This is a genomic window from Paradesulfitobacterium ferrireducens (genome assembly GCF_017310645.1).
GTDB lineage: Bacteria > Bacillota > Desulfitobacteriia > Desulfitobacteriales > Desulfitobacteriaceae > Paradesulfitobacterium > Paradesulfitobacterium ferrireducens.
Genome location: NZ_JAFLRH010000022.1, coordinates 57,672 through 167,009, shown reverse-complemented (window position 1 = coordinate 167,009; position 109,338 = coordinate 57,672). Strand labels below are relative to the sequence as shown.

Below are 109,338 nucleotides of genomic sequence, written 5' to 3'. Positions count from 1 at the left end.
TTTGAAATTTTAGTCGGATTCGAATCGAGTAATTTCTGAGCCCGTTCGATTTGTGAATTACGAATTTGACGTTGATAGTTTTTGTACTTGATGGAGTAAGTGACAATAAGTTTTTGTTCTAGGCCGTTTTCTTTAATCCAGCGTTCTTTAAAGAAGCATTTATCTTTATAAGTTTCCTCGTCAAGCTGAGTGATATCATAAGTTTTATCATGATCTGCAAGGTGCCAGCCTTTTGAATCAAGGGACCATTCTTTTAAATGCTTTTTTAGTTTTTTAATTGATTGGGTCGTGATAAATGCGCGTTCGCCTTCGTTGTTGAATCTTCTATTCTTTTCAGAAGCCAGTCCGGCATCTGTACAGACAACAAATTTGGAAAGTTTGAAATCGGAAAGTATTTTTTGCTCTAAGGGTTTAAGCGTAATCTGTTCATTCGTGTTGCCGCTGTTGAGACTAAAAGCAAGAGGAATGCCGTCTCCATCCATGAACAGACCCATTTGGATGATGGGGTTCGGTCGGTGTTCTTTTGAAGCGCCATACTGTTTAAGGCCGTCTTCTTGTTCGATTTCAAAGAAATAATTGGTACAGTCATAATAGAGAATACCCGTGTTTCTCTTTGAAATTTTGAGGCTGTTGCTATAAAGAGAAGACTGAATGAAGTCCATTTCTTTGGAAATGACTTCAAGTGCTCTGTATACATGCTGCAATTCAAAGTCATTTTGTTCAATGAACTTTGAGGAATGCTTATAGGTAGCGAGTTTGGAAGAAGGAAAAAGGATCCGTCCGTAAAGGAGCCGTGACAATATAGCATTCAGATTAAAAGAGAACTTATATTTTTTCGATATCTCAGCAGAAACTTTATGAAGGTTGAGTTCGTGATAGATCTGCTGGAGAAAAAGATAACCGCCGTTGAAGAAGTGTTGTTGATCTTTGGAGATTACTTTAGATGGCGAGTATTTAACGATGACTTCTCGCGATTGCTCTTTCTCTTTTTCGTTAAGGTCTTCTATGTATGATTTAGCCCATTCAATAGGGTCGCGCCCATTTAGTTTTTGCTGTAATTCGGCAAGTGTACCTAACTTTTCAACAACTTTTGTGGAACGCTTACCGTTCTCGTAAACAGATTGTATGGCATAAAGCGAAGTAGCATTTTTAGACTTGGATATACTAAGCCGCATAGCAACAATCCCCTCCAATCCCTTACATTATAACACATTACGCAAAATTACGCACTATGGATTGGAGAAAATTTGACATTTTTCCAATAAAAAAAGCCCTATTTTCAAGGCTTGTAGAGATTTTTATATAAGCGCAAGTGTCAAAGACCCGAGTTTAAGCGGTTGACACACCGTAATTCATGTCATATAATACATTATAATTAAATGACCAAAGGCAATGATGGAGAAAAGTAAGTGGCTTGCAGCTTTTCAGGGAGGAAGAGTCATCGACTGAAAGCTCTTCTATCGAGGTAACCACTGAAGTTCCCTCCGGAGCTTCCGGCTGAACTCAAAAGTAGGCTTGGACGGTTCTTCCCCGTTAGCAGGAAGAGGGTATCGGATCTCTCGGTCCCGTACCTGGTTGAGTGGGCATTTAGGCCAAGTTGGGTGGTAACGCGAGTAACTTCTCGTCCCTGCAGGGATGAGAAGTTTTTTATTTTGATACACTCCATCCCAAGTCCGGCCTCTGAAACCACCGTTCGGTAAATGTTTTTTAGAAGACAGTTTAACCGAACGAACCAGGTTATGAGTTAAGACCTGAGAATCCCGCACCTTTGTTCGAGCGGGCCTTATTAAGGCCAAATTGGGTGGTACCGCGGAAGTCCACGGCTTTCGTCCCATAGGTGGGATGAATCCGTGGGCTTTTTTGTTTGAGTAGAGTCAAGACGTAAATTTCGGTTGAAAACGAAGTGGAAAACGAAAAGGAGGAATTTCAAATGCAAAACTTACCGTTAGCCGGGTACAAACCCGAAAGAACTGAGGTCAGCGTAAAAGATATGACCGTTGGGGGACGGGAAATGATCCTTATGGCCGGCCCCTGCGCCGTAGAGTCTGAATTCCAGATGCAAGAAGCAGCTGCAGCTGTAAAAACGGCCGGAGGCACGGTCCTCCGGGGCGGAGTTTATAAACCGCGCACCTCTCCCTATGCCTTCCAGGGGTTAGGCCGCGAAGGGCTCAGGTATTTAACCGCTGCCGCCAAGGAGCGTGACTTGCTGACCGTTACCGAAGTTATCGACCCGGCCAGTTTGGAGGAAGTCCATGACCAAGTGGATATGATTCAGATCGGTGCCCGCAATATGCAGAATTTCCAACTGCTCAAACTGGCGGGACAATCCGGCAAACCGGTGATCTTAAAAAGAGGGCTGTCCGCTACCATTGAAGAATGGCTCTCGGCTGCAGAATATATTCTGGCTGAGCACAACCCGAACGTCATCCTCTGTGAACGCGGAATCCGCACCTTTGAAACCAGTACCCGCAATACCCTCGATTTAAGCGCCATTGCCGTGATTCGGAAAATTTCCCACCTGCCTGTTATTGTTGACCCCAGCCATGCCGCCGGCCACCGGGAATATGTGCCCGCTTTGTCCAAAGCCGCAGTCGCTGCGGGAGCAGACGGGCTCTTAATCGAAATGCACCCGCATCCGGAAGAAGCCAAAAGTGACGGGGCTCAGTCCTTAACTCCGAGTGAGCTTCAGCAATTAGCCTCTGAGTTGGTCACAATCGCTGCCTCCATGGGCAGAAGCATGAACGGTGCCGGCTCCGGTTTGGATTCCCTGCGCCAAAAGATCGATTCCATCGACAGCGGGATTATCGAGCTTATCGCTGAGCGGATGAACGTGGTCAAGTATATCGCGCGGGAAAAGAGCCCGGACCGTATCCGCGACCATAACCGGGAGCAAGAAATCATCAAGCGCCTGGGGCGCGTCGCAGCCGAACTGAACTGCCCCGCTGAATTAGTCCGTGAAATCTACGCTTCCATCTTCGACCATGCCATCAAAGCCCAGCTCCAGGACAAAGCCCACCGCCTGGATTCAGCGGCTTACGGACGCTAAAACTAAATTCGAAAGGAGCATACTCCATGCCTAGCATCAGTTATCTCGGGCCGGAAGGAAGTTTTTCGGAAGAAGCTTTGCTAGATTACCTGGTAATCAGGGACCAGGCACAAGGCCAAGAACAACCCGTGACTTGGGAACTACGCCCCTATCATTCGATCCGAGAAGTTTTAATGGCTTGTGCCCGGGTGGAAACGACGTACTCTTTTGCCCCGCTGGAAAATTCCCTCGAAGGGCAGGTCGGGGCAACCATGGACACGCTGAAACAGGCAGACAACTTGTTAATTGTGGGGGAATTCGTGCATCCGGTTTCCCAGTGTTTGCTTACTTCCCATCCTTTAGCCTGGAATCAGATCACCCGCGTCTATTCCCATGAACAGGCACTCGGGCAATGCCGGGAATTCCTGTCCACTTACTTGCCGCATGCCAAGCAAGTACCTCTGGCCAGCACGGCAGAAGCCGCGCGTGAAGTAGCTCAGGCAGGTTCGAACTGGGCAGCGATCGCTCCCCGCCGGGCCGCCGACCTTTATAGCCTTCATTGCCAGGCCCGCGGAATTCAGGATGCTTCGGCCAATGCCACCCGTTTTGTCTTGGTAGGCCAGGATATCCCTCCAAGCACAGGCCGGGATAAGACCTCTTTAATCATTACCACCGAGAACTCTCCGGGGGCGCTTTTCCGGGTGCTGCAGGAGTTTGCCGAACGCAAGCTCAATTTAACCCGGATTGAATCCCGGCCCTCCAAGCAAAAACTGGGAGAGTACATTTTCTTCATCGACGTGGAAGGGCATATCTCTTTCCCACCCTTGCAAGAAGTCCTGCAGATTCTTAGGGATAAGCAGCTTTTGCTTAAGGTATTGGGTTCATACCCGGCAGCGAAGTTAGCTTAAATCATTAAGATGATACGTTTCCAGCAAGACCTCTTTTAGCCCCTGGGGTTCGCATTTTTGGACACGCTGCTCGGGTTTTTCATTCAGACCCTTGAGACCGGTTGGAATTTTCCAGCCGGTTTCCTGTTCCAACCGCGCCAGCGCTTCCCATTCATCCGGGCTTTTACTCCCGCTGATGGCTTCAAGCACACTGGAAGCAAATTTGAAAGGGCTGGCCGTGGAGACAATGGCTGTATAAGTATGATCTCCGCTGGCCCGCACGTAATCTTCATACACTTTGACCGCAACCGCAGTATGGGGATCATACACGTATCTGTGTTCCTTAAAGGCACGGGCAATAACAGCCAAAACGTCGTTTTCATCCGCCCAACCCGCCCAGATTTCCTGACGGCTATTCTTCAAGGTGTCTTCATCTACTTTGAAAACTCCGCTTGCACTCAAGCTTTGATACCAGGCCTTAATTTTCTCCGGATCTTTTGCACACATTTCGTACAAAAATCTTTCGAAGTTGCTTGAAATAAGAATATCCATGGATGGGGATATTGTAAGATGGAACGCCCTCTGCGTATCATAGACTCCGGTCTCAAAGAAATCAGTTAACACCTTATTCTTGTTGGATGCGCAAATAAGCTGTCCCAAGGGAATACCCATTTTTTTCGCATAATAGCCCGCCAGGATGTTGCCGAAATTGCCGGTAGGCACAACCACATTCAGGGGAGCACCGGGTTCGATTTTCTCCTGCTCCACTGCCTGCAAATAAGTCCATACGTAATAGACAATCTGAGGCAGGAGCCGCCCCCAATTGATGGAGTTGGCTGAGGAAAAAATCATATTCTTTTGGGCAAGCTTAGAGCGCAACTCCTCAGAAGCAAATATTTCCTTAACCGCACTCTGGCACTGGTCAAAGTTCCCGTCAACCGCCACCACATAGGTATTGCTGCCATCCGTTGTGGTCATCTGCCTTTCCTGAACCGCACTGACTCCTCCGTCCGGATAAAAGACCATGATGCTGGTTCCGGGCACATTTTTGAACCCTTCGAGCGCCGCTTTGCCCGTGTCCCCGGAGGTTGCCGTGAGAATCAAGACTTGCGCTCCCTGATTGACTTGCTTCACACTCGCCCCCAGCAAATGCGGAAGCACTTGCAGGGCCATATCTTTAAATGCTGCGGTCGGGCCGTGCCACAGTTCGAGCACGCTAAAATGGCCGACGGTTTTCAGCGGGGCCGGGTCTGCTCCCTCAAATACCTCCCCCCCATAAACGGCTGCAGCCTTGGAGATTACTTCAGGCGGCATGTCCGGCAAAAACAGGGACATAATCCGTTCGGCCAGTTCCTGATAACTTAATTCGCGCAGTTCTTTCCAATTCAGGGCGGGCAAAACTTCCGGGACAAACAATCCTCCTCCCGGTACCATGCCCCAGGCAATGGCCTGTGACGCCGTTTGGCGCTCGAGATTTCCCCGTGTGCTTTCGTACAATGTAATTCCTCCAAAATAAAAAATATCTACTATATCATGCGAGAATAAACAACTGTCTTAGTATAAAATAAACATATTCAACCCATTCGTCAACTCTTGTTATAATTAGTGCATACACTTTACTCTCAGACAAAGGACATTAAAGCCTTAGAACCGGAAGGAAAACTTTCCCGCCTTGTTGAATACTTAGTAAACACAATGGAAGGTGATGCTTCTGTGATTGACAACAGTCTGCGCCAATACCGCCAAAGTATAATCCTGGGTTTAGTCCTGGCGGTGCGCGACTTATTCCCGGGCGAAGACCTGAAGGTTGCGCATTCCATTTTGGATGGTGTGTATTGTGAACTGCAAGGTTCCCTCCTATCCGTGCGGGAAGTAAAAATGATTGAGCAAAAACTGGGAGAATGGATTAAGGCAGACCGCCCGATTGTATGTAAACCGAGTTCAGACGGGTATTTCACCTGTGACTTGGATGGTTTTGAAGTCAAATCCCTCTTCCCGGCACTGGAGCGTTCCGGAACGCTCACACATTGCCGTTTGGTCCATTACCCTCCCGGATTCATCCTCCTGTATGCCGACTACGACCGGCCGGATTCCTGCCCCCTCTATGTGCCGCCCGCCAAATTATCGGCGACGTTTTCCGAATCCCAGCGCTGGGTAGAAAACCTGCGCCTTTCTCAAGTCAGGGATGTCAATGCCATTATCAAGGCCAACCGCTCGGAAGAGTTAATCACCCTGGCTGAAGCCTTGCACGAAAAGAAAATCTCCCTGATCGCGGACAGAATTCTGGAACAACGCCGCCATGTCCGGGTCATCCTCATATCCGGTCCTTCTTCTTCAGGCAAAACGACGTTTGCCCAGCGCCTCTCGACTCAGCTGAGGGTGAACGGCCTGCGCCCGGTCGCGCTTTCCCTCGATGATTACTTCGTACCGCGCGAGGAAACGCCGAAGGATTCCTCCGGCCATTACGATTTTGAAGCCCTGGAAGCCTTGGATTTACCTTTGCTTGATGCTCATATCCAGACCCTGATTAAAGGGGGCATGGTCGAAACCCCCATCTATGACTTCGTTGCCGGACACCGCCGCCCTCAGGGAAAAATGATGCACCTCGACGCCAACGAGATTCTGGTCATTGAAGGCATCCACGGCCTCAACCCGCGCCTGCTTCCTTCCCTTGAGCGGGACCAACTGTTTAAGATTTATATCAGCGCCCTCTTTCAGCTTAACCTGGACTCGTATAACCGGATTCCGACCACAGAGGTGCGCCTGATTCGCCGTATGACCAGAGATGTCAAATACCGCGGAATCACTCCGGATAAAACATTAGGCCAGTGGTGGAGCGTCAGGCGCGGAGAAAACACCAATATCTTCCCCTTCCAGGAAGAAGCCGATGTCATGTTTAATTCGAGCCTGCTTTATGAATTAAACGCCCTGCGCCCGTTTACCGAACCCCTGTTGCAGTCCGTTCCGCCGGATAGTCCGAATTATGAAGCCGCCTCATACCTCTTACGCCTGCTTTCTTTCTTTGAACCCCTGGATTCCGCCAAAGTTCCGTTTAATTCGATTTTGCGCGAATTCTTGGGCGGCGGTATCTATAACTAAAAAATGGAGAAGAACCCTCCTTAGAAACTTATCAGGAGGGTTCTTTCTTTAGTCCTGCTAGCGGTCAATGGCGAGCTTTCCGGCTTTAGCCAGATTGTCTTTGGACATGTCGCGCAAAATGATGGTTACATTCTCCGCCGGGGTGTTGACGGTTTCAACAATCGCCTGGGTCACTTTCTCCACCAAGGCTCTTTTCTGATCCAAAGTCCGCCCTTCAAACAATTCAATTTGGACGATCGGCATCCTGCTCCCTCCTTTCTCCATCATATACACTTTATCCCGCAGCCCAGGTCATGCTTAGCAGCCAGACTCCGGATCAGTTCGGGTTTAAGGATCAAATCCTCTTTGGTTTTCTTAGAGCACTTCTTAAGGATAGCCTCCAAGCGCAGCGCATCACTCCAGGTCTCGACTTCCCAGGCCTGGGCCAAGCTGACCGGCAGCCGCCCGGCTGTATATTTTGCCCCTTGCGCGGTATTATGCCGGTGCAAGCGGCGCTCAAGGTCGACCGTGGCTCCGGTATAGAGCGAGTAATCGCCGCAGCGGACCAGATAGACCCAATATCTCATATCATTAGCTCCAGAAATTAAGCCGGGGGCGGGACGGGAAAAACCCCAGCTCATAACACAAATCAAAGTAGTGCTCCAGTCCGGCCACTGAATCCGGATCCAAATCATACGAAAAGCGGGAAAAATAGTCCTGCCAAAAAGTTCTGTCTGCCCCCAGCATCTCGACACAGGCTTCATAAATGGCATCCCAGTGGCTCTGGGCTATCATTTTTGCAGCCAAAAGCAGCCGGTGAACTGCTCTCAGCTCTTCGGCCTGGTCCCGGATTAAGGCTTGCGGAAACGCCCACACGGCAAACGTCATTGCATGTCCGGTAAAGCGCCGCCATTCCTCGCCCAAGTCATAAATATGGCAGTTTGGCCGGGACTGCTCCGCTTTAATGGCCGGGTCCCCAATCAAGAGTGCAGCATCCGCTAGTTTAAACATCTCCTCTAAATTCGAAGGCAAAGTTAAGTATTTGGGGAAAACTTCGTAGAAACGCTGAAGCAAGATTTTAGCCAGGTGGACAGAGGTGGCCGAAAGGTCGGTTAAGGCCACCGTTTTGCCTTCTAATTCCTCGAGAGAAACTTTGGAAAAAAGCAGGATGGATCCGACCCTTCCCTTATTGGAAACGGAAAGGTTGGGCAGGACCGCATATTCCTGCCAGTGCTCCCCGTAAGCAAAACTACTGATGGGGGCCAAGTCCAGCTCACCGGCGGCCAACAGCCGGTTATGGCCGGATGGCTCAGCGGTGACTCTCTCCAGCAATGGATTGTCCCACTCCAGGAAATGAAACATTGGCAGCATATTCGTATTAGGATTATGTCCGATACGCAGCATGAATTCAACCTCCGTCTTGAACACCGGGGCAACGCTTGGCTAGAGGGCACAGGGAGCATTGGGGTTTGCGGGCAGCGCAAATCCTGCGCCCTTGAAAAATGAGAAGATGGTGGGCCTTGCCCCAGTTTTTACGTTCAAATACTTGTTTAAGTTCTTCTTCCACTTTGTCCGGTGTTTTTCCTTGAGCCAGTCCCAGCCTCCTGGCCACTCGAAAAACATGCGTATCCACGGCCAGAGCCGGAATGCCAAAGGCATTGCTGGCCACGACATTGGCCGTCTTGCGCCCCACCCCGGGCAGTTTTTGCAGCTCCTCCAGGTCTGCCGGAACCTTCCCCTCGTAGTCATCCACTAAGCGCCGGCAGAGCGCCAAAATGTTCTTAGCCTTATTATGAAAGAGCCCTAAAGATTTAATCCGCTCTTCCAAACCTTCCCGGCCCAGAGCCAGGTAATCCTCCGGAGTTTTCAACTCGTCAAAGAGGGACCGGGTAACCATATTTACCCGGTCATCCGTGCACTGGGCTGAAAGGATGGTCGCAATCAGCAGCTCAAAAGGGTTTTTATGCACAAGCTCGCAGTGGGCATCCGGAAAACGCTCCGCCAAGGCCTCAAACACATGCTGACCCAGCTCGCGCCTGTCCCGAAGTTCATGTTGGGGATCAGTTTCACCCTGAGTCTCCTTCCTTTGTCCAGGCTGAGAATCTTTTTTCTTAATATTTGTTGTTCTTAGATTCATTTGCTTGTCTGCTGACTCCTTTATCTCCTGATCCGTTCGGCCGTAAGATTTATCTTGAGTTTGGCCGAACGGCGAAAGTCATCCTCACCGCTTTTGTTATCTTTGAGAGTTTGCGGCTCGGCAAAAATGTCCTCAGGACACTTTCGTCACCGGAGACTTTCGTTCCTGACTCCTTAGTAATCTTAACTTAGTACTTCCGTAATAAAGATTGTCCGCTCCTTGACCATATCATATTCTTTGGCCCGATCCGCCCCAAGTTCTTCATCCGCAAACACCCGGACAACCGGCCGGGCAGGCATACTCAAATTCTGGTCGACCACAACCCCGATTTCTCCTGTATTTAGTCTGACTGTAATCCCGGTCGGATATGCAGCCACGTTTTTGAGAAAGAGCCTTACCAATTCCAGCGGGAATATTTTCTCTGCCGAAGCCATTAGAATTTCACAGGCTTCGTGCGGCATGACCCTGCGCATGCCGGAATTATCCGCCGTTAAGCGGTCATAGAGGTCCACCAGACCGACGATTTGGGCTAAAGGATGAATCTCCCCTTCTTTCAGTCCCCGGGGATAGCCGCTGCCGTTCATGGCTTCATGATGCTGAAAGGCGATATGAGCTACAATCAGGCTGAACTCTTTCTTTTTGCGCAAATCCTCAAACCCTAGAGTGGTATGGGTTTTGATCAATTCATGGTCTTCTTTGGTCCATTTCTCAGGGTGATTGAGCAATTCCGGTTCAAAATGCACCATCCCCGTATCGTGCATTAAGCCTCCGATAGCCAAAGTTTCAAGCTTCTCATGGTCTAAGAGCATGGCCTTTCCTAAAACGGTAGCCAGGACACAGACGTTGACGGAGTGGGCAAATCCGGAGTTATCCCGGCTGCGCATATCCATCATGCTTACGAGAATGTCATGCTGGAACAGGATTTTTTCCACAATCTTATTAACCACTCGTTTAAGCTCAAACCCGTTGGGGTCTTTGCCCAGGCGAATCGCTTGCGTGCTTTTCTCAATGATCTCCATGGCCTCGCGCCGGTTTTCTTCCCCGATGACATCTTCGATAACCACATCGTCAAAGCGGTCATCTTCAATATACACAATGGAAATGCCCATATCCTTCAGCTTACTGATAAAAAGAGGGGTTAACTTTACTCCTTTGCCGAGCAGCACCCGGCCTTTGCTCGAATAAATGGTCTTGCCTAATACATCCCCGATCTTAAGGGAGTTGACTCCTACCTGCCGCACTGAGGCTTTGCTCCTTCCTGACTGCAACCTTTCTGTAAGATAATCCTACACTATTTTCGCCATCTTTCACAGTCCTGTTTTCAGGAATGTTTGGACTTAGGGACTTAGGGACTTAGGGGCTTAGGGATTTAGAAATGGAAGATTAAGTTAGACTTAAGGTCTTAGAAGGTGGGATTTAGAGGTATTAGCATTTAGATTAATAATGACAGATTTGTCGATAGAGGGTATACTGAAAAAGAGTCAGAATATACAGCCGCAAACGCTAAGAAAACCGAGGTATTAAATGTTACTCTCACTGATCATCATTTGCTCACTTGGATTTATTGCAGCCGCAGTCGATGCCATTGCCGGCGGGGGCGGTCTCATCAGTCTACCCGCCCTTTTAGTGGTAGGCATCCCTCCCCACTTAGCCTTGGGCACCAACAAGTTTTCCGCAACCGCCGCTTCCATGAGCAGCGCCATTACGTTCGCCCGGTCCGGCAAGACTTCGTGGCCCATTCTTAAATGGCAGATCCCTTTTACCTTAGTTGGAGCCAGCCTTGGAGTCCTTGCCGTTTTACGCGTCAGCTCCTCTTTCCTATCCGTCGCGGTCCCGGTATTAATTCTTGTTGTTGGAATCTATACCGTGATACATAAGGAATTCGGCCTCGAAAACCGTTTCCGGGGCTTAACCCCTCTTAATTTGGTTGTAGCCTGTTCGTTTGCACTAACCATCGGTTTTTATGACGGATTCTTCGGTCCCGGAACCGGGTCTTTTCTAATCTTTGCGTTTGCGACTTTTTTAGGCTTTGACTTTCTCACTGCCTCAGCCAATGCCAAAGTGCTGAACTTCATGAGCAACCTGGCCTCATTGATTCTCTTTGCCTGGAACGGCAAGATCCTTTACCTTTACGGCATCCCCATGGCCATCTTCATGATGCTCGGCTCCTATGTAGGCTCAAAACTGGCCATAAAACGGGGCGCTGCTTTGGTTAGACCCATTTTTGTCACGATGTCTTTTTTGGTGGCCGCTAAGCTAATTTATCAGGCGTTCTAGGATTCGGTTAAAGGAAAGGATTAACGACACAGGTTCGTTAATCCTTACTTGAGCAGGAGTTATTGTGACACATTTTCGGGAAAAAGACGTCATATGAAATGTCCGGTTTATGAGAAAATAAAAAGCTCCTCTGTGGGAGCGTTGAAAGCTTAACGCAATCAAAACAGGAGGCTTAAGATGAAGGTTTTGATTCTCACCGGGAGCCCGCATGCACAGGGAACCACCGCCTTGCTGGCCGATCAGGTGTGCGTCGGCGCGCAGGAGGCCGGTCATGAAGTCATTTGTATTGGAACCGCAAAATTAAATATTCACCCATGTCTCGGTTGCTATCATTGCCGCAATTATGATGGACAATGTGTGTACGATGATGATATGAAACAAATACATTCTCAGCTCTTGACGGCAGATGCGGTGGTCCTGGTAACCCCACTCTATTATTTTGGAATGACAGCACAACTGAAGCGTGTGATTGACCGGTTTTTTGCTATCAATTCCAGCCTGCGTAATACATCAAAACGACTTCATTTAGTTGCCGCTTGCGGGGATAATGACGAGTGGGCAATGGATGCCTTAGTCGTGCATTTTCAAACCTTATGCCGTTATCTTCATTGGCAGGAAGGGGAAAAAGTTCTGGCTATCGGCGCCTATACCAGAGAGGATCTGAAAGATAGTGATTACCCCATGCTGGCAAGAAAATTGGGCGCAGATCTCTAATTATCACGGATTATTTTGACTCAAATTCTGCCGGGGGCGAAGACTCATTAAGGGTATTCTTATTACTCGCAAAGACAGCCAGAATAATTGTTCCCATCGTAATGACAACGGCCATGATTCCGAATAACCTCTTGGTTTTCCCTAATTTCGTGATTTTATCAAGCATTTCCGGGGCTTGTTCTTCAATAGCCTTTATCTGATCACGGATGTCTACCTTGCCCCGGGTAATTTCCCGAAACTTATTGCATAAGAGTTCATTCTTTCTTTGAATGATCCAATCCGTTTCCGGGGTACGGGTAACAGGCTGCGGACTTTTGGGAACATCGAAGGTTAAACTGACCTTATTATCATTAACCGTAAATTCTGTTTCCGCATACCCGGTTTTTTTTAATCCAGAGATGAAGGCATCCCGCATGTCCTCATTGCTTAATGTCAGCTGGATATCCATGCTTAACTCAGCAGGTTCTGAAAACTCACCCAGCCTAAAGCCGGTAAGCCACCAGTGTTTATCCTCACGAGAAAATAAGGGTTTGCTGTTCTTTTTTAATACAAATGACATGGGCAGAAGTTCTGCATCCTCTACCGAATTGTAAAAAGTACCTTTGAAAAGGTCGGGGATGTTCACATCAAAGGCTCCGGTAAAAACTCCGATTTCACAACCGGTTACTAAATCATACTGCCCTTTCCAGAATTCGATGAGCCATTTCTTGCCCTGATAGTCAAAGTAAACCGGTTCACTGTCGACAATCATCCCTAAAGGTGCCGCCGTTTCATCATAGAGGCGGCAGTATCCGACATAACGCTGCCAGGCATCAATATCCGAATAAAAAATATCTTGATCCGGGTCATACGAATAGCCGGTGATCTCGATAACCTTATCTATTTCGGGATACCCCGTTTCTTCCGATGCCAAATTCTGGCCGTTCTTTTGAACGGATTTCGGTATCTTAATAATCATTCCAGTCGCCCCCTTAATCTATAGTATTGATGTACTTAAAGCATGGTGAATAGCTTAAGGGGGCAGAAAAGAAGAACTGCCGGATTAGATTTGGATGATTATAACGCCCTTAGTCCCAGCGTAAAGAGCTGAGTATGTTATGGATTTGCTGCACTTGGGCATCGGTAAAAGATTGAGTATCTACGTAAAAGGATATCCTCAGGACCTCAGAATTCCCAGCTTTGTCTGCCTTCCCGTCATTATCAGACTTTTTCAGCCAATATTCTTTCGCAGAGATAGTGTACAAATCTCCGAAGGCTGCGTTCCATTCATTTAGCAAACCGTTTAGGCCGGCATATGTTATGGATTTGAGGGAATAGGCATTAAAATCAAATGTACTCACATTTTTACTGGAAGTTAAAAATTTTTCCAAATCATCTAAACGCCACAACTGGATATAACCCCGGAACAATAACTCCTCGTCATGAAAGTTCAGACCGGCTGCAAGCTGACCCCCTGGTTCGAAATAGTCTTGCGCAATTTTCATCGACTTGGGAAGCTGAACAGCTAAGCGCTCGTTAAACGTCTTTTCGATGATACGGGCATTCTGACCGCTCACACTAAGCCAAGGGGTTGGCCGTGAGACCAGGATCAAAACACTTAGCACTAAGAATAAACCCAGACATTTTTTCACCTTAATCTTCCTTTCTTCTTTTATTAGTTCATTTTTATTGAGGGGGCTTGGATTCTAGAATTGAAAAGAAAAAAGCCTTCTGTCATTTAATAAACAGAAAGCTTTCTAGACAACCGTATTTAAATCTATCTTTAGTAACTCCAAACTACTTGGGATCATTGACCCAATCCTTGGGCTGAACTGGGTAACCGTCCGGGCGTTTAAGCGCCGGATGCTTGTCGTCAGCAACTCCAAACATCCTAATTCTAACCCAATTGCTCCCGGTACGGGCACTAATAAGTAGATAACCCGCCGTATCATTGCGCAAGCGAAAGTCCAACGTCCCGTAGGCAACGGTCGCATCTTGTCCCCTAGGGACATAGTATACCGGCAGGCTATGGGTATGCCTCTCTTCAATCGCCAGATTGGCTTGTCTGGCAGCCTGGTAAAGCGTTGTGGAGTCCTGACACACTCCGCCTCCATCTGCTTTAATCACTTCATTGGCCGAAAATATATAGGCCGGTAGATATCCTGAAGCTGCCGTCCTTTCTCCCACCCTCTGATTAAAGGAAAGCACTTCACCCGGAGCAAGCAACAGCCCGTCTAAGGCTGCGGCAGCTAAGCGCACATTATTGGTACGCTCTTTGTCCTTAGGATTAAAATAGCTTGTATAATCCCCTAGAATATCTTTTATGGCTTCGACGTCAGCATCATTTGGGTGGGCCGGAATTTCAGCGACTGAGAGAGAAACCTGTTGTCCGCCAGGGTTGAGCAAACGCTGCCACGATTGCTCGAGGTTAAGCTCCAGCCCTGTTTGCCCGCCATGTCGAACCAGCTCGCCCCCTTCATAGGCAATAGAAGCCGGAAGCGGTTTGCGGTTGATCTTGGTCTTCAGGTTTTCAATTTGGGGCATGATCTCTTCCCTAAGGATAAGCTCGGGCTGCTCCCTGCTCAGCTTTCTTGCCAGCATGCGCAAAGGGGCAGTAAGTCCGGACTCCGGCTCATATTGCTGATGCAGCCAGTCTTTTAGAGCTTGGCGCGAGCGCGTCGTGTCTAAAGGAAACTTGCTTCCGTTATACATGACATCGGTCGGAATCAACTGCTCAAGTTCAGCCCAAGCTTCACTTTCAGGTAAACCGGACAAATCTTTCCCCCACACCCGGAGCCCGGAAGGGGCTTTATCATGTTTCAATCCATAAGCGATGGAACTGCCGACGAAAACTGTGAATAAGACTTGCAGTACCAGCAGGCCTGTTAATAAATGACCTTTTTTCATTTTCCTAAAAGGATCAGTTCTTGCTTAAGTAAGAGGTAATTTCCATCAATGTCGAACGTGATGTAATTTTCCTGATGGTATCTTCGCTCATTGGCTGGCCTACGGGCAATACTTCTCCATTGTCCAGAGTGATATCCTTGTCCACGCTTTTGCCGACAAAATATTGCAATTGGCGCTGCTCAAATAAGTTAAAGCCGCCGTCCGTATCATCGGTATTGGAAGAATCTTTCTCTTCCTGGACAAACGCAGCTGCAGGAGCCGTTGCATTAGCCAAGGCAGCAGCAGCCGGAAGCAGGTCATCTACAATGAGCAGTTCCTTGCCGAAGGTAATGACTTGTTCTGAATTAACCTGATGCTGGCTGCCGTCACTGTCAACAAAGATACATTGCTCGATTTTAGCACTCTCTTCATGAATTAAGAATTCTTGCGTTTCCCCAATTAACTGACCTTTCTTGGTCAAAACCTTGGTGCCAATGACACGCACATCTTGACGGAGCAGTTCTTGGACATTCAGGTTGTGAGCGACATCCTGAATTACTTTCGGATCCGGAATGGTTAAGGCAAATTCTCCTAGTCCAACCACATCACTAAAAGCAATGACTTTAGCACCGAAATAGTCTGAAGCTTGGTCAGTGATAAAGAAATCCACCGTACCTGTCTGGGGATTGAGCACATAGTCCTTGATCTGTCCTACTTGGGTACCATCGGCAACGCTGATAATTCTTAAACCAATAATCTCACGGGTCGGCTTCATGGGCAAATTCCTCCTCTAAAATTAAAATAAAGTAAAAATATATTAGTTCTTAGCCAAGCAGGTTCTCCTTACTTAGCCAGGCACTTAATTGAGTCCGTTGCTCATGTGCAAGAAGCCGTTCATACTCCGGCCAATAATGCATTAGCAGTCCTTGGGCCTGATCTCTTTTATTCACAGTCAGCCACAGGCTGCACGCATCCATAATTAAGTAAAATGCCAAATCCGGTTCCGGATGCAAACTCAGAGCACGGGTAAACCACTCCGCCGCTGATTGAAAGCGTCCGGCATTTTTGGCCGCAAATCCGCAATTAATCAGGTCTTCTAAAGTAATCTCCGGCTCAGGCTCGGCCATTGGCTCAGCTTCAGCGTTTGTTTGAGACGACTCGGTGCGTATTTCAGATTCAACAATCATCTCAAGCTCTGTCTCCGGTTCGGTCATCTGCTCTGACTCCGTCTCTGTCATCTGCTCAAGTTCCACTGTTGGGACTGTTTCAGCCATTGCCTGAGATAGCTTTTCTTCATTCAAATTCGCCGGCATGGATTTCTCCGAAATTATTTCTTCCGATGCCGGCGGAGTATCGGCCTTCCGCCAAAACGCGGGCGAAATAGTTGTTAAGGCTGTAATTCCCAGCCACCACAAGACAAAGTTATAACGCAGGGCCAAAGGGAGGAGCATTACTTCTGCAGTCAGGACAAAGCCAATAAACAACCCATCTTTCTTCCGAAAACCGAACCCGGTTGCCAATCTATTTAAAAGCACAATAAAAGGGATGCTGCCTGCAGCTACAGCAACTTCATAAACTAAAATGAGAGTTCCCCTCCTTACTTTCTCTCCCTCGAATTATTCGACAGTTCTCAAGCTTTCTCCTTCTATGTAGTGCAAATATCCTAGTATATACCGTGAAAACCTTCAGAATTTGATGAAATAGCTTTTAAGATTGACTCATGAAAAATATAATTGGGTAGAGGAATATCAGGGTTTGCAGAGAATAATAAATAGCATCGGCAACGTGGGATTTCTTGGCTATTTAGAAAGTAATAGTCTGTGGGCGGAGGCTTGCTATGCCGGACAGAAATTCACCATCTGACCAGACCGTGAAACAACTGCAGGAAAAAATTCACTTTCTTGAAACCCGGTTAGAAGAAGTTCATCTCTACACCCATGTTCTGCTTGAAATTGTCAGAGCTTTGAACTCCTCTCTCGATACACGGGTTATTGCCAATAATATTATCAGTGCCATCTCTGCTTTGGTCGCGGTGGAAAAGGTGACTGTCTGTCTATGTGTGGATCTGGACAAATCGTTTGAAGTCATTGGGATTTTTGATTCTTCAACCCCTTATCCCAAGCTCCCACCCCACTACGATTACTCATTTATTAGACAGGTTGTCGGGAATGAGAAAACGTATTATAACCCCAGGCCCAACCATGAAGACCCGTGGGGATTGGTTTGCTGCCTGCCGCTTTTAAATGCTCAGCGTAAAATAGGGTGTATCAACATTCATTCCATTCGCCAAGCGGAAATAACCCCGGCCCAAATGGAGTTTCTGGAAACACTGGCCGGTTACGCAGCCTCAGCCCTGCACAATGCCCTGCTCTATGCCATCGTCCAAAGAGATTCGATCACAGACGGCTTAACGGAAATATACAACTACCGGTATTTTCAAAAGAGATTGCGTGAGCAAATATCTCTTTGTCAAAGACGCCAGCCTCACGCCTCCCTCGGCTTGCTCATTCTCGATGTAGATAATTTCAAGAGCTTCAACGACCGCTATGGCCACCAATTTGGGGATACCGCGCTCAAGACCGTTGTGAAGATCTTAGCGAGTCATTTGCGCGAAGAGGATATCTTGGCCCGTTACGGTGGGGAAGAATTTGTCCTTCTGGTACCGGATGCCACAACCGAGAGCATTAAGTCAATCAGTGAAAAAGTTCGCAACCTCATTGAATTCACCAGAATTATCAACCCTGACAATCAGGAGGATGTTTCCATTACCGTAAGTATCGGTGCCACTTTATGGCGTCCGGAGGATACCGTGACTTCATTTATTGCCCGCGCGGACCATGCGCTATACCGGGCCAAGAATACGGGACGCAACCAAAGTATATTAGAATAAGTTATAACCTCATCATGGTCCAGAAATAAGCCACCGCTAAAGCCGTAAAGTAAGAAGGAAGATTATACTTAACTAATTTCTGGGCTTCCACTCCGGCCACTGCGGCCGTCACCGCAGCAAACCCCCAGGGAATCAGGACTGCACCCGTCCAGACTGCTGTAATTTGGCCTAAGACTGCCAAAGGAGCTAAAGGCAGACCGGCCGCATGACTAAAAGCAACAGCGATTCCTCCGGTGAGCGGCAGCCCGGAAAAACCCGATCCATCCATTGAACCGAGCATCGCAGTCAGCATCACAAACACCCCGGCCAGCCATTTATTGAACGGGAACACCTGCGCGAGCGTGGTGGCATAATCACTGAAAAATCCCGGTTCCTGGCGGTTAAAAACGGCAAAAGTGCCGGTGGCAGTGCCCATGAAAAAAAATCCGGCCATTATAATAATCGGGGTGAATGTGCTAATTGAAAAGCGCAACCCGTGCCTGACATATTCCACAAATGTGGAAAACGCTTTCCCCCGGTCTTTCATGAGTGTGCTCAGAATCAAAATGATTAGGGTGACTCCTCCGGTAATGGCACTGGCTCCGTCCCCTTTGATTTTTCCGGCAATTAAAATCGCAATCGTCACAGCATATCCGCCGAGTACCAGATATCCGATAATACGGGCCTTAGGGTCCGTTTTTTGGTGTGTTGAACCATTATTCCTGAGTCCTTGTTGCGAAACACTTGGGGTGCCTTGTAACTTATACAAACGCCTTTGCCGCCAATCTCCGACCACCACTGCAGCCAGGCCGCTGATCAATACCAGAGGCCACAGCGCCTCCAGTACTCTGGCTAAGGGCAGCCCAGTTGCTTTGCTTAACAAAGAGGGCGCTCCTTGGATTACAAAATCACCTGAAAGACCAAGCCCCTCTCCGAAAATTGACAAACTCATTGCTAATGCCATAGGATTCAGACCGGATTGACGCAAGGTCGGCACCAACACCGCTCCCAACAAGGTTACAGCAGGTGTCGGCCATAGGAGCAAGGTCATGACCCACATCGAGATTCCCAAAACCCAATAACTGATGACCGGTCCCCGTAAGTTTTGCAAAGGGCGGGTCAGGATCACATCGGCCCCACTATCCTGCAGCAGTTTCGTCAGGGCCACCACCATCCCGATTAATAAGATGATGGTCAAAAGATTCTGCATGGAAAGTAAAAGGGCGCGAAACATGATTTCAAGGGCTCCGGGAAGATTGAGCGTCTCCGCCAGCCCCACCGCCAGAATTCCCAAGACTCCGGGCAATATCGGTTGTTTGCGCGCAATCAGACTGGCAATGATGGCTGCAATAAAACCTAAAAAAACCCAATGAGCCAGCGTAAACAAGGAAGACCACCACCTTAGGCTCATAGTGTGGCCTTATCCACTTCTTTCTATCCCTAATTCCCGGGGCGCCAGACTTCAGCGTCTCTTTCCCAAGCGACTTGCCCAGCAGTCAGCTCAGTCAGCCACTTTCCGAACCCTTCAGCTTCTGCCAAAGGGATATACACTTCCAGTTCAATGAATTCCAGGAAAGTTTCCTTGCCGGTCTCCCACCCGCGCTGGCTCAAATGGTATCTAAGCTGGTCGTACCAGGCATACGAAATTTTGAGCTGAAATACCACAAACGGCTGCAGCATTTTAAGGGGTGCAAGTTCCAAGACCTCGCGCGCCGTGGACCCATACGCCCGGGTTAGCCCCCCTGTCCCCAGCAGAATACCTCCAAAATAGCGCACGACAATCACCAATACATTCCAGATCTGTTTATGTTGCAGTACATCTAAAATCGGCCGTCCGCCTGTACCTTGCGGTTCCCCGTCATCTGAGGCTCTCTCAAGCAGTCCTTCCTTTAAACGGTAGGCATAAACATAGTGGCGGGCATTCGGGTATTGTTCCCGAACGGCTTGAAACGCATCCTCAATTTCCTGGCTATTGGCAACCGGGGTTGCTATCCCAATAAAGCGCGACTTATCAATCACCTGTTCCCAGGTTCTAGTTTCAGGAACAACAAAGAAATGATCCGAGTGCATTAGGCTCCCTGTTCCTCTCTTTTGGCATTCACCTTTTCCAAGAATTTAGCACTGTCAATTATGAATCGCTCATGCCTGCCTTCCCCGATCTTTTCTTTTTCATCATAAGCTTCGACCTTAAAGACTAAACGGCGGCGATCAATTTCTATCACCTCGGCAACCGCCCACACCTTTAAGCCTAGGGGAGTGGCAGCTAAATGCCTGATCTCAAGTGCTGTACCGACACTTGATTCTTCCGGTCCTAGGTTAAGTGCATGAACTGCAGCCTCTTCCATCAGTGCTACCATAGCCGGTGTGGCGAATACCTCAACCAGCCCGCTTCCCAAAGCCTTCGCCGTATTAAGTACCGTTACAATTGTCTCAGCTCGGCCGATTTGCCCGATTTCTATAGACATGTTGATCCCCTCCACCTGAAACCTTGTTATTACGAATTATATCACATCACCTAAACCGTTTCTCAAAAAATGCAAGAATAGCGACAAATAGAAGAGCGTTCAGCCGCCTTTAGGCCAAACGCTCTTCCTTATTAAAAGCTGCTGTCAAAGTCGGTTATCAATAAGATTTCCCGCTTTGCCGACAGTGCTTCTCCAACTTAGTGGTGAACCCCTTGAGAAATGTCACTGAGAGCTTCTCCCGCCTCGTCCACATGGATCTGCTCGACCGCTAAATCACCCAAAGCGATGATTCCGATAAGTATTCCTTGCTCAACCACCGGGAGACGCCGGATTTGCTTACTGGACATGAGATCGGCCGCTTCATGGATATCCGCATCCGCGCCAATCGTCGTGACATTTTTGCTCATGACTTCCGAGGCTTTCATAGAATTTACATCGTGCCCCATGGCCACGGCCCGGATCACAATATCCCGGTCCGTAACCATCCCCAGTAAACGGTCCTGCTCACACACCGGTACAGAACCAATATCCTCTTGTTTCATCATCTTCGCCACATCCATCAAAGTTGAATTAGGAGTGGCGCACTGAACCTCTGACGTCATGATATCCCGTACTTTCATCTGAATTCCTCCTTAATCGTTTAGTCACGCTTTAGTTTGAACGAATCCCTTAAAATCATGCGCACCAGAACATATTTTACCCTTAAAATCCCACTTATAGCATTCTTATCGATGCACAAACTAACGACAAATCATTAAATCATCATTTAGAAAAGCAGGGGTTATACTATGAAACACTCAGAAAAATTAAAACACCTTCCCCCATACCTATTTGCTCAACTGGATCAGCTGATTCACGAAAAAAGCGCACAGGGACAAGACTTAATCGTGCTTTCGAAATCAGACCCTGACCGTCCGGCCCATCCTAATGTGGTGGTAGTTCTGCGGGAGCAGGCCGTCGAACCCTTAAACCACCACTATCCGGATTTTGACGGCCTCAAACTGCTGCGCGAGCAGACCGCATCCTGGTATCAAACCCAGCATGGAGTAACCCTGGACCCGGAGCATGAAATCCTTCCCCTTATGGGTTCAAAAGAAGGCATCGTGCATTTCTGCCAGGCCTGGCTTGACCCGGGAGACATCGCCTTAGTTCCCGATCCGGCCTTTCCCAGCTATCGCACCGGTGTCATCCTGGCAGGGGGCAAGCCCCATTTGATGCCGCTCAGGGAACCGGATTACCTGCCGGATTTCCGGGAAATTCCCACGGACGTCGCCCGCCAAGCCAAGCTCATGTTTCTGAACTACCCGAATAACCCAACAGCCGTCACGGTCTCACCGGGTTTTTGGCAGGAAGCCTTGGAGTTTGCCCGGGATTTTGATATCATCCTGGTCAATGACCATGCCTATGCTATGACCAAATTTGACCCGGATGTCGCTCCCAGTGTGTTGTCCGTGCCAGGAAGCAGGGAACGCTCCCTGGAGTTTTTCACCTTTTCCAAAGCCTATCATATGGCTGGCTGGCGCTTGGCCGTGGCAGTGGGAAATGCTGAAATCGTCAGAGGGCTGAAGGTGATTGAGACCCATGTCAACGCCGGCATATTTAACCCGATTCAGTACGCAGGAGCCGAAGCCCTGCGCTTAAGCACCAAACCCCATTTCTTTATGGCGGAGAATCAGGCATACAAGCAACGGCTCATGCACCTGGTAGAATTCTTTAATTCCTGGGGCTGGAAACTTAAAGTGCCGAAAGCCACAGTTTATCTCTGGGTTCCGGCACCGGCTGATATGGACGGAGATGAATTTACCCGTTTTCTCTTAGACGAAGGGAATGTCGTGGTCGCTCCCGGAAGCGGATTTGGGGAGGAAGGAAAAAATCATGTACGTTTCTGTGTCACCTACGCCGATGAAACCATTGACCAGGCGCTTAAAGCCATGGACACCGCTTTTAAGAAAACCGGCGTTAAAGCTCCGTACTCTCCCCATCACGCGGCCCGGTAGGCTCTTTATACTGAATGCGGTACAGCCCTGATCGACTCTTGCCGGGACTGATGGTGGTAGGGTACACTCGTCACCAGAATGCTTTTACGGAAAAGCAATAAGACTTTGATCAGTTGGCCGGTTTGATTGTGCAAAAGGTTGTGCCACAGCTTAGCCGGGACATATTCCGGAATTGCAACGGTAATCGTTTCAAAACGTCCCTGCTGTTCAAGCAAAGACCAAAAACACCAGGAAGGAAACCACTCCGCCAAAACTAAAGATCCCAAAATCGGAAGCCCATCTTTGCTCTTTCGTTTTCCAGGTATGAAGGGCCAGGCCGATTCCGGTCAAAGCAAAGGACAATAGCACCCCGATGGCGTATAAGGAGAGCATCATGTGCGTATCTCCCTGAAAAATAAGAATAAGCGTCAAGGATACAAGGAGAAGCAGCCAAATTCCGGTATTATAAACTAAGCGGTCCCCCAGGTTTTTGAAATAGCGCGGCACGTAGCTGTCACGGGCCATCAGGATTAATAAGATTGGGAGCCCGGCAAACGGAGTATTGGCAGCAATTACTAAAATGGCAGCCACTGTTCCCATATAACCCTCTGAAGAAATGATGTCCGAGCCAAAAATCGGGACTCCGCCCCCTACTCCTACCTTAGCATGCTCGGCATTCTGGGTTGAAAGCGGATGACCGAAAATCAAAGTGCGAAGTTTAAGCCAGATAATTGTGTTCGATGTGGCCATCTTGCAAAGTTCCTCCACCTTATCATCTTATGTATTATAGAGGCCCACCCCCATCTAACCGGATATCGGCTAGGCTCTGCCGTCGTTTTCCAAACTCCGCCAGAGGTACCAGGCAGCGGCGGTTTCATGCGGCGCCCAAGCCTGGAAATACCCTTTGACCGCATCGGGCGCAGGCAGCTCCGGCAGCCGGTACAAACCCTGAATCGCCTTGCGAATTCCGAAATCTGAGGCCGGAATAACCCGGGGGCGATTCAGGGAAAAAATCAGGAACATCATCACGGTCCAGTCCCCGATTCCTTTGACTCTCGTCAGAATCACCCTGATTTCTTCTTCCGGGAGTTCTCCAAGCCGTTCCAAGGGAATCTGTTCCTGAAGACAGCCTTGTGCCAAGGCATGCAGAGTCTCTCCTTTCCGTGCAGATATCCCCAGAGCCCGCAATTCGTCGAGACTCACATTCACTAAAACTTCCGGAGTAAGTCTATGGTGGACTCGGGCCAGCAGGCGGTCAGCTAACGAGCGGGCGACTTTCCCGGAAATCTGCTGGGCCAGGATGCTTTCACACAACTCCCGAAAATACTCTGTGTGGGGCTCAAACGGACAGATTCCCCACCGTCGTACCACCGGCCCCAGACATTCATCTTCAGAGAGGAAAGCAAAAGCCGCTTTGGCATCTAACCTGTTCGCATCCACCCTTTTATCCTCTCCCCATCTTAATTCTTTATTACTTCCCTTCCTTGGCCGGCGGTTTCCTACCATAGACCACAGCCACAACCCCTCCGGCCAGATTCCGGTAGCCTGTCTCTGTTAGGCCGCACTCGCTGAATATGCGGGCCAGGAGGTCCTGGGAGGGAAAAGTGCGGGCCGAATCATGGAGATAGCGGTAAGCGCTTTTCTTGCCGGCCCACAATTTTCCCATGGCCGGAACCAGTCTTTCAAAATAAAGCCAGTATATTTGTTTGAAGACCGGCAGCGAAGGCTTGGCCATATCCAAAGAGACCACCCATGAACCCGGCTTGACCACCCGGGTCATTTCCTGAATTCCCCTATTAAGGTCAGGCAAATTGCGCAGACCCCAGCCCACTGTAGCTCCGTCAAAGCTGTTGTCCGCAAAAGGCAAAGCCATGGCATCGCCCTGGAGCAAGGTAATATTTTGAGCCGGGGAATTGTGTTGAACAAGGATTTTTGCCTCAGCCAGCATCTTCTCCGAAAAGTCTACCCCCGTGACCTTGCCCTTCGGCCCCACGGTCTTCGCCAGTTCCAAAGAAAGCTGGCCGGTGCCGCAGCACACATCCAGCATATTGGCACCGGGCTTAGCTTTGGCATAATACACGGCCACCTTGCGCCAGTGCTTGTCCATGCCCAGGCTCATCAAGGTGTTCATTAAGTCATAGCGCCGGGCAATGGTATTAAACATATCCCGGACATAAGTCGCCTTGTCTTTCCCTGCAAAATCCATTTTAATTCTCCTTGAAACTTAGTTTCCAATGATTATCCACATGCTAATACTATGCAAAATACCGCTCTTTGTCCAGAGTATATCCCATGTGCTACAGATTATCCGAATTATATCTAATGTCGAAGAAAAAGGTAATCATCCGAATTTTCAGAGATATTAGAGATTGCATTTTTTCTCTGGTTGTGCTAGGATAGGCCTAGAATTCAAGAGAGAGACTCAAGGGAGCTGGGGCAGCCGGCTGAGAGGGACGACCTATTCGTCCGACCTTAAACCTGATCTGGGTAATGCCAGCGTAGGGAGGTGTAGGCAGCCGCATTTCAGTGCGGTTTTATTTTTTTAAAAGTGTAGTAAAACGCAACTTAAAAAGAGAGAAGGGGTAAATATGCCTAAGATTACCATGTCCTTTCAGGTCATTCCGTTTGTGGAAGAGTCCCGCATCTACGAGGTGGTCGATGCGGCCATTGAAGTGGTCGCTCAAAGCGGGGTCACCTACGAAGTAGGGCCGTTGGAAACCGCCATGGAAGGAGAGCCTGAGACCTTATGGCGCATCATCCGGGAAGCCCAGAATGCCTGCATCCAAGCCGGGGCTTCCCGCGTCCTGACAAATATCAAGATGGATTACGTTCCTTCCGGTTCCACGATTGCCGAAAAAATTGAAAAATACCGGGGGTAGATAACCTGTGGACAAGTACCGGAGCCAAGGATTGTCTCTATCCGGAATCCGCCGCAATTTCCCTGCCTTCATCTTACTCATTCTTGTGCTCTTACTATGGGAAATCGTGGTTAAAGGCCTTAAAGTTCCCTTATGGCTTTTGCCCGCTCCCAGTCAGGTGGGCAAAGCGCTGTGGCAGACAAGGCATCTGCTTTTGCAGCATACCTTCACCACGGTTCTGGAGACGACCGCCGGATTTGGGCTGGCCGTGGCCGCCGGAATCCTCACCGGCCTGCTCATGGGGATATTTCCTTCGGTTAAAAGGCTGTTTTATCCGTTTTTGATTATTTCCCAAACCATTCCTCTGATTGCGGTCGCCCCTCTCCTAATTCTCTGGCTTGGTTACGGCCTTCTGCCCAAGATTATCACTGTCATTCTGGTGTGCTACTTTCCGGTGACTATCAGCCTCCTGGAAGGGCTGGAAGCCAGTGACCCGGACTACACCCGGCTTTTGCGCTCAATGGGCGCGAGCCGCTGGCAAATCCTGCGCTTGGTGCGCTGGCCCCATGCTTTGCCTTCCCTCTTCGCGGGGCTTAAAATAGCCGCCACCTACAGCGTCATGGGCGCAGTCATCGGGGAATGGCTCGGTGCCAGTTCCGGGCTCGGGGTCTATCTCACCAACTCATCCCATTCTTTTCTGACAGACCGGGTGTTTGCCGCCATCTTTACGATTACTGTCTTAAGTTTTGTTTACTTTCTGGTGATTTCTCTTCTGGGGCGCTTGGCCCTGCCCTGGTTGAAAATAGAGAAGTGAATAAAATTAGGCATTCAGAATTCAGTAGTCAGAATTCAGTAGGGATTTCTTGCATTCCTTTAAGGTCTTAACCCATGATTTGAACCTGACTTTATTCTGACTCCTGACTACTTAACAAACCAATAAAAACGTATATAAAGGAGTAGATTTACTTGACTAGATTAATAACCAATTCGTTAAGGAATAAACGTTTTAAATCCCGTCCCGCCTTAGCTTTAATAACCGTTTTCATAATCCTCAGCCTCGCGCTTACAGGGTGTGGCAGTCAAGCCCCCGCTCCCTCAAGCCAGAGCCTGACCCCGGTCACGATTATGCTGGACTGGTCACCCAATACCAATCACACCGGACTATATGTGGCCAAGGATAAAGGTTATTTTAAAGACCAGGGACTGGATGTTCAGATCGTTCCTCCCTCCAGCCAGGGCACGGTTGAACAATTAGTGGCAACCGGAAAAGTTGCTTTTGGAGTCAGCCAGCAGGAACAGGTCACCACCGCCCAGGCCAACGATCTGCCGCTGGTTTCATTGGCCGCCGTCATTCAGCACAACACCTCCGGCTTTGCCTCGGTTCCGGAGCGCAATATCAAAACAGCCAAGGATTTAGAAGGAAAGACCTATGGCGGCTGGGGACTGCCCTCGGAAGAAGCGGTATTAAAGGCCCTCATGCAAAAGGAGAATGCGGATTTTTCCAAAGTTAAAATGGTGAATATCGGGGAAGCGGATCAGCTCACGCTCTTAACCAAAGATATTGATGCCACCTGGATTTTTTACGGCTGGACCGGCATTGAAGCAGAGCTGCGCAACCAGCCCCTGAATATGATCTGGCTTAAAGACGTGGATCCGGCTTTGGACTATTATACCCCTGTGATCACCACCGGGGAAAACAACCTTAAAACCAACCCTGACTTGGTGCGCCGTTTTATGAAAGCAACCAGCGAGGGTTATGAATATGCCATCAAAAACCCGGCGGACGCAGCCGAGATTCTGATTAAAAATGCGCCGGAAGCGAATCCCGACCTCATTCGCAAAAGCCAGGCCTGGCTCAGCCCCCAATACCAAGCCGATGCTCCCCGCTGGGGCGAACAGAAAACAGCGGTTTGGGAAAACTATGCGAAATGGCTGGTCGAACGCAAGCTATTGCCGAAAATGATTGACCCAGCCAAAGCGTTTACCAATGAATTCCTGCCGTCAAAGTAACATTCTTAAGGCAGAGATTTAGATAGTTGTGTCAAGAACCCGAGTTACTAATCCCAGTCTTAGGCGAGGTGACATCGAATGCTTGCCCTTCAAGGTGTGTCCAAGTCCTATCCTGAATACCGCCTGCCGGTGCTTGACCCAATTGACCTGGAAATCGAAAGCGGCCAGTTTGTTTCCCTTATCGGCCCCTCCGGCTGCGGCAAGAGCACGCTCTGCAACCTGATCGCCGGACTGGAACAGCCGGATGGAGGGACAATCATGCTGAACGGGCGTCCCATTCAAGGAAGCGCAGGCAATGTCGGATATATGCCGCAGAAAGACCTGCTCCTCCCCTGGCGCACCCTCCTGGATAATTTAATTTTAGGCAGTGAAGTCCGGCGCCAAGATAAAAAGAACGCGCGCTCAGAAGCCCTTGTGTGGCTTAAACGCCTCGGCCTGGACGGATTCAGCAGCCATTATCCTCAGCAACTGTCCGGGGGCATGCGCCAACGGGCCGCCTTGATCCGGACCATCCTTTTCGGACAGGACACTTTGCTTCTGGATGAGCCTTTCGGAGCCTTGGATGCCCTTACCCGCCGCCAGATGCAGGAATGGCTGCTGGCGCTTTGGCAGGAAACACGCCATACCGTTCTCTTCATCACGCATGATATTGAAGAAGCCATGCTTCTCTCAGACCGGATTATTGTTTTAAGCCAGAGACCGGGCAAGATCGTCAAAGACGTAAGTGTCCCATTCCCCCGCCCCCGTCATCCGGATATCCTGCTGCGCAAAGAAGCGATAAAGCTGAAAAAAGAGCTGCTTGAGCTGCTGTCGGCAGAGGTTAAAGATGAGCTTTACGATTCCTCGGTATTGGAGAAGCAGGTGCTTTAGTAAACTTACAATCAAATTAATAGGAAGTGGCAGGGACCACTTCCTATTAATTTTTTATAAACAATGATTTTTTGTGTAACCAAATAGGGTAGTTAAAACGTCTATATTGTAGAAAGATTTTTGAAGAAGGGAGTGCCTTAATGAATAGCTTAGACTTCTTTGCCACCGCAGTCTCATTTTCATTTTTAGGGTATGCCCTCTGTTATTTGACTATGTCCCAGCAAAGCCGCCAAACCAAGAAAGCCCAAACCGAAGAGAGGGGGATCAATCCCCCTCCCCGGAAGTCGCTGGATTGAACGAGACTTCATTCAGGGGGGGATTCAACCCCCACTGAATGTTAGTCGAGTCCATACTGGACTTAACCGCCCTTTGGCACCCGCCGCCTATAGAGGCGAGGGACTTAGGGCGGGTTAGTTCAGTGTTAAAGAGCCGCCAGCCTGTTCATAAGCCTCATTGAGCACATCTCCCCGCACATGGTGCAGCTGTCCTCCTGAGCCGGTGCGGATTCCTGCCGGTAGCGCCGCGCTTTTTCCGGATCAAGCGCCAAATTAAACATCTTTTCCCAATCCAGCGCCTGGCGGGCGGCGCTCATTTCGTGGTCCCACTCCGCTGCGCCCGCAATCCCCTTGGCGATATCCGCGGCATGGGCTGCTATTCTGGAGGCAATAATCCCCTCATGCATATCCTCTAAGGTCGGCAGGCGCAAGTGTTCAGCCGGAGTCACATAACAGAGGAAATCCGCCCCCGCCTTCCCAGCCAGTGCTCCCCCAATGGCGCTCGTGATATGGTCGTAGCCGGGGGCAATATCCGTAACCAACGGCCCCAGAACATAGAAGGGAGCTCCGTGGCAAAGCTTCTTTGCCAACAGGACATTGGCCTCCACCTCATGAAGCGGAATGTGGCCCGGCCCTTCGATCATGACCTGCACCCCTTTAGCCCAGGCCCTCACGGTCAATTCACCCAGTACGATTAACTCTTCAATCTGGGAGGCATCCGTGGCATCGGCCAGGCTTCCCGGGCGGCAGGCATCCCCCAGGCTGAGCGTGACATCATACTCCGCACAGATCTCAAGCACCCGGTCAAAATACTCATAGAACGGGTTTTCCGCCTGGTTCAGCTCCATCCAGGCGTAGAGCAGGGAGCCGCCCCGGGATACGATGTTGGTCAAACGCTTTGTCCGCTTAAAATGTTCCACCGTTTGCCTGTTCAGTCCGGCATGAATAGTCACAAAATCCACCCCGTCCTGAGCGTGTTTTTCGACCACAGACAAAAACTCGGCCGGAGAAATATCTTCCAGTTTCTTCCCTAAATACCCCACCGCATCATACACCGGAACAGTGCCGATCATGGCCGTGGACTCAGAGATTAAGCGCTGGCGAAATTCGGCGGTCTGACCGTAATTGCTTAAATCCATGATCCCTTCCGCCTTAAGCTCCAGTGCTTTTTTCACCTTGGCCAGCTCATTTTCGATGCGGGCACAGTCTTTGGAGATTCCTAAATTGACGTTGATTTTCGTCCTGAGCCCTTCCCCGATTCCTTCCGCTTCCAGGCTGTGGTGGCGATGGTTGGCCGGGATAACCACCTTCCCTTCGGCAATTTTACGCCTTAGTGTTTCTACCTCCATATTTTCTTTCGCTGCCACCTGCCGCATTTCCGGGGTAATCTCTCCCTGGCGGGCAGCCGTCATTTGGGTTGCCATGCTAACACCTCTTTCTCTTCCTGCAGCATGATGTCCTGCAGGGATTTTATTTTCCCCACGATATCGGAACTGCCTACAATCTCCGTGACCAAAGCTACGGTTTTCGCTCCGGCACGCACGACCTGGGCCAGATTGTGCTCCTTGATGCCGCCGATGGCCACGAACGGAATCTTTACGTTTTGAACCACATAGCGCAAATACTCCAGACCTACCGGGGCGCAAACATCCGCTTTAGTATGGGTAAGAAAAAGCGGCCCCACCCCGATGTAATCCGCACCGTCTGCCGCTGCGGCCTGGGCCTGTTCCGGGGAATGGGTGGAAACCCCGATCATCAGATCCGGACCCACCAGTTTCCGCACCACAGGCAGGGGCAAGTCTTCCTGGCCGATGTGCACTCCATCGGCACCGACTGCCAAAGCCAAATCAGGGTGGTCATTCACAATAAACAGGGCGCCTGCTGCCTGGGTCATACGCCTTAGCTCCAGACATTCGCGGTGCATCTGCTCCCGGGTTTTCTCCTTTTCCCGGTACTGAAGAATTTTTACCCCGGACTCCAGAATTTGCCGCGCAACCTCCAGGTTGCTCCGGCCTAAGGAATGCTGCTCCGAAGTCAGGGCATAAAGTCCCGGTGGCAGAATCTTCCTTAAAGGGTTGCCGCTTTTATCCTTGTGCGCATAGAGATAAGGTGCAAGTGCAAGCTCCAGGCTATACGAGGCAAAGCGCAGCTTTTCTGTTTCCTTCGCCAAAGGACGCTCTCCCAGTAAGTGGGCGGATTCCTCCAAGACACGCAGCCCTTCTTGCACCCGTTTGAGATTGGCCAGGAGCAGATCTTTGAAATCCTTTTTGCCGTCCACTGCTTGCTTCTGGCTGATAAAAAGCCCGGGATCACGCCCTACGTTGCGCTCCTTTAGAAGACGGGGCTGAAGTGTTTGGAAAAGCTGGCGTACTTGATGGCGCAGGCTCCTGACCACCAGGCATTGCGTTTGATCTTCATACCGGAAGCGCAGGACATCTTCCACCACTCTCAGCCCTTCGGCGACCCGGTTCAGATTCGCATCCATCAGGCGCAAAACCGGCTCGGACGGTTTTAGCATCGGCGGATTTATGCTCATCCGGCCACACTCCCCTTGCCCTTTAGATTGATCCAGTCGCAGAATACCGGCTGATACCCACGCGAACGCAGCATAGCCGCAATTTCAGGCACTGAGCGCTCATCGGCAATCTCAAACTGGGTGCTTCCCCCTTCCGAAGCATACCCCCCCACAGAGGTTAAAGAACCGGCCGACATTTTGGTGATTCCCAAAGGAAGCAAAGCTTCCCGCAAACTTGGGCTTTCGCGGGTGGATAAGGTAATTCCGGCGCGCGGCAGGTACAGACGGTAAACAAGGATGATCTGGACCAAGGCCGCATCCGTGACCGGACCTGCCTGTGGCTGAAACCCGCCGACATGCGGCCTGAGCCTGGGTATGGAAAGCGCAATTTCCACATCCGGGTAATGCTTTTGCAGATAGCGGGCATGCAGGGCAGTGGCCCAGGCATCCTCCCTCCAGTCCCCGAGCCCCAGCAAAGCCCCTAGGTTAACGCCCGGGATTCCCGCTCGGCAGGCCCTTTCCGGGGTCTCCAAACGCCAGCGGTAGTCGCGCTTAGGTCCGGCGGGGTGGACTGAAGCATAAACATTTTCATCATACGTCTCCTGGAAAAGGGTTAAGGAATCCACTCCGCTTTCATAAAGCTGCCGGTACTCTTCTTCCGCTAAGGGATAAATCTCAATCCCCAAGGACGCAAAAGACGGGCGCAGGCGCTCCACACAGGCCTGAATGTAATCCGGGCCGCTGTGCCGGCGCGATTCCCCGGTGAGGAGCAAGAGATGAGCGAGCCCGGTGGCCGCAATGGCCTGACCCTCGAGCTCCACTTCTTCCAGGGAAAGCTTGCGCCGCTCAATTTCATTGTTATGGTTGAAACTGCAGTACAAACAACGATTGGTACAGTAATTAGCCAGGTATAACGGAGCAAACAAGGAGATTGTCCGCCCGAAATTGCGCACGGTCAGACTGCGCGCCCGCTCTGCCATCTCTTCGAGCAATGGCAGGGCGGCCGGAGACAGTAAGGCCTTCAAATCAAAAGCATCCAATTGTTCCCGAGCCAAGGCCTGCCGGACATCGCTTTCCTGGAAGGTATACTCTTCATAGGCTTTTAGCTGCTGGCGTTGCGCCAGAAGAAAATCATAAAACATGGACACCATCCCTTAACTCATACTCGGTTAAATACAACAATTCCCTTCACTACCTTATTAGAGAAAAAATCCTTTCCCAGCCTTCTTTTGCATCAGCCTAAAAAACCTGTCAACGGGGAAGAGGCCTGGGCCCGCTCACTCCGGGCACCCGGTCCGGCAAGATGGGCCAGTCGGCCTGCCTCCACCGCCAGTTTGAAAGCCCTGCCCATCACCACAGGGTCTTCCGCCGTGGCGATGGCAGTATTCACCAGGACGGCCGCCGCCCCCATCTCCATAGCCTCCGCCGCTTCCGACGGTCTTCCGATCCCGGCATCAACGATCACCGGCAACGGAATTTCTTCGATCAAAATTTTTATGAGCTCCCGGGTTTTCAAGCCGCGGTTGCTACCGATGGGAGCGCCTAAAGGCATCACGGCCGCAGCCCCAACCTCAACCAGCTTGCGGGCCGTGCTTAAATCCGGGCTCATATACGGTAGGACGGTGAACCCCTCTTGGGCCAGAATCTCAGTCGCTTTGACCGTTTCAAAATTATCCGGCAATAAGTAGTGCTGATCGCGGATCACTTCAATCTTTACCCAGTCTCCACAACCTGCCGACCGGGCTAAACGGGCAATCCGCACGGCTTCTTCAGCTGTGCGTGCCCCGGAAGTATTGGGCAGGAGCACCAGGTCATCTGTAAGGTAATTAAGGATATTTTCCTGGGGATTATGCCAATCGACCCGTCTCAGGGCCATGGTCACAACTTCAGCAGCGGCCGCTTTAATCACTTCCGGTATGAGCGCCTGGGCCGCAAATTTCCCCGTACCGACGAATAAGCGGCTGCCCAGCTTCACTCCGCCGATTTCCAATACATCCTCCGCTGAGTTATTCAAGCGTGCTAACTTCTTATCCATCTTTATCCACCTCCCAGTAAAACAAGCACTTCCAGCGTATCCCCTTCACGCAAAAGAGTCTTTGGCCATTGTTCCCGCTTTAGCACTTCCCCGTTATACTCGACCACTGTCCAGGGTTTGTCCTTCCTTTGGACCTCTAGCCACATCTGCAGCGTAAACTCTCCTTCGATCTCCACCGATCGGCCATTCACGCGAATATTCATGTCCCCCGCCTCCTTTCTTTTGGGTCTATCCTTGCCGAGAGCCCCCGCAGATTACGAGACAAGAACATGAATCTTCCTTTCCCTGACACCTAATTCCGGCCTAGGCCTTACCTCAAAAAAGAAAGAACAGCCACCCCGCGGGCAAGCTGTTCTTGGAATTCCGATTTTTATTAGCCGAGCTAAAGCTAAAGCTGTAGCTGAAAGCGTATCGGATCCAGGCTTTCCTACGCTGGTTCTAACCAGATCAGGTTCAAAGGGTTAAGAGCAGGCTCTTTCTCAGCCCCCTGCGGGGCACCCCTAGCTAAAGATTAAATTATAAGATCTTGCTGAGATCTCCTAAGTTTTATTATAGTCCATGCGCGCTAAGCTGCAAACATTTTTTAACACTAATTTCCCTAATATACGGACTAATTTCCCCAAAATCTGACTTGAATCAACTTATCTATATGCTCTCAGTTATGAATACTTTCGCTCACAAGGGTTACGGACAAGCCGCTCCCCTGCCCGCGAGCATCGATTTTATCTGCGCCATTGGAATTCCCTGCGCTAGTGCGATTGCCATCAACAGCCTCACCTTCTCCGTGGATAGGTCGGATGCAAACCAGGCACCCGCCCGTTCTAAGTCTGCACCCCCACCAGGATAGCCATAGACCGGGGCGGTGCGGCCGAACAAACAACGTGAGGTAATCACCACAGGCACCCCTTGACTAACAGTCCGTTCAATCTCTGGCACCACTTGAGGCGGCAGGTTGCCCCGGCCAAAGGCTTCGATCACAAGCCCGGATAGCCCTTGCTTTATTAACATTTCTATCTGGCCTACTGGCATCCCGGTATATGCCTTAATAATCCCGACGTGAGCCAAATGCTCAGGCAATCCCAGCTTTACGGTCGGCTCCGGCCTCCGGTGCCAAATCACATCTCCATTATCGATATTGCCCAAGGCCCCGATTTCTCCCGAACTGAAAGCGTCCACACTGCTCGTGTGCAGCTTGCGTACATCCCGGGCAGCATGAATCTCTTCGTTGAGGGCAATGATCACCCCGCGCCCCCAGGCATGCCGGTCGAGCGCGATCAGCATCGCTCCCCGCAGGTTGCGCGGACCGTCAGAATCCCGTTCAGAAGCATCCCTTTGGGAGGCGGTTAAGATAATGGGGCGTGAATCACGGATCGTCAGATCCAGAAAATAGGCCGTTTCCTCTAAGGTATCCGTCCCATGGGTAACCACAACCCCTTGAATATCCGGTTCAGCAAGGAGCCTATGCTCGATTTCCCCGGCTAGTTCAAGCATACGTTCCGGGGACATGTTGCAACTGGCCAGGTTGCTAAAGTCAAAGACTTCCCAATCTGCTTCTTGCACAAGCGCCGGCAAGCTTGCCAATAAATCATGTCCGCTTACTGCCGGAACCGCCTTGCCACGAGCATCTTTACGCATTGCGATCGTGCCGCCGGTAGCAATCAGCAAAACCTTTCCCATAGGCTGTCACCTTTCTTAACTCTTTCAGAAAGCAAAATTTGTGGAGTTTCGGGCAAATTCTTTTCGTGTACAAGAAAAATTCTTCCTGTCTCTCACATATTCTTATCATAAAAGGAAGTTTCGTACCTACAGGCAGTATGGCGCTTAAAATAATTTAAGGGGGAATATAATTTTGGCTAACTGGACTGAACAAGCTAGGCGCCTCGTCGAAAAACGGTTATGGGTTCTGGGGTATACCGCCGAGGATTATCCGGGAGATACCCGCTCCCTGCAGAGTCTGAGACAGTACAGCAGCAGTATTGACGTGTATGCGGATTTTGCCTATTTGGTCCGGCCTGATGCCTCGTTCACGGGCAACCTAAGCTCCGGTTTATGGACTGAGGCAAAAGCACGAGGAATTGCTCCCCTGGTTCTCTTTCATAACTTCAGCGGTTCCCGCTTTGACCCGGAATTGATTGGCGGAGTTCTTTCTTCATCAGCCCTCCAGCGTACCCTAATCAATAATATTCTGGAACTGACTCCTCCATCAGCTGCCGGCGTACATTTAGACTTTGAAGCAATTCGTGCGGAGGCTCGAGTGGCCTATGTCTCATTTCTCGAGTCCATGGCGGCCGCGCTGCACCGGCGGGGCCAATTACTCACCCTGGCCGTCCCGGCCAAACGTTCCAAATGGGAAGGTACCGGGTATGACTTCGAGGCCATCGGTCGTCTTTGTGACGCGGTCACGATTATGACCTATGATGAACACTACAGCGCAGGAGAAGCCGGGCCGGTAGCCAGCCTGCCCTGGATGACCCAAGCCCTCGATTATGCGGTGCAGCACATTCCGCGCACCAAGGTTTTAGTCGGAATTCCCGTTTACGGCTATGACTGGTCCAGCGGGCCGACACGCATGACTCCGATGCGTGATATCCCGGATCTGGTCACCAACACCCAGGCCCGCATTCTCTGGTCAGATCCTGCTGTTGAACCGTATTTTTATTATTGGCAAGGGCGGGAGAAGCATACCGTTTGGTTTGAAAACGAGCTCTCAGCCAAAATCCGTTTCGGCTTTGTCAAATCTTATCGCCTGCGTGGTATTGCCATCTGGAGGCTGGGGTATGAGAACAGCCGCTATTGGCAGGGGCTAAACAGCAAGCTTAAGCGTTAGTGTAATTATCGCCGTAAGCTGTGCCGTAAAGTAAGAAAACCTCCAACCGGAGGTTTCTTACTTTAGATTGGGCTGAGCATCTATTGTACGGCTTTCATCAAATTCTTGACGAAGACGGCCTCGGGTACCGCTCCCTCGAATTGAACTTCTTCATTGATGACTGACTTGGGCACGCCATACACATTATACTTTTGGGACAGATCCGGAAACTCAGTCGCTTCAATAGACTCTGCCTGAATATGTGAATTCAGCATGGCAAACTGGTGAGCCGTGCGCACGGCACGGGGACAATGCGGTCAGGTAGGTGTGACAAAGACTTTAATCGTCACATCTTTCTGGACAGACTCAACCTGGCTGATGACATCCGGAGCCAGCTTAACCTTGCCGCTGGACAGATCTGCCAAATCTTCAATAAGTACTCCGAACTCATACCCGGACGGAATACCATAAAATCTTACCCCGGTATCTGTTCCCTCTTCCTTTTCCAATACCAGAGCAGGAAAATACTTAATGTTATATTCCTTCGCTTTTTCTTCGGTGGTCATTTTGTGGACAACCAAGTTTAGTTTATCGCTTAGTTCCACAACTTCTTGCGCAATCTGCTCCGTCTCTGAACAATACATGCACTCTCCCTCGCCGGGATCTTTCAAAAAGAGACGGAGAGTGACCGGATTAACGAGTTGCTGGGAAAAATAATCCTTGATTGCACTGGCATCTTTCTCGGACAACAACTTAGCCAACCTTACCCCTCCTTTAGTTTGAATTGAGAACTATCCACGCTCTTTATTCTCACTTAGCTTTGCCAAACGTGGAAATTTTATGTCCTTAATTATAACGGAGAAAAACCGATTTGTATACCCCTTACGGGTATAAAACCGGGAAAATTTTGCTTGTTCTGCCCTAATTAAACCAGTAAGATATGGTTAGGAATAAACATAAGAGGAGGCGCTCCTATGTATGAATTAAAAAACCATACCGAAACCGTCGTTCGCCAGGCACTGCAGGATTATTTAAAGCGGAAACCGTTAAGCTGCGGCTGTGAACGCTGCCAGGCCGATATCATGGCTATGGCTCTTAACCGGCTGCCTGCCCGCTATTTCGTATCTCTAAAAGGAGAAATTATCACGCAATGGGAATCCCAGGCGCTCCCCGACCAAGCCCGCGTCATGGCCGAAGTGGTCCGGGCCTGCCAGCAGGTTGATGCTTCCCCTTCACATGAATAAAGAGGGTAATTTATAACCCTCTCTGAGAACAGTCAATCCAAGTTTATCAGAATAATTACAGTAAGCACTACAGCTATAAGCACGGTTAATACCCGAAAGGAATTAGTGATCTGCCACTGCAGGCGCACCGGAACAAATTCTACTTCCATTCTTGGAACTTCCTTCTTTCTCCTGAAAATAGCGGTGAGCTCCCTTACCCCGGAATCCTATTACTATTTTATGCCCGGGACAAGATTCAGGACTCTGCCGCTATTCCTACCCCTGACTCCTGAATACTTCTCTCTTAAGTAATTCTTACGGAAATGAGGTCTCAGCCCGTGATCTCTGCCCATGAGCTATTGCGTTTTTCCCTCTTCTCCTCTTTAAAACCGGAGGATTTGACCCCGCTCCTTCCCCATCTTAAGCGACAGCAATTCCGGAAAGGGCAAATACTCTATACGGAAGGAGAAATGGGCTCTTATGTATATTTTGTCCTCTCCGGCCAAATAAAACTCAGTAAAACCCTGATTGACGGAGATGAACATATACTCGACTGGTATGGACCGTACACCAGCATTGCGGAGGAGCTCCTGCTGGAAAGCGGCTCCTATCCCGCAACCGCCGAAGTCGTGGCCGACAGCACCCTCTTGGTCTTAAACAACAAGGCCATGGCAGACATCGCCAAAAAAAGCCCCGAGATCGCGCTGGCCCTCATCCGGACCTTAAGCAAAAGGCTGCGCCTGGCCCAGGAATTTATTCGCATTTTAACCAGCCGCTCCACTGCCGGGATTCTGGCAGCCTTGCTCTTACGCCTGGCCCGGCCCGCAAGCGCCCCCGGCCAGCCGATCTATGTCGACGGCACCCTTACCCACCGCGACTTGGCCAGTATGATCGGGACGTCGCGGGAAGTAGTTAACCGGACCCTCAGCAATTGGAAAAAAGCCGGAATCATCTCCTTGCGTGAAGACCGCTTAGAAATCCTCCGACCGTATGAACTTGCTGACTGGCCGTAAACCCTCTAATTCACCCACAATCCGCCAACATGTCTCCCAGCTCAGATCCTGCCGCCGCCAGAAAACCATGGCAGCGCGTAATTTTTCCGTGCTTTCCCCCGCCAAGGATAAGGCAGAGGGGGTAGTCCCGCCCCACGCCTGAAACCACTGTTTATAACAGTGCGCATACTCAGGCGCTTGGCTCCCCAAGTATTTGAAAGCATAAGCACCGGCCAGAGCGTCCAGCATCGGCTCCTCTTCACCACGAATATAAGTTTTCCCGTCCAGATCCGCGCCTGAAACTAAAAGCAAGAGAAACAAGAAATGGATTCGCACCACAAATCTCAGTTTTTCCGGATTAAGCTCCAAAATCTCGGCTAATTGGCTCAAGGGCTTTAGAAATATTTTAACAGAGCTTTCCCGTACCGAACACACCCCAAACGCTTTCAGCTCGACCGGAAAGAGATCCTGGAGCGCATTTTCTTTCAAATTCTGAAGGAGGTCTTTTTCCGCCTGCAGCATCCGTTGTTCCTTTTTGGCCAATTGCTCAGAACTGGTACGCAAGAACGACTCGGCCTCCAGCGGGCGCTCCGGCAGCTGCTCCGTCCATTCCCGCAGACGCGAGCGCCGCGGCAGCAGGACATCGAGAAATGACCCGGTCTCAGCCAGCAAACGGTTAAACGCACCCTGAACCTTTCCCGGGTCACGGTAAAAGCCGCGCATCACATTTTCCGCAGCCCGCGGCACCTCCATGGACTCTTCAAAACGGATCACGGGTTCTCCGCCCTGTTCGGGGAATTTTAGACCCATCGCTTGTTCGATTTCCGTACGCAGCGACACCCTCATTCCTCCCCTAGGTTCTTGTCTCTTGTTTTCATCATATGGTTTATAACCGCAGTTCAGACCAGTGAGCACAGAAAAACCGCATTAATTTGACCATATTACCAAGGTTTGCTAAAATAAGGAGGACTCTTGGAGAAACGGGTTGAAGCAAATGTCAGAGCGCACCTACCACGGTCTGGTTCTGGATCCTTTCCAACTCGAGGCTTTAGAAGCGATCGATGTCGGCAAGTCGGTGATTGTCGCAGCCCCGACCGGTACAGGCAAAACCCTGGTCGCTGATTATCTGGTCGAACAAGCCATGCTTAAGAAACAGCGGGTAATTTATACCGCACCCATTAAAGCCTTAAGCAACCAGAAATTTAAAGATTTTAAAGAAGAATTCGGCCCGGAGGCCGTAGGGATTATGACGGGGGACGTGGTGCTCAATCCAACGGCTCCCCTTTTGATTATGACCACAGAAATTTTCCGCAACCAGGTGATCACGGAAGATCCTAACCTGGCTGTGGTCTCCCATATTATTTTTGATGAAATTCACTGGCTCAATGATGAAGAACGGGGTACCGTCTGGGAAGAGTCTATCATTCTGGCCCCTGCCCACATGAAAGTCTTAGGCTTAAGTGCAACCATTGCCAATGCCCGCCAACTGGTGGAATGGATCTCTTCCATTCGGAAAGAAGAAGTCGCCTTAATTGAGGAAAAGGAACGCGCCGTTCCGCTTGAATATTATTATTACAGTAAAGACACCGGGATCGTGACCTATGACAAGCTCTGGAAGTTTTACCGCCAGCAGCGCAAAAACGCCTTCACGGAAAACCCGTTTGCCAAAACTACCCACTTGGATTTAATCAAGGCCATTGAAGGTAAATACCTGCCCCTCTTATTCTTCGTCTTCAGCCGCAAGCAGTGTGCCGAAAATGCCAAGGAACTGGCGCGCCATGCCAACTACTTGCGGCCGCACCAGCGCCGCCACGTGGAAGAAGCCTTTCTTAGGCATTTCGGTCCGGAAGAGAATTGGTCCCTGTCCACTTTACAGCTTAAACGCCTGTGCAGCAAAGGGATTGCCTTCCATCACGCCGGACTGCTCCCGGTCCAAAAAGCCATGGTCGAGGAGTTATTTCAAGAACGTTTAATCCAGGTCCTTTATTGCACGGAAACCTTCAGTGTCGGGATAAATTACCCGGTTAAAGCGGTGTGTTTTGAATCCCTGAACAAATTCGACGGCCGCAATTTCCGGCCTCTGGCCAATCATGAGTTTTTCCAGATGTCAGGAAGAGCCGGCCGGCGCGGCATTGATGCCAAGGGCTATTCTTTTGCCTTGATCGATTTTACCTGGTTTGAGAAAAACCCGCCCCCCCGCTTTCAGATTGACCGTTTGGAACCGCTGTCCAGTCAATTCAAGCTGACCTATAACACCGTCTTAAACCTGACTTCCACCCTGAATTACGAACAGATTAAAGTTTTTTTCCAAAAAAGCTTTGCCGCTTACAGTTCCCTTCAGGCCAGTACCCAAATTAACGCGCAATTAGCCGCTCTATCCGAACAACTCAAACAGACCGGCTTAAATGAGTGTCATCATGTCGGTACCTGGCACTGCCCTCTCAAGCACTATCCCAAACGCAAAGAGCTGGAACGCCTGCAGCGGGTCTACCGCTCATTGGGCCCGCGCAAACAGCACCGCGCCTATGGCAAAGCGATGGCCCGCAAAATCCAATCCTGGGAAAAGCTATTGGCTCATCCTCCGGAAGCTTGCCCCGCCTCCCGTCAAACTGTCTGCCGCAGCGAAACTCAATCCTATCAGGCGCTCAAGCAAGAATATCAGGAACTGGAAAAAAACCTGGCAGGGCTTCCGGGGGAAAACGCCTTTCTTCATGAGTTTGAAATGAAGAAAAACCAGCTGCGCCAGCTGGGGTATTTGCGTGAGAACGAATTGCTCCCGCGCGGAATGTGCGCCGGCCGGATATATGTCCAGGAGCTTTTGGTCACAGAGCTCGTCTTCTCAGGCCTGTTTGAAGAGCTGGATGACGACCAGCTTAACGCCTTGCTCTCGGCGGTGGACTATGAATCGCGCAAGAATGACTTTTTCCAGAGGGTCGATATCCTCGATTGGACTGAAGTTAAACACCTGGCCCATTACCTTCAAAGCGTCTGCGGCCCGGAGGCGGTGCGCTATGACCCCAGGGTGGCCGTGATTACTTATCAATGGAGCCGGGGCTTGTCCCTGCCCGAAGTGCAGAAGTTCTGCAACCTGGATGAAGGGGATATCATCAGTGTCTTTAGGCGCACCATCGACCTGCTTCGCCAGATGCGGGACGCTGTACCCGATCCGGCCTTGCGCATCCGCTTAAAAACGTGCATGGATAAATTGGACCGGGATGAAGCGGCCGTGCTCGAACTGTGATACTTTAACCCTGATACGTGTACTCCTAATAAATGTATAATTTCGTCCGGATTGCCTCATAATTCCTATGAGGTGATAATGATGGACTATATCGTCGGGTTAAAAAAAGAATTAGATTTCATCAGCCAGGAACAAGCCGAACACCGGTATTTAGAACTAATGGCCATGGGGTATCCTGAAGATGAGATTGTCATGGCCGCACCGGTCCCGGTGCAAGTGAACGTGGATATCGGTTCAGTTACTCCTATGAATTCCAATTATGCGAATGAGCCGGCACCGCATCAGCCGGTGACAGTGAATCCAACATAAGCAAGCAGGAGTCAGGAGTCAGACTCCCATGCCGCTATGCGGCACCACTGATGGATGAAAATAGCCAAGGTGCATTACCCGCATCCTTCGCCGCGAAGAGATTCTCTGGTGTTGTGCGGCTTCGGCGATTATCATCCTCGGGCGGTGAGTATTCTCTGTGGAATCGCCCTCGGCATGAATCTCCACCGGAGATTCATGTCACCGGAGATAATCGTACCACGCGCCGGATGCTCGAACAGCGTGAAGCTGTTCGCCGAAGGATGAGCTTGTTGATTCAGCTACAGCGCCAAACCTTAGGGTAATACCTGAAGTGCGCCGCTCCTGTGCCGTCCTGGCACTCGCGGCATCAGTCCATCCGTGGACTAGTCCCGTGACGCTGCTTAACGCTGAATCAACTGCGCTCTCGACGCTCCTCTGCTCTACGGTTCGCTAAGTAATTGCCCCTCGTCTATTTTCAGGGCAGAATAATTTTAGCGTCTCTGATGAACGGAAATCAAAGGGGGCTACTCAGAAAAAAACTCTGAGAGCCCCTGTAACGTTCATACCCCGTCTGCTTAGCCTAAATACGCGACGGCTTCGATCTCAATCTTGACATCCTTCGGCAGCCGGGCTACCTGTACTGCTGACCGGGCCGGCTTGTGCTCTGAGAAGAAACGGCTGTATATTTCATTGACCGTGGCAAAATCATTCATGTCCTGCAGGAAAACGGTCGTTTTTACCACTTGGTTAAGAGAAGATCCTGCGGCTTTCAACACGGCTTCCAAGTTGCGCAGAGACTGTTCTGCCTGTTCAACGATCCCTTCCCCCACAAGCTGTCCTTCCGCAGTTAAAGGGATCTGACCTGAAGTAAACACAAATTTGTCAAATACGATCGCCTGCGAATACGGTCCGATCGCTGCCGGGGCGGCGGTGGAAGAAACTACTTTTGCTTGCACTGATAAACACTCCTTTATATTTTTCGAGGTTAGTATCTCTCCTCAAGACTTCCGCCATTCAGGGAGATCCCGTAATTCTGCCATACATGACGGCGAAAGTCTTCAGCACAGCTACAATCTAACAAATGCTCACAAAATCCCACCTCAAGCTTTCCCAAGAGATGATGATGCAAGACGTGAACATTGACACTCAGGTGTTCAACCCTCTGATTTTGCCGGATATATTGGTGCACAATCAAAAAAAGAAAGATGAGAGCGATTCCGGTGAGAGGAAGTCCCTTATCCGGAAAAATCCAGGGAAGAATAACAACGGCTGTCCCTAAAAGCACAGCACATGTAAACCATATGGTTTCTAAGGCCTTAGCCGCCTGCAATTCCCGGTAACGGCGCAGGAATTCCTGGAATAAAAGCTCCATGCTAGGTGTCAGGGCAGGCTGCATGTCTAGGAGAAGTTCCCTTGAAGGATGAGTTTGATCAAATCGCTTAACTCCCCGTGATAATCTGTCACCACGTCTGCCGGGGGATTACCGACTAAGAACACTTTCATTCCGGTCTCGCGGGCAGCTAAATCCTCGATGGGGTGGTTTCCGACCATTAAACACTCTTCAGGATTCATGCCCAACCTTTCTGCTAATTCTTCGAAGAAGCTGAGATGCGGCTTGCACGAATGAAAGTCTTCAATGGAAGGAATTAACGTAAAATCTTCAGGGGTGAGCTCGGCCCAGCGAATCCGTTCTTTCATGGCTGTCAGAGGCATGACCGGGTTAGAAGCCACCGCCGTCACAAATCCTTGTTTCACAGCGGTTAACACAGCTTTCTTCCCTTCAGGATTCGGTTTGGCCAGAACACGCAAAGCCGGGAAATCCGTTTCGTAGAACTTTTCAAAGATAGGCCATAAATTAGTGTATGAAAGTCCGGTAGCCTTATTAAAGTCGTCAAAGAAAGTTTGTAAATTGGTACGACCGGGCTGAGGTTCTTTTACCATCACATCGGTCGAACGCATAAGCTGCTTCCCAAAACGGTCCGGAGCCAAAAGATGAGCAAAACGCGGGGCCAAAAGACCCACATAATTACGCATAAATTCATCCTGATCCATCAGGGACAGGGTTCCATCCAGATCAAATAGAATCGCACGAATCAAAACAGGTTCCCCCTTCATCCGATGGCTAACTGCGGACTAGCATACCTTAAAGTATTCTCTATGATGAGCCCGTTTCCTTCTCTTCCTCAAGTTGGTTTAGCAAAAAAAAATTAAGCCCTTCCCTGGGCTTAAGAATTTCCCGTAGTCTACCGACGACCGCTCTCCAACAGAGTGGCAGGCCACGGGACGATCTCCCCCCTGCGCTGCAGTCACAGGGGTTAAGACGCGTCTTTAATGCCTAGGATAGAGTCCTTCCCGGTTCCAAACCGTAGGTTAGGAAAAGTCTTTCAGAAGATAAGGATGTGGAGTGCGAATCATTCTTACAGCCAATCGCCTAAAAGTTAGTATCAGTATCCCCACTCCCCCAAGAGCTTATCCAAACAAGCGGTATTCACCGGAAAGCCAACATCCCTCCCTCCTGGCAGACTCTGGCGCGAACCCCTTCCTCCTCCTGCGATTTCGCTCGCTCTCGTGGCAACGCATTGCCTTATTAATAATCCGGATTAAAGGTTGTCCGCTTTACTTAAGATTATTTCTACTTCGAGGGTAAAACTCCTTGAGCAAATAATGGCTAATTAGCACTTGTTTTGTCGCAAGTCGTTTTCTTTTCGGTTTTCAGTCAGAGCTTCATCTGTGATTAATTCCGCGGTGTGCTTGACGATAATTTTAGACCCTTTCTTGTCCAAGCCGCCGGCAATCTGCATCAGGCAGCCCGGGCAGTCCACAGCAACGACCTCAGCCCCGCTGGCCTCAATATTTTTAAGCTTTCGCTCCAGAATGGGTGCTGAAAGCTCCGGGAATTTGATAGAATACGAACCGCCGAACCCGCAGCAGCTATCCGACTCTTTCATTTCCACCAGTTCAAGCCCCTCAATATTTTGCATGTGCTGGCGCGGTTCAAGAAAGACGCCCGCTTTACGTTTGAGATGACAGGAATCGTGATAAGTTACCTTCCGCTTTCCTGGCTTGCCCTTGGGTTCCGGAGGATCGCTGCCCAGTTCACTTAAAAGCTGGGAAAAATCCCGGGACTTGCGGCTAAGCTCGGCTGCCCTCGGCGCCCACACGGGATCACCCGCCACCAGTTCCGCAAATCTGTCTTTGAGCGCATGGGTGCAGGTCGGGCAAGCTGTGACCACATAGTCCACTGCTTCGGCATGGAGGGCTTCAAGGTTGAGCACAGCCGATTTCCGCGCATTTTCCCGATCCCCCATATAGCTGGCCGGGGCTCCGCAGCAAGACTGGCCTTCCGGAAACGTCACTTCATACCCCTTGGCATTGAGCGTTTTGATCACAGCTTCCCCGATCCGGGGATAGACAAAATCAATCAGGCACCCTGCATAGAAGGCAATCTTACCCTTGGGTGAGGGTACTTCCTGTTTCACATTCTTGAAGAGATCCCTAAACGGAACATCTGCAATCTCAGGCAGGCTTTTCTGCTCCGTCAGCCCGGAGAGAAACAAAGGCAGATGCCGGATAAACCCATGGCCTTGGCTGAGCGGCTTTTGGGCTTTTGACGCCACCCTAAGCAAAGAATGAAACAAGCGCCGGTTCGATACCACGTCGAGCGCAAATTTTTGGGTGAAGGGGAGTTTTTTCTTATCCCCGATGCGATTGCGAATCTCTAGGATCATTTCCGGAATATCGAGCTGGCCGGGGCAGACTTCCGCACACTTCCCGCATTGGAGGCACAGGCTCTGCACGTCCTTGGCATCTTCTTCCGAATGGAGAAAAGCGGTGAGGATGGCCCCGATTCCGCCGGTATAAATATGGCCGTAGACATGCCCCCCCACCAATTGATAAATCGGGCAGACATTGAGGCAGGAAGCGCAGCGGATGCACTGAAAGGATTTTTTGAACTTATCGTCGGCATACATCTGCCGGCGCCCGTTGTCCATGATCACGATATGAAATTCCTTGTCCTGGACGCTTCCGTCCGGATAGTAGGCCGGCGTAGGACCGGTAATCATGGTCACATAGCTGGTCAGCTGCTGGGCGGTAGCACTGCGGGGCAGGGTCTGGAGGACGTAGAGCGCATCCTCGAAATTCGGGATCAGCTTCTCAAGTCCGACCAGAAATACATGCACTCGCGGCAGAGTAGAGGTAAGACGGGCATTGCCCTCGTTTGTGAGCATAACCAGGGTTCCGGTTTCGGCAATCGCCATATTGGCCCCGGATATTCCCATGTCTGCCTGGAGGAATTTTTTTCTAAGCTCCAGGCGCGCCGTTTTGACTAAAGCCGCAATTTCCGGGTCATTTGGCCGCTGCAGGTTATCCGTGAACACCTCGGCCACTTGTTCTTTGGTCATGTGAATGGCCGGCAGGACCATATGGGAAGGGCGCTGGTGCGCCAGCTGAATAATCCATTCCCCTAGGTCTGTCTCCTGCACATCGCACCCGGCTGCCGCTAGCGCTTGATTCAGGTGAATTTCCTCAGAAGCCATGGATTTGGACTTCACGATGTTTTTAACCCCATTGCGCGCGGCTACTTCTACAATATAACGCTTGGCATCCTCCGCCCCGGCTGCCCGGTATACCTTGGCCCCCCGCTCAGCGGCCGCTTTTTCAAAACGGTCCAGCATTTCCTCCAGATGGGAGGCAGCGTAGGCTTTCCTTTCTGCCACCTTGGAGCGCAACGCTTCAAAATCATACCCCTCATAGGCTTTCGCCCTTGCTTCGATATACGTGTCTCCGAATTTGCCTAAAGCCCCGCGCAGCACCTGATTGTCCAAGGCTTTCTTAATTTTGCCCTTAACCTCCGGCTTTCCCACTTTACTCCACCTCCCCCTCCACGAAGACCGCGATGAATTGCTCCGGGCCGTGCACTCCTATGGTTAGCACTCTTTCAATGTCCGAAGTGCGGCTGGGGCCGGTGATAAAACCCACAAATCCCGGAATCTCCGGAGAACTGTGGATCCGCTTCAAGGCTTCAGCCAAGGTAGGAACCAAGGCATCTGTTGACAGCAAAACAAGATGTAACGGCGGCAGGGTGGAACAGAGGCGTTCATCGACATCAGTGGCTGTTTGCACAATCGTGCCGGTCTCCGCGATTGCCCACCGCCCTATGGTAATGCCGGCATCAGCTTCGGGGGCGGCTGCCCGAAGATTCTCCGTGTGTACGGTAATTCCGGCCTGGGCCAGTTTTGAAGCCAAGCCCCCCGCCTCACTCAGGAAAAAACCGGCAAGGGCCACTGATTTTACTCCTTTGCTTTGTAAGACATGCGTGGCCAATTCGATCCCTTCTGCAGCCGTAGCTACCCGGTAGCACTCTCCTGAGACTCCCTCAAGTTTGACACGAAAACTTTGGTAATAGTCTTCCATTCCCCGCCCTCCTCAGAAGTCTACCCCTTCCGACTGAAAGCCAATAGCTTTCATAAAAAATTCCTGAAAATCCTGCCTCGTCGACAGCTCTACATGCGTGACCCTCCGGGCCAAATCCTCGGCCTCCGCGCGCAAGTGTCTGGAGAGCAAAGCTAGCTTGGCACCCGCCCCGGCGGCGTTGCCCACGGAGATAATCTTGTCCGGAGCCACCGGCGGCAGCAAGCCGAGGGCTAGCGCACTCCGTTTATCGATGTAACTGCCAAAGGCTCCTGCCAACAATACTTGGTCGAGATCATTCGCACGTAAGCCGGCTTCTTTGAGCAGAATCTCGATTCCTGCATAGATAGCCGCTTTCGCCAGTTGCAGTTCTCTGACATCCTTTTGCGTGATTACCACTGGCTCTGACCCCGGATTAGCAGCGAGAATAAAGTGGTTGCCGTAGACGGCATTGTGGTCCAGGCGCATTTGCAATGCCTGGGGTAAGTGAACGGCCTGTTCCCGGCTGAGCATTCTGCCGCTTTCATCCACTATGCCTTCTTTAACTAATTCACTTACAATGTCCATTAAGCCGGAACCGCAAATCCCTTTGGCCGGAGCATTTCCAATAATACTCAAATGGACATCTTTATCGATTTTTACCTTCTCAATAGCTCCAGTAGCGGCCCGCATGCCGAATTGAATTTGTGCTCCTTCAAACGCCGGTCCGGCGGCTGTTGAACACGTCCAAAGCTTTCCAAAAGCGGCTAAAACAATCTCGCCATTGGTGCCGATATCAACCGCAAGGCGTATTCCTGTTTGTTTGTGCACTCCGGTGGAGAGAATTACCCCCACAGTATCTGCTCCGACATATCCGGCGATATTTGGCAGCATGTAAACAGGAGCATGCGCAAATATCTCCAGACCCAAGTCTTTAGCCTCTGCTCGCACCAAATGCGCAGATACCGGAATAAACGGGGATGAAGCCAGGTACGTGGGATCTAAGCCCAGGAACAAATGACTCATCGTGGTATTGCCGACAACAGCCACCTGCAAGATTTCCTCGGGAGAAATCTCCACTGCCTGAGCGAACTTCGCCAACAGACGGTTAATCACTCCGACAACCCGTTTATTTAGATGTTCAAGCCCTCTGTCATCATTCATTACATGCTCAATCCGGGCGATAACATCAGCTCCAAAAATGTTTTGCGTATTTGTAGCTGAAGCCGTAGCCAGAGTCTCCCCTGTACCGAGATCAACCAGAGATGCGACCACCGTAGTCGTACCGATATCCACCGCTAACCCGAACAGTTGGCGCGATACATCCCCCGCTTCGACCTTTATTACTTCTCCATTGGCGACAGTGGCAGTTACTTTAAAATCATCTTGCCGCAGACTTTGATGCAATGTCCGCAAAACATCAATCCGGATGTTCAGGTTATCTAAGTCACTAAAACTGCCTGTCTTGCTTAAGGCGCGCCAGAGACGGGTAGCATCCGGGCTCTGATCTTCCAGCGACGGCTTGTCTAACTCAAGGTAGACTTTTTTGATTCCGGGATTAATGTCAAAATCAAGCTCGCTTTGAGTTAACTCGCTCTTACGGTGCAAAGAAACTTCAAGATGGGGAATCTCAACCATCAAATTCTTACTTACGGTTGTGCGGCAGGCTAGTACAAACTCCTCACTATTTTCTCCTATGAGCTTAACCCGGCACTTGCCACAAGTTCCCTTGCCGCCGCACGGGCCTTCGAGTTCTATCCCCGCTTCTATGGCCGCTTCCATCACAGTCGTGCCGTTTTCGACTTCGACCTCGGCCTTAACGGGAAGAAACGTTACCTTAAAAGTATCCATAGTCGCTCACCTCCTATCCTTCCCGCTCCCATTTATTACTAGTTAGTTGTGAAAGAGTAAACTTAACATAACCGTAACTGTTCCCCATCTGTAAGTGGATGTCAGGAAAAGGCTATTGACTAATTCCTGTCAATAGCCTGAAATAAGAGAAACCTTCAAATCTGATTCTAACTTGGCATTCGTGAGCAAGTAGCCTTCTTAGGCCTTCACCAAACCAGCCCGTACAGCCGTGATATAATCCATGCAATACTCATCCTGTCCAGCCAAAGCTCGGGATGCCGCCAAAAGGGACATCATCGCCTGATCCAAAGGATCAAGGATAAATGCATCCATACCCATCGCCACACTCATCACCAAAAAAGCCCGGTTTATTACGCGGCGCTCCGGAAGTCCGAAAGAAATATTGGACAGTCCTGAGATAACGTGCACCTGTGGGTATTTTTCACGTAAAAGACGCGTCGTTTCCAAAGCCTGCAGGCCGAAATTGTGGTCAACCCCCAGTGGTTTAATTAACGGATCAAGGTAAATATCATCGGCAGCAACTCCTGCCCTGGTGAGCCCGGAAACTAGTTTTTCCGCTACCTCTAACCGGTCATCGACCGTTTCAGGCATTCCTCCATCTTGCATGCAGAGAGCGACTACTTTGGCTCCGTATTTTTGGATAAGGGGTAGCATCTGCTCCCAACGCTCTTGCTCCGCTGAAATGGAATTAACCATTCCAGGACGTTGACAGCGGGCAAGTCCTGCCGCAACCGCCTCAGCGCTCGGGCTGTCAATACATATAGGGACATCCACCACTTCCTGAACAATGTCAGCCAACCACTGGATGTTTTCAATTTCATTGCTGCTGGTGGCAGCATTTATATCGAGGATATGAGCGCCCGCTTCAACCTGACGGCGGGCTAGCTCCTGAAGGTATGCTTTATCTTTTTGTTCCATGGCTTGGCTTATGGCTTTGCGCGTGGAATTGATAAGTTCTCCGACAATCAGCACGTAATTAATCCTCCTTTATCACAGCATCTTAACGGCTATGCAAAGGACTCTAAGAAGCCACCAGCTCATTCGCTCTATCAACCGCGGATGCCGCATCGGCCGCATACGCATGAGCACCAATTTCTTGCGCGTATTTTTCAGTGACAGGTGCTCCTCCGACCATTACTTTAACAGGATAACTCTTAAGCAAATCAATCGTATTTCTCATATTAATCATTGTAGTTGTAAGCAGAGCAGATAGCCCTACAATTTGTGGCTTATTTTCTTCAACAGCTTTCACGAATTGCTCCGGAGCCACATCGATCCCGATATCAATGACTTTATAGCCGGCTCCTTCTAACATCATGCAGACCAGATTTTTCCCGATGTCATGAAGGTCTCCTTTAACGGTACCTACTACGACTGTTCCTTTATTTGTTGTATCTGCTGCACTCAGCAAAGGTTTAACTACATTCAAACCCGCATGCATAGCTCGGGCAGAGATTAAGACTTCAGGAACATAAATTTCATTCGCCTTAAATCTTGCTCCAACAATATTCATTCCAGGAATTAAGCCATCATTAATGATGTTTTGCGGGTCATTTCCCTGAGCAAGAGCCTGTTCGGATAATTCCTTTACTTTTTTGGCGCTGCCGCTAATGACAGCTTCGGACATTTCTTGAAATAAAGACATGGTTCAAACCTCCTTATTTTATGCACATAACTCAAAGTAAACACTGCGTTTAGAAGTTCAAGGGGTAAGTTCCGTATTTCTTGACGGCCTCGTACATGGCATAGATATTTTCCAGGCTTGTATCCGGCTGAATGTTGTGTGCCGGAGCCAAGACATAACCGCCGCCTTTGCCTGCAGCCAGAATTCTCTGTTTTACTTCTTCTTCTACATCGGCTGGCGTACCGTTGGGCAGTACCCCCTGAACATCGACGCCCCCTAAGAAAGCAATTCTATCTCCGAACTTCTCTTTGAACAAGGCCAAATCCATCCCTTTGGCCTGAGGCTGTACCGGATTTAAGATATCAACTCCTACTTCAATTAGGTCTTCAATGATAGGGACAATTGAACCACAAGAGTGATAAGCGATCTTAACATTAGGATTAGCTTCCTTAAAATCCTTAATAACCTTGCGTTGACGGGGTTTGAAGATATTACGGTACATGGCAGGAGAAATCATCATACCTTGCTGGGTACCGAAATCGTCACCCATCCAGATGACATCTGCACCCAATTCGATCAATCGGACTCCGATCTTGGTGTTATACTCGGCTACACGGTCTAACAGTTCGAAGAGATATTCTTTTCCCATGGCCATATCCATCAAAAACTTTTCCATGCCGACCAAATTCCAAGATAACTCGAAGATTGTAGCTTCCAGGTCACCGACTATCGCGTAATTCTCTTGATAGCGGGCTACCATTTTTTCTGCAAGCTCAAAACGGCTTGGAGCAAGCGGATCGGGCAATTGATAGCGATTCAAATCGTCAATGGTTTCACATTCTGCCAATGGACGCACCACTGCTTCATCATATAAACCCACAGTTTGATAAATAATCTCAAACTCATCCTTTAACCTGCCATCTTCTAAGCGAATGGTGGGTTTTTCCCGGCCGGGTCCGATTCCGACCGCATCATTGCCCAGTTCCAACAAAATTTCCGTATGGGAGATACGCGTCGACAGGAAAGAATCTTCTGCTGCATAAGGAAGCCCCATCTTTTTCCCAAGCTTCTCCGCAACTTGTGGCGTCAGATTAGCAAATACGGGGACCCGGTCCGGTTCCTGAAGATTGACGGCCGCTAAAAACCGTTCTCTCGGCTTCAATAAAGTCACGCCCTTTCTCTGACTGAGTACAATAGCCCGGAAATCGTTACTTTCAGCCTGGTACCCTACATTCCTGGCTTACTTTCTCCGGCTGTATTTATCGGCTGTATCCCACATTTTAAGAACATTTTCCACTTTGCAGTCCGGATGAATCTCGGTTGTAGATCCCAGCAAAAGACCGCCACCGGTAAAGCCTTGGTCAATAATCTTTTTGACCTCAGCCTCAACCTCTTCCTCCGTGCCATACGGCAAGAGCTGGCTGCAGTCAATTCCACCCATCATGGTCAGCTTAGGATATTTTTTCCGAATCACTCCCACATCCATGCCGGCAATGGTCTCTACCGGGTTAATGCCGTCAATTCCAGTGGCCACGAAATCATCCATCACTTCCATCAAATTACCGTCAGAGTGGTAAATAACCTTGATCCCATGGGAATGCCAGGCATCTGTAACTTGTTTTAAGCGCGGGAAAAATTCTTTGCGCAGAAACGCCGGTGAAAACATCAGACTGGTCTTAAAAGCTAAGTCCGCGTAAACAAGAGTAACCGGGGACAAGCTCAAATCAGCGACATCATGAATCCGCTTGACTTCAAAATCAGCCAGAGCTTGAAGCCAATCTGAAATCAAATCCGGATCATCTGCATATGCATAACTGAAAAGCTCCAAACCTGCCCGGATCCAAGCCGTATCCAAACCAACAGGACTTTCTGAAGGGAACAATACTGTATCCCCCAGTTTTTCCTGGAGCTCCATAAATTGTTCGCGCGGGCTTTTATCCCCTTGACCCCATACATTGGCTTTACCCGCAAATGTCCACATATCGCCGGGCTGGTAATCCTGAAGCTCTTCGATGTTTTTACGAATATATTCCTGCAGCCCTTCCACATCTTTAAACGGGCGGTCAACCAGCCAGGTTGTCCACCATTCCTGCTTATACACAAAACCATCTTTATCCGTATAGGTCTTCTCTTCAACCGGAGGAGCAATACCCCTTGTCGCATCAAGATTTTGACTGATTGTTTTACACAGAAGGTCAAGCCCGTTCTTTACTGTGACTTTTTCCCCTGTACAATGTTCAATCAGCGGGATGTTTTGAATCAGATCAAATACAGGTACCCTATCAACGGGTTTGAATTCCATCGCATTAACAACCCGTTCTCTTGCAGTCATTTCTCCCAATTTTTTGCCACTCCTTTATAGAAGATTTACTTAGGACAGTAACCAGCTGGTTTTATTTGTAGCCACCGCCGCGGATTACATCCAGTGTAACTGCGATCAGCAGCACCGCTCCTTGCGCAATCATTTGATAGAACGAAGGGACATTCAGCAGAGTTAAACCATTGCTTAGAGTGGAAAGAATAAGCACACCTAAAAGAGTTCCCGCAATATTTCCCTTCCCGCCAGCTAAGCTGGTACCGCCGAGAATAGCTGCCGCAATTGCGTTTAATTCCATGCCGGTTCCGGCATTCGGAAGCCCGGTTCCCGTTTGAGAGGCTAGAATAATCCCACTTACAGCAGCCGTTAAACCGCTTATGGTATAAGCCATAAGCCGGATACGATCGACATTGATTCCCGAAAGACGGCTTGCTTCCGGGTTTCCCCCAACGGCATAAACTTTACGACCGAACTTGGTATAACGAAGCAAATATGCAAAAAAAACATAAAGAATTAACATAATGATAACCGCAACGGGAATCCCCAAAATAAAAGAACGTCCAAAGAAACTAAAGGACTTATTCGAGATTAAAACCGACAGGCCATCAGTGGAAACAAAGGTTATCCCCCGGTAAATAGCCATAGTCGAAAGCGTTGTAATCAATGGGTTAATCTTAACCTTGGTGATAAAAAGTCCGTTGATTAGCCCGGAAATAAGCCCGACAACCAGCCCGACCAAAACTACAGCCGGAACGGACGTGCCACCTTTCATCAGAACCGCCATAATGATACCGACTAAGGCTATAATTGAACCCACGGATAAGTCAAGTCCTCCCATAAGCAAAACCAGAGTCATTCCGGTGGCGGTTATGCCCGTAATTGAGGCACTAAGACCGATATTCATGAAATTTCTTATACTTAAAAAATAAGGAGATAAGATGGAAAACGCGATAATCATGGCTACATAAGCTATGAGCAAAGTCAATTCAGTTGTAAATTTCAGCTTTCGCCGGTTCCCGGCTGCGGCAGGTTTTACGCTCACCTCACATCCCCCCAACTGCACATTTCATTAATTTCTCCTGGGTAGCTTCTTCTCTGGTAAACTCACCGGTAATCCGGCCCTCACTCATAACCAAGATTCGGTCGGCTAATGCTAAAATCTCTGGCAACTCTGAAGAGATCATCAAAATGCCAAGCCCTTGTTCGCAAAAAGTCTCCATCAGGTTATATATCTCTACCTTGGCGCCTACATCAATTCCCCGCGTTGGTTCATTGAGAATCAATAGTTTGGGCTTAGCCTCCAACCATTTAGCGAGTACAACTTTCTGCTGGTTACCTCCGCTTAAACTTTCAGCGACGGTATGGATGGAAGGTGTTTTAATATTAAGCTCTATTACCCAGCGTTGCGCCTTGTCCGCTTCTGCACGTAAATTAATGCCCATGCCTTTTCCTAGTTCAGAAATGGTAGCAATCGTAATATTTTCTTTGACTGACATGCCTAAGATAAGGCCGGCCGTTTTCCGTTCGCTCGGTACCAGCGCTATACCCGCCTCAATAGCATCTCTGGAATTATGCAAATTTAGTTTTTTACCTTCAATCAAGATTTCGCCACCGGTCAACGGTTCAGCACCAAACAAGGTATCTGCCAGGCTGGTACGTCCGGCACCCATAAGCCCAAAAATACCAAGGATTTCTTTCTTTTTCAGGGTTAGCGAAACACCTTTAACTTTGGTGCGATTGGTTAAATTACGAACCTCCAATAAGGTTTCCCCGGATTCTAAATATTTTTTCGGAAACATTTCATCAATTTGACGGCCTACCATCATTGTAACCAGCTCATCCTTGGTAGTCGCGGCTGTATCCACGACGCCAATGCGGCGTCCATCACGCATAATCATCACGCGGTCCGAGATTTCAAAGAGTTCTTCCAAACGGTGGGAAATGTAGATGATAGAAATTCCCTTTTCCTTCATTCCCCGTACAATCTCAAAAAGTTTAGTAACTTCCGCATCATTAAGAGCAGCTGTCGGTTCATCCATCACTAAGATTTTCATATTCTTCGAGAGAGCCTTGGCTATTTCCACTAATTGTTTCTCAGCCACAGAGAGGTTTGACATTAACGTTTTCGGACTAACACTTACTCCCATGAGAACTAGAATTTCCGATGCTTCCCGATTCATTTTATCCCAGTCAATTCTGCCCAATGGTCCTTTGGTCGGCTGGCGGCCTAGGAATATATTTTCCGCAACGGTTAAGTCCGGCAGATAATTGAGTTCCTGGTAAATTACTGTCACTCCCGCCTCAGAAGCCTCTTTTGGAGTGGCAAATTCATACTGCTTTCCATCAATACAAATACTGCCTTCGTCCTTCTGATAAGCACCGGCCAAGATTTTTAAGAGCGTAGATTTTCCTGCCCCATTTTCACCCAGAAGAGCAAGAATTTCTCCACGTCGAAGATCTAAGTCTACCCTATCTAAAGCCAATACTCCGGGAAAGCGCTTAGTAATTTCTTTCATCTCAAGACAAAGCTCTTGATCCAAACTTGTCACCCCCTGCTGCATAGAATTTATGTCAGGCAGCTGGGGCTAGGAAATTCCCCAGCTGCTTTTTTAATAAAAAATGAGTTATTAATTACCTAAATAACTTTAGTTATTTAGCAGGGTAATATTTATCTACGTTCGTTTTATCGATAACAATGTGTTCTGGGTGATTTTCCTTGGGTACAGATTCCCCTTTGAGAATCTTATCAGCTAAAGCCATTACATATTCGCCATACTTCTCGGGGAAATAGGCAACGGAAGCTTTCCAGGCATTGTCCCCTTTACGCAGGTTGTCGAGGAAAGGACCTTCCGCTCCTTGGCTGCCAATAACAGCATCATTTTGACGGCCGGTCGTTTCCAGGGCTGCAAGTGCTCCGGAACCATTTTGGTCATTGAGGGTTCCAATTAAAATGTGACGGTCATTGGGATGGGCCGTAAGCATATCGGTAACTTTGGTTTTAGCGTTAATCTCGTCATTACGCCCGTCAACACGGATAATTTTCTTCTCATCAAAATTAGGGAGTACTTCTTTGACTCCTTTGACAATTCCGTCCATCCGTTGCTGGGGAACTTCCCCGGCGGTTGGGTTCTCTACGAGTACTAAATCATCCACTTGGCCATTCCAATTAGTCTTGGCATAATTAGCCAGCCACAAACCGAGCTGACGGCCGGCCTCCGGATTGTTAGCACCAAAGAAAGTCGCTCCCGGGTGCGGAATATCGATTGCAATAACCGGAACCTTGGCCGCATTCATTTTATCCATGATAGCCGGTCCGACACTGGAGTCTACGTTAAATTCCACAAAGAGGTTAATACCACGGGTGAGCAAGGTATCCGCATTCGTTACAGCCGTTGCTCCATCAAGTTTGTTGTCTACGGCTATGATATCCCAGCCGCGTTTTTGGGCCTCGGCAATCATACCTTTCTTGACAGCTTGTCCGAACGTAATCTCGTCGGTCAGGTTGGCAAAACCAATCGTGACCTTTTTGTTGCCAGCTGCTTTAGCATTATCGGCATTATTGGCAGTCTGTCCGCCGCAACCGGCAAGAGATAATGCTAGCACTGCAACTAATCCAACTGAAAACAACTTTTTGAACATACTAACCCTCCTCATAATTTTTTGAATAAAACCCAAAAAGAAAATCTATTAAATATTTTTAGGGGTTCACCTCCTTAAGCTTCTACAAAAACTCACTCCTCATAATACGGAATGGTTGTCATCAGGGTGAAATTGGGTTGAGCCACATCCAGGCGGGAATATTGGACCGAAACGTTGGTATCGCTTTCGATCTTTATGCCATAAGGAACATCCCGTGGAATAACTGTTCCACCCAAGTCCTCCGGATGATCAAGTCGGATGTGCTTTGAACGCTTAGCAGGAACAACCACAACAATATTTTCCCAAGGATCATGATCCGAGAAGTAAAATGACAATTGAAGCGCAGCATTCTTAGATGTTGTATTTAAGACACAAATGGCTTCATGTCCTTCGTACTTTTCGCCTTTGCCGCTGCTCGGCAAATATGCATCAGGGATAAACCAAACCTTAGCTCCTTCTTTACCCATTACTAATCCCCCTTTCTCGTTAAACGATTATCTATCTGCTCTAACAACATCTATTCCAAGCGCCCGGTATTTCTCGACCTCCTGGTCCGGCGTACCTATATCCGTAATCAGTTTCTGCACCACGGAAACCGGGGCCACCGTGGCCAAAGCCGCCTGACCGAATTTATCATGGTCCGCCAATAGAAAAATCTCCTTAGCCGCCTTGAAAAATTCGCTTTTCATGGTTGCTTGCACATCGGTTGATTCCGTAATGCCTTCTTCTACAGTCAGCCCTTTGCAAGATACAAAAGCTTTTTTTATGTTATAGTTGGACAAGGCATTTTCCGCAATCGGTCCGACAAAAGACATGGTTCTGTGCTGCAGAACTCCTCCGGTGCTGATCACCGTGATATCCTGGCTGTCCATGAGGGCCATCACAACCTTCAGGGCGTGGGTAATGACGACAATGTCCTTCTTACCGCTCTCCTTAAGGCATTGCGCAACCTGCAAGGCGGTGGTGCTGGCATCTAAGGCAATGACCTCGCCCGGGGAGATGAATTCGATGGCCTTCAGGCCAATCATGCGCTTTTCCTCATGATTGTGCATATTGCGAATTGAAAAGGCTGTCTCCTGCTGGTCAACCGCGTTTTTGACCGCTCCGCCATGGGTGCGGGTCAAATACCCGTCTTTTTCGAGCTGTTCCAAGTCCCGACGGATTGTTTCCTCCGTTACTTGCAGCAAACCGCTCAAATGGGCGACTTTCACGCTTCCATGCTCATCCAGGAGTCGTATGATGTTTTTGCGACGGTCTTGGGCTAACATCACTCACACCTCAATCTAAAAATTTTAGGAGTCAGTAATCGGGAGTCAGAAATGTTTTAGTGGAGACAACAGTATTTAAGAGGAGACAACTGCATAAGTCTCGTGCGCAATGACCATCTCTTCATTCGTATTGACCACTAACACCGGTGTCCGAGCTTCGACCTTGGAGACAAGGCCCTCTCCCCGCAGGTTTTGGTTAAGCTCCGGATCAAGAGAAATTCCTAAGAACTCCAGTCCCGCGCATATTTTGGCACGAATTACAGCGCTGTTTTCTCCGGCGCCGCCCGCAAACAGGAGTAAATCAATCCCTCCCATGGCTGCGGCATAAGCGCCGATGTATTTTTTCACCCGGTAGGCAAAGGCGTCCAGTGCCAGGCGGGCGCGGTAATTGCCCCGGTTGGCCTCGGCTTCGATCAAGCGCAGGTCGTTGCTCACTCCGGAGATGCCCAGCCACCCGCTTTGGCGGTTAAGGACATGATCCATCTGATCGGGGGTAAGCCTTTCCTTGCGCATGATATAGGTGATGGCTGCGGGGTCTAAATCACCCGCGCGGGTCGATTGAATCAATCCTTCGGTAGGGCTTAATCCAGTCGAAACGTCCAGCGAGCGCCCATAGGCCAGGGCGTTGATGGTGGTGCCGCTCCCCAGCATGAGAGAGACCACCCGTTTCTGAGTCAGATCGAAGTTCAGAAGGGTCGCAGCCCTCTCGGTCATATATTGAAAGGAAATACCGTGAAAGCCATAGCGGCGGATCCCGTATTTCTCGTAATATTCGTAAGGTAAAGCGTAAATATAGACATAATCAGGAATATCTTTATGAAAAGCATTGTCAAACACCGCGACTTGCGGAACATTCGGCATGAGCTTCCGGCAGGCTTCAATTCCTTTGATGTTCGCCGGATTGTGCAGGGGCGCGAGTTCAATATGCCGGTACAAAGCGGCCATCAGTTCAGCATTGATTGGAAAGGATCCGCGAAATTTCTCCCCCGCTTGAACTACCCGGTGCCCCACTGCGTCAATCGCGCCGTAATCCTTAAAAGCACCGATTTCCGGATCAATCAACAACTTAAGAACCTGCCTCAGTCCCGCTTCGTGGTCTGAAACCCTAACCTCAGACGTATACATGGGTCTGCCGGTTACTTGATATTTAATTACAGAGTGAGGTGCGCCGATATTCTCGACCGCCCCTTTCGCCTCAATGTTCTGACAGTCAGGCTGCCAGGAAATCACCTGATATTTTATTGATGTTCCACCGCAGTTTATCACCAGAATGCGCATGCCTGATCCCTGCCTTATACTAGCTGCTGCCAGAGCTCGCGGTGCGGATTGGGAATCACGGCCTGATCCACCAAGGTTCCTTCTTCGGCTAAAGCCTTGGTCACCGCTTCCACTGCAACCGTCACCGAACCGACGTCCCCGTTGAAGGTGACAAATGATTTTCCCCCCAGGCCGCGGGCAAGGCGGATCTCAATCAGCTCAACCTGGGCTGTTTTGGCGGCAAGATCTGCAGCAACCACAGCCGCTGCAGCCGTAAATGTCTCAATAATACCCAAAGCTCCCTCAGGATCCACATTGGAAGTGGCATTCAAGGCCGGAAAGACTGCATCATGAACATTAGCCAGAATAAATTGGTCTATCAGAACATCCTCTCCGATCACTGTTCCGGATTCGATCGCGCTTTGAACTGAGCCGACATCCCCGGCAATTAAGACCAAAAATTTTCCGGGACAGACGGTGGCAGCCTGAAGCAGCTCTACTCCTGCGGATTTGACCACGGTATCCGCACATACCATGCCCCGGGTGACACTGCGATATTCGAGTAAACCGATAGCCTTTTTCATTCCTGTCACCTCGCAATCACGATCTGGGGTGCAACCTGAAGTACCGTACCGGTAATGCTTGCATGAATCCTGCTTCCCAACTGGCCTGACGGAACCTCGGCCACAAGCACCCCGGCCGTTACCCTGGCTCCAGGCTCAACAACCGGGGTGCACGGTAGGCCTACGTGCTGCTTTAATTCAAGCCGAACCTGATCCGGTTCGAACTCCCGGCTGCTTAGGGGAGCGGGTTTATGATAACTCTCCAGCCCCAAACGCGGGATTAAGCGTTTAATGGGGATTTTGCGCAGCTCTCTTTGGGAAGACGGCTTGCCTTCGCCGCCCGGAGCCTGGCGAAAACCCTGTTTGCCCAATTCCCTTTTTACGGCTGCATTGAGCTGGCGCGGGGAAATATCCATGACGCAGGCGTAGACATCGCACACAGCGCATTCAGAACAAAACTGAGCACCGGTGAGGCCCTTAAAATCGCTGCCTACATGATGGACCAAGCTGCGCAAGATGCGGTGGGGCTCAATGGTATGCCCAAGCAGGTGCCTGGGACAAAGGTCGGTGCAGGCAGAACATTGGCAGCACACGGACATGGCTCGTTTGAGCATGGTGCTTGACGGAACATCCTTCTTGCGCCAGAGCCGGTGCTCCGCGGGTAATACGATCAATCCTTTGGTGGTTTTGGTAACTCCCCGCTCCAAATCATAAACCTCTTTGCCCATCATCGGGCCGCCTTCAAGGACGCGGAAATGTGCAACCGTGCTGCCCCCTGCCAACCCCAGCACGCTGTTGATTGGGGTGCCCAGCGGCACTTTAACCGTGACCGGATTGGCAACCGCTCCGGCCACCGTCACGTATTTATGCGTCACAGCCTCATGGTTCAAAGCCCGGCTGATATTAAGCAAGGTTTCGACATTGAGGACGATAACCCCAACCTGGAGGGGAATCCCTCCCTGAGGAACCACTTTGCCCAAGACTTCATACACGAGCACCTGTTCATCCCCTGCGGGATAGAAATCGCCCAGCCGCGCAATTTCGAGCTTGCCTTGATGCAGATCCAGGGCTGCGACTGCTTGCTCTAAAATCGCCAGTGCCGCCTCGTATTTAGCCTTGACCCCGAATATTCCTTTGCCTGCTCCGGTCGCTTCCACTACAAGGGCCAGGGTCTTGACCAAGGCCTGAGCTTCCTGCTTCAGAAGCTGCTGGTCTACCTGGAGTAATGGTTCACACTCCGCTGCATTCACCAGCACAGTCTCACACCTGTTATTCAACTTTACATGGGTGGGAAAACCGGCGCCCCCGGCGCCGACAATCCCGGCTGCTTGAACTTTATCTACTAAGGTGGCTAAGTCCATAGTTTTGCTCCTTAGACAATTCTAAGCGCACGGCGGCCAACTGCTAATCTTCGCTCTCTGGTGTAAGTCCGGGGTGTCGCCACTCCCTCCCCAGTGGGGCTGGCAATCGTGTGGGAATACACGCCTTCCCCTTCCACGGCCAAGCCGGCAGAAGACGGGGCATTGGCCACGACAAAGGTGGTGTTGATTGCCCGGGCATAGCGGGTAATATGCTCTACATTTTGAGAATGAATCATAGCCGTGTGTCCGCACCCTTGTTCAGCTTCAACGGCCAGTTTGACTGCGGCCTCAAAATTGGGCACGCGGACCAAAGGCAAAATCGGCATCATCTGTTCAATTTTCACCAGGGGATGATCCGCCGGAACCTCAATGATAATGGTTCGAATATCATCACTCGCTTCGATTCCGAGTTCCCGCAGGAGCACACTCGCATTCTTTCCGACGTATTGGTGGTTAATATGGCCGCCTTTGGTGACGAGCGCGGTTAAGCGGTCAATATCTTTTCCAACCAGCCGGTAGGTGTTTTGCTTCTCCAGTTCAGCCAGGAGGCGATCCGCTTTGCAGTCTACCGCAATAATTTCTTTTTCTGCAATACACAGCAAATTATTGTCAAACGAATGGCCGACTACAATATCCCGGGCTGCCTGTACGGCGTCAGCCGTTTCGTCAACCACAACCGGTGGGTTGCCGGGACCGGCTGCGATGGCCTTCTTGCCGCTGGCGAGGCTCATTTCTACAACGGCCGGGCCTCCGGTGGCCACGATCAAGTTAATTCCCGGATGTTTCAGAACCTTATCCAGGTCTTCTAAGTTCACTCGATCTAAGACGACCATTAAATTAGCCGGCCCATCCAGATCGATAATCGCTTTATTAAAGGCGCGGACAACCGTATGAGCGGCACGCAGTCCTTTGGGGTGGGGGAGAAAGAAAATCGAGTTGCCTGCAGCGATCATGGTAATGGCGTGGTTGATCAGGCAGGCCACCGGATGGGTTGCCGGTTCAATGGATGCAATCACTCCGTAGGGGGCTCTATCTACCAAGACCACTCCGTTGTCCCCGGTTGCAGAATTGGTTTTTAAGTCCTCGATCCCCGGGCTTAAACGGGCTGAGTTGATATTTTTCTGGGTTTTGTCCGCTACCCGGCCCATGCCCGTCTCTTCATATGCGAGCCTGGCCCATTCCTTGGCATTTTTAATAGACACTTCCCGTATGGCTTCAATGAACTCTGCCCTTTTGTCCAGAGATAAGTTAGCTAATTCCCTCTGAGCAGCTGCCGCAGCCTTAACCGCAGCATTAATCTCATGGAATACTCCCAAATCACCGGCTGGCTGAATATTGAGATTCAAGCTATTCAGCGGGTTTGGCTCGTTCTTTTGTACTTGCTCTAATACTTTGCTGACGATTTGTGCGATTTTTGCTTCAGATATTTCCATCCCTAATCACCTACCCCTACTCACTACCCGAAATCTTCACGGTATCTACAATCCCTACAATCGCTGCATCAATCGGAGCCTGTTCCTTATGCAGCGCCAGGCGGGCTCCGCTTCCCAATGCAACAAGCACTGTCTCACCGACACCGGCCCCGACCGTATCAACAGCAACAAATACTTCTTCCTTCGCGGGAGTGTAAAGCGGTTTGAGCACAAGCAGCTTCTGTCCAACCAGGGTTTCACTTTTCCTTGTGGCGACCACCGTGCCCACAACCTGTCCTAAGATCATTCGGCTCACTCCCCGTCCACAATTTCGACATAGCCGCCGCAAGCTAAGCCAACGGCATTGGCGTCATCGGTATCGATATGCATCATTAATTTGAATTTATCCGAAACCCGTATTTGCACATCACCCAACAGGGCAGGCCGGTCTCCGTCAACCCGCACCATCACCCGCTGGTCATCCTGAAGCCCCCATTGTTTAGCTTCCGTTGCCGGTACGTGGATGTGCCGGTTGGCTATAATGCACGATTCCGGCAAAGTAATGGAACCTTTCGGCCCAACCAGGGTGATAGTGGCCGAGCCTTTAAGCAGCCCTGATGGCCGGACAGGGACATTAAGGCCTAAAGTGACAGCATCGGTGCGCGAGACCTCGATCTGAGTGTGCGGGCGTACCGGCCCCAGAACTCTGACATTGCTCAGCGATCTTAGTTTCGGTCCGACCAGGGTCACAACTTCTTCTGCTGCAAATTCCCCCGGCTGGTATAAATCTTTTTGCTTATGCAACCGGTGCCCTTTGCCGAAAAGAATATCGATCTCAGGCTGTGCCAAATGCACATGCCTCACGGAAACCGAAACAGGGACAATCTTGGCGCCGACAGCCAAATTCGGCTGTGCTTTGGAATCCGGCAAGGTTTTTGTATGTGGGAGAGAGTGACTGTTTAACTGGGCCATCACTTCCTTGGTGATTAACTCAACTAATGCGGCCTCGTTCATTGCTCGCTCATCCCTTATCCTAAGAGTTTTTCGACATCAACATGGGGGCGCGGAATGACATGGGCGGAAATCAGTTCGCCCAGGCGTCCGGCAGCTTGGGCACCTGCTTCCACGGCAGCCTTGATTGCGGCTACATCACCGCGCAACATAACGGTAATAAGTCCGGAGCCGATTTTTTCCGTACCGACCAGAGATACATCAGCTGCTTTCAGGGCTACATCAGCTGCTTCGACAGCAGCAACCAGACCTTTGGTCTCGATCATTCCCAATGCTTCTCCATTCATCTTAATCAACCCCCTTAGATTTTGCAGTTTTCGCGCCGGCAGGGAGCATTTTCTCGACATCAGCATGCGGTCTCGGAATCACATGCACCGCTACCAGCTCACCCACGCGCTGGGCGGCCTCTGCCCCGGCTTCGGTCGCAGCCTTAATCGCCCCGACTTCTCCGCGCACCATCACCGTAACCAGCCCCGAGCCGATTTTTTCCGTACCTACCAGAATTACGTTGGCCGCTTTCAGCATGGCATCTGCCGCCTCAATTGCGGCCGTCAATCCTTTGGTTTCGATTAAACCCAATGCACTGCTCATCACTATTTCCTCCTAAAAATCAATTTTGCATTAAAGCTTATTTGAAAAGACTTATACATCTTCGCTTACAGCCAGTGCAGGTCTGGCAATCACTCTGGAAGCATACACGAGCGTCAACCGGGAAACCGCTTCCGCAGCGGCGCTGATCGCAGCCTGAACGGCTGCCACTTCTCCGGTGAATTTTACCGTGACCAGGCCGCTCCCTTTAGTCGGCTCATATCCCAGTACCGTGACATCCGCCGCCTTCACAGCCGCATCTGCCGCCTCAATAGCTGCTACCAAGCCTTTGACCTCAATCAAGCCCAAAGCACCTTTCATCATTTTTTCCTCCTTTCCGGTAAAGGCAAGCTTACTTACCTAGCTGGGCCAGTATGTTTTGCGTTACCTTGCTTACCAGCTGGTTAAGCTGAGCCTCATCCAGTTCAGAGCCAGACTCCTGGGCACTCTTTGAAGCAGCTGTTTCCAGATTGCAGGCCGTTTCGGCGCGGCCGATATCCGCAGCACTTCCTTTACAAGTGCATACCTGGCAATTTAAGCACTTCGGGTGTTTTCCCTTGACGCCTAATTTTTGGCGAACCTCCATCAGTTTGCCGACTTGCTCCGAATCCAGCTCGCGTTCTGTACCAAGCGTCCTGGCAGTCAGACTGATTTTAGCGAACAGCTCCATGGATTCCATTTTATAAAAAGCACTGAACACATCCGAACCCACGGTTAAAGCCCCGTGATTCGCTAAGAGAAATGCATCATGATCCTGCAGGTATTCCCGTACGGCAAGCGGAATTTCATCTGTTGACGGAGTGCCGTAGCGGGCGATTGGAATAGAGCCCAGGCTGATAATAATTTCCGGTAAAACAAAACGGTCCAAAGGAATCCCGGCCACGGCAAACCCGGTAGCCGTCGGGGGATGGGCATGAACCACCGAGCGCACATCCGGTCTTTGATTATAAACATCCAAATGCATTTTCAGCTCGGAAGACGGCTTTAACTTACCGGAAATCACCTCTCCTTTCATGTTTACTTTAATAATCATGTCCGGGGTCATAAACCCCTTGCTGACCCCGGTCGGTGTCGTGAGTACCTCATTGTCACTGATTCTGACAGTTATATTGCCGTCATTGGATGCCACGAAACCCAAGTTATAAATGCGCCTGCCGACTTCGACCATGTCCTGCTTAATTTGGTATTCCGATCGCACTACATATCCCCTCCTCAACTAATGCTACATCTGAGTTATCACTTTCTAGCCGGGCATTCAGAATTCAGGAGTCAGAATTCATGCCATAAGCTCTACAAGCTTGCGATAACCCTCATCCCACTGAGACCTGTCTTTTTGCGGAGTGTACTCTTTTGTTGAAAATGAATTCCTAACTAGCTGCGGCACCTCCGCAACTTTGAGCTCTCGGGTTGCAATCAACTGTGCGCACAGGTTTCCAATCACGGTTGCCTCGGCAGGTCCTGCAATCACAGGCTTTCCCGTGGCATCCGCCGTCATCTGGCACAAAAGCTCATTATGAACTCCGCCGCCGACTATATGGATGGCCTTAAGTGAACAGCCGCTTACCTGCTCCAGCTTCTCAATCACATAACGATACTTAAGGGCCAGACTCTCGAAAATCGTGCGGCTGATTGCGCCGGGAGCATTAGGCCTTGGCTGCCCAGTCTTAAGGCAGTAGTTTTGAATCGCCTCAATCATGTTCTCCGGAGCCAGAAAATCCGGAGCATCCGGGTCGAGCACACCTTGGAAAGGTTTTGATTCGGCAGCTAATTGCGTTAACTCGGAGTAACCCAATGCATGACCCGTCCGATCCAGCATCCGTTTAACCTCTTGCAGAAGCCATAAACCCATGACATTCTTGAGTACACGATAATCCCCATTCACTCCGCCTTCATTGGTAAAATTATAACTGCGGGTGGTTTCCGTAATCAGCGGTTTATCTGACATGATTCCAACCAGGGACCAGGTTCCGCTGGAAATATAAACATAATCTTGAGACAGATGCGGTACGGCAAAAACCGCAGAAGCTGTATCATGTTCGCCCACGGTGACAACTTTAATTGTGCTATCGCCGCCGGGAAAAACCTCGTCCCGAATCGTCCCGATAACGTGAAACGGCGTTACGATTGGCGGGAAAATTTCGGTGGGAAGATCCAGAGCCCCGAGAAGCTCTCCATCCCACGTACCTAGACTTGGGTTAAAAAGTTGGGTTGTCGTCGCATTGGTAAACTCCGCGATCTTGACCCCGGTTAAGAAATAATTGATAAGGTCCGGGAAGAGCAAAAAATCCCGAGCCTGCTCCAGGACCCAAGCTTTATGCAAGCGCAAGTACATAAGTTGGTAGATGCTATTGATTTGCATCAGTTGAATGCCGGTGCGCCCGTAGACGCTTTCCGGCGGAATAAGCTTAAAAACCTCGTCCATCATACCGTCATTATGATGATCCCGATAATGCCTGGGATTTAAGATTAAATCTCCGTTGGCATTGAGCAATCCGAAGTCCACAGCCCAACTATCTATGCCAAATGTGTCCGGAGTTCCCCTTTCGCTTGAAGTCTTAGCCAGCCCGGCCAGCACTTCATGATAAAGCCCAAGGAAGTTCCAATAAAGCGTTCCTCCTAAATTGACCGGCACATTAGCAAACCGGCTGACCTCGGACAGGGCAAGCTTGGTCCCATCATATTCGCCCAGAACGGTACGACCATTGCTTGCGCCTAAATCAACCGCAAACCCCTGCCATTGCGACATCGGATACTCCCCCCATTACCAGCTCTGTCCGCCGATACCCCTGGCCAAAATTTTCCGGCTATACGGACTTTCCAGATAAGCCTTTAAGGGATCAGGCTGCAAGCCCATTTCCTGACGGACCAGGGCCAGAAGCGGGCGTACATCTGTTTCAAACGCTTCTCTTACAATCCCCTCGGCTCGGATGACATCCCCCGCTTCCTGCGCCAATTTCAATTCTTCACGGGGCACCAGCAAAGCTTTGGCAAACGCTGTTTGGATGTTCATCACCGAGCGGATCATGGCCGGAATTTTCGGCTCAATGCAGTGGGACTGATCAATCATATAAGATATATTTTGGGCACAGTCAGCAGTCGCAGGGTCTTGCTCCCCAGCCACTAATTCCAGGGCAATCTGGAACAGCTCGTACGGGTCGATCGCCCCTACCATCAGATCGTCATCCGCATATTTGCGGTTATTAAAATGGAACCCTCCCAATTTGCCTTCGTCCAAGAGAGTGGCCACAATATGGGCCACATTTGTCCCTTGGGCATGATGTCCCAGGTCTACCAACACTTGAGCTTTATCTCCGAGTTTAAGGGAATAGTTATAGGCCATGCCCCAATCGGCCAGATCCGTATGGTAAAATGCAGGTTCAAACATCTTGTATTCAATCAAAATGCGGGCATCTTCCGGCAGTGCTTCATAGACCTGAGTCAATGCATCCATTAAGAAATGCTTGCGCTTACGGAAGTCATCCTGACCGGGGTAATTGGTGCCGTCAGCCAGCCAAAGGCTTAAAGAATCCGAATCAACCTTGCCCATAATCTCAACACATTCGAGCATATGGACCAGTGCTTTTTCCCGCACTTCGCGCCGCGGGTGGCACAAAGAACCTAAAGCATATTCATCGTCCTGAAAAAGGTTGGGATTAACCGCCCCAATACGGAGCCCCAGATCTTGGGCATGCTTTTTCAGCGCATTGTAGTCATCCACTTTATCCCATGGAATGTGTACCGCTACGGAAGGGCATACTCCGGTAACCTTATGCACTTCAGCGGCGTCTTCCAACTTTTCGTATGGATTGCGCGGAACCCCCTGCTGCTTGAACACCTTGAAACGGGTGCCGGAATCCCCATAACCCCAAGAAGGTGTTTCAATTTCCATGTTTTTCAGACGGGACTTTACCTTCTCCACATCCAGTCCTTTTTCTTCTTGAACCTTCACCCACAAACTCATTTGATCCTGTGTCATCGGTTAGGCCTCCTGCAACGTTATTAGATCCACAAATCTAAAGCAAGACATTCTTAGGTTCCCTGATTACTATCATTTGAAATATGTTTTTCTTCTATGTTTGTTTATTTCCGTTTATCTTCGTTTACCCTCAAATACCAAAAGTACTTCTGTGTTTATTATGGTATTAACTAAAAAATAAAACAAATCCAAAGAACTCTGTTTTTATCGGTTTACGTCAGTTATTTTTTTATTTACTCCCGTTTTCTCACTATTTTCTTACCTTTCCGAAAAACATTAAAAATTATCTTATAAAGACAAAAGAACCAAAAGTACTAATAATCACAAAAAGAGTTGGCTTAATTTACTCGGATACTTGGCAAAGCGAATAACCGCAAACTGGCACAATATTGAAACGAATAAAATCAAAGATCAGGACAAGGATAACCCGTGTTAAGCCTTGTATGCTTTGATTGTATTTCGGACACCCTTAACTTAAAGAGTCAAAACCTTAAAATTCTATGTAATTTTTGAACGGAGGGATTCTATGCCTGATTATATGGCCGACCGGGATGCTCCGAAAGAATTAAGGGCAATTGCCGGGGAGTGCAGTTATTTTACATCGGCATATCCGGAAGGCCGGGTGCACGACTTAATGGGTTCACCTACAGTTAGCTGTGACTTCTGTCAAAGATGGGACAATGGTTATTGTGATATCTTCCTGCGCGAAAAATACGGGGAATCCACGGAAGACAACCCGCGCATGAATTAACATTGCCCGGCCCAAAGGGGGTCGGGTATTTAGTATTGCTATATATTTCACATTAACTTGCACTTTTATTCAGTTTATGTTTACTATTAGGTAATAGCTAGCCTCATGTTATAGCATCATGTTACAGCAGATTACGATTTAGCACAGATTTATTTTGAAGATAACATGGTTGGGAATTAATTATTCGAAGATAACATGGTTGGGAATTAATTATTCTAGGAAGGGATTTATGTGCGCATTTTAGTTGTAGAAGATGAAAAAAATATCTTGAACGTCCTTAAAGCTTATTTGCAACAGGAAGGGTTCCAAGTAACGACCGCGGGCAATGGCATCATTGCCCAGACCCTCTTAAAAGAGAATGAGTACGACTTAGTGATCCTTGATCTGATGCTGCCAGGCCTGTCCGGAGAGGAACTTTGCCGGGAAATCCGTAAGACATCCGCGACTCCGATTATTATGCTCACCGCAAAAGTAGAGGAAGAAGACCGTATCCTCGGACTAAGTCTGGGGGCAGATGATTATATTACCAAGCCTTTCAGCCCTCGCGAGGTAGTGGCCCGGGTCAGAGCCGTGCTCAGACGAGCCACCGGCGCGCCTACACCTCTTGCGGATGTAATAACCTTCGATAACGGGTTAACCATTGACAATATCCGCCATGAGGTAAAATTAACCGAAAAAGAAATTACTCTGACTCCGACAGAGTTTAAGCTGCTGGGAGCTTTAGCTAAATTTCCGGGCCGGGTTTATTCCCGAGCACAGCTCTTAGAAATCATCCAAGGGTTTGACTATGGCGGGGATGAACGGGTGATTGATGCCCATATTAAAAAACTGCGGCAAAAGATTGAAAAGATACCCGGGAAGCCCCAGATCATTCTCACTGTTTTTGGCGTTGGCTATAAATTTAATCCCAACGTGGAAGGCGCGGGAGAAGACAATGCTTAAAAAACTCTTCCTGTCCACGACTGCCGTCGTCCTTTTCTCTTTGCTCTTAAGCGTTTTTTCTGTGAACCTGGTCTTTAATCAAGAATTCAGCAAGTATTTGTCTCAAACGGTTGAATCTTTCCTATCCGAATTGCCGGCGAGACTTAGTACCCTTTATCAAACGAAGGGGGGCTGGGATCGTACCGCCTTGAATCAAATGAGCAAGACCCTGCCTCTGGGTACGGAGGTAACCCTTCTGGATTCCCAGAACCAGACCGTTGCTGTATTAACCAATCCTGATACTGATATGATGTCTAATCCTGGCTTCATGATGAGTATGGGACATTCGCTCGGAAGCTGGAAGAGTAAAACGATTGAAATAAGTACACCCCAGGGAATTGTCGGCAGCGCACGCATTGTCTATCCTGCGGCGCCAAGAATTCTCAATCCCCAGGACCAGGCATTTCAATCTGCCATTCTGCGCTCCCTGATGCTGGCAGGAGCCCTGGCACTTATTTTAGGTATTATTTTGAATTACCTTATTACCCGCCGCCTGGTGCGTCCGCTTAAGCACTTAACCAAAGCCGCCGATCGTATCGGACAAGGCCGCTTTGAAGAACGGGTACCGGTTTCTGGAAAAGATGAAGTGGGCTCGTTAGCCCAGGCTTTCAATTCCATGGCCGACCGTCTGACCCATCAGGAAAAGCTGCGCAAACAATTTACCGCCGATATTGCTCATGAACTGCGAACTCCGCTGACATCTATTCGGAGTTATATCGAAGCCTTTCAGGACGGAGTTCTTCCTCCGGACGAACACAACCTAACTATATTGAACGAAGAAATCGAACGCTTAGTGGGCTTGGCCACCGACCTTAAAGATTTAAATATCTCGGAAATGGGCGGCCTTCAACTGCACTTAAGCCCGATCAATCTGGGCAAGCTCCTGGAGAAAGTAGCGTATAACTTAAGTCCTTTAATTAAGGAAAAGGAGTTAACCCTTGCTTGGGGTCTCCCGTCGGCTCCGGTGCAGCTTGAGGGCGATGAACGTCTATTAACCCGGTTGTTTTACAACATTCTGCACAATGCTTATAAATACAGCCCTGAACAATCCGAGATTAGAATTACACTTGAGCGGGAGACTGATGGAGTTAACGTGCAAATTCGAGATCATGGAAGCGGGATTGACCCGGAAGACCTTCCCTATATCTTTGAAAGGTTTTACCGCGCGGATAAATCCCGCTCCCGTGCCAGCGGAGGGAGCGGCATAGGACTGGCGCTCGTAAAACAAATTACCAACCTGCATCAGGGCTCAGTTACAGCCTCTAGCACTCCGGGTTCGGAGACGGTGTTTACGGTTAAATTGCCGTTTACGCAAAAGAATCATACCGAAAAAACCGGGCACCCTAAAAAATGGACTAAGTGAAAACATCGCAAAAATTATTTGATCTCTCTTGTAAATTCTGTGACATCGATTATAATTAATACTTGTAGTGGGGGTATAGCTCAGCTGGGAGAGCGCTAGAATCGCACTCTAGAGGCCAGCGGTTCGATCCCGCTTACCTCCACCAGTCATATCAATACTTTGAGCACTCGACGCTCGGGATTATTCCCGGGCGTTTTTTCTGTACACTTTCCTTCCAAAATCATCCAAGGAACAGTTCTAATTTCTCTCCATGACTCGTAAACATATGAAGGAGGGAAAGAACATGCAGCAAGTCAAGTATGATCCGGAAATCTTATATGTGCAAAAACTATATTTCTTTTTGTTCCTGGCCACCTTCTCCTTGCTGGCAGCGATACTCATTGGATGGCGCGTCGGGGTGCAAGGAGGAATTTTTAGTTTCCTCATCGGCTTAATCATCTCCTATGCAGCTATGCTGCGAAAGAAGACATTCAGCCCTCCCCAGAAGAAAGTGACAGTGCAGCGGATGGCCCGTGAGATCTCTCAAGATACAAGTCCATTAGCCATCTCCCGCTTTGCCAGCCAACTCTATTACTACTTGCACGAACCCGGTCAGGCCATTTCCTTGCTGGAAAAATTCTTATCAAGCCACGACCCCCTGCTCTGTGCAACCCTTGCGGATATTCTCTATAAAGAAGGCCGTACCAAACAAGCACTCTCGGTCGCCCGGGATAATCCCTACGCTTTAATTGATCCTTTGCTGCTCGCCACCCAAGGGCATATATTAAAAGAGCTGGGCAAGCTTCAGGATGCGGCAAGAATGTATGAACGCAGCCTCCGTCTGGCTAAAGAGGCGGGATTCCCGCATAATGGCGCGCACTGGTTAACCCAACACTTTCTTAGTCTGGCTTATACCGGAAGTATTCACCATGCTTTGGCGGACTGTTATCTTGCCCTTAAAGATTTTGATGCAGCCAAACAGCACTATCGTGCCGGAAATCGGCGTTTTCTAGATTTAACTTTTTGGCGTTTTCCAAGTCAATCCATTACTCGTCCGGCAAAAAACTACACAAAATTCCATTAGTTCTTCATTCTTTTTCCTTCTTTGTCCGGTTTAGCTTACTAATTCCAACAGGTTTCACCCGTGATGTTACATATAATTAACTTAAAGCCAGTCCATACGTCAGGATCCTTAACTGATAGAGAATTTAGAAACGGAGGGGTCGTAAAATGCTGTCAACTCGAGAAGAAGAAGTGTTGGGATTTATTCGCGATTTTGAAAGTTTCTCCAAGGATTATCTCATGCAAAAAGGATTAAGCCAACATGAAATCGCAAATGCCTATCTCGAATTACAATGGCAATTCCTCCACGTGATTCTGAGTAAATCATATCAATCCAGCCACACTCATTAAAGATTCGACCGGAAGCTACTTCCGGTCGAATCTTATTTTGACTCGCAACTCATTTCAATAGAAGTCGGATGCGCTTGCCTTGAGATAACGGTAATATGCGCGAATGGCGGTCAGTGCCGTGCTTAGGGGTTCTTCATAATTCCACCCTTTTGCATATACTCCGCGGTAAGCAGGCTTAAAGGCGCCATTTGCTTGTTGGTGCTCAAGCAAGTAGCGGATTCCCCGTTCCGTAATCCCAGGCTGAACACGTTTCTGGTACCTAAGCAGTGCAGCCAGCGTAAGTCCTGTCTCAACCGGACAGCCCCACCCTCCGTCTTCTTGCTGGGCCGAAAGCAAGAAGTCATAAGTTTTTTTGCGCGCGAGATATATTTGGCGAGCAGAACGCCACTGTTCCCAGTTAAACCTCCATTTGCTTAAAAGTTCCAACACTTGAGCTGTGGTGTAGAGCTCCCCTTCAAACCAAGCCGACGGGAAATCTCCCTGCTTTCTTTGCTGGGCTAAGAGCCAATGAAGCCCGCGCCCTATTGCCCGTTCCTGAGCACGGGAATCTTCCCGCCACAGAGCCTCAAGTACATGCACGGTGACATCTACGCTGGGAATATAGACCGGAAACTCACACTGGATTTGGGGAGGCATACCCTTAAAACTAGGAAACGTTCCCCAGCTTCCATCCTTATTTTGCAGTGAGCGTAACAAGCGAACGGTTTTTTCATTTTTCTGCAGCGGACTTAAGGCAACCGCTGTGTCATCAAGATCAGGATGGGTGAACGGAGGGGTGGTTCCGTAACTTCCGTCCGCGTTCTGACCCTGCTTAAGCCAAACGAGAGCCCTCTGAAGCCACGCCTGTTCTTCGGACGTTAAATCCCTTTCGGGAAGGACGTTGACCGCCCAGCCAACAGCCCAAGTATATAATTGGTCGAAGGCCGGCCAGCTTCCATCCGAATATTGCTTGCCCGCCAGCCAATGCCCGGCCTGCTCCGCCTTCTCCTTATGGTTCCGAAACCGCAGATAAGCCAAGATTCCCATGCTTGTGGCCACAATATCTTCGGCGAAAGAACCGTCAGGCATCTGCTGTAAACTTAAATAATTCAACCCTTCTGTAATACCTTTCTGGTGATCCTGTGCCGCCAGTAAGGCAGCTGCAACCACCACCGGCCTGCCATAGACGGGAAGTTTCGCCAATACCCGCTCTTCTAAAATATTGGGTAATGCAATTTCTTCCGGTGTGGGCCCTTCTAAACCGGGGACGACTCTTTGCCCAAGGGAAAGAACCATTCCGGAAAACTGGCGCGCCTGAGCTAATAACACCAGCTTGGCTACAAGTCCTCCCTGGCTTCCCTGCAGGACGGTTTGGGCAAGTTTGGTTATTTCCGGATCAGGTTTATCTCCCTCGTATTTTCCCCAACCTGTTGGCTGGCGGTGCAGCCAGAGCCAATTCGCCCCGCGCCTGGACGCCGATTCATAAGACCGACCTAAAGCGAGCAAAGCAAGAGAAGCGAGCGCTGTGGCACCGGGGCTTGCTGATACTCCGTACTCACCGTCCACCCGTCCGGCCAGTATTTGCTCCCCGCCTTTTAAGACAAAACGTTTGGCCTGAAGGAGGCTTTCTCTAACCTCGGTTTGCAAATTCAATGGCACCGTCTCCCATACTATGATCATTACTAATGATGTATGTGAGAGATGGTGCCATGGTTCCATTATCTGGTATCAATTGTGTGCAGCAATAGCTTGTCTGGCCAGGGCGTCACTACGATTATTATAGGGGTTGTCCGCATGCCCCCTGACTTTAATCCATTCGATCTTGTGTTTTTGGGCCATATTCAGTAATTCCAGCCATAGCTCCTGGTTTTCCACCGGTTCTTTCTTGGCATTAAGCCAGCCGTTTTTCTGCCAGCGCTCTAACCAGCCTTGGCGAAAGGCATTAATTAAATAAGCGCTGTCACTATAAAGACTGACCCGGCAGCTGGTTTTCAGTGCTTTCAGACCCTCTATGGCTGCCAGAAGCTCCATCTTCTGATTGGTCGTATGGGGTGCGAACCCGGACAACTCTTTTTCCACATCTCCATAAATAAGAATTGCTCCCCAGCCACCCGGCCCCGGATTACCTGAACAGGCACCATCCGTGTAAATCTTTACCTCTTTAAGCATATATTTCACCGCTCTTTTCCGGTTCTTCCATGCTCACTCCTGACTCCTCCTGACTCCTGAGTACTTCTTATTTAATGCTCTTAATCACCGCAATTTCGTCACAGTTGGGAAACTTGACGCAGTTAATACATTCTTTCCAGACTTTATGCGGCATTTCCTCTTTCCCAGCAATCCGAAAACCACAGCGTTCAAAAAATCCGGGTTGGTAAGTGAGGGCAAACACCCGTTCGCACCCCAAATCCAGAGCCTCTTCAATTAAGGTTTTTACCAAGAGCTTGCCCACACCCTGGCCTTGGGCAGTCTCAGCAACCGCCAAAGCCCGGATTTCGGCCAGATCATTCCACAAAATATGCAAAGAGGCCACCCCAATAATGGTTCCACCTTCTTCAACAATCGAAAACTCCCGAATGCTTTCATATACCATATTGCGCGAGCGCGGAAGCATCAGTCCCTGTTCCGCATATCTGTTAATCAAGGCCAGTAATGGTTCAACATCCGTGAGTTTTGCTTTACGTACGTGCATTTTTTCCCCTTCTCCCCCTATTTCGCATAATTATACAATATATCGTATAAACTTAAAACCCTTTTTATCTCATTTTTTACGTCCTTTTGAGCTCATAGGCATCCAGACACCCCGGTAGCCAGGGTAATATGCGCTCTAAATGCTCTATGTTCCGGCCCGAAATCAATGCTCTCGATCTTGGGTTCAATGGATTGCTGCAGCTCCTCCAAATAAGCAATCGTAGTCTGAGTCCAACCCACGCTGACAAATAATCTCATCTTATTCCCACCTAAACAAAAATTTCAACTTGGTCTACCCGATTTTTTTACATTTTTCTACCTGATGTTTATGTTACACTAGTGACTGGATTTTCAATCCCCTTGACGGGGTTTTTTAGGCTTTGGAACTTAGAAAGGGTTGAATCTTTAGTGTTTTCCGTTTGGCATAAGCAATCACGCTTCCAAAAATTATTGGCCGGTCTATTTTTCTTGTCCCTGGTACTTACTCTCTTTTGCAGCTTTATCTACCCTTCAATAATCCTCATCCGGATTCTGACCACCTTTAATATCGCCCTGGCAATTACCGGCATTTTCATGTTTCTGAGGCTGGTTTCAGATGAACGTATAGTACACCAAAAACACATTCGTACTTTGCGCATCCTCTTGCAGCAAAACCTTCACCAAACTGTGGATTACTCGAGAGAAGCGATTATTATCGTTAACCGCAACGGCAACATCATTGAAGCCAGTCCAAAAGCAACCGAGCTGCTGGCATCCAGTCATTTAGCCTTAAGCGGTGTACCGATTCAGTATATCATAAAAGATTACCCCAGTGACCTAGAGTCTGCTAATGGAGAATTTGTGCTTAAACTGAGCCAAGGAGGGGAGCGCTTCATCCAATATGTTAAGCACCCTCTCCTTGATCATGATGTTCCATCAGGAACCTTGCTCGTACTCTGCGATGTTTCCGAGGAGAAAAAACAATTTGAATCCTATTTACAAGCGGCCAAGTTTTCCGTAATCGCCCAACTGGCCGGAGGATTGGCCCACGAGCTACGCAATCCCCTCACGACCATCAAAGGTTTCGTCCAACTGGCCGGGCCCGACCAATGGCCTGTATCCCTGCGTTCTTATCACCAGCTTATTTTGGATGAAATCGAAACCACTGACCGGCTGCTGACTCAGTTTGTTTTACTAACTAATCCGTCGGCTCCCCAGCTCAAACCGCTTAATCCTGACGATCTGGTTTATTCCGCAGTCCAAATTCTCAAGCCCACCTGTTTGATGCAAGAAGTCTCACTTATCCTCGATCTGCCGTCCCATACCCCTGAGGTCATGGGAGATGAAAAACAACTGACGCATACCATCCTGTCCATCATCCAGAATGCCATTGAATCCTCACAGCCGGGTCAGAGCATTAAGATTAGCCTTACTTCCAATATGGACAAAATCAAACTGGGAGTTGAAGATTCCGGAAGCGGTATTGCGGAAGATATCCTTAAAAGAGTGTTTGACCCTTTCTTTACTACGCGCAAGGGGAAAACAGGTCTTGGCCTCACCATCGCCCAGCAGATTGTCCTGGCTCATCACGGAGAGCTTACCCTAAGCCGACCGCCAAGCGGTCAGGGTACCCTGGTCACCCTGACTTTACCCATCCTTTAGAAAATCATAGATAAATCGACTGCCTGATTTCCGTCCTCCCCGTTCGCGATCGCAACTTCTTCGAAACCGGTGTTCTCCCAATCTTCCCGGGCGCTCCAGATCGGAAACTGCATGGGCTGTTTCAGCCAACAGTGCCAGCGCTTAAGCTCTTCTACCAGGGAGGGGAGAGTCAGCCAATGCACCCTTCCATCCCAATTAAGTTTTTGTCCTTTGGCCCCTTTTGCAGTCCAAAGGAGGCGGCTTCTTTCAAGAACACTGGTCAGTAAGATGCTTTTACCGGCTTCAGCCAGAGGGCGCTCCCAAATCGGACAGATTACATTCAACCGGTCCTCCTGTTCAAAATAATACCATTGTCCAAGATCACTGATCCAGCTCTCCCCCCGGTCGCGGGCCATCCAGGGCCACGTCCAGGGGCTGCCCCACTGGGTCTGTATCACCCCGGTTCCGGACCGAAGGATTAAAACCAGCCGGTCACGCTGGCGCAGCCCCCCCTCACGTTCCATCCTTTCCAAGTAAGCGAGCATCTCCTCAATGGCATGGCAAAACTCCGGATCAATGCTGTCGTCCACATTGACCCAGCCTGCCTTCTGCCAGGAGTTAGCCAATTCCTGGCTGCGCTCCCAACGGGTTTTAGTATTGAGTTCAAACTTTTTCCCTTTGCGCCGTACTTCAGCGATTTCCGTGTTTCCCCAGACTAAAGAGATATGTTGAGACCGGATATCGGCCCGGATACGTCTTGAACCCAGGCTTGTAAAATAGTCTTTAACCACGGCCAGTTGCTGGCGCGCGACCGGATTGAGGGTCCGCGCCCATTTATTCCAATCCGGGCGTTCTTCCCCCAGCTGCTCACGGATGACGGAGGCGTGCATATTCCCTTCCGGAATAAGGTAGAGGCTTGGGCGCAAACGTTCGCGCCAGTATACGGCCCGCACACTGATATTTCCGGAAATCTTCGAGAGAACGTGTAAAAAGGGAGGGGAAAAATCCGGGGCTACGAAATAAACAATGGTCTTGGCCCCATTGCTTAGGCGCTGGCCATAACAAATTCCGGAGAGCAAAAAATCCTCTTCCCGAGGAATGGAGTTGCTGGCAATAATACCAACCCTTAATGCGGTTTCTCCGCCCATATAAAAGGAAAACTGGCTTGGTAAACGCCAGGCTTTGCGCTTTTCTTCCGGACATTCCTGCCAGTTATGGGCGACGAATACCTCTGCATGATTATCCCATACCTTGTTCCAATCGGTAGCCACAGTCATCCTCCCTTAGCGTTTCTACATAACATGTTTACGCGCCAAGGGGCGATAAAATGCCTTTGACTTCTAAAATGCCTTACGGGCAAAAAAAGAAGCTGTCTCCCTGAGAAGCAGCTTCTTTTTTCTAACCTTTTTGTCTTAAAAAACTCAGTGGGTAGTTTCCTTTACTTAAAGAGTTGTCCGGAATACACCACAAAGTATCTCAGACACAACCCGCCAATGACAACCATACCGCAGACCGGAAGCACCAGGTTTTTATGGGTTGAGACACCATAGATGGCGAGGACCAATGGAAGCAAGAGTCCAACCACAACCACACCCAGCCAGAACAGGGTAGCCATTCCTCCGCTGAAGAAAGCGGCTTTGACAGAAGTATAGAGAATGGCTAAGAGGATAATTTCAATGGCTAAGAGTACAATATCCGCTTTCTTATAGGCCGTTAAATCACTGCAATCCACTGCTCCGATCAGGGTAGCCGCTAATCCCGCAGAAATAGCCGATACTAGGAACAAAATCGGCAGAAAGGGTATTCCCTCAATGCCGAGGAAATTAACATGCCAGAGTCCGTTGGTCGTTACAGCGGACAGTAAGAATCCGGTATAGGTCGCCGTCCCGAGAGCAGACAAGCTGCCGAGGAGTGCTACCGGTTTGCGCAAGACCTGCATTCCAGTGGCTTTGGCCGCCGCCATTTCTTGTCCGGCCAAGGTAATTTTAATTCTCTTTTCAGCAGCAGCGGCCATCCATACCAAATACGCATACACGACTGCAAAAGCTGTAAAGATGGAGATGATGAAGACCCCGATAGACATGACGGAGTGGAAGTTTACGTAAAGGAGGAGCTTCCAGAAGCTAAACGGTTTACCAAGGTCTACGACCAGCATGGCCAGACCGATAATAATCGCCACCGGGGCAATATAAGCTCCGGCCCGGATCACTTTGAGCTGACGGTTTTTGCTGAATAGGTCGGTGAGCGCAGCGGTAAGAAAAGCACCCCCGGCCACTCCGGCCAGGAAGAGATAAAAGGCAATAATTCCTCCCCAAGCGATTTCATGAGAAGCTAACGCACCCCAAGTAATATCCATTTTTACTTCACCCCTTCATAAATGTAATAGACATTCGGGTGAGTGCCAAACTCCGGCTTCCGCACCTCGGCTTTGTATTTGTCCAGAAGTTTTTTAACATCGCTGTTGGGATCGTTCAAATCGCCGAAGGAAAGGGCACCGCCGACACAGGTGGAAACACAAGCCGGCTTCTCCCCTTGGGAGACTCTGTGCTCGTAGCAGAAACTGCATTTATCCGCTGCCCCGGTTTCTTCATTGATAAAACGCGCGTCATAGGGGCAAGCCGTCATACAGTATTTACAGCCGACACATTTGTTACTGTCGACCAAGACCACGCCATCCTCATTGTGATAAGAGGCCTTAGTCGGGCACACGGCCACGCAAGGAGCATTTTTACACATTTGGCAAGCTTCTTTTTCAAAATAAAGTTTGACATTCGGGTAGGTTCCCGTAGGTCCCACCGCCGGAGATTTTGTCCGGTACTGTCCTTCCGGCACTTCATTTTGGAACTTGCAGGCAACTGTACAGGCTTGGCAGCCGATACACTTGCTTGCTTGTATGACCATGACATATTGTTTTGCCAAGGAAGTCACCCTCTCTCTTCAGAATGAATTTGCCAGTCTTGAAGAATCGCTGCCGCCGCTGCATACACGGGACGGCCAGAATTTCGGATCAGCGGCAAGATCACGCTTAAAAAAGGAAGCAAATGCACTTTCTTAAACTCTGCCAAGTATTCCTCTTGTCCATCGCGGGCCAGCAAAGCCGCAAACTCCAATTCCACGGCTAAGTGGTCCGGCAATTCTCCGTTACTTTCGATGGCATAGCCGGCCTTTTCATAAAATGACTTAACGGCCATGCTTTCTGTCCCTAAGACCTGCTTTTCACGGTTCAGGTGGACGGATGCGTAAGGAGAAGCCTCAACCTTGCCGGTCTCAAACAAAGGAATATAATGTTCCCATAAGGTATTGAGCCTTTTTTCCCCGGCTGGATGCTTGCGGCAGAAATCCTCCAAAACTTGCACCTGGGTCCTTGAGGCAGGGATTTCCTCGGCCCACAGTTCGATCAATTCTTCGAGGTGATCCGAAATTTCCGGACGCGGACGCTGAAAGATCGCTGCAAAGGCCAAGTATAATTCTGCTTTGGCATTCTGTTCCATGTTCCTGCCTCCTTTCAAAGTCTGTCGATAGGTTGTTATGCTTTGCGCACTGTCACAAAAGTAGTGGACGTGACCACATTGCCGGACTCACCGATCTCATTTTTGATGAGCTTATTGTCATTGATTCCCTTGTTATAAGCGCGTTTCAACTCAGGAGAAATCCGGCCGAAGCCATGATAGGCAAATACGGTGTCCGGTCGAATCCCCTCGGTGACTTTCGCCTTGCCCTTATGCTCGTACTGTCCGGAGGAGATGATAATATCATCCCCGTCTTTCACTCCGAGTTTAGCAGCGCTCTGGGTGTTGATCCATAATGAGTTTTGCGGCATCAGTTCATTAAGAACCGGCACATTATGCGTGCCAGCGTTGGTGTGAACCGCGACTTTTCCTTGCACGAAGCGGAATTTCCCTTCTTCCGGCTGCGGATACTGCTTATACTTGGGAATTCCTTCGCCTTTGACCGCTTCCTCAATCTCATGGGAGAAGATTGCAATCTTGCCATTAGGAGCGTTGGTCGGGGGAGCCGGAGCTTTAGGATCATTTCCGCGCATAAAAAATGGTTTCATACCGGCCGGACTCCAGAAGCCTTTTTCTTTCAATTGATCCAGCGTTAGCCCGGCTGGCTGCAGTTGTCTAGTGAGGAATTCTTCCATATCTTTGAAACTAAAGAAATCTCCAATCCCTATTTTTTCGCCCAGTTCTTTATAAATCTGCCACCCCGGCTTAGTATCAGCATAGACCAAAGGCACCGCAGGCTGGCGCAACTGCAGTTTGGGTACGAGTCCGGACTGGTCAATGATTGGTTCATAACGTTCGAGATAGGTGCACTCAGGGAGAACCACATCCGCGAAATAGGCGGCATCAGTCATATACACGTCACATACCACCAAGAGATCGAGTTTCTTTAATGCTTCGATTAATCGATCACTTTCCGGCATGCTGATCACCGGGTTAAAACGGTGAACAAACCAGCCTTTGACCGGATAAGGTTTGCCTGTTAGAATACTCTCTGTGATCTGCCCGACCGCTCCATCCACCGGCGGAATAAGCTGACCCGGAGTTCCTTTGACGCCGGCGCCGTCAATCCGTCCTTTAGCAGGCTTAGGAGCAGCAGGCTGAGGACCGAACCCGCCTCCGGTCGGTTTAGCATATCCGGACTGGTCCGGGAAAGCGGCCAGGACCCCGGCACCTTTCTTCTGATAATATCCTCCGGGAACTTCCCAGTTCCCAATCATCATATTAACGATCATAATTGCGCGGCGCAGCTGATAATCATTGGGCGTCCAAGGGGTGCGCCAGCCGTATTCAATTAAGGCATTGGGTCTGGCAGCCGCAAAGCCGCGAGCGATTTCGACAATCTTATCCTTCGGAATGCCGGTTTCCTTCTCGGCCCACTCCGGAGTCGTATCTTTAACAGCCTCAACCCATTGATCAAATCCTTCGGTATATTGATCCAGAAATTCTTTATCATAGAGGTTTTCTTTAATCATGACATTGGCCAGGGCCATCACAAAGGCCAGATCAGTAGCACCCTTAATCGGAATCCATTCTCCCTTGGCCGCAGTGACACTAAAGCGCGGATCTAAGACCACTAACTTTGCCCCATTGGCAACCGCCTTCATAACCCCTTTAACCATGGGCACATGGATCCCTTCAAAGAAGTTCCGACCCATCGTAATGATATACTTGGCATTGCCATAATCCGCTCCGATATACGGATTGCCAAAGGTTCCCTCTAAGGCGGTTGTCCGGCTCATCGGGCAGGTTGCTTCATGAGAAAAGGTATTCGGGCTTCCGATCGCCCGGGCAATCAGGCGGAAAAACTGGTCCTGAGGATTAACCCGGCTGGCAAAGGCAATAGTCTCCGCACCATAATCTTTTTGAATCGTTTTGACCTTGTCAGCAATGTGCGCATAGGCTTCATCCCAGCTGACTTCTTTAAACTTACCGCTCCCCCTATCCCCGGTGCGAATCATGGGTTTTTTGATCCGCTGCGGATCATAGAGCAGGGACGGGCCCGCATTACCGCGGGCACAAATGGTGCCTGCTGTGGCTCCATCGTGAGGATTGCCTTCGACCTTGACTACTTTGTCATTTTTCACTTTCACGGCAACCGTACAACGACTGGTACACATTTCACAGGTGGAAAACACCGTTTTCGCTTCTTCCTTAGCTGCTGCAACAGCTTGAGGAGCAAGCTTTGTGAATGTGCCAAACCCTCCCAGAGCAACCATCGTTCCCCCGGTCCCGTAAAGCACTCCCTTTAAGAACTGTCTCCGTTTCATACAAATCCCTCCTATTTCACGCGGAGTACTTAACTTAAAGATATAGAAACTAAATTATTGAGAATATTATCTCATTCACTTAATTCGACAATCTGGCTTTTTCCCCTGCTTACTCTATATTGCAGATGTTTATGTGAGCATAAGCACAAATTATAAAAGTTATATCCATTGCTGTCAAATAAATCCACAGTAGTGAAAAGAAGTACTTATAATGTTCTAATAATGTTTGAATTTTAAGCCCGTGGGCTTTACAATGAAAGAAGAGAGGTGAACTTTTTTGGACAGTTATCAACTCAAAATTTTTTGCATGGTCACAAAGCTCCAAAGCTTTTCCAAAGCCGCTAAGATGCTCCATATGAGTCAACCGGCGGTTAGTACCCACATCAAGAACCTGGAAGAATATTACCAGGGACAACTGTTTGAACGCACACCCCACGGTGTTACCCTGACGAATGCCGGTGAGGTTTTTTATAACTATGCGCAAAAAATCCTAGAACTGCAAGATTTGATGGAACAGGAATTGGAAAAAGTGCTGCAGCGGGAAAGCAATCAGATAATCGTCGGCGCCAGTACGACAATTGGCAACGTCTCCCTTCCCTGTTCAATCTATTTATTTAAAGAAGAATACGCAGAAGTGAATATCCGGCTTGATATCGCCAATTCGGAAGAGGTTTTACGGCGGTTGATGGCCGGTGAAGTCGACATCGGAGTGATCGAAGGAGATATTGAGCCCCAGGATATCAATGCCATTCCGGTGACCACGGATGAACTGGTCTTAATTCTCCCGCCCAATCACCCCCACTCCGGAGATACGATGTCCATTGCGGAGTTTATCAAACATCCGCTAATCCTGCGGGAAGACGGTTCAGGCACGCGCAAGATTCTCTCTGCCGCCTTAGAGCGACACGGCAACTCTGTGAACGATCTTCGCGTGATCACAGAGATGACCACGATTGATGCCATTAAATCCGCGGTCGAAGCCGGCTTAGGCGGAGCGGTTGTCCCGCGCCTGGCCGTACGCAAAGAAGCCTACCTGGGAACCCTTAAAGTCTTAACCATCGAAGAGCTGCCCATGCCCCTGACCTTTAATATCATTTACCCTGTGAATAAACCGCTTTCCACTGCCACCAAGCGTTTCATCAACTTTCTCGCCGATCCGGATGAACGCTTCCTCTGCTAAATATTTAATCTTCCTCAATAAACATTATAGTTAGACTAACTTGAAAATTTCTCACTCGGACAAGCCGAGACCTATTATACTTACTAATAGCTCTAGAACTTCGTAAGTATAAGGAGATTAGTCAGAATTCAGGAGTCATTCTTCAGAATGCCTTCCGAAGAATGAGCGGCTCCTGACTCCTGACCACTTTGAAACTAGAGCAAATACTTCACCAGCAGTTTCGACCCGATCCAGGCCCCGATAATAACGGCCGCTGCGAAAATCCAACCGGTTAAAGAGCTCGAGGCAATTCCGTTTAATAGTCCTCCAATATTACAGCCATAGGCAATACGTGCCCCATAGCCCATCAGCACTCCGCCGGCAAGGGCTGAGACGACGAATTTACGGTGCCTGATTGGCCGGAAACGGGCTTGAGAAGCAGCCAGAGTCGACCAGAAAGCACCCAAAATCACACCCAGGTTGAGATAGGTGCCACTGGATTGAAGAAGCATTAAACCACTGATATTACGAGTGCTGATTAAGCCGATTTTTCCTCCCATCCATTCGGACCAGGCTTCCAGATTAGAACTAACCCCCCAGGGCTGTTGTCTGACAATCAGCACTAAAATATTCAGGACGGCCAGTACAATGGCTCCGACCCAATATGGCCACGGTCCGCGCCAAAAAACGCTCGAAATTTTTGCCATTTCACCCACACCTTTATTAATCATGTGTTTTCGTGAGTTCAAGGTGCCAGATTCCGTTAGCCACTTCCTGTTCAGTAATTTCATAAGCACGATCTTTGGCCCAGACTACGATCGCACGGGATGTACAACTATGCTCTGTCTCCAGAACCAGAATATCTCCGATATTCATACCCTTCAATTTCTTTTGGGCTTTGAGCAAGGGTATCGGGCACATTTCACCCCAAATATCCAGTTGAAATCGAGCCATCCTTATGCCACCTACTCTCCAACTTGTTTCCTTTGCCACCAACGGGCCAACATCCACAAGCCGAATAACGCTCCGAACTCAAGGATTAACGTCCCGAACCATCCTAATTTATCCGGCAGAAAAATCCCCGGCCACTCTCCAAAAACAAAACGCCAGTGGGCAACCGTTAACTTGCCTAGCAAGGCACCGATTAAGAGGCCGCCCAAGGCCAGCATTTGCATCCCAAACCCTTCTCCGATACGCATGAGCACTCCGGAGGCACAGCCCCCGGCTAAGACCATTCCGATTCCGAACAGCACTCCTCCAACCAAGGTGTGAACTCCCAGGGGAAAAACATTCAGGGAATATGAAATACCCCTTGCTTCCCCGACCCAGACGATTAAGGTAAAACCGGCAATACTCAAGGCAATTAAGAGAATTAAAGCCTGAGTAAGGTGGGTCATACCGACCAGCAGCGGATCACGTACGGCCGAGGTAAAGCAAAAGCGCGACTTTTGCATGACAAATCCCAACCCGGTCCCAAGCCCCAAGATCAGTGCCGATTTAGGACTTAACTGAGCGACTAAGATAAACAACAGAAGCATAAAGAGAGTGAACCCAATATTAAGCTTACGCTGTGACACGACGGCCACCCCCTCATAAAGGAAACTTACTTCAGATGGGATTTTAACCCCGATCATCCGTGAAGGATGATCGCACTTGTTATCTGAAGTTTAGTTGAACTTATCCAAGGGCTTAGCGCCACTTATCTCCCACTTATCAAGTGGGAGTCTAGTGGCGGTTAGCCATCGGATAAATAATAATTTTCACATAGTAAGGATATCCTAGTTAAACCGGAACTGTCAATATACAATTTACAACAATAAAGGCCTGTCAAACTGACTATTGACTATTGACTATTGACTCCTGACTACTGACTCCTGAATACTCTGATACGGTAACGCCAGCCGGATATGGCCGTCACGGCCTTCCATCGTCTCTGCCAAAAACAAACTGTTCCAAATGCTCTCCGCACTGGCTTCCACTGCGGCCTGGAAATAAACATCCAACTCCCAATCCGATAATCTCTCTTTTTTACTTAAATCACAGTTGCTTACCATCAGGCAAAATTCCCCGCTTCCCGTTCTGGAAAGACCTCCGGTGCGCGCCATTCCCAAAAAGGCACGGCGCGCAACCTTTTCCAGCTGCGGGCTTGAGAGAGGGGCATTGGTCATACCGATGAGAATAAGCGATCCCGGAACGATTCCCCGGGCTTCTAGTTGTAAGCTTTTGCCTATAGGACTACCTGAGATCAGCAGATCTTCTAATAAACCGAAGTTAGCCAAAGCCAAGATACCCAAGACATAACCCCGCTTCGCATCCACTACCCGGGATGCGCTTCCAATCCCACCTTTAAGCTGGAAGCAAGACATTCCGACCCCAGCGCCCACATTTCCCTGCTGAACCGGGCCACTCGACGCTCTTTGCAGAGCTAAAATCGCATCCGATGGGCGCACATGACGGCCACGGATATCATTAAGATAAGAATCATCACACTCAAACACCAATATATTTGGCGTCCGGGCATCATTGCCAATCTCCGGGTTTAAGCGCAATAAATAGGTAATCGTTCCATTTGCCACATCAGAAACACTTAAGGGATTGGTTAAGAGAACCGGTGAATTAATCACACCAGTTTCTTTAATAAACGGAACGCCGACCGACTTGCCATACCCGTTAAATACCTCAATTCCAGCCCGGCAGGGTTGGCGATAAAGGTTTCCGCCATGGGGCAAAATCGCTGTAACCCCGGTGCGCACCGGCCCTTGGCCCGGGACCAGCTTGCCGTAGCCACGGATTAAAGAGACGTGTCCCACGGCCACCCCCGGAACATCCGTTACGTCGTTATGCAGACCCGGCGGAAGTTCCCCCAACCATAAGCCCAATTCTCTGGCACTTTTCCGCTTCATAAAAAAACCTCCTGCTGCCACTTTATTAGGCACAGGAGGAAACTATGTTTCCTAAGCGCAAACTTTAAGCAGGCGGCTCATTAGAGCAACCATCATCAAGGCCATCGGATAGGCCCGTTCTTCCACCGTATAATCATATTTATAATTCCGCCGCAGAATGATCACATCGACTTCTTCTTTTAAGTTTTTCGATATCACTTTTCGATCTGTAAGAATTTTAATCTTGTCCTGAAGATTGCGGTTATCCCGGGCAATTCCCTGCTGACCCAGTAGATAATCAATGACCTGCTCGATCACTGTTTCCAACCGAAGTACGAATTCCGCATATTTCCCTTGTTGCAGAAGGTCGTATGCCTCCTGCAATGGCTCCGTCAGCTCGGACGGCAAAGATTTATTATTCACGATTCTTTCCATTTTCTTAAAACAAGGACAAGTTGCCTCGCATAGAGTCGGTAAATCTCTGGTGAGCGCCGGTTCAATCACATGACGTGTTGGCAAGGAGTCGAGTGCTGCCTTAATGAGATTTTCGGCATCCCTGTCGGAATCCCCCCGGAAAATCCAGCGGCTTTTCCCCAGCTTTTTCACTTTTGCCTCTTCCGGGCTTAAGATTCTTAAACCCGGACTCTCGGGTACCGGTACACAAAACTGCAGATGCCAGCCAAACCTCCTCTCCACTAACTTAAAAATCTTGTCTGAACCGTGATAAAATACAACTCCATCCCGCACCGGACAACTACTGAGCGACCGACCTACCCATTGGTAAACCTTTTCCACAGTCTCGTCGAAAAAATTGTCCATGGCTTCTCTCTTCTCCCCCTTAAATAAAAACCCTCCATTTATCATCCTCTGCTTAGAGATTTCGCTTTCTCACTCAGGTATTCCTTCTTTTTTCGGCTAAGATTCTTCCACAAGATTAATAATTTTGTTAACTGTTAATTAACTAGTAGTTAACTATGCACGGAAAAAGGCTAATATGATTACCACAAGACCCAGCAGAAACCGGTATCCCACAAAAATCTTAAAGTTGCTTCGTCTTAAATACTGAAGCAAAAAGGAGATACTTAAAATCCCGACGGCAAAAGAGGACAGAACTCCCACCACAAAGGGCAAATTGATCGCATCCAGGGTCAAATGTCTCAGTTTCAAGACGCCGGCGCCAAAAACAATCGGGGTAGACATTAAAAACGAAAATTTGGCCGCATCTTCCCGGTTCAAAGATAAAAGCCGGGCCGCAGTCATAGTGCTTCCGGAGCGGGAGACTCCCGGTATAATCGCCAAAGCCTGAGACAGCCCGATCCACATGGCATCCGAAAATCTCATGGTTTCAAGTTCACGCGCCTGGGGTCTACGGTCAGCGAGGTATAGAATGATCCCCATAAGAATCAGCATGGTTCCGATTAACAAAGGAGCACGGAAGACCGTTTCAGCATAATTTTCGAGTGCAAATCCAATCAGCGCCCCGGGAACGGTGGCTGCAATCAAATACCAAAAAAGGCGTTTTTCCCGGGAAGGGCCAGGGGTGATTGCACCTTTAAGTAATTTAAGCCAGTCATGCCAAAAGTAAATAACCACAGCAAGTAACGTTCCAACGTGCAGGGCAACATCAAACGTTAAGCCATGGTCGGCCCAACCAAAAAGCCAGGGAATCAAAACCAGATGGGCTGAGCTTGAAATCGGTAAAAATTCCCCCAAACCTTGGACAATTCCTAAAATAAGCGCTTGAAAAACAGTCATTATTTCCACCTCCACGGATATTGCAATCAAATCACATGTTAAAACTATATCACATACTCGGTGGAAATAAAACTGATTTATGCTTGTTCCTGGGTGCGAGCCAGCCCATCCATAAAGACGGCCAGAACATGCTTCATCTCTTGGTGCAAATCCCCTTGCCGGGACACATACCAGCTGATAAAGTGTTGAAGCATCATTCCTTCAAGGGTTTCGGCCAAAAAACCGGGGTCATAGCCCGGAGTTATCTCCCCGCTTCTCTGGCCCAGGGAAATAATGGCCTGCAGCCCATAATGGAGATTCATATCCTGAGCCGACATTTCCCGGTTTCGAACCGCCACCCAAGCCAGTTCCCGGTCTGCAACCATAAAATCAGCCCACTCTTTTAGAAATTCTTCCAGGCGCTCTCTGCTGGAATAACCCTGGTGCGAGCGCCTCCTGTCAATTAATTCGCGGTGCGCCTGCCGGGTAAATTCCAAAACAACCGCTTCTTTGGATGCAAAGTAATTGTAAAAAGTGCCTTTCCCGACATCCGCCTTCTGGGTGATATGCTCAATTGAAGTAGCATCAAACCCATAGGTTCGAAATAGCTGCATTGCGGTGGCAAACAACTTTTCATACGTTTCCTTTTTTTTACGTTCGCGCCGTGACAACTCCGACATAGCAAGAACCCTCCTTTATTCTTCTTGATTTTGATAGTATTATTCTCCAGAATTGTGGTATTTCCTTCCATATTATCCTTCTGTTTGAAGAAAAAATGAAGAGAGCAAAACCTGATTTAGGGTTTGCTCTCTTCATTAAAAGTGTAGCTGATAAAAATTAATGTTGAAATATTAAAGGCTGTAGTTAGGGGATTCTTTTGTAATCGTCACATCATGAGGATGGCTTTCACGGAGACCGGCTGCGGTCATTTGGATGAATTGGGTCTCGGTGCGCAGGGCTTCAATATTACGGGTACCGCAATAACCCATGCCTGCACGCAGTCCGCCAATCATCTGGTAGACCGTCTCAGCCAGGGAACCTTTATACGGAACCCTACCTTCAATTCCTTCCGGAACCAGTTTTTGATCTTGTTCTTGGAAGTAGCGGTCTCTGCTCCCTTCCTTCATGGCTCCAATAGAACCCATACCCCGGTAAACCTTAAAGCTGCGGCCTTGATAAATCTCAATATCTCCCGGGCTTTCTTCCGTTCCGGCAAACAGGCTGCCGATCATCACGACTTTGGCCCCAGCGGCCAGAGCTTTCACAATATCGCCGGAGAATTTGATTCCGCCATCGGCAATAACCGGAATGCCATGCTTATCAGCTTCCTCGGCACAATCAAAAATGGCGGTAATCTGAGGAACACCGATCCCTGCCACAACCCGGGTGGTGCAGATGGACCCCGGCCCGATTCCGACCTTAACCGCATCGGCACCCGCCTCAATTAAGTCCCGGGTCGCTTGGGCGGTGGCCACATTTCCGGCGATGAGCGCAGTATCCCGGAAGCGCCAACGCAGCTCTTCCACGGCTTTAAGCACTCCCATGGAATGTCCGTGAGCCGTATCCACTACAATCGCGTCCACCCCGGCTTTAACAAGGGCTTCCGCGCGGGCCACAGTATCGGCCGTGACACCGACGGCCGCCGCAACCCGTAAACGACCACGTTCATCTTTGGCTGAATTCGGATATTGCCGGGCTTTTTCAATATCTTTAATGGTAATCAATCCTTTAAGAAAACCGTTGGCATCCACAATCGGAAGTTTCTCAATCCGGTGATGGGCCAAGATTTCTTTGGCATGCTCTAAAGTGGTTCCAACCGGCGCCGTCACCAGATTGTCCTTGGTCATCACTTCCCCGATGGCCCGGGAATAATCCTTCTCAAAACGCAGGTCGCGGTTGGTTAGAATTCCGACCAGCTTGCCCTCAACGGTGATTGGGACACCGGAGATGCGGTAGCGGGCCATCAAATTGAGTGCATCCTGAACTTTATCCGTTGGATGAAGAAAAATGGGGTCAGTTATAACCCCATGCTCAGAGCGTTTGACTTTATCCACTTCCAACGCTTGCTGCTCAATGGTCATATTTTTATGAATAACCCCGATACCACCTTCACGGGCTATTGCAATGGCCATACGGGAATCCGTAACCGTATCCATACCGGCACTCATCAGGGGAATATTAAGCTTAATTTTTTGCGTGAGATAAGTACTTACATCCACATCCCTGGGCAATAATTCTGATTTTGCCGGAATCAAAAGCACATCATCAAAAGTCAGACCCTGTTTCACAATACGTGCGGAACTCATGACAAACCCCTTTCCCAATGGTTTTCTAATTAGTATAACAGATTATCTTGTCAGATAGTAGGGGTATTTGGAAGATAATTATTCGAACTTAATGACCCATTATATTGTTTAACCCGATTTCCGATTCAAAATGATCACGGAGATGGCGTATAGTCCCTTCCGGAACGGAAAATTCCCGCGCAATCTCCATATCTGATTTATTGAGACGCAAACCCTCAATCAGCGCATCATAGTCCACCCCTACCTCTGACGCCTTCTCTTTTAAGCTTGAATCTACGCTCCAGGGAGCAAAATCAAAATAAGACTGATTGTCTCCATCCTTGTCGCGAATCATAGATTTCCATCCTCCTTTTTATAGAAAACTTGCCTTTCTGAATAACCAGGCTTATCCAGCTTTGCGCTTAGATTTCCCCGTTTGCGGCCAAAGCATCCAAATCTTCAATCGACCTTGATTAACTAAGCCGAATCCAGGTATGATGTAAGGGGTGGAGGAGGGGGTCCTTTGTTCTACCGGATAGGTCAATTTATCAAAGCACTTTTTCCAATGATAAGCACGGCGGAGCTACACTGGGTTAAGCAAACCTTGCCCCCTCGAGCCTTTCAACTTTTCTTACACCAGGATCGGGGAGTACAGCGCCATGCTTTAGATGTGGCTCACAAACTGAACCGCTCGCTCCTAATCTCCGGGGAATTATCTCCGGTTGAAACCAATACGCTCATGATCGCGGCCCTTTTGCATGATTGCGGCAAATCCTCGGTCAGAGTCAGAATCTGGCACCGGGTTTTCATCGTTTTAAGCCAAGGCCTGCCACTCTCATGGCAACACCGGCTCGAACGTAAACATTCCGTGCTTTCCTTCCCCTTTCGCATTGCCAGAGAGCATGCCCTCTGGGGAGACCGTCTTGCCCGGCAAGCCGGTGTGGCTCCGGAAGTATGCCGCCTCATCGCAGAACATCATCATCCGACTACACGGCTTGGCCAGTTGCTCAAGGAGGCGGATGAGCTTTGTTAAGGCCCTTACCTAATTATAATTTATGAGGCTTAACATATTGAAAGCATGAACCCGGTTCACGGAGCTCATGCTTTCTTTTCGGTGTCTTCCATTCTTTCCTGAAGTTCGATAATCTCACGGTTTTTTAGTAAAAGCCATTTGGCAAATTTGGTGTTGTCCCGCTGCAGCCGGATATTTTCTTTCTCAAGTTTCCTGACTAAAGCCACTTTTTCTCTTTCTACTTTTTCCAGTAAGTTCATTAACACACGGCGGCTGACGCGCAAATGTTCTACCCGCTGCTCGAGTTCCCCCACCCTTGCTCTTAATTCTCTCACTTCTTCATTGGGATCCAAACCTGAGCCCCCCTGGCATATTATTGTCTTACCTTTATTCTATGCCTTTGAGCTCTGTTTTAATCCTAGTGTGCCTTGCTAAATCCCGAATCCGGTACAATGTCTCTAAAGAAGTCCCCCATTCCCCCAGTTTTACCCCCGGCTTGCGCTTTTCCCCGTGAAAATCCGAGCCTCCAGTTGCCACCAGCCCATACTTCTCGGCCAGCTCTCGGTATCTGGCTTCATCTTCGGCGCTATGTTCGGAATGACTGGTTTCTAATCCCTGCAGTCCATAACTGATCCACTCCTGAAGCGAGCCTTCGAGTCGCCTAATTCCCGGATGCGCCAGAACTGCAACCCCGCCTGCCTGACGAATCGTTTCGATCGCTTCTTGGGGAGTGATTTTATAGCGCGCCACATAGGCCGGGGCTCCGAACCCGATATAACGGGCAAACGCATCTTTTAGACTGTGGGCATAACCGGCTTCAATTAGGGCTTGTGCCACATGCGGGCGTCCGATGGATTCTCCGGAGGCATATTTCTCAACATCTTCCGGGGTAATCCGGATATTTAAAGTGTTTAAACGCTCAATTATCTTGAGCATGCGCCGGTAGCGTGCCCCCCGGAGATAGTTTAACTTCTCAAGGAGACCGCCGATTTTCAGATCGGGTTCGTATCCCAGGATATGTACTTCGATCCCATCCACCTCAGTATTTAGTTCGATTCCCTTAAGGATTTCCAGACCATACTCTTGCCCGGCTTTCTCTGCTTCCTCCCAGCCGGAGACGGTATCATGATCCGTAATCCCAACTCCCTTGAGCCCCAAGGAAGCAGCTTCCTTGACCAGTTCCCGCGGTGACCATAAACCGTCGGAAGCAGTTGTATGACAATGAAGGTCTGCTTCCACACCCTGCTTTCTGTTCATCCTAGTTAGCCTCATTCCTTACTTAAGTACTGTGCTGAGAACGCGTATGAAATTCTTCCCGAAAATCTTCCCGATCTCCTCATCCGTAAACCCTGCATGACTTAAATCTTGAGCGAGCAAGGGATAGCGGGAACAGTCTTCCAGTCCGGCCGGAGTATTATCAATGCCGTCAAAATCCGAACCCAAGCCTACGGCCTCAACCCCAGCCACTTCGGCCATATGGATAATGTGCTTCACTACATCCTGCCGGGTAGCCGGCCCATTATCTACTAAAAAACGCGGATAAAAGTAGACGCCTACAACTCCGCCTGCGCGCCCCAGGGCCCGCAATTGTTCATCACTTAAATTTCGCACATGAGGACACAACTTGCGGGCACATGAATGCGAGGCCACAATCGGTTGAGAGGAGAGTTCAAGTACATGCCAAAACCCTGCTTCATTGAGATGGGATACATCAATTAACATTCCCAGGGCATTCATCTCTTTGATCACGGCTTGACCAAAACGGGTTAACTTGCTGCCCGTTAGGTGCTCACCCACGCCGTCTGCCAGTGCATTGCGCTGATTCCAGGTTAAAGTCAGAGACCGTACTCCCAGGGCATAAATAATAGGAAGCATAAACAGGCTTTCCCCGATAATTTCTCCCCCTTCAACCGCAAGAAGCAGGGCAATCTTATGCGCATGCGGAATTTGGGCCAAGTCTTTTTGCTCCTTGATAAGAAAAACCCTGTCTTTATTTATTTGGACGAAGCGCTGCGCAGCTTCGAGTAATTCCAGACCTCTCTGCATAGCCCTGTGCGGCTTATACTCACTCTCAATAAATGCCGCCATAAATTGAAGCGCAACTCCGCCATGGCGAGCCCGTTCCAGATCCCAGTGCCCCCCTTCGTGAGCCTGGGTCAGACTCCTTTTTTGGGCTAAAAACTCGTACAAGCTGTCACAATGGCCGTCGACTACCCAAGGTTCGCGCATCCATTTTCCCCCCTCTAATACTTCCCCATTCAAAAAGGTCTTCATACAAATGATATCAATAGCTCTTGATTAAAGAATTTACATGCTCAATTATACTCTAGGCGCGTAAAAAACGCCTGTATTTTAACAGACGTTTTTTAGAGAGTAAATGTTGCTATTATTCAGTTTTTAATAGTTTATTTCAGTTATTCAGTTATTTTATCTTAAAAAGCAATGCGATTTTACCGTGGTCCTACAATCAATTTAATCGCAGTTCTTTCTTCCCCGTCAATTTGAATGTCGGTAAAAGCCGGGATACAAACTAAATCCAAACCGCTCGGTGCCACAAACCCGCGGGCAATCGCCACTGCTTTCACCGCCTGGTTCAGAGCGCCGGCACCAATAGCCTGTAATTCCGCCCCTCCCTTTTCCCTTAATACGCCTGCCAGGGCCCCTGCAACTGAATTTGGACTGGATTTGGCTGAGACTTTTAATACATCCATGAATAATTACCTCCTGCTTTGCTGACATGTATTTCCACAAACTCTATGATAGATGTATTCGCGAAAACCTGAAAAAATCCTCTTTTCGATTCCAGATTTTTCAGATTTTTATCATGGAAATTTTGGTTTTGTTCTGGGCATGCCTCTTATTGCGTCCTTTGTATGCCTTCAATTGAACGTGTTTTTCCTGTATTTTCGTCAATGTCTAAGATTACGGCGTTAAATTGCACCGGTCCTGGCGCGAGCTCGAATTTCACCGGCATTTGGGTTAGAAACCGTTTAATGATAATTTCTTTTTTAACCCCCAAGACCGAGTCACGCGGACCGGTCATACCAACGTCTGTGATATAGGCAGTACCCTCAGCCAACAAGCGCGCATCCGCCGTCTGGACATGCGTATGCGTACCGAGTACGGCACTGACTTTGCCATCCAAAAACCAACCTAAGGCCTGCTTTTCAGAGGTAGCCTCCGCATGAAAATCCACGATGATATTGGGGGTTTCCTGCTGAATCTGATTGATAAGGCGAATAGCACCCACAAACGGATCTTCCAGCGGAGTCATATACACGCGCCCCGATAAATTGAGAACCCCGATTTTTTTACCACCCGAGCGGATATAGCCATATCCTTTACCGGGAGCACCTAACGGATAATTGGCCGGCCTGATTAAGCGCTGCTCGTTTTCAATATAATCCATAATCGAACGCTGGTCCCACACATGGTTTCCCATGGTCATGAATTGGATCCCGGCGTCGAATAATTCCTGGGCAATTTGGGGCGTGAGTCCGTTCCCACCGGCAGCATTTTCGGCATTAGCAATGGTAACATCAATTTGATATTCCTTTTGGACATCCTGCAGAAAGATTTTAACTGCTTGCCTGCCGGGGTTGCCCACAATATCTCCTACAAAAAGGATCTTCAAGCGCTTACTCCTTTCCCATTATATTCCTGAAGCCTATGTTATAAAGAAAACTTGGCTGGCGCCAAGCCTTTGGCGAAGGCGGCCGCCTAGTTGCCCTTATGCCACCACAAACTTATACTTTCTGACTGGTATAAATAAAGCATACCCAAATCAAGAACTTATCAATCAGTTATTAAAAACTATGACCCGTCCTTCTTCCCTAACAGCCACCACATTTTTGTCAATTCCACCCGTACTGACCGTGGCTAACATGTGACCGATCAGTTCTTCTTGGAACATTAACTCATCTTCCGGAAGATAGGTTTCATCATACACTAGGCGATTGGCAAATTTGCTTTTGACCATCTCCACGATTAAACCCACTTCGCTCCGGGTCATGGTGTTTACATCCCGGGTAATGGTTAGAATCGCCACCTGCTCTTCCTGGCGAGTTTCAATCGCACACACTTCCATTTCCGTTCCTTCCAAATCATGAAATACTTCCAGTGCCGGCTCTAAATTGAAAGCAAATTGATTATCTACCTGGTCCTTGATCAAAAACGCAAATTGAAGGGCGTGTTTTTCCTGCCAGTAATAAATGGTCCCGACCTCAGGGTACCTTAACAAAATCGAGATAAGCAACCCTGCTCCTTCCGGAACATAACCTCCGTCATTATACTGTAAATGCAAGCTCCCCACGATCTGTCTCTCCTTTTGCCACAACTCATCTTTAATTATTCGGCACAAAGTGACAAACTCCTTCTCAGCATCGATTAACAATAAAAGGGATGACATACTAAAAACAGGCGACTTAATCGCCTGTTTCTTTTTCATACTTCATAAAAACTAAAGATTGCACTCTTACTGTTAATATCTTTAATTAATCCTGGATTGAACCTTACTTCGCATAATCCACGGCCCTGGTTTCACGAATGACTACAACCTTGATCTGTCCCGGATATTCAAGTTCATCCTCGATCCGTTTACTGATATCTCGCGCCAAGCGTGGAGCCAGAACATCATCCACTTTATCCGGTTTGACCATGATTCTAATCTCCCGGCCTGCTTGAATTGCAAAAGATTTCTCGACTCCGTCGAAGGTCTCTGCAATCTCTTCCAACTTTTGCAGCCGTTTAATATAAGACTCCAAGGTTTCACGCCTTGCTCCCGGGCGTGCTGCAGATACCGCGTCAGCCGCAGCCACCAGCACCGCGACAATGGTTTTGGGCTCTGTGTCTCCATGATGAGCCTCAATCGCATGAATCACATCCCAAGATTCCTTGTGCTTCTTAGCAACATCGACGCCAATTTGGACGTGCGTTCCCTCCGTATCATGGTCAACCGCTTTACCTAAGTCATGCAGAAGTCCTGCCCGTTTGGCCAGTTGGACATCTGCACCTAATTCAGCGGCCATGAGTCCAGCCAGGAATGACACCTCAATCGAATGTTTGAGCACATTTTGCCCGTAGCTGGTACGGTACTTCAGGCGTCCTAAGAGACGCACCAATTCCGGATGCAAGCCATGTACCCCTGTTTCAAACGTAGCCTGCTCTCCTTCTTCCCGTAATTTTTGTTCAACTTCTTTTTGAGCCTTCTCGACCATTTCTTCAATTCTGGCCGGGTGTATTCTACCGTCAACGATTAGTTTTTCCAAAGCAATCCGCGCCACTTCCCGGCGAATTGGATCAAAACCGGATAAGATCACTGCTTCAGGCGTATCATCAATAATCAGATCGATACCGGTTAGAGTTTCTAACGTTCGGATGTTGCGTCCTTCCCGCCCGATAATCCGGCCTTTCATCTCATCACTGGGCAAGGCAACCACAGACACGGTTGTTTCCGCAACATGATCGGCAGCGCAACGCTGAATTGCTAAAGAAATAATGTTCTTCGCCCGTTTATCTGCCTCTTCCTTCGCCTTGCTCTCTATATCTTTGATCATAATGGCCGATTCATAGCGCACTTCTTCTTCAACACTGCTTAAGAGCAATTGCTTAGCCTCTTCGGAAGTTAAGCCAGAAAGGCGTTCTAATTCCGCATGTTCCTTGGCTAAGGCCTTAGACAGCTCTTCTTTCTGGTGTTCAATCTCGTTCTCTTTCTGATGCATAATCTCTTCTTTACGTTCCAGAGATTCCATTTTTCTGTCTAAGGTTTCCTCTTTTTGCATCAGCCTTCTTTCAAGGCGCTGCAACTCACTCCGCCGCTCGCGGGTTTCCTTTTCTTGCTCATTGCGCAGCTGCATGACTTCTTCTTTGGCAGCCACTATCGCTTCCCGCTTCTTGGATTCACCGGCCGCGATCGCGTTTTCCACAATGCGCTTGGCTTCTGTTTCAGCAGAACCTATGGTTTTTTCAGCAATATTTTTGCGGATAAGCCAACCGGCCAATCCGCCGATGCCTAAGCCTAGGATCAAGAGAATCACAGATATTACAATGATCATGGTAGTTCCCACTTAAAATCACCTCCTAACTTTAAATCTGTACGAAATCGTTAATAACCTTCTTAACATTAGACCTATTATTTAAGGACATAAAAAAAACTGGCTTAAAACCAGTCCCTTTTAAGGTATACTTTTAAGATACGGGGAAGATTCCCACGTTATCGTTTCCTACAAACTCCCGCTCGCTAGTCAAAACCCCCATTTTAGCCTAACAACGACGAAATCTATAAGAAAACCTTAAAAGGTTAACCTTAACAGAGACAAGTCTCTGCCAACATTTTAATCTTATTCACAAGCAAAGTCAAGTTAGTATGCTCAGCGGGCCTTAAGTTGATTCAAATATTTATATAAATTTATTATCTATTTTTTGAAATAAGGATATTTTTTATCATGACTCTTCCTGTATTCTCATGTGCTGTAATACCTTATGAATCATGGCCGGTGGATACCCCTTACTCTCCAGCCTGCGCCCGATTTTAGCGTACAACAGTTGCTTGGCCCTCCTGTCTCCGGCATCCACCGCTGGATTGGATTCTTTGATCTTCTCGGCCAGGCGTAAACATGCCGCCAATTCCTGATCCTCGGGATAACATTCTGAAAGCACCTCTCCAATGAGTTCCGGACTCACCCCCCGCATGCGTAGTTCTTCCCGGATCTTGCGCCGCGACTTGCGCGCACTGTAAGTATTGCAGAAGCTTATAGCATAGGCCCGGTCGTTGAGATAGCCCCACTCCCCGAGACGCGCAACAGCCTCGGATATTTCTTCCCGGGCATATTCTTTCGCCGAAAGACGCTTTTCAAGTTCATGGACAGTAAAAGCCTTGCGGCTTAACAAAGCCAGAGCAAGGCTTAGAGCACTCTTCTGGTGATCTTTCATCTTAACACACCGTACCGCATTAGCCTTACTCTTCCTCAAAGTAGTCTTGGCTTGATTCATCGGCCGCGGCAACTTGGGCCAGGTCAATATTACCCCTGATTTTCCCTTCGATCTCGGCGGCAATTTCCGGGTGCTGGCGTAAAAACTCCTTGACATTTTCCCGGCCTTGGCCAAGGCGCTCGCCATTATACGAGTACCAGGCGCCGGATTTGTTGATAATATTGGTTTCCGTGCCGATATCCACAATGCTGCCCTCGCGGGAAATCCCTTGCCCATACATAATATCAAATTCAGCCTGTTTAAATGGAGGAGCGACTTTGTTCTTAACCACTTTCACCCTGGTCTTGTTCCCGACCACGTCCTGTCCTTGCTTTAAGCTGTCGATGCGGCGAACGTCCATGCGGATGGTGGCGTAGAACTTCAAGGCCCGGCCGCCGGTGGTTGTTTCCGGACTGCCGAACATGACCCCCACTTTTTCCCGGATTTGATTAATGAATACAACACAGGTGCGGCTTTTGCTGATCGCCCCGGTCAATTTGCGCAAGGCCTGGGACATGAGGCGGGCCTGCAGGCCGACATGTGAATCGCCCATCTCCCCTTCGATTTCCGCGCGCGGAACCAAGGCCGCCACAGAATCCACAATCACGACATCGACCGCACCGCTGCGCACCAAGGCTTCACAGATTTCCAAGGCTTGTTCTCCTGTATCGGGCTGAGAAACGAGCAAATCATCAATATTAACACCCAAGGCCCGGGCATAGACAGGATCCAAGGCATGCTCGGCATCAATAAACGCCGCAACTCCTCCCAATTTCTGAGCCTCAGCGACGATATGTAAGGCCACCGTGGTCTTGCCCGAAGACTCCGGACCGTAAATCTCCACAACCCGGCCGCGCGGCACTCCCCCAACTCCTAAGGCTATGTCCAAAGCCAAGGCACCTGTCGAAATTACGTCCACCGCCAATTTAGCGGAAGCTTCCCCCAGCCTCATAATGGAACCTTTGCCAAACTGTTTCTCGATTTGGCCTAAAGCCTGATCCAGCGCCTTTAACTTATCTCCTCCGGGCATGAGCCTTCCTCCCTTAAATCAAAGGATTCTTCCCCTTTGGGAAACATCTGTTCGATTCTATTATAGACGCTGGCTGGGAAGCTTGTCAATCACCACGAAGCGGCTTGGTTTTGAACATTTTGCTCTCAGCTTAAACTGATTAACTGTCCTTTCCCCATCAACTCTGCCGGTTTCCTGTCATAGAGGAGGAATTCTCCTCGCCTGGTCACATGCCGCAGCCAGCTCCGGTTTAAGTGTTCGGGCAGAAAAGGAGTATAGCCGGCCTTGCTATACAGCGGTGGGGCAACATAGCCGTCCAGCTTGTTCTCATCGATAACGACAAAGTCGGCGTCACTGCCCGGACTAAGGCTTCCTTTACTCTGCAAGCGGAAAATCCGGGCAGGGTTTTCCGCCGTAACCCGAACAATATCTTCCCATTCCACACGTTTTTCTCTTATCCCTACGTTAACAAGCACCGGCAAGATCGCATCCACCGCCGGCAAACCAGCCCGGACGGAAGTCCAGCTTGGGCTTGCTTTCATTTCCACTGTAAATGCGCAGTGATCGGAGGCTATGACATCGACGTCTCCAGCCCTGATTCCCTGCCACAGGGCTTCACGATCCGACCGGGTACGGAGCGGCGGGCATACCGTATAAAGTTCCGGCTCCATCTCTTCCATATACAGAGATTGATCGAGAACCAAAAACTGTGGACAGGTCTCAACCCAAGGAACCGACCTCAGGGAACGCGCTCTGAATTCCGAGATTGTTTGCAGAGCGAGAGCGGATGATATATGCACGAAATATAGATTAGCACTGCCGGGTGGGTTACCCGTATTCATAATCCTGCTAGCAACCGTACGCCGGTCTATGCTCCCATCGTCAAAAGAATATTGCTCCAACAGTTGAAGGATGTTCGCGACGGCTGTTTGCTCGCTTCCAGCCGGTCTGGACCGGGGAAAATTGCGCATATCCGTTTTTCCCTGCGCTAACAAATCTGCCGCTGTTTTTTTAAGTCCTTGCTCATCTTCGGCATGCACCGTCAATAACCCGGAATTTTTCCCGCTCCAGGCCAGGAGTGCTGCGACATCCTGCTTGTCAAGGGCTAGTCCGTCTTCCTGATAAGTTGTAAATCCTTTCAAGGCCGCCAGTCCGTACCGCTCCATGAGTTGATACCAGTCTTCTTCCCGGGCCAAGCGGTGGGGTATTACAAGGTGGAACTGGTAATCGACCGGGCAATCCCTGACATCCCGGAAACGCTCTTCGATTGCCTCCAACAGACCTTGGGCCGGAGACGGTTCAATGAAGTCGATGACGGAGGTCACGCCCGCTGCCGCTGCCAGCTTGCCGCCCACAGCAAAGTCATCGACGGTAAAGAGATCACCGCTCGCCATATGAAAATGAGTATGAGCATCAATCAGTCCAGGCAGGATCAAGTGGTCCTGCACGTGAAAGACAGGCAGTTCACTCGTTTCCGGCACGCTAATCCAACCGGTGACTTTTCCGTGCTCAATGACCAGATTGGCGCGTACTTTGCCTTTACCTGACACTAGCAATCCTCCGGCTAACACATAGCGATCCATGTCCTACTCTCCCTGTCCGAGTACCACATTCAGATCGATGGGAAAAATATCGATATCTTTGCCCAGCGCATGGACCACGGCATTGACAATCGCCGGAGCCACCGGTACCGTCGCACACTCTCCGATGCTTTTTCCCCCTAACTTGCCATGTTGTTCCACATTATCCACGATCATGACATCAAGTTTTGGCATGTCCACCGCTTTGGGGGTTTTATATTTCTTTAGGGAGGCATTACTGACTCTACCCGTTTCATCCAGCTTGACATCCTCAGACAGGGCATAGCCAATTCCCATTTGAACACCACCCTCGATCTGGCCTTCAACCATCAGGGGATTAATCGCCTTACCTACATCATAAGCAACCGCCATGCGCAATACTTTAACTGTTTTCTGCTCCGTATCCACTTCGACTTCAGCGAAATTTGCGCCGTAAGATACAGGATTGAACAAGGAATTTTGAGTATAGCTGGCAATAAGTTCCTGTCCGTCTTCCTGCTGCATTTTCCAGACAACATCCCTCAATCTGAGGCTCTCGCCAGAAGGCCCTTTAATTTGACCCTCGCTTAAGCTCAGTTCCTCCGGAGCAATATTTAACAGTTGACCCGCTTTTGCTTTCAGGCGCTCAGCAATGATTTCGGCACATCCCCTGACGGCCTGTCCGCCGACCCAGGTACCCCGGCTGGCATAAGTCCCCAGGTCCCACGGTACAAGGGCAGTATCGGCATCAATCAGGGACCAGTCTTCCAGCCTCATACCCAAAGTATCACTGGCAATTTGCAGGATAATGGTGGTGAGACCCTGACCTAAATCCTGCGATCCGGTATAAATAATACCCGTACCATCTTCATTTAGCTTCATCGTCACCGTGGTAATATCGGCATGCGCCGGATAAACTCCATTGCCATGCAAACCGACGGCGACCCCGATTCCCCGTTTTTTATGTGCAGGTAATGAAGGCGCTTGCCACTCTTCCCAGCCAAATTGCTTGGCCGCAAGTTCCAAACAATCCAGGGGGCGGCAATTTCCCAATGACTCGCCGTTGCGGGGATTGACATCCCCCGGTCGGACCAGGTTGCGCCGGCGCAGTTCCACCGGATCAAGCTTCAAAGCTCTGGCTATTCTGTCCAGATGAACTTCCCGTGCCAGTACTAGCTGGGGTGAACCATAGCCGCGCATTGCTCCGGCTACCGGGGTGTTGGTCACAACCGGCAGACCACTATAGCGCAGGTTAGGAATCCGGTATTGTTTAAACGCTTTATCTGACATTGCCCCGATGACATTGAAGGCACTGGAAGTATAGGCGCCTGTATTGGCAATCACTTTAATATCCTGTGCCAGCAGTGTTCCATCCTTGCGGACACCGGTCTTGATTTCCACCACTGTAGCATGACGGGTACGGGTGGCGAAAAAGGTCTCTGCACGGGTCAGCTCGATTTTTACCGGGCGGCGGCAGAATTGCGATAAAGCGGCCGCCACAGGTTCAATGGTCATTTCCAGTTTGCCGCCAAACGCTCCGCCGACAGGCGGTTTGATCACCCGAACTTTATGCTGGGGCAAGGAGAATATCTCTGACAAGATGACCCGATAGCCAAAAATATTTTGAGTGGTACTCCAAACCGTCAATTGACCGTCACTCTCATAGCTGGCAATGCAGGCATGTGGTTCCAGGGCCAACGGGCTGGGCCTGGGAGTATAAAATTTGTCGGTAAACACCAAATCGCTGGCAGCCAGTCCTTCCTCCGGATTTCCGGCTTCCGCCTTAATTTCCCCAACTAAATTGCCACCTGGTTTTATTTCGGGAGCTTCCGGCTGCAGCGCTTCCTCGGGATCAAAGACTGCCGGTAACAGCTCATAGTCCACCTTGATCAGCGCCAGGGCCTGGGCGGCAATTTTGGCAGTGGTCGCGGCGACGGCAGCCACCCGATCCCCTACGAAACGCACCACCGGAGCAAATATTGTTTCGTCCGCCGGAATGGTATGACGCTCAAATCTCAGAGCACTGTTGTATTTCGTTTGGGGAGTATTAAAGCAAGTGGCTACCGCCAACACACCCGGTAAAGCCAAAGCCTGTCCGGCATCGATAGAGCGGATGCGGGCATGGGCATGAGGACTATAGAGAATTTTGCCATACACCATACCTGGCATATGCAGATCATTTAAGTATTTCAGCCTACCGGTCACTTTGCTCACCGCATCGATCACCGGGACTGCTGCCCCAATTCCCTCCGCCGTTTGGCCGGAACTATCTCCTTGAAGCAACCCTGCCGCCCGTTGGATAGCCTGAATAATTTTGACATACCCGGTGCAGCGGCATAAATTATCTCCCAGCGCAGCAACAATCTCTTCTTCACTAGGTCGGGGATTCGTTTGCAAAAGCGCTACACTCTGCACAACCATACCCGGCGTACAAAATCCACACTGGATAGCGCCTGTTTCGATAAAAGCGTGTTGGACAGGATGGAGGTTATCGCCCTGTGCCAGCCCCTCAATTGTTACTATTGATCTTCCATCTAAATTTTTTACCAGTAGAGTACAAGAATTCACGGCTTTTCCATCGAGAAGAACTTTACACGCGCCGCAATTCCCGGTCCGGCAACCACATTTGGTTCCCGTCAAATGCAAGCGATCACGCAAAAAATCCATCAGGGTCTCGCCGGCTTCGGGTTCCCCAGCCCACCTATTTCCATTAATTGTTATTTCAATTCTGCTCATCGAACTGTCCCCTTTCACGGGTTGGCGCTATAACTAAAATATATTGTTTGCCATTTTCCTTCCCGAATTTCTTAAAGTAGGATTTCTACAAATGAGGCCATAAGGAAGCGCCGCCGCATAAAAATTACTGGGATCCATAGCGGTGACCTCCTTATCCTAAATTATTTCGCCGGCCGGCCGCATCTTTAATGGCATCCACAATCTGAACATAGCCGGTACACCGGCAAAGGTTACCCGAAATAGCTTCTTTGATCTCCTCTTCCGAAGGATTGGAGTTTTCATCGAGTAACGCTTTGGCGCTCATCAGCATACCCGGAGTACAGAAGCCGCACTGCAGGGCATGATGATCCAGGAAGGCTTCTTGAACTGGATGAAGTTTACTCCGGCTGCCTAATCCCTCCACGGTCTCCACGATTCCCCCATCGGCCGATAACGCCAAGACCATACAGGAATTCACCGCTTTACCGTCCAGGACAACTGTGCAGGCTCCGCATTCGCCAATCCCGCAGCCTTCTTTGGTTCCCGTCAGAAACAGCTCTTCCCGCAACACATCGAGCAGACGCATGGATTCTTCCACGTCTTTCTCAATCCGGTGACCATTCACCGTAAGGCGCAATTTTTTCTTAGCCATGGGTGACCTCCTCTTGAAATTGATCGAGCACCTTTTTGATTAAACCTTCGAGCACCGGTAACTTGTAGGCAAAGGAAGGACGCATACCTGTTTCGGCGATGACGCTTTCGCAGGCCAGTTTAGCCGCTGAGGCACTTAGTTCTGGACTCAGTTTTTCCCCCATTAAATATTTCTCCACACTTTCCAGGCGATGGGTAACCGATAGCATGGCCCCCGGAACCAAACGGGCGTAGTGAATCTGATCCCCTTGTAATTGAATCACTACCGCCAAACTGAGACGGGAAATTGCCATAGCTTGCCGCCGGGCCACTTTAATAAATTTAGTCAAAATATTGGGAAGAGGTTCAGGCAGAACAAATCCTTCAATCAGCTCCCACCCTTTGCTCGCAAGCTTCTTTTCCTGTAAATAGTCTTGTAAAGCAACTTGCCGTTTTCCCCGAGTGGACAGCAAGGATACTTTGGCATCGAGGCAAAGAAGGGCCGGAATACTGTCGGCGGCCGGTGAGGCATTGGCGACATTTCCGCCAAGTGTGGCCAAATTTCTGATTTGTTTGCTTCCCACTTGCCTACACGCTTCTGCCAACAGAGACCATTGACTTTGAACCTGGGGAGAATTCACAATTTCACTGTGAGTGGTGGCTGCTCCGATCCACAAGCCATGATGCGTCCGTTTGATGCCGCGCAGTTCGGGACGGCGGCGAATATCAATCAATTTGGTCACCCCGACCAGTTTATTCTCCCGCAGAGCAGGCACTATGTCCGTTCCCCCGGCGACGACCTTGCAGGCATCTCCTTCCGCAGCCAGTAGTGTGCAAACCTCATTCAGGGAGGACGGAACTACAAACTCAAATGATTGCATGAAAAATCACCTCCGTTCATTGATTAGAGCCATCAGGCTTTCACTTAAGGCCGGCAGTGTCCGGATCCGATAACCGGCTGAGGCCAGAGCATTGGCCACTGCCGCTGCGACCGGTTCCAACGCGGCTTCTCCCAAACTCTTAGCCCCGCCTGTGCCGGAGTTCCCCTCCGATTCGATAAAGTCATAAATAGCATCAGGCATGTCCATCGCCGTAGGAATAATATATTTATCAAAATTAGGATTGGACACCAAACCTTTATTAAAGGTTACTTCTTCCATCAGAGCCATACCCATACCCATCGCCATGCCGCCGAAGACTTGCCCGGACGCCGCCCCCTGGTGAATTACACGGCCGATATCATAAACGGAGACCAATTGTTTGACAATGGCTGAACCGGTAATCTTGTTAATTTCCACATCCGCAACCACGCAACCGTAGGTATAACTGGGAAAAGCTTTGCCCTGGCCGGTATCATGGTCCCATTCCACCGGTTCAGGCTGGAACCAGCCGGTCACACTTAAGGGATATCCGTTCCAAAAAGCGAGCGAAACCACTTCATCAAATGATATTTTCCGTTCCGGCTCCTTGCCAACGAAAATCCAGTCTTCCGCCGCAACCAACTCGCCCGCCGCACACTTTAACTGTTGGGCCGCTACCTTAAATAAACTCTGTTTAATCTGAGCTGCTGCCTGGATAACCGGTTTTCCGCCGGAAAATGTACCCCGCGAGGCAACGGTCATTCCTCCTTCCGGAACGGCAGATGTGTCCACCGTTTTAGCGGCAATCCTTTCCGGTGATACTCCCAGTTCTTCAGCCACCAAAAAGGCATGAGCCGTTTGCAATCCCTGGCCCATATCGGTCAAACTGGAGCGGAGCAGGATACTGCCGTCTTCCTGCAAGGTAATAATCGCCCCCGTAGCATCCGGCGCTTCCGCACCTAAGCCGCAACCGCGAAAACTGGTGGCAAAACCTATCCCGCGAACCACCGGCGCCTCCGGATTTTGGCGTTGATACTCTTGTCGCTTTTGCTCATAGCCGGCTAATTCTAGCGCCCGCAACGTCACTTTTTCCGCATTGACAGGTTCCGTCAGCACCTGACCGGTGATGGTTGCGTCATCTTCATGCAAAAAGTTGGCCTGACGCAGGGCTAATGGCTCCATCCTGAGTTCCTGGGCTAATTCATCCATCAGAGATTCCTGGGCAAAGATAATCTGCGGTGAGGAATAACCACGCATAGCGCCGCCAAAAACCCGGTTGGTGTGAACCGCGTAAACATCCACTTTGACATGGGGAACCCGGTAAACCCCGGCCGCATGAACACAAGCCCGCCAGTTCATAAATTGAGCCTGAAAATTATAGGCTCCTCCTTCATCGACCAGTTCAGCTTCCATTGCCATAATCCGGCCGTCCTTTTTGGCGCCTACCTTATACCGTAGCCGGAATGGATGCCGTTTGGCGCTTTCCGTGATGGATTCTTCCCGACTGTACACCATTTTGACCGGACGGCCCGTCTGCAGGCAAAGCACCGCTGCCCGCGCCGCAATCAGTCCCATCGATTCTTCCTTGCCGCCGAATGATCCCCCCACGGGTTGTTGCACCACCCGGATTTTATTGAGTGCATAGCCTGTTGCGGTGGCCACCGCTCTTCTGGTATTGAACGGATTTTGTGTGGAACCGTAAACGATCAGGGAATCATCCCAATCGGTCGTAACCAACACGGCTTCCGGCTCAATATAGGCATGTTCGATATGAGAGGTCCGATATTCCCTTTCCATAATTATGTCGCTTTGGGCAAATCCGGTTTCAATATTGCCTTTGCGTACAGGCCAGTGACTGTGAGCGACCCGGTTATCAGGACTGTCCGCATGGATAGCAGGTGCATTGACTTGCAGTGCCTCTTCGATCGATAACATGGCAGGCAGCGGTTCATACTCCACCTTGATCTCGGCCATTGCCGCCCCGGCGGCCTGTTCCGATTCAGCTGCAATCAAAGCGATCGCATCCGCCTGATAGCGCACCCGCTCCCCCGTTAAGATCGGGTAGGTCGACCAGATTGTATGGGCCGGCAGGTCGGTGGCAAGCATGATCGTTACCACACCTGGAATTGCGAGAGCTGCCGAGATATCGATGGAACGGATCCGGGCATGGGTTTGCTGACAGCGTACGACCTTGCCGATTAATTGGCCCGGAAGATGCAAGTCATCAGCAAATTTGGTTTGCCCGGTAACCTTTTCCAGAGCATCGATACGGCGATAGTTTTCTGCCACATTCTCCCCCCTAACTATTAGCAATTGGCTAAGACGCGAAATAGTTGTTTATATCCTTGGACAGCTCCAACGAGCTGATCGACAGCCATTGATTCATCGGTCGTATGAGCGTCCGCTTCAAAACCAGGACCAAATCCCATCGTAAAAATCTTACGTTTACCGGCACTCATACTACCGTTGGTACAGAAGCTATAAGTGGAAATTCCGGTCTTAATCCCTGCCTCGTTCAGGCTGTCCAGCGCTGACTGGACACGTCCAAGCGAAGGTGCAACATACCAGGCCGGAAAAAATCTCTCTCCTGATAAGGCTGCACCCGTGTAGGTCTGCACCTGATATTCAGCCAGTTTGACCTGAATACCCAGTTCCGGGGGCAACACATTTTGAATCGACTCCAGCACCGTCGGCGGCGTCTCGGCGAGCAACAGCCGGCGATCAAACGTCATCAAACAACGGGATGGAACCACGGAACAGCCGGGATACGGATCGGAAATAATATCGGTAACGACCAGGCTTCCTTCCCCCAGAAATACGGAACGGGGAACCTTAATCTTGGTTTGCAGCAGAGTTAAGGCCTGAGTTGCTCTCTCAATGGCATTGATCCCCAATTGGGCATTGGCGGAATGAACCGACTTGCCGGGGGCTTCCAACACAATTTCAGCCCGGCCGCGTTGCCCCACCGCCAGGCGGAGTCCGGTCGCCTCGCCGATCAACACGGTTTTTGGCTGAGTATGCACCAGAACATGCTCCAGCGCAGCTCCTTCAGCAATTTCCTCACAAACGGTCCCGGAAAACCAGAACGGTACGGAGGGTGTCCACCCTTCCTCCCGAAGTTCAGCCACAGCCACTAAAGCTGCTGCTATGGCTCCTTTCATATCGGAAATTCCCCGGCCATAGATTTTGCCGTCACTAATCTCTCCGCCAAATGGTTCATGATGCCATTCTTGCCCGTTGTGCACACCAACGGTATCAATGTGGGCATCAAATAATAACCCTGGCCTACCGGCTTGACCGATCCGTCCGACGACATTCCCATAAGAATCAATCTCCGCCGTTTCAAAACCGTGCCCGGTTAATTCCCTCCGGAGAAAGCGGGCTAATTCCTGCTCCGCTCCGGTGACACTTGGACGCTTAACCAGTGCTTGAGCCAGGCTAATCACTCGTTCCAGTGTATGTTTCATATAAAGACCGCCCTTCGAAAGTATGATCCTTTTTTATAAGTTATGAAAATGGAGCAGAGCGGGCCAAATTAGCAGTTACTTTAACTGTTTACCCGACGACCGTTGCCGTCAGAGCTCCGGTCGGGCAGACTGAGACGCAGAGACCACAACTGCGGCAGAGTTCTTGGTTGACTTCCATAATCGGGAAGTTCAGGGTACGGGCATCATATGAACAGACTTCAACACACCGGCCGCAATTAACACAAGGAGCATAGTCCGGCTCGTAATCGAATTCCAGTTTGGCCACTTGTTCTTCTTTTGGGAAGTTGGGCAGGGCTACCCCCACCACGCTCGTAATTTTGCGGTAACCCAGCTGATCCAGCAAAATAGCGGTGTCTTTACATAACTTGGAAAAATATTCGACTCCTTTCAGAATGGCGATGGAATGAACACCAATCGCCTTGGCACCGACCATCAAATACTCAATTGCATCGTCAGCGCAGGTTACCCCACCAATGCCGACCAGGTTGTCACACCCGTTGCGGGCTATCTCCGAATTGATTCGCAACGAAATCGGACGCATGGCCCCGCCGGAGAGCCAGCCATAGCCGTCTTTACTGTGCAGGGCCGGACGGGCACGCTTAATATCGATTTTCAAGGTCGGACCGATCGAATCGATCGCAGAAATCGCATCCGCACCGATCTCCAGACATTTTTTAGCTGTACCAACCGGATCAGGCCAGTTCCCGCTCAGTTTACAGATTACAGGGATAGAAACCCGCTCTTTGGTCGCTTGTAACATGGGTATCAAAGTATCTTCCGTATACGACACCAGCTCAA

Annotated in this window: 114 protein-coding genes, 1 tRNA gene, 1 pseudogene, 2 riboswitches and 1 other annotated feature (1 of these 119 cut by a window edge); of the genes and pseudogenes, 26 read left to right on the top strand and 90 right to left on the bottom strand. The window is 49.5% G+C overall.

Features of this window, described 5'->3' with window-relative positions; genetic code table 11:
• The coding region (locus J0X21_RS09545; RefSeq protein WP_206811962.1) for an IS1634 family transposase at positions 1-1,175 on the bottom strand (1,175 nt) is incomplete at its 3' end.
• Between the two features lie 208 nt (positions 1,176-1,383).
• Positions 1,384-1,632 (top strand) — a binding site (T-box leader).
• A gap of 298 nt (positions 1,633-1,930) precedes the next feature.
• Between J0X21_RS09545 and aroF the strand changes: the two genes are divergently transcribed.
• Positions 1,931-3,046 carry a 3-deoxy-7-phosphoheptulonate synthase gene (gene aroF / locus J0X21_RS09540; protein WP_206811961.1) on the top strand — a complete coding sequence of 372 codons (1,116 nt, stop codon included), beginning with the start codon at positions 1,931-1,933 and terminating at the stop codon, positions 3,044-3,046.
• A 26-nt stretch (positions 3,047-3,072) separates the two neighbouring features.
• A complete protein-coding gene (gene pheA, locus J0X21_RS09535; protein WP_206811960.1) occupies positions 3,073-3,933 on the top strand; it encodes a prephenate dehydratase in 861 nt (286 codons plus the stop codon).
• Here the strand turns inward: pheA and thrC are convergent.
• Positions 3,925-5,409 carry a threonine synthase gene (gene thrC / locus J0X21_RS09530; protein WP_206811959.1) on the bottom strand — a complete coding sequence of 495 codons (1,485 nt, stop codon included), beginning with the start codon at positions 5,407-5,409 and terminating at the stop codon, positions 3,925-3,927. The two genes, pheA and thrC, sit on opposite strands and share 9 nt — an antisense overlap.
• A 216-nt stretch (positions 5,410-5,625) precedes the next feature.
• Between thrC and J0X21_RS09525 the strand changes: the two genes are divergently transcribed.
• Positions 5,626-7,011, top strand: coding sequence for a uridine kinase family protein (locus J0X21_RS09525; protein WP_328812647.1), 1,386 nt, complete (start codon positions 5,626-5,628; stop codon positions 7,009-7,011).
• A gap of 57 nt (positions 7,012-7,068) precedes the next feature.
• Here the strand turns inward: J0X21_RS09525 and J0X21_RS09520 are convergent, their stop codons facing one another.
• The 5 genes from J0X21_RS09520 to J0X21_RS09500 form a co-directional block, all read right to left on the bottom strand.
• Entirely contained in the window at positions 7,069-7,254 is a 186-nt protein-coding gene (locus tag J0X21_RS09520; protein WP_236006177.1) for a 4-oxalocrotonate tautomerase, read from the bottom strand.
• 20 nt (positions 7,255-7,274) lie between these two features.
• Positions 7,275-7,577 carry a GIY-YIG nuclease family protein gene (locus tag J0X21_RS09515; protein ID WP_206811958.1) on the bottom strand — a complete coding sequence of 101 codons (303 nt, stop codon included), beginning with the start codon at positions 7,575-7,577 and terminating at the stop codon, positions 7,275-7,277.
• A gap of 4 nt (positions 7,578-7,581) precedes the next feature.
• The gene (locus J0X21_RS09510; RefSeq protein ID WP_206811957.1) at positions 7,582-8,394 is read right to left on the bottom strand and encodes a menaquinone biosynthetic enzyme MqnA/MqnD family protein; all 813 of its coding nucleotides are present in this window, start codon (positions 8,392-8,394) and stop codon (positions 7,582-7,584) included.
• Positions 8,395-8,398: 4 nt separating this feature from the next.
• Positions 8,399-9,127, bottom strand: coding sequence for an endonuclease III (gene nth, locus J0X21_RS09505; RefSeq protein WP_206811956.1), 729 nt, complete (start codon positions 9,125-9,127; stop codon positions 8,399-8,401).
• 182 nt (positions 9,128-9,309) lie between these two features.
• Positions 9,310-10,368: an HD-GYP domain-containing protein gene (locus J0X21_RS09500; protein ID WP_206811955.1), complete on the bottom strand. Its 1,059-nt coding sequence runs from the start codon at positions 10,366-10,368 to the stop codon at positions 9,310-9,312.
• 283 nt (positions 10,369-10,651) lie between these two features.
• On the opposite strand from J0X21_RS09500, the gene J0X21_RS09495 reads away from it, so the two are divergent.
• Together J0X21_RS09495 and J0X21_RS09490 are read left to right on the top strand one after the other, a co-directional pair.
• Positions 10,652-11,404, top strand: a complete 753-nt coding sequence (locus J0X21_RS09495) for a TSUP family transporter (RefSeq protein WP_206811954.1) — start codon at positions 10,652-10,654, stop codon at positions 11,402-11,404.
• A 177-nt stretch (positions 11,405-11,581) separates the two neighbouring features.
• Positions 11,582-12,118 carry a flavodoxin family protein gene (locus J0X21_RS09490; protein WP_206811953.1) on the top strand — a complete coding sequence of 179 codons (537 nt, stop codon included), beginning with the start codon at positions 11,582-11,584 and terminating at the stop codon, positions 12,116-12,118.
• 10 nt (positions 12,119-12,128) lie between these two features.
• Here J0X21_RS09490 and J0X21_RS09485 read toward each other — a convergent pair whose 3' ends face one another.
• The 5 genes from J0X21_RS09485 to J0X21_RS09465 form a co-directional block, all read right to left on the bottom strand.
• On the bottom strand, positions 12,129-13,076 hold the full coding sequence (locus tag J0X21_RS09485) for a DUF4474 domain-containing protein (protein WP_206811952.1): 948 nt from the start codon (positions 13,074-13,076) through the stop codon (positions 12,129-12,131).
• A 109-nt stretch (positions 13,077-13,185) separates the two neighbouring features.
• Complete coding sequence (locus J0X21_RS09480; protein WP_206811951.1) at positions 13,186-13,749, bottom strand: hypothetical protein; 564 nt, start codon at positions 13,747-13,749, stop codon at positions 13,186-13,188.
• Positions 13,750-13,894: 145 nt separating this feature from the next.
• Positions 13,895-15,004, bottom strand: a complete 1,110-nt coding sequence (locus J0X21_RS09475; protein ID WP_206811950.1) for a VanW family protein — start codon at positions 15,002-15,004, stop codon at positions 13,895-13,897.
• 13 nt (positions 15,005-15,017) lie between these two features.
• Entirely contained in the window at positions 15,018-15,758 is a 741-nt protein-coding gene (locus J0X21_RS09470) for a PRC-barrel domain-containing protein (protein ID WP_206811949.1), read from the bottom strand.
• Positions 15,759-15,807: 49 nt separating this feature from the next.
• Positions 15,808-16,467, bottom strand: coding sequence for a hypothetical protein (locus J0X21_RS09465; protein ID WP_206811948.1), 660 nt, complete (start codon positions 16,465-16,467; stop codon positions 15,808-15,810).
• Positions 16,468-16,820: 353 nt separating this feature from the next.
• Between J0X21_RS09465 and J0X21_RS09460 the strand changes: the two genes are divergently transcribed.
• Complete coding sequence (locus tag J0X21_RS09460) at positions 16,821-17,873, top strand: sensor domain-containing diguanylate cyclase (protein ID WP_206811947.1); 1,053 nt, start codon at positions 16,821-16,823, stop codon at positions 17,871-17,873.
• Between the two features lies 1 nt (position 17,874).
• Here the strand turns inward: J0X21_RS09460 and J0X21_RS09455 are convergent, their stop codons facing one another.
• From J0X21_RS09455 to J0X21_RS09440, 4 genes are all read right to left on the bottom strand, one after another.
• Complete coding sequence (locus tag J0X21_RS09455; protein ID WP_206811946.1) at positions 17,875-19,239, bottom strand: citrate transporter; 1,365 nt, start codon at positions 19,237-19,239, stop codon at positions 17,875-17,877.
• Positions 19,240-19,292: 53 nt separating this feature from the next.
• Positions 19,293-19,922 carry a YigZ family protein gene (locus tag J0X21_RS09450; RefSeq protein ID WP_206811945.1) on the bottom strand — a complete coding sequence of 210 codons (630 nt, stop codon included), beginning with the start codon at positions 19,920-19,922 and terminating at the stop codon, positions 19,293-19,295.
• On the bottom strand, positions 19,922-20,317 hold the full coding sequence (locus J0X21_RS09445) for a thioesterase family protein (protein ID WP_206811944.1): 396 nt from the start codon (positions 20,315-20,317) through the stop codon (positions 19,922-19,924). Before J0X21_RS09445 ends, J0X21_RS09450 begins: the two co-directional genes overlap by 1 nt.
• 197 nt (positions 20,318-20,514) lie before the next feature.
• Positions 20,515-20,937 (bottom strand): CBS domain-containing protein, encoded by a 423-nt coding sequence (locus tag J0X21_RS09440; protein ID WP_206811943.1) that lies wholly within the window; start codon positions 20,935-20,937, stop codon positions 20,515-20,517.
• A 168-nt stretch (positions 20,938-21,105) separates the two neighbouring features.
• On the opposite strand from J0X21_RS09440, the gene J0X21_RS09435 reads away from it, so the two are divergent.
• Positions 21,106-22,314, top strand: a complete 1,209-nt coding sequence (locus J0X21_RS09435; protein ID WP_206811942.1) for an aminotransferase class I/II-fold pyridoxal phosphate-dependent enzyme — start codon at positions 21,106-21,108, stop codon at positions 22,312-22,314.
• 5 nt (positions 22,315-22,319) lie between these two features.
• Here the strand turns inward: J0X21_RS09435 and J0X21_RS15720 are convergent, their stop codons facing one another.
• From J0X21_RS15720 to ubiE, 4 genes are all read right to left on the bottom strand, one after another.
• On the bottom strand, positions 22,320-22,529 hold the full coding sequence (locus J0X21_RS15720) for a hypothetical protein (protein WP_236006176.1): 210 nt from the start codon (positions 22,527-22,529) through the stop codon (positions 22,320-22,322).
• The gene (locus J0X21_RS09430) at positions 22,522-23,043 is read right to left on the bottom strand and encodes an amino acid permease (protein WP_236006175.1); all 522 of its coding nucleotides are present in this window, start codon (positions 23,041-23,043) and stop codon (positions 22,522-22,524) included. The genes J0X21_RS15720 and J0X21_RS09430 overlap by 8 nt, the downstream gene beginning before the upstream one ends.
• 69 nt (positions 23,044-23,112) lie before the next feature.
• Entirely contained in the window at positions 23,113-23,733 is a 621-nt protein-coding gene (locus J0X21_RS09425; RefSeq protein ID WP_206811941.1) for a DNA-3-methyladenine glycosylase family protein, read from the bottom strand.
• Positions 23,734-23,764: 31 nt separating this feature from the next.
• On the bottom strand, positions 23,765-24,499 hold the full coding sequence (gene ubiE / locus J0X21_RS09420) for a bifunctional demethylmenaquinone methyltransferase/2-methoxy-6-polyprenyl-1,4-benzoquinol methylase UbiE (RefSeq protein WP_206811940.1): 735 nt from the start codon (positions 24,497-24,499) through the stop codon (positions 23,765-23,767).
• A 208-nt stretch (positions 24,500-24,707) separates the two neighbouring features.
• Positions 24,708-24,816: riboswitch (TPP riboswitch) on the top strand.
• A 65-nt stretch (positions 24,817-24,881) separates the two neighbouring features.
• Here ubiE and J0X21_RS09415 point away from each other — a divergent pair.
• From J0X21_RS09415 to J0X21_RS09395, 5 genes are all read left to right on the top strand, one after another.
• Positions 24,882-25,172 carry a thiamine-binding protein gene (locus J0X21_RS09415; protein WP_206811939.1) on the top strand — a complete coding sequence of 97 codons (291 nt, stop codon included), beginning with the start codon at positions 24,882-24,884 and terminating at the stop codon, positions 25,170-25,172.
• Positions 25,173-25,179: 7 nt separating this feature from the next.
• A complete protein-coding gene (locus J0X21_RS09410) occupies positions 25,180-25,965 on the top strand; it encodes an ABC transporter permease (RefSeq protein ID WP_407947641.1) in 786 nt (261 codons plus the stop codon).
• A gap of 152 nt (positions 25,966-26,117) precedes the next feature.
• Positions 26,118-27,161, top strand: a complete 1,044-nt coding sequence (locus tag J0X21_RS09405) for an ABC transporter substrate-binding protein (protein ID WP_209011364.1) — start codon at positions 26,118-26,120, stop codon at positions 27,159-27,161.
• A 78-nt stretch (positions 27,162-27,239) separates the two neighbouring features.
• Positions 27,240-28,031, top strand: a complete 792-nt coding sequence (locus J0X21_RS09400) for an ABC transporter ATP-binding protein (protein ID WP_206811938.1) — start codon at positions 27,240-27,242, stop codon at positions 28,029-28,031.
• A gap of 140 nt (positions 28,032-28,171) precedes the next feature.
• Positions 28,172-28,327: a hypothetical protein gene (locus tag J0X21_RS09395; protein WP_206811937.1), complete on the top strand. Its 156-nt coding sequence runs from the start codon at positions 28,172-28,174 to the stop codon at positions 28,325-28,327.
• 125 nt (positions 28,328-28,452) lie between these two features.
• Here the strand turns inward: J0X21_RS09395 and thiC are convergent, their stop codons facing one another.
• From thiC to J0X21_RS09365, 6 genes are all read right to left on the bottom strand, one after another.
• Positions 28,453-29,730 (bottom strand): phosphomethylpyrimidine synthase ThiC, encoded by a 1,278-nt coding sequence (gene thiC / locus J0X21_RS09390; RefSeq protein WP_236006173.1) that lies wholly within the window; start codon positions 29,728-29,730, stop codon positions 28,453-28,455.
• Complete coding sequence (gene thiE, locus J0X21_RS16075) at positions 29,715-30,842, bottom strand: thiamine phosphate synthase (RefSeq protein ID WP_328812640.1); 1,128 nt, start codon at positions 30,840-30,842, stop codon at positions 29,715-29,717. The genes thiC and thiE overlap by 16 nt, the downstream gene beginning before the upstream one ends.
• The gene (gene thiH, locus J0X21_RS09380) at positions 30,839-31,963 is read right to left on the bottom strand and encodes a 2-iminoacetate synthase ThiH (RefSeq protein WP_206811936.1); all 1,125 of its coding nucleotides are present in this window, start codon (positions 31,961-31,963) and stop codon (positions 30,839-30,841) included. Before thiH ends, thiE begins: the two co-directional genes overlap by 4 nt.
• A 92-nt stretch (positions 31,964-32,055) precedes the next feature.
• A complete protein-coding gene (locus tag J0X21_RS09375) occupies positions 32,056-32,856 on the bottom strand; it encodes a thiazole synthase (RefSeq protein WP_206811935.1) in 801 nt (266 codons plus the stop codon).
• 2 nt (positions 32,857-32,858) lie between these two features.
• Positions 32,859-33,059 (bottom strand): sulfur carrier protein ThiS, encoded by a 201-nt coding sequence (gene thiS / locus J0X21_RS09370; protein ID WP_206811934.1) that lies wholly within the window; start codon positions 33,057-33,059, stop codon positions 32,859-32,861.
• Between the two features lie 204 nt (positions 33,060-33,263).
• A riboswitch (TPP riboswitch) is annotated at positions 33,264-33,368 on the bottom strand.
• A gap of 172 nt (positions 33,369-33,540) precedes the next feature.
• Entirely contained in the window at positions 33,541-34,533 is a 993-nt protein-coding gene (locus J0X21_RS09365) for an asparaginase (RefSeq protein WP_206811933.1), read from the bottom strand.
• Between the two features lie 172 nt (positions 34,534-34,705).
• Here J0X21_RS09365 and J0X21_RS09360 point away from each other — a divergent pair, with 172 nt between their 5' ends.
• Positions 34,706-35,683 (top strand): glycosyl hydrolase family 18 protein, encoded by a 978-nt coding sequence (locus J0X21_RS09360; RefSeq protein WP_209011363.1) that lies wholly within the window; start codon positions 34,706-34,708, stop codon positions 35,681-35,683.
• Between the two features lie 80 nt (positions 35,684-35,763).
• Here J0X21_RS09360 and J0X21_RS09355 read toward each other — a convergent pair.
• A pseudogene (locus J0X21_RS09355) lies at positions 35,764-35,967 on the bottom strand (thioredoxin family protein); the annotation flags it as partial.
• A 12-nt stretch (positions 35,968-35,979) separates the two neighbouring features.
• Positions 35,980-36,423 (bottom strand): thioredoxin family protein, encoded by a 444-nt coding sequence (locus J0X21_RS09350; RefSeq protein ID WP_206811931.1) that lies wholly within the window; start codon positions 36,421-36,423, stop codon positions 35,980-35,982.
• Between the two features lie 213 nt (positions 36,424-36,636).
• Here J0X21_RS09350 and J0X21_RS09345 point away from each other — a divergent pair, with 213 nt between their 5' ends.
• Together J0X21_RS09345 and J0X21_RS09340 are read left to right on the top strand one after the other, a co-directional pair.
• Positions 36,637-36,906, top strand: a complete 270-nt coding sequence (locus J0X21_RS09345) for a late competence development ComFB family protein (protein ID WP_206811930.1) — start codon at positions 36,637-36,639, stop codon at positions 36,904-36,906.
• A 317-nt stretch (positions 36,907-37,223) separates the two neighbouring features.
• Positions 37,224-37,898 (top strand): Crp/Fnr family transcriptional regulator, encoded by a 675-nt coding sequence (locus tag J0X21_RS09340; protein WP_328812636.1) that lies wholly within the window; start codon positions 37,224-37,226, stop codon positions 37,896-37,898.
• On the opposite strand, the gene J0X21_RS09335 is transcribed toward J0X21_RS09340, so the two are convergent.
• Positions 37,857-38,723: a hypothetical protein gene (locus tag J0X21_RS09335; RefSeq protein ID WP_206811928.1), complete on the bottom strand. Its 867-nt coding sequence runs from the start codon at positions 38,721-38,723 to the stop codon at positions 37,857-37,859. The two genes, J0X21_RS09340 and J0X21_RS09335, sit on opposite strands and share 42 nt — an antisense overlap.
• Before the next feature lie 148 nt (positions 38,724-38,871).
• Here J0X21_RS09335 and J0X21_RS09330 point away from each other — a divergent pair, with 148 nt between their 5' ends.
• Together J0X21_RS09330 and J0X21_RS09325 are read left to right on the top strand one after the other, a co-directional pair.
• Positions 38,872-41,118, top strand: a complete 2,247-nt coding sequence (locus tag J0X21_RS09330) for a DEAD/DEAH box helicase (RefSeq protein ID WP_206811970.1) — start codon at positions 38,872-38,874, stop codon at positions 41,116-41,118.
• Positions 41,119-41,199: 81 nt separating this feature from the next.
• A complete protein-coding gene (locus tag J0X21_RS09325; RefSeq protein WP_206811927.1) occupies positions 41,200-41,427 on the top strand; it encodes a hypothetical protein in 228 nt (75 codons plus the stop codon).
• 554 nt (positions 41,428-41,981) lie between these two features.
• Here the strand turns inward: J0X21_RS09325 and J0X21_RS09320 are convergent.
• The 27 genes from J0X21_RS09320 to rhaI all read right to left on the bottom strand — a co-directional run bounded on the left by J0X21_RS09320 (position 41,982) and on the right by rhaI (position 67,685).
• Positions 41,982-42,362: a RidA family protein gene (locus tag J0X21_RS09320; RefSeq protein ID WP_206811926.1), complete on the bottom strand. Its 381-nt coding sequence runs from the start codon at positions 42,360-42,362 to the stop codon at positions 41,982-41,984.
• 29 nt (positions 42,363-42,391) lie between these two features.
• A complete protein-coding gene (locus J0X21_RS09315) occupies positions 42,392-42,802 on the bottom strand; it encodes a hypothetical protein (RefSeq protein ID WP_206811925.1) in 411 nt (136 codons plus the stop codon).
• Positions 42,803-42,804: 2 nt separating this feature from the next.
• Entirely contained in the window at positions 42,805-43,503 is a 699-nt protein-coding gene (locus tag J0X21_RS09310; protein WP_206811924.1) for an HAD family hydrolase, read from the bottom strand.
• A gap of 575 nt (positions 43,504-44,078) precedes the next feature.
• A complete protein-coding gene (gene ldhH / locus J0X21_RS09305; protein WP_206811923.1) occupies positions 44,079-46,271 on the bottom strand; it encodes an L-lactate dehydrogenase (quinone) large subunit LdhH in 2,193 nt (730 codons plus the stop codon).
• Position 46,272: 1 nt separating this feature from the next.
• A complete protein-coding gene (locus J0X21_RS09300; protein WP_206811922.1) occupies positions 46,273-46,821 on the bottom strand; it encodes a LutC/YkgG family protein in 549 nt (182 codons plus the stop codon).
• A 12-nt stretch (positions 46,822-46,833) separates the two neighbouring features.
• Positions 46,834-48,648 (bottom strand): ASKHA domain-containing protein, encoded by a 1,815-nt coding sequence (locus J0X21_RS09295; protein WP_206811921.1) that lies wholly within the window; start codon positions 48,646-48,648, stop codon positions 46,834-46,836.
• 198 nt (positions 48,649-48,846) lie between these two features.
• Positions 48,847-49,641: a methyltetrahydrofolate cobalamin methyltransferase gene (locus tag J0X21_RS09290; protein ID WP_206811920.1), complete on the bottom strand. Its 795-nt coding sequence runs from the start codon at positions 49,639-49,641 to the stop codon at positions 48,847-48,849.
• 49 nt (positions 49,642-49,690) lie between these two features.
• Positions 49,691-50,314 carry a corrinoid protein gene (locus J0X21_RS09285; RefSeq protein WP_206811919.1) on the bottom strand — a complete coding sequence of 208 codons (624 nt, stop codon included), beginning with the start codon at positions 50,312-50,314 and terminating at the stop codon, positions 49,691-49,693.
• A 49-nt stretch (positions 50,315-50,363) separates the two neighbouring features.
• The gene (locus J0X21_RS09280) at positions 50,364-51,455 is read right to left on the bottom strand and encodes a uroporphyrinogen decarboxylase family protein (RefSeq protein WP_206811918.1); all 1,092 of its coding nucleotides are present in this window, start codon (positions 51,453-51,455) and stop codon (positions 50,364-50,366) included.
• Positions 51,456-51,533: 78 nt separating this feature from the next.
• Positions 51,534-52,625 (bottom strand): uroporphyrinogen decarboxylase family protein, encoded by a 1,092-nt coding sequence (locus J0X21_RS09275; RefSeq protein WP_236006187.1) that lies wholly within the window; start codon positions 52,623-52,625, stop codon positions 51,534-51,536.
• Between the two features lie 61 nt (positions 52,626-52,686).
• Positions 52,687-53,652 carry an ABC transporter permease gene (locus J0X21_RS09270; protein ID WP_206811916.1) on the bottom strand — a complete coding sequence of 322 codons (966 nt, stop codon included), beginning with the start codon at positions 53,650-53,652 and terminating at the stop codon, positions 52,687-52,689.
• A 1-nt stretch (position 53,653) separates the two neighbouring features.
• On the bottom strand, positions 53,654-55,126 hold the full coding sequence (locus J0X21_RS09265; protein ID WP_407947642.1) for a sugar ABC transporter ATP-binding protein: 1,473 nt from the start codon (positions 55,124-55,126) through the stop codon (positions 53,654-53,656).
• A 133-nt stretch (positions 55,127-55,259) separates the two neighbouring features.
• Positions 55,260-56,249: a sugar ABC transporter substrate-binding protein gene (locus J0X21_RS09260; protein ID WP_206811914.1), complete on the bottom strand. Its 990-nt coding sequence runs from the start codon at positions 56,247-56,249 to the stop codon at positions 55,260-55,262.
• Between the two features lie 92 nt (positions 56,250-56,341).
• Positions 56,342-56,716: a sensory rhodopsin transducer gene (locus tag J0X21_RS09255; RefSeq protein WP_206811913.1), complete on the bottom strand. Its 375-nt coding sequence runs from the start codon at positions 56,714-56,716 to the stop codon at positions 56,342-56,344.
• Positions 56,717-56,743: 27 nt separating this feature from the next.
• A complete protein-coding gene (locus J0X21_RS09250) occupies positions 56,744-57,517 on the bottom strand; it encodes a DeoR/GlpR family DNA-binding transcription regulator (RefSeq protein WP_206811912.1) in 774 nt (257 codons plus the stop codon).
• A 75-nt stretch (positions 57,518-57,592) separates the two neighbouring features.
• Positions 57,593-58,795 (bottom strand): acetate/propionate family kinase, encoded by a 1,203-nt coding sequence (locus J0X21_RS09245; RefSeq protein WP_206811911.1) that lies wholly within the window; start codon positions 58,793-58,795, stop codon positions 57,593-57,595.
• A gap of 14 nt (positions 58,796-58,809) precedes the next feature.
• Positions 58,810-59,358, bottom strand: coding sequence for a BMC domain-containing protein (locus J0X21_RS09240; RefSeq protein WP_206811910.1), 549 nt, complete (start codon positions 59,356-59,358; stop codon positions 58,810-58,812).
• 5 nt (positions 59,359-59,363) lie between these two features.
• Entirely contained in the window at positions 59,364-60,698 is a 1,335-nt protein-coding gene (locus J0X21_RS09235) for a 4Fe-4S dicluster domain-containing protein (protein WP_206811909.1), read from the bottom strand.
• Between the two features lie 11 nt (positions 60,699-60,709).
• A complete protein-coding gene (locus J0X21_RS09230) occupies positions 60,710-62,131 on the bottom strand; it encodes an aldehyde dehydrogenase (protein ID WP_206811908.1) in 1,422 nt (473 codons plus the stop codon).
• A 16-nt stretch (positions 62,132-62,147) separates the two neighbouring features.
• The gene (locus J0X21_RS09225) at positions 62,148-62,417 is read right to left on the bottom strand and encodes a EutN/CcmL family microcompartment protein (RefSeq protein ID WP_206811907.1); all 270 of its coding nucleotides are present in this window, start codon (positions 62,415-62,417) and stop codon (positions 62,148-62,150) included.
• 5 nt (positions 62,418-62,422) lie between these two features.
• Positions 62,423-63,124, bottom strand: coding sequence for a phosphate propanoyltransferase (gene pduL, locus J0X21_RS09220; protein WP_206811906.1), 702 nt, complete (start codon positions 63,122-63,124; stop codon positions 62,423-62,425).
• A gap of 14 nt (positions 63,125-63,138) precedes the next feature.
• On the bottom strand, positions 63,139-63,408 hold the full coding sequence (locus J0X21_RS09215; protein ID WP_206811905.1) for a BMC domain-containing protein: 270 nt from the start codon (positions 63,406-63,408) through the stop codon (positions 63,139-63,141).
• A gap of 1 nt (position 63,409) precedes the next feature.
• On the bottom strand, positions 63,410-63,715 hold the full coding sequence (locus J0X21_RS09210; protein WP_328812629.1) for a BMC domain-containing protein: 306 nt from the start codon (positions 63,713-63,715) through the stop codon (positions 63,410-63,412).
• A 48-nt stretch (positions 63,716-63,763) separates the two neighbouring features.
• Positions 63,764-64,030 carry a BMC domain-containing protein gene (locus J0X21_RS09205; protein ID WP_328812627.1) on the bottom strand — a complete coding sequence of 89 codons (267 nt, stop codon included), beginning with the start codon at positions 64,028-64,030 and terminating at the stop codon, positions 63,764-63,766.
• Positions 64,031-64,061: 31 nt separating this feature from the next.
• Positions 64,062-64,907 (bottom strand): class II aldolase/adducin family protein, encoded by an 846-nt coding sequence (locus J0X21_RS09200; protein ID WP_206811902.1) that lies wholly within the window; start codon positions 64,905-64,907, stop codon positions 64,062-64,064.
• A 78-nt stretch (positions 64,908-64,985) separates the two neighbouring features.
• Positions 64,986-66,455, bottom strand: a complete 1,470-nt coding sequence (locus J0X21_RS09195; RefSeq protein WP_206811901.1) for a rhamnulokinase — start codon at positions 66,453-66,455, stop codon at positions 64,986-64,988.
• A 15-nt stretch (positions 66,456-66,470) separates the two neighbouring features.
• Positions 66,471-67,685 (bottom strand): L-rhamnose isomerase, encoded by a 1,215-nt coding sequence (rhaI, locus tag J0X21_RS09190; protein ID WP_236006171.1) that lies wholly within the window; start codon positions 67,683-67,685, stop codon positions 66,471-66,473.
• A 526-nt stretch (positions 67,686-68,211) separates the two neighbouring features.
• On the opposite strand from rhaI, the gene J0X21_RS09185 reads away from it, so the two are divergent.
• From J0X21_RS09185 to J0X21_RS09160, 6 genes are all read left to right on the top strand, one after another.
• Positions 68,212-68,436 (top strand): hypothetical protein, encoded by a 225-nt coding sequence (locus tag J0X21_RS09185; RefSeq protein ID WP_206811900.1) that lies wholly within the window; start codon positions 68,212-68,214, stop codon positions 68,434-68,436.
• Positions 68,437-68,667: 231 nt separating this feature from the next.
• The gene (locus J0X21_RS09180) at positions 68,668-69,378 is read left to right on the top strand and encodes a response regulator transcription factor (protein ID WP_206811899.1); all 711 of its coding nucleotides are present in this window, start codon (positions 68,668-68,670) and stop codon (positions 69,376-69,378) included.
• Positions 69,371-70,780, top strand: a complete 1,410-nt coding sequence (locus J0X21_RS09175; RefSeq protein WP_206811898.1) for a sensor histidine kinase — start codon at positions 69,371-69,373, stop codon at positions 70,778-70,780. Before J0X21_RS09180 ends, J0X21_RS09175 begins: the two co-directional genes overlap by 8 nt.
• 69 nt (positions 70,781-70,849) lie before the next feature.
• Positions 70,850-70,925: transfer RNA gene (locus J0X21_RS09170), tRNA-Ala, on the top strand.
• 138 nt (positions 70,926-71,063) lie between these two features.
• Positions 71,064-71,843 carry a tetratricopeptide repeat protein gene (locus tag J0X21_RS09165; protein WP_206811897.1) on the top strand — a complete coding sequence of 260 codons (780 nt, stop codon included), beginning with the start codon at positions 71,064-71,066 and terminating at the stop codon, positions 71,841-71,843.
• A 146-nt stretch (positions 71,844-71,989) separates the two neighbouring features.
• Positions 71,990-72,172 (top strand): hypothetical protein, encoded by a 183-nt coding sequence (locus J0X21_RS09160; protein ID WP_206811896.1) that lies wholly within the window; start codon positions 71,990-71,992, stop codon positions 72,170-72,172.
• A gap of 54 nt (positions 72,173-72,226) precedes the next feature.
• Here J0X21_RS09160 and J0X21_RS09155 read toward each other — a convergent pair whose 3' ends face one another.
• From J0X21_RS09155 to J0X21_RS09140, 4 genes are all read right to left on the bottom strand, one after another.
• Positions 72,227-73,804 carry a prenyltransferase/squalene oxidase repeat-containing protein gene (locus J0X21_RS09155; protein WP_236006170.1) on the bottom strand — a complete coding sequence of 526 codons (1,578 nt, stop codon included), beginning with the start codon at positions 73,802-73,804 and terminating at the stop codon, positions 72,227-72,229.
• A 75-nt stretch (positions 73,805-73,879) separates the two neighbouring features.
• Positions 73,880-74,320: a ribonuclease HI gene (rnhA, locus tag J0X21_RS09150; RefSeq protein WP_206811894.1), complete on the bottom strand. Its 441-nt coding sequence runs from the start codon at positions 74,318-74,320 to the stop codon at positions 73,880-73,882.
• Between the two features lie 67 nt (positions 74,321-74,387).
• Complete coding sequence (locus J0X21_RS09145) at positions 74,388-74,843, bottom strand: N-acetyltransferase (RefSeq protein ID WP_206811893.1); 456 nt, start codon at positions 74,841-74,843, stop codon at positions 74,388-74,390.
• Between the two features lie 92 nt (positions 74,844-74,935).
• Positions 74,936-75,100: a hypothetical protein gene (locus tag J0X21_RS09140; protein ID WP_206811892.1), complete on the bottom strand. Its 165-nt coding sequence runs from the start codon at positions 75,098-75,100 to the stop codon at positions 74,936-74,938.
• Between the two features lie 150 nt (positions 75,101-75,250).
• Here J0X21_RS09140 and J0X21_RS09135 point away from each other — a divergent pair, with 150 nt between their 5' ends.
• A complete protein-coding gene (locus tag J0X21_RS09135; protein ID WP_206811891.1) occupies positions 75,251-76,483 on the top strand; it encodes a two-component system sensor histidine kinase NtrB in 1,233 nt (410 codons plus the stop codon).
• On the opposite strand, the gene J0X21_RS09130 is transcribed toward J0X21_RS09135, so the two are convergent.
• The 5 genes from J0X21_RS09130 to J0X21_RS09110 form a co-directional block, all read right to left on the bottom strand.
• The gene (locus tag J0X21_RS09130; protein ID WP_206811890.1) at positions 76,480-77,733 is read right to left on the bottom strand and encodes a hypothetical protein; all 1,254 of its coding nucleotides are present in this window, start codon (positions 77,731-77,733) and stop codon (positions 76,480-76,482) included. The two genes, J0X21_RS09135 and J0X21_RS09130, sit on opposite strands and share 4 nt — an antisense overlap.
• Before the next feature lie 167 nt (positions 77,734-77,900).
• Positions 77,901-78,818, bottom strand: coding sequence for an NrfD/PsrC family molybdoenzyme membrane anchor subunit (nrfD, locus tag J0X21_RS09125; RefSeq protein WP_206811889.1), 918 nt, complete (start codon positions 78,816-78,818; stop codon positions 77,901-77,903).
• A gap of 2 nt (positions 78,819-78,820) precedes the next feature.
• Positions 78,821-79,381: a 4Fe-4S dicluster domain-containing protein gene (locus J0X21_RS09120; RefSeq protein ID WP_236006169.1), complete on the bottom strand. Its 561-nt coding sequence runs from the start codon at positions 79,379-79,381 to the stop codon at positions 78,821-78,823.
• A 5-nt stretch (positions 79,382-79,386) separates the two neighbouring features.
• The gene (locus J0X21_RS09115; RefSeq protein WP_206811888.1) at positions 79,387-79,953 is read right to left on the bottom strand and encodes a TorD/DmsD family molecular chaperone; all 567 of its coding nucleotides are present in this window, start codon (positions 79,951-79,953) and stop codon (positions 79,387-79,389) included.
• A 35-nt stretch (positions 79,954-79,988) separates the two neighbouring features.
• A complete protein-coding gene (locus J0X21_RS09110; RefSeq protein ID WP_206811887.1) occupies positions 79,989-82,238 on the bottom strand; it encodes a molybdopterin-dependent oxidoreductase in 2,250 nt (749 codons plus the stop codon).
• 277 nt (positions 82,239-82,515) lie between these two features.
• Between J0X21_RS09110 and J0X21_RS09105 the strand changes: the two genes are divergently transcribed.
• Positions 82,516-83,418: a selenium metabolism-associated LysR family transcriptional regulator gene (locus J0X21_RS09105; RefSeq protein WP_206811886.1), complete on the top strand. Its 903-nt coding sequence runs from the start codon at positions 82,516-82,518 to the stop codon at positions 83,416-83,418.
• Between the two features lie 194 nt (positions 83,419-83,612).
• Here J0X21_RS09105 and J0X21_RS09100 read toward each other — a convergent pair whose 3' ends face one another.
• The 9 genes from J0X21_RS09100 to J0X21_RS09060 all read right to left on the bottom strand — a co-directional run bounded on the left by J0X21_RS09100 (position 83,613) and on the right by J0X21_RS09060 (position 90,653).
• On the bottom strand, positions 83,613-84,104 hold the full coding sequence (locus tag J0X21_RS09100) for a YeeE/YedE thiosulfate transporter family protein (protein ID WP_206811885.1): 492 nt from the start codon (positions 84,102-84,104) through the stop codon (positions 83,613-83,615).
• Between the two features lie 16 nt (positions 84,105-84,120).
• A complete protein-coding gene (locus J0X21_RS09095; RefSeq protein WP_206811884.1) occupies positions 84,121-84,351 on the bottom strand; it encodes a sulfurtransferase TusA family protein in 231 nt (76 codons plus the stop codon).
• 11 nt (positions 84,352-84,362) lie between these two features.
• Positions 84,363-84,974 carry a YeeE/YedE thiosulfate transporter family protein gene (locus J0X21_RS09090; protein WP_328812618.1) on the bottom strand — a complete coding sequence of 204 codons (612 nt, stop codon included), beginning with the start codon at positions 84,972-84,974 and terminating at the stop codon, positions 84,363-84,365.
• 273 nt (positions 84,975-85,247) lie between these two features.
• Positions 85,248-86,300: a DmpA family aminopeptidase gene (locus J0X21_RS09085; protein ID WP_206811882.1), complete on the bottom strand. Its 1,053-nt coding sequence runs from the start codon at positions 86,298-86,300 to the stop codon at positions 85,248-85,250.
• Positions 86,301-86,351: 51 nt separating this feature from the next.
• Positions 86,352-87,098 carry a hypothetical protein gene (locus J0X21_RS09080; RefSeq protein WP_206811881.1) on the bottom strand — a complete coding sequence of 249 codons (747 nt, stop codon included), beginning with the start codon at positions 87,096-87,098 and terminating at the stop codon, positions 86,352-86,354.
• Between the two features lie 153 nt (positions 87,099-87,251).
• Positions 87,252-88,034 carry an undecaprenyl-diphosphatase UppP gene (uppP, locus tag J0X21_RS09075; protein WP_206811880.1) on the bottom strand — a complete coding sequence of 261 codons (783 nt, stop codon included), beginning with the start codon at positions 88,032-88,034 and terminating at the stop codon, positions 87,252-87,254.
• A gap of 77 nt (positions 88,035-88,111) precedes the next feature.
• On the bottom strand, positions 88,112-88,693 hold the full coding sequence (locus J0X21_RS09070) for a TetR/AcrR family transcriptional regulator (protein WP_206811879.1): 582 nt from the start codon (positions 88,691-88,693) through the stop codon (positions 88,112-88,114).
• 171 nt (positions 88,694-88,864) lie between these two features.
• Complete coding sequence (gene guaB, locus J0X21_RS09065) at positions 88,865-90,319, bottom strand: IMP dehydrogenase (protein WP_206811878.1); 1,455 nt, start codon at positions 90,317-90,319, stop codon at positions 88,865-88,867.
• 88 nt (positions 90,320-90,407) lie between these two features.
• The gene (locus J0X21_RS09060) at positions 90,408-90,653 is read right to left on the bottom strand and encodes a helix-turn-helix domain-containing protein (RefSeq protein WP_206811877.1); all 246 of its coding nucleotides are present in this window, start codon (positions 90,651-90,653) and stop codon (positions 90,408-90,410) included.
• Positions 90,654-90,821: 168 nt separating this feature from the next.
• On the opposite strand from J0X21_RS09060, the gene J0X21_RS09055 reads away from it, so the two are divergent.
• On the top strand, positions 90,822-91,331 hold the full coding sequence (locus J0X21_RS09055) for an HD domain-containing protein (RefSeq protein WP_206811876.1): 510 nt from the start codon (positions 90,822-90,824) through the stop codon (positions 91,329-91,331).
• A gap of 65 nt (positions 91,332-91,396) precedes the next feature.
• Here J0X21_RS09055 and J0X21_RS09050 read toward each other — a convergent pair whose 3' ends face one another.
• The 16 genes from J0X21_RS09050 to J0X21_RS08975 all read right to left on the bottom strand — a co-directional run.
• Positions 91,397-91,663, bottom strand: coding sequence for a translation initiation factor 2 (locus J0X21_RS09050; protein WP_206811875.1), 267 nt, complete (start codon positions 91,661-91,663; stop codon positions 91,397-91,399).
• 34 nt (positions 91,664-91,697) lie between these two features.
• Positions 91,698-92,567, bottom strand: a complete 870-nt coding sequence (locus tag J0X21_RS09045) for a PHP domain-containing protein (protein ID WP_206811874.1) — start codon at positions 92,565-92,567, stop codon at positions 91,698-91,700.
• An 18-nt stretch (positions 92,568-92,585) separates the two neighbouring features.
• Complete coding sequence (locus J0X21_RS09040; RefSeq protein ID WP_206811873.1) at positions 92,586-93,539, bottom strand: dipeptidase; 954 nt, start codon at positions 93,537-93,539, stop codon at positions 92,586-92,588.
• 221 nt (positions 93,540-93,760) lie between these two features.
• A complete protein-coding gene (locus J0X21_RS09035; protein ID WP_206811872.1) occupies positions 93,761-94,021 on the bottom strand; it encodes a stage V sporulation protein S in 261 nt (86 codons plus the stop codon).
• Between the two features lie 146 nt (positions 94,022-94,167).
• A complete protein-coding gene (locus J0X21_RS09030) occupies positions 94,168-94,944 on the bottom strand; it encodes a TIGR00282 family metallophosphoesterase (protein WP_206811871.1) in 777 nt (258 codons plus the stop codon).
• A 165-nt stretch (positions 94,945-95,109) separates the two neighbouring features.
• Positions 95,110-95,670, bottom strand: coding sequence for a hypothetical protein (locus tag J0X21_RS09025; protein WP_236006168.1), 561 nt, complete (start codon positions 95,668-95,670; stop codon positions 95,110-95,112).
• Between the two features lie 151 nt (positions 95,671-95,821).
• Positions 95,822-97,363: a ribonuclease Y gene (rny, locus tag J0X21_RS09020; RefSeq protein ID WP_206811966.1), complete on the bottom strand. Its 1,542-nt coding sequence runs from the start codon at positions 97,361-97,363 to the stop codon at positions 95,822-95,824.
• A gap of 388 nt (positions 97,364-97,751) precedes the next feature.
• A complete protein-coding gene (locus J0X21_RS09015) occupies positions 97,752-98,240 on the bottom strand; it encodes a regulatory protein RecX (protein ID WP_206811870.1) in 489 nt (162 codons plus the stop codon).
• Positions 98,241-98,265: 25 nt separating this feature from the next.
• Positions 98,266-99,309, bottom strand: a complete 1,044-nt coding sequence (gene recA / locus J0X21_RS09010) for a recombinase RecA (protein ID WP_206811869.1) — start codon at positions 99,307-99,309, stop codon at positions 98,266-98,268.
• Between the two features lie 125 nt (positions 99,310-99,434).
• Positions 99,435-100,871 carry a dihydroorotase gene (locus tag J0X21_RS09005; RefSeq protein WP_206811868.1) on the bottom strand — a complete coding sequence of 479 codons (1,437 nt, stop codon included), beginning with the start codon at positions 100,869-100,871 and terminating at the stop codon, positions 99,435-99,437.
• A gap of 3 nt (positions 100,872-100,874) precedes the next feature.
• Positions 100,875-103,583: a molybdopterin-dependent oxidoreductase gene (locus J0X21_RS09000; RefSeq protein ID WP_206811867.1), complete on the bottom strand. Its 2,709-nt coding sequence runs from the start codon at positions 103,581-103,583 to the stop codon at positions 100,875-100,877.
• Between the two features lie 151 nt (positions 103,584-103,734).
• Positions 103,735-104,214 (bottom strand): (2Fe-2S)-binding protein, encoded by a 480-nt coding sequence (locus J0X21_RS08995; RefSeq protein ID WP_206811866.1) that lies wholly within the window; start codon positions 104,212-104,214, stop codon positions 103,735-103,737.
• The gene (locus J0X21_RS08990) at positions 104,207-105,073 is read right to left on the bottom strand and encodes an FAD binding domain-containing protein (protein WP_206811865.1); all 867 of its coding nucleotides are present in this window, start codon (positions 105,071-105,073) and stop codon (positions 104,207-104,209) included. Before J0X21_RS08990 ends, J0X21_RS08995 begins: the two co-directional genes overlap by 8 nt.
• A 6-nt stretch (positions 105,074-105,079) precedes the next feature.
• Entirely contained in the window at positions 105,080-107,341 is a 2,262-nt protein-coding gene (locus J0X21_RS08985; protein ID WP_206811864.1) for a xanthine dehydrogenase family protein molybdopterin-binding subunit, read from the bottom strand.
• A 17-nt stretch (positions 107,342-107,358) separates the two neighbouring features.
• The gene (locus tag J0X21_RS08980; RefSeq protein ID WP_206811863.1) at positions 107,359-108,519 is read right to left on the bottom strand and encodes a YgeY family selenium metabolism-linked hydrolase; all 1,161 of its coding nucleotides are present in this window, start codon (positions 108,517-108,519) and stop codon (positions 107,359-107,361) included.
• A gap of 88 nt (positions 108,520-108,607) precedes the next feature.
• Positions 108,608-109,338, bottom strand: the 3' portion of a protein-coding gene (locus J0X21_RS08975; protein WP_206811862.1) for a dihydroorotate dehydrogenase. It continues 388 nt past the right edge of the window; 731 of the gene's 1,119 nt are visible here — the last part of the coding sequence; its start codon lies off the right edge, out of view; the stop codon is at positions 108,608-108,610.

Excerpts from the sequence above, each read along its gene's own strand:
- J0X21_RS09475 (WP_206811950.1), bottom strand. The coding sequence starts at position 15,004 with ATGAAAAAAGGTCATTTATTAACAGGCCTGCTGGTACTGCAAGTCTTA.
- J0X21_RS09195 (WP_206811901.1), bottom strand. The coding sequence starts at position 66,455 with ATGTCGCAATGGCAGGGGTTTGCGGTTGATTTAGGCGCAAGCAATGGT.
- J0X21_RS08980 (WP_206811863.1), bottom strand. The coding sequence starts at position 108,519 with ATGAAACATACACTGGAACGAGTGATTAGCCTGGCTCAAGCACTGGTT.
- J0X21_RS09230 (WP_206811908.1), bottom strand. The coding sequence starts at position 62,131 with ATGGAAATATCTGAAGCAAAAATCGCACAAATCGTCAGCAAAGTATTA.
- J0X21_RS09260 (WP_206811914.1), bottom strand. The coding sequence starts at position 56,249 with ATGTTCAAAAAGTTGTTTTCAGTTGGATTAGTTGCAGTGCTAGCATTA.
- J0X21_RS09215 (WP_206811905.1), bottom strand. The coding sequence starts at position 63,408 with ATGAATGGAGAAGCATTGGGAATGATCGAGACCAAAGGTCTGGTTGCT.
- J0X21_RS09080 (WP_206811881.1), bottom strand. The coding sequence starts at position 87,098 with ATGGACAATTTTTTCGACGAGACTGTGGAAAAGGTTTACCAATGGGTA.
- J0X21_RS09095 (WP_206811884.1), bottom strand. The coding sequence starts at position 84,351 with ATGGCTCGATTTCAACTGGATATTTGGGGTGAAATGTGCCCGATACCC.
- J0X21_RS09460 (WP_206811947.1), top strand. The coding sequence starts at position 16,821 with ATGCCGGACAGAAATTCACCATCTGACCAGACCGTGAAACAACTGCAG.
- J0X21_RS09185 (WP_206811900.1), top strand. The coding sequence starts at position 68,212 with ATGCCTGATTATATGGCCGACCGGGATGCTCCGAAAGAATTAAGGGCA.
- J0X21_RS09365 (WP_206811933.1), bottom strand. The coding sequence starts at position 34,533 with ATGGGAAAGGTTTTGCTGATTGCTACCGGCGGCACGATCGCAATGCGT.
- ubiE (WP_206811940.1), bottom strand. The coding sequence starts at position 24,499 with ATGGATTTTGCAGGGAAAGACAAGGCGACTTATGTCCGGGATATGTTT.
- J0X21_RS09145 (WP_206811893.1), bottom strand. The coding sequence starts at position 74,843 with ATGCACGTACGTAAAGCAAAACTCACGGATGTTGAACCATTACTGGCC.
- J0X21_RS09115 (WP_206811888.1), bottom strand. The coding sequence starts at position 79,953 with ATGGAACAGAATGCCAAAGCAGAATTATACTTGGCCTTTGCAGCGATC.
- J0X21_RS09485 (WP_206811952.1), bottom strand. The coding sequence starts at position 13,076 with ATGATTATTAAGATACCGAAATCCGTTCAAAAGAACGGCCAGAATTTG.
- J0X21_RS09295 (WP_206811921.1), bottom strand. The coding sequence starts at position 48,648 with ATGGATACTTTTAAGGTAACGTTTCTTCCCGTTAAGGCCGAGGTCGAA.
- J0X21_RS09265 (WP_407947642.1), bottom strand. The coding sequence starts at position 55,126 with ATGAAAGAAATTACTAAGCGCTTTCCCGGAGTATTGGCTTTAGATAGG.
- J0X21_RS09275 (WP_236006187.1), bottom strand. The coding sequence starts at position 52,625 with ATGACTGCAAGAGAACGGGTTGTTAATGCGATGGAATTCAAACCCGTT.
- J0X21_RS09395 (WP_206811937.1), top strand. The coding sequence starts at position 28,172 with ATGAATAGCTTAGACTTCTTTGCCACCGCAGTCTCATTTTCATTTTTA.
- J0X21_RS09415 (WP_206811939.1), top strand. The coding sequence starts at position 24,882 with ATGCCTAAGATTACCATGTCCTTTCAGGTCATTCCGTTTGTGGAAGAG.
- J0X21_RS09110 (WP_206811887.1), bottom strand. The coding sequence starts at position 82,238 with ATGAAACGGAGACAGTTCTTAAAGGGAGTGCTTTACGGGACCGGGGGA.
- aroF (WP_206811961.1), top strand. The coding sequence starts at position 1,931 with ATGCAAAACTTACCGTTAGCCGGGTACAAACCCGAAAGAACTGAGGTC.
- rhaI (WP_236006171.1), bottom strand. The coding sequence starts at position 67,685 with ATGACACAGGATCAAATGAGTTTGTGGGTGAAGGTTCAAGAAGAAAAA.
- J0X21_RS09175 (WP_206811898.1), top strand. The coding sequence starts at position 69,371 with ATGCTTAAAAAACTCTTCCTGTCCACGACTGCCGTCGTCCTTTTCTCT.
- J0X21_RS09315 (WP_206811925.1), bottom strand. The coding sequence starts at position 42,802 with ATGCAGCCTGCCCTGACACCTAGCATGGAGCTTTTATTCCAGGAATTC.
- J0X21_RS09285 (WP_206811919.1), bottom strand. The coding sequence starts at position 50,314 with ATGTCTTTATTTCAAGAAATGTCCGAAGCTGTCATTAGCGGCAGCGCC.
- guaB (WP_206811878.1), bottom strand. The coding sequence starts at position 90,319 with ATGAGTTCCGCACGTATTGTGAAACAGGGTCTGACTTTTGATGATGTG.
- pduL (WP_206811906.1), bottom strand. The coding sequence starts at position 63,124 with ATGAACGAGGCCGCATTAGTTGAGTTAATCACCAAGGAAGTGATGGCC.
- J0X21_RS09035 (WP_206811872.1), bottom strand. The coding sequence starts at position 94,021 with ATGGATGTATTAAAAGTCTCAGCCAAATCCAGTCCAAATTCAGTTGCA.
- J0X21_RS09440 (WP_206811943.1), bottom strand. The coding sequence starts at position 20,937 with ATGAAAGTACGGGATATCATGACGTCAGAGGTTCAGTGCGCCACTCCT.
- J0X21_RS09510 (WP_206811957.1), bottom strand. The coding sequence starts at position 8,394 with ATGCTGCGTATCGGACATAATCCTAATACGAATATGCTGCCAATGTTT.
- nth (WP_206811956.1), bottom strand. The coding sequence starts at position 9,127 with ATGAATCTAAGAACAACAAATATTAAGAAAAAAGATTCTCAGCCTGGA.
- J0X21_RS09400 (WP_206811938.1), top strand. The coding sequence starts at position 27,240 with ATGCTTGCCCTTCAAGGTGTGTCCAAGTCCTATCCTGAATACCGCCTG.
- J0X21_RS09515 (WP_206811958.1), bottom strand. The coding sequence starts at position 7,577 with ATGAGATATTGGGTCTATCTGGTCCGCTGCGGCGATTACTCGCTCTAT.
- J0X21_RS09435 (WP_206811942.1), top strand. The coding sequence starts at position 21,106 with ATGAAACACTCAGAAAAATTAAAACACCTTCCCCCATACCTATTTGCT.
- J0X21_RS09235 (WP_206811909.1), bottom strand. The coding sequence starts at position 60,698 with ATGGACTTAGCCACCTTAGTAGATAAAGTTCAAGCAGCCGGGATTGTC.
- recA (WP_206811869.1), bottom strand. The coding sequence starts at position 99,309 with ATGCCCGGAGGAGATAAGTTAAAGGCGCTGGATCAGGCTTTAGGCCAA.
- thiE (WP_328812640.1), bottom strand. The coding sequence starts at position 30,842 with ATGAGCATAAATCCGCCGATGCTAAAACCGTCCGAGCCGGTTTTGCGC.
- J0X21_RS09470 (WP_206811949.1), bottom strand. The coding sequence starts at position 15,758 with ATGAAGCCGACCCGTGAGATTATTGGTTTAAGAATTATCAGCGTTGCC.
- thiS (WP_206811934.1), bottom strand. The coding sequence starts at position 33,059 with ATGAATATTCGCGTGAATGGCCGATCGGTGGAGATCGAAGGAGAGTTT.
- J0X21_RS09045 (WP_206811874.1), bottom strand. The coding sequence starts at position 92,567 with ATGAACAGAAAGCAGGGTGTGGAAGCAGACCTTCATTGTCATACAACT.
- J0X21_RS09070 (WP_206811879.1), bottom strand. The coding sequence starts at position 88,693 with ATGTCGGAGTTGTCACGGCGCGAACGTAAAAAAAAGGAAACGTATGAA.
- thiH (WP_206811936.1), bottom strand. The coding sequence starts at position 31,963 with ATGTTTTATGATTTTCTTCTGGCGCAACGCCAGCAGCTAAAAGCCTAT.
- J0X21_RS09490 (WP_206811953.1), top strand. The coding sequence starts at position 11,582 with ATGAAGGTTTTGATTCTCACCGGGAGCCCGCATGCACAGGGAACCACC.
- J0X21_RS09000 (WP_206811867.1), bottom strand. The coding sequence starts at position 103,583 with ATGAGCAGAATTGAAATAACAATTAATGGAAATAGGTGGGCTGGGGAA.
- J0X21_RS09250 (WP_206811912.1), bottom strand. The coding sequence starts at position 57,517 with ATGTTAGCCCAAGACCGTCGCAAAAACATCATACGACTCCTGGATGAG.
- J0X21_RS09445 (WP_206811944.1), bottom strand. The coding sequence starts at position 20,317 with ATGTCTATAGAAATCGGGCAAATCGGCCGAGCTGAGACAATTGTAACG.
- J0X21_RS09160 (WP_206811896.1), top strand. The coding sequence starts at position 71,990 with ATGCTGTCAACTCGAGAAGAAGAAGTGTTGGGATTTATTCGCGATTTT.
- uppP (WP_206811880.1), bottom strand. The coding sequence starts at position 88,034 with ATGACTGTTTTTCAAGCGCTTATTTTAGGAATTGTCCAAGGTTTGGGG.
- J0X21_RS09205 (WP_328812627.1), bottom strand. The coding sequence starts at position 64,030 with ATGAAAGGTGCTTTGGGCTTGATTGAGGTCAAAGGCTTGGTAGCAGCT.
- J0X21_RS09225 (WP_206811907.1), bottom strand. The coding sequence starts at position 62,417 with ATGATCTTAGGACAGGTTGTGGGCACGGTGGTCGCCACAAGGAAAAGT.
- J0X21_RS09450 (WP_206811945.1), bottom strand. The coding sequence starts at position 19,922 with ATGCACTCGGATCATTTCTTTGTTGTTCCTGAAACTAGAACCTGGGAA.
- J0X21_RS09430 (WP_236006175.1), bottom strand. The coding sequence starts at position 23,043 with ATGGCCACATCGAACACAATTATCTGGCTTAAACTTCGCACTTTGATT.
- J0X21_RS09375 (WP_206811935.1), bottom strand. The coding sequence starts at position 32,856 with ATGGATAAGAAGTTAGCACGCTTGAATAACTCAGCGGAGGATGTATTG.
- J0X21_RS09325 (WP_206811927.1), top strand. The coding sequence starts at position 41,200 with ATGGACTATATCGTCGGGTTAAAAAAAGAATTAGATTTCATCAGCCAG.
- thiC (WP_236006173.1), bottom strand. The coding sequence starts at position 29,730 with ATGGCAACCCAAATGACGGCTGCCCGCCAGGGAGAGATTACCCCGGAA.
- rnhA (WP_206811894.1), bottom strand. The coding sequence starts at position 74,320 with ATGCTTAAAGAGGTAAAGATTTACACGGATGGTGCCTGTTCAGGTAAT.
- J0X21_RS09255 (WP_206811913.1), bottom strand. The coding sequence starts at position 56,716 with ATGGGTAAAGAAGGAGCTAAGGTTTGGTTTATCCCTGATGCATATTTG.
- J0X21_RS09060 (WP_206811877.1), bottom strand. The coding sequence starts at position 90,653 with ATGATTCGCGACAAGGATGGAGACAATCAGTCTTATTTTGATTTTGCT.
- J0X21_RS09245 (WP_206811911.1), bottom strand. The coding sequence starts at position 58,795 with ATGCGCATTCTGGTGATAAACTGCGGTGGAACATCAATAAAATATCAG.
- J0X21_RS09520 (WP_236006177.1), bottom strand. The coding sequence starts at position 7,254 with ATGCCGATCGTCCAAATTGAATTGTTTGAAGGGCGGACTTTGGATCAG.
- J0X21_RS09330 (WP_206811970.1), top strand. The coding sequence starts at position 38,872 with ATGTCAGAGCGCACCTACCACGGTCTGGTTCTGGATCCTTTCCAACTC.
- J0X21_RS09085 (WP_206811882.1), bottom strand. The coding sequence starts at position 86,300 with ATGAAGCGGAAAAGTGCCAGAGAATTGGGCTTATGGTTGGGGGAACTT.
- J0X21_RS09040 (WP_206811873.1), bottom strand. The coding sequence starts at position 93,539 with ATGCGCGAACCTTGGGTAGTCGACGGCCATTGTGACAGCTTGTACGAG.
- J0X21_RS09140 (WP_206811892.1), bottom strand. The coding sequence starts at position 75,100 with ATGAGATTATTTGTCAGCGTGGGTTGGACTCAGACTACGATTGCTTAT.
- J0X21_RS09005 (WP_206811868.1), bottom strand. The coding sequence starts at position 100,871 with ATGGATCGCTATGTGTTAGCCGGAGGATTGCTAGTGTCAGGTAAAGGC.
- J0X21_RS09300 (WP_206811922.1), bottom strand. The coding sequence starts at position 46,821 with ATGGAAGACTATTACCAAAGTTTTCGTGTCAAACTTGAGGGAGTCTCA.
- nrfD (WP_206811889.1), bottom strand. The coding sequence starts at position 78,818 with ATGGATATTACTTGGGGTGCGTTAGCTTCTCATGAAATCGCTTGGGGA.
- J0X21_RS09335 (WP_206811928.1), bottom strand. The coding sequence starts at position 38,723 with ATGAGGGTGTCGCTGCGTACGGAAATCGAACAAGCGATGGGTCTAAAA.
- J0X21_RS09240 (WP_206811910.1), bottom strand. The coding sequence starts at position 59,358 with ATGAAAAAGGCTATCGGTTTACTCGAATATCGCAGTGTCACCCGGGGC.
- J0X21_RS08995 (WP_206811866.1), bottom strand. The coding sequence starts at position 104,214 with ATGGCTAAGAAAAAATTGCGCCTTACGGTGAATGGTCACCGGATTGAG.
- pheA (WP_206811960.1), top strand. The coding sequence starts at position 3,073 with ATGCCTAGCATCAGTTATCTCGGGCCGGAAGGAAGTTTTTCGGAAGAA.
- J0X21_RS09100 (WP_206811885.1), bottom strand. The coding sequence starts at position 84,104 with ATGGCAAAAATTTCGAGCGTTTTTTGGCGCGGACCGTGGCCATATTGG.
- J0X21_RS08990 (WP_206811865.1), bottom strand. The coding sequence starts at position 105,073 with ATGCAATCATTTGAGTTTGTAGTTCCGTCCTCCCTGAATGAGGTTTGC.
- J0X21_RS09015 (WP_206811870.1), bottom strand. The coding sequence starts at position 98,240 with ATGAAAGATCACCAGAAGAGTGCTCTAAGCCTTGCTCTGGCTTTGTTA.
- J0X21_RS09495 (WP_206811954.1), top strand. The coding sequence starts at position 10,652 with ATGTTACTCTCACTGATCATCATTTGCTCACTTGGATTTATTGCAGCC.
- J0X21_RS09165 (WP_206811897.1), top strand. The coding sequence starts at position 71,064 with ATGCAGCAAGTCAAGTATGATCCGGAAATCTTATATGTGCAAAAACTA.
- J0X21_RS09345 (WP_206811930.1), top strand. The coding sequence starts at position 36,637 with ATGTATGAATTAAAAAACCATACCGAAACCGTCGTTCGCCAGGCACTG.
- rny (WP_206811966.1), bottom strand. The coding sequence starts at position 97,363 with ATGATCATTGTAATATCTGTGATTCTCTTGATCCTAGGCTTAGGCATC.